General features: G+C 47.7%; 98 protein-coding genes, 1 tRNA gene and 1 pseudogene (1 of these 100 running past the window's edge). 36 read left to right on the top strand and 64 right to left on the bottom strand.

Annotation, left to right across the window (positions count from 1 at the left end):
- The 3 genes from R6242_RS07500 to R6242_RS07490 all read left to right on the top strand — a co-directional run.
- Nucleotides 1-344, top strand: the final stretch of a protein-coding gene (locus R6242_RS07500; protein ID WP_293931645.1) for an FUSC family protein. It extends 712 nt beyond the left edge of the window; 344 of the gene's 1,056 nt are visible here — the last part of the coding sequence; the start codon falls outside the window, past its left edge; the stop codon is at nt 342-344.
- Between the two features lie 43 nt (nt 345-387).
- Nucleotides 388-1,005 carry an HAD-IB family hydrolase gene (locus R6242_RS07495; protein WP_318425677.1) on the top strand — a complete coding sequence of 206 codons (618 nt, stop codon included), beginning with the start codon at nt 388-390 and terminating at the stop codon, nt 1,003-1,005.
- Between the two features lie 342 nt (nt 1,006-1,347).
- Nucleotides 1,348-1,421: transfer RNA gene (locus R6242_RS07490), tRNA-Gly, on the top strand.
- A 131-nt stretch (nt 1,422-1,552) separates the two neighbouring features.
- Here R6242_RS07490 and R6242_RS07485 read toward each other — a convergent pair.
- Genes R6242_RS07485 through R6242_RS07475 form a run of 3 tightly spaced genes read right to left on the bottom strand, consistent with a single transcriptional unit; the run spans nt 1,553 to nt 7,252 of the window.
- Nucleotides 1,553-2,962, bottom strand: coding sequence for an efflux transporter outer membrane subunit (locus R6242_RS07485; RefSeq protein ID WP_318425675.1), 1,410 nt, complete (start codon nt 2,960-2,962; stop codon nt 1,553-1,555).
- The gene (locus R6242_RS07480; protein WP_318425673.1) at nt 2,955-6,092 is read right to left on the bottom strand and encodes a multidrug efflux RND transporter permease subunit; all 3,138 of its coding nucleotides are present in this window, start codon (nt 6,090-6,092) and stop codon (nt 2,955-2,957) included. The genes R6242_RS07485 and R6242_RS07480 overlap by 8 nt, the downstream gene beginning before the upstream one ends.
- 2 nt (nt 6,093-6,094) lie before the next feature.
- Nucleotides 6,095-7,252 carry an efflux RND transporter periplasmic adaptor subunit gene (locus R6242_RS07475; RefSeq protein WP_318425671.1) on the bottom strand — a complete coding sequence of 386 codons (1,158 nt, stop codon included), beginning with the start codon at nt 7,250-7,252 and terminating at the stop codon, nt 6,095-6,097.
- A 408-nt stretch (nt 7,253-7,660) separates the two neighbouring features.
- Between R6242_RS07475 and R6242_RS07470 the strand changes: the two genes are divergently transcribed.
- The 5 genes from R6242_RS07470 (at nt 7,661) to R6242_RS07450 (ending at nt 16,767) form a co-directional block, all read left to right on the top strand.
- Nucleotides 7,661-8,263 carry a TetR/AcrR family transcriptional regulator gene (locus tag R6242_RS07470; RefSeq protein WP_318425669.1) on the top strand — a complete coding sequence of 201 codons (603 nt, stop codon included), beginning with the start codon at nt 7,661-7,663 and terminating at the stop codon, nt 8,261-8,263.
- Between the two features lie 241 nt (nt 8,264-8,504).
- Complete coding sequence (locus R6242_RS07465) at nt 8,505-9,689, top strand: efflux RND transporter periplasmic adaptor subunit (protein ID WP_318425667.1); 1,185 nt, start codon at nt 8,505-8,507, stop codon at nt 9,687-9,689.
- 218 nt (nt 9,690-9,907) lie between these two features.
- Nucleotides 9,908-13,045: an efflux RND transporter permease subunit gene (locus R6242_RS07460; protein WP_318425665.1), complete on the top strand. Its 3,138-nt coding sequence runs from the start codon at nt 9,908-9,910 to the stop codon at nt 13,043-13,045.
- 254 nt (nt 13,046-13,299) lie between these two features.
- Nucleotides 13,300-14,649: an efflux transporter outer membrane subunit gene (locus R6242_RS07455; protein WP_318425663.1), complete on the top strand. Its 1,350-nt coding sequence runs from the start codon at nt 13,300-13,302 to the stop codon at nt 14,647-14,649.
- A gap of 192 nt (nt 14,650-14,841) precedes the next feature.
- Entirely contained in the window at nt 14,842-16,767 is a 1,926-nt protein-coding gene (locus tag R6242_RS07450) for a DUF5666 domain-containing protein (protein WP_318425661.1), read from the top strand.
- A gap of 296 nt (nt 16,768-17,063) precedes the next feature.
- Here the strand turns inward: R6242_RS07450 and R6242_RS07445 are convergent, their stop codons facing one another.
- Nucleotides 17,064-18,365, bottom strand: a complete 1,302-nt coding sequence (locus R6242_RS07445; protein ID WP_318425659.1) for a tryptophan--tRNA ligase — start codon at nt 18,363-18,365, stop codon at nt 17,064-17,066.
- Nucleotides 18,366-18,592: 227 nt separating this feature from the next.
- On the opposite strand from R6242_RS07445, the gene R6242_RS07440 reads away from it, so the two are divergent.
- Entirely contained in the window at nt 18,593-19,150 is a 558-nt protein-coding gene (locus R6242_RS07440) for a hypothetical protein (protein ID WP_293931630.1), read from the top strand.
- Between the two features lie 144 nt (nt 19,151-19,294).
- On the opposite strand, the gene R6242_RS07435 is transcribed toward R6242_RS07440, so the two are convergent.
- The 16 genes from R6242_RS07435 to R6242_RS07360 all read right to left on the bottom strand — a co-directional run bounded on the left by R6242_RS07435 (nt 19,295) and on the right by R6242_RS07360 (nt 39,311).
- Complete coding sequence (locus R6242_RS07435) at nt 19,295-20,242, bottom strand: alpha/beta hydrolase (RefSeq protein WP_293931629.1); 948 nt, start codon at nt 20,240-20,242, stop codon at nt 19,295-19,297.
- Between the two features lie 165 nt (nt 20,243-20,407).
- Nucleotides 20,408-21,184, bottom strand: coding sequence for a 3-hydroxybutyrate dehydrogenase (locus R6242_RS07430; protein ID WP_293931627.1), 777 nt, complete (start codon nt 21,182-21,184; stop codon nt 20,408-20,410).
- Nucleotides 21,185-21,223: 39 nt separating this feature from the next.
- Complete coding sequence (locus R6242_RS07425; protein WP_318425657.1) at nt 21,224-23,326, bottom strand: 3-hydroxybutyrate oligomer hydrolase family protein; 2,103 nt, start codon at nt 23,324-23,326, stop codon at nt 21,224-21,226.
- A 188-nt stretch (nt 23,327-23,514) separates the two neighbouring features.
- Complete coding sequence (locus R6242_RS07420) at nt 23,515-24,510, bottom strand: branched-chain amino acid ABC transporter permease (RefSeq protein WP_318425656.1); 996 nt, start codon at nt 24,508-24,510, stop codon at nt 23,515-23,517.
- Nucleotides 24,510-25,415, bottom strand: a complete 906-nt coding sequence (locus R6242_RS07415; protein ID WP_318425654.1) for a branched-chain amino acid ABC transporter permease — start codon at nt 25,413-25,415, stop codon at nt 24,510-24,512. The genes R6242_RS07420 and R6242_RS07415 overlap by 1 nt, the downstream gene beginning before the upstream one ends.
- Nucleotides 25,416-25,638: 223 nt before the next feature.
- On the bottom strand, nt 25,639-26,841 hold the full coding sequence (locus tag R6242_RS07410) for an ABC transporter substrate-binding protein (RefSeq protein WP_293931620.1): 1,203 nt from the start codon (nt 26,839-26,841) through the stop codon (nt 25,639-25,641).
- Between the two features lie 222 nt (nt 26,842-27,063).
- Complete coding sequence (locus R6242_RS07405; RefSeq protein WP_293931618.1) at nt 27,064-27,786, bottom strand: ABC transporter ATP-binding protein; 723 nt, start codon at nt 27,784-27,786, stop codon at nt 27,064-27,066.
- The gene (locus R6242_RS07400) at nt 27,779-28,567 is read right to left on the bottom strand and encodes an ABC transporter ATP-binding protein (RefSeq protein ID WP_318425651.1); all 789 of its coding nucleotides are present in this window, start codon (nt 28,565-28,567) and stop codon (nt 27,779-27,781) included. The genes R6242_RS07405 and R6242_RS07400 overlap by 8 nt, the downstream gene beginning before the upstream one ends.
- Before the next feature lie 550 nt (nt 28,568-29,117).
- A complete protein-coding gene (locus R6242_RS07395) occupies nt 29,118-30,539 on the bottom strand; it encodes a sigma-54 interaction domain-containing protein (RefSeq protein WP_318425650.1) in 1,422 nt (473 codons plus the stop codon).
- A gap of 100 nt (nt 30,540-30,639) precedes the next feature.
- Nucleotides 30,640-31,053, bottom strand: coding sequence for a hypothetical protein (locus R6242_RS07390; RefSeq protein WP_318425648.1), 414 nt, complete (start codon nt 31,051-31,053; stop codon nt 30,640-30,642).
- Nucleotides 31,050-32,357: a phosphatase PAP2/dual specificity phosphatase family protein gene (locus R6242_RS07385; protein WP_318425646.1), complete on the bottom strand. Its 1,308-nt coding sequence runs from the start codon at nt 32,355-32,357 to the stop codon at nt 31,050-31,052. Before R6242_RS07385 ends, R6242_RS07390 begins: the two co-directional genes overlap by 4 nt.
- The gene (locus R6242_RS07380; RefSeq protein WP_318425644.1) at nt 32,354-34,138 is read right to left on the bottom strand and encodes a bifunctional alpha/beta hydrolase/class I SAM-dependent methyltransferase; all 1,785 of its coding nucleotides are present in this window, start codon (nt 34,136-34,138) and stop codon (nt 32,354-32,356) included. Before R6242_RS07380 ends, R6242_RS07385 begins: the two co-directional genes overlap by 4 nt.
- 62 nt (nt 34,139-34,200) lie before the next feature.
- Complete coding sequence (locus tag R6242_RS07375; RefSeq protein ID WP_318425642.1) at nt 34,201-34,848, bottom strand: lysophospholipid acyltransferase family protein; 648 nt, start codon at nt 34,846-34,848, stop codon at nt 34,201-34,203.
- A 4-nt stretch (nt 34,849-34,852) separates the two neighbouring features.
- A complete protein-coding gene (locus R6242_RS07370) occupies nt 34,853-35,803 on the bottom strand; it encodes a phosphatidate cytidylyltransferase (protein WP_318425640.1) in 951 nt (316 codons plus the stop codon).
- Nucleotides 35,800-36,399: a CDP-alcohol phosphatidyltransferase family protein gene (locus R6242_RS07365; RefSeq protein WP_412099742.1), complete on the bottom strand. Its 600-nt coding sequence runs from the start codon at nt 36,397-36,399 to the stop codon at nt 35,800-35,802. The genes R6242_RS07370 and R6242_RS07365 overlap by 4 nt, the downstream gene beginning before the upstream one ends.
- Before the next feature lie 272 nt (nt 36,400-36,671).
- The gene (locus tag R6242_RS07360) at nt 36,672-39,311 is read right to left on the bottom strand and encodes a cytochrome c peroxidase (protein ID WP_318425636.1); all 2,640 of its coding nucleotides are present in this window, start codon (nt 39,309-39,311) and stop codon (nt 36,672-36,674) included.
- Between the two features lie 329 nt (nt 39,312-39,640).
- Here R6242_RS07360 and R6242_RS07355 point away from each other — a divergent pair, with 329 nt between their 5' ends.
- Nucleotides 39,641-40,531, top strand: coding sequence for a hypothetical protein (locus tag R6242_RS07355; protein ID WP_318425634.1), 891 nt, complete (start codon nt 39,641-39,643; stop codon nt 40,529-40,531).
- Between the two features lie 239 nt (nt 40,532-40,770).
- Here the strand turns inward: R6242_RS07355 and R6242_RS07350 are convergent, their stop codons facing one another.
- Entirely contained in the window at nt 40,771-41,280 is a 510-nt protein-coding gene (locus R6242_RS07350) for an ATP-binding protein (protein WP_318425632.1), read from the bottom strand.
- Entirely contained in the window at nt 41,277-41,834 is a 558-nt protein-coding gene (pnuC, locus tag R6242_RS07345; protein WP_318425630.1) for a nicotinamide riboside transporter PnuC, read from the bottom strand. The genes R6242_RS07350 and pnuC (R6242_RS07345) overlap by 4 nt, the downstream gene beginning before the upstream one ends.
- A gap of 66 nt (nt 41,835-41,900) precedes the next feature.
- Here pnuC (R6242_RS07345) and R6242_RS07340 point away from each other — a divergent pair, with 66 nt between their 5' ends.
- Complete coding sequence (locus R6242_RS07340; protein ID WP_293931592.1) at nt 41,901-44,261, top strand: serine/threonine protein kinase; 2,361 nt, start codon at nt 41,901-41,903, stop codon at nt 44,259-44,261.
- 115 nt (nt 44,262-44,376) lie between these two features.
- Here R6242_RS07340 and R6242_RS07335 read toward each other — a convergent pair whose 3' ends face one another.
- Nucleotides 44,377-44,772 (bottom strand): hypothetical protein, encoded by a 396-nt coding sequence (locus R6242_RS07335; RefSeq protein WP_318425627.1) that lies wholly within the window; start codon nt 44,770-44,772, stop codon nt 44,377-44,379.
- Between the two features lie 167 nt (nt 44,773-44,939).
- Between R6242_RS07335 and R6242_RS07330 the strand changes: the two genes are divergently transcribed.
- Nucleotides 44,940-46,100, top strand: a complete 1,161-nt coding sequence (locus tag R6242_RS07330; RefSeq protein ID WP_318425625.1) for an iron-containing alcohol dehydrogenase — start codon at nt 44,940-44,942, stop codon at nt 46,098-46,100.
- Here the strand turns inward: R6242_RS07330 and R6242_RS07325 are convergent.
- The 11 genes from R6242_RS07325 to flgA all read right to left on the bottom strand — a co-directional run bounded on the left by R6242_RS07325 (nt 46,097) and on the right by flgA (nt 55,436).
- Nucleotides 46,097-46,618 (bottom strand): GNAT family N-acetyltransferase, encoded by a 522-nt coding sequence (locus R6242_RS07325; RefSeq protein ID WP_318425623.1) that lies wholly within the window; start codon nt 46,616-46,618, stop codon nt 46,097-46,099. The two genes, R6242_RS07330 and R6242_RS07325, sit on opposite strands and share 4 nt — an antisense overlap.
- 81 nt (nt 46,619-46,699) lie before the next feature.
- Nucleotides 46,700-47,071, bottom strand: a complete 372-nt coding sequence (locus R6242_RS07320; RefSeq protein ID WP_318425621.1) for a nuclear transport factor 2 family protein — start codon at nt 47,069-47,071, stop codon at nt 46,700-46,702.
- Nucleotides 47,072-47,148: 77 nt separating this feature from the next.
- The gene (locus R6242_RS07315; protein ID WP_318425619.1) at nt 47,149-47,880 is read right to left on the bottom strand and encodes a metallophosphoesterase family protein; all 732 of its coding nucleotides are present in this window, start codon (nt 47,878-47,880) and stop codon (nt 47,149-47,151) included.
- 25 nt (nt 47,881-47,905) lie between these two features.
- The gene (locus tag R6242_RS07310; protein WP_318425617.1) at nt 47,906-48,814 is read right to left on the bottom strand and encodes a hypothetical protein; all 909 of its coding nucleotides are present in this window, start codon (nt 48,812-48,814) and stop codon (nt 47,906-47,908) included.
- 30 nt (nt 48,815-48,844) lie between these two features.
- Nucleotides 48,845-49,333, bottom strand: a complete 489-nt coding sequence (locus tag R6242_RS07305) for a GNAT family N-acetyltransferase (protein ID WP_318425615.1) — start codon at nt 49,331-49,333, stop codon at nt 48,845-48,847.
- A 29-nt stretch (nt 49,334-49,362) separates the two neighbouring features.
- Nucleotides 49,363-50,184 carry a class I SAM-dependent methyltransferase gene (locus tag R6242_RS07300; RefSeq protein WP_318425613.1) on the bottom strand — a complete coding sequence of 274 codons (822 nt, stop codon included), beginning with the start codon at nt 50,182-50,184 and terminating at the stop codon, nt 49,363-49,365.
- Between the two features lie 79 nt (nt 50,185-50,263).
- Entirely contained in the window at nt 50,264-50,740 is a 477-nt protein-coding gene (locus R6242_RS07295; protein ID WP_318425611.1) for a DUF3291 domain-containing protein, read from the bottom strand.
- Between the two features lie 603 nt (nt 50,741-51,343).
- Nucleotides 51,344-52,228: a DUF6268 family outer membrane beta-barrel protein gene (locus R6242_RS07290; RefSeq protein ID WP_318425609.1), complete on the bottom strand. Its 885-nt coding sequence runs from the start codon at nt 52,226-52,228 to the stop codon at nt 51,344-51,346.
- A gap of 376 nt (nt 52,229-52,604) precedes the next feature.
- Complete coding sequence (locus R6242_RS07285; protein WP_318425607.1) at nt 52,605-53,381, bottom strand: arylamine N-acetyltransferase family protein; 777 nt, start codon at nt 53,379-53,381, stop codon at nt 52,605-52,607.
- Between the two features lie 54 nt (nt 53,382-53,435).
- Complete coding sequence (locus R6242_RS07280) at nt 53,436-54,665, bottom strand: DUF1615 domain-containing protein (RefSeq protein WP_318425604.1); 1,230 nt, start codon at nt 54,663-54,665, stop codon at nt 53,436-53,438.
- Between the two features lie 93 nt (nt 54,666-54,758).
- Entirely contained in the window at nt 54,759-55,436 is a 678-nt protein-coding gene (gene flgA, locus R6242_RS07275; protein WP_318425602.1) for a flagellar basal body P-ring formation chaperone FlgA, read from the bottom strand.
- A 67-nt stretch (nt 55,437-55,503) separates the two neighbouring features.
- Between flgA and rmuC the strand changes: the two genes are divergently transcribed.
- Nucleotides 55,504-56,979 carry a DNA recombination protein RmuC gene (rmuC, locus tag R6242_RS07270; protein WP_318425600.1) on the top strand — a complete coding sequence of 492 codons (1,476 nt, stop codon included), beginning with the start codon at nt 55,504-55,506 and terminating at the stop codon, nt 56,977-56,979.
- Nucleotides 56,980-57,053: 74 nt separating this feature from the next.
- Here the strand turns inward: rmuC and R6242_RS07265 are convergent, their stop codons facing one another.
- The 7 genes from R6242_RS07265 to R6242_RS07235 form a co-directional block, all read right to left on the bottom strand.
- Complete coding sequence (locus R6242_RS07265; protein WP_318425597.1) at nt 57,054-58,283, bottom strand: EAL domain-containing response regulator; 1,230 nt, start codon at nt 58,281-58,283, stop codon at nt 57,054-57,056.
- Between the two features lie 5 nt (nt 58,284-58,288).
- Entirely contained in the window at nt 58,289-59,404 is a 1,116-nt protein-coding gene (locus R6242_RS07260) for a chemotaxis response regulator protein-glutamate methylesterase (protein ID WP_318425595.1), read from the bottom strand.
- 212 nt (nt 59,405-59,616) lie between these two features.
- Nucleotides 59,617-60,075 (bottom strand): chemotaxis protein CheD, encoded by a 459-nt coding sequence (locus R6242_RS07255; RefSeq protein ID WP_318425593.1) that lies wholly within the window; start codon nt 60,073-60,075, stop codon nt 59,617-59,619.
- Between the two features lie 12 nt (nt 60,076-60,087).
- Complete coding sequence (locus R6242_RS07250; protein WP_318425591.1) at nt 60,088-60,651, bottom strand: chemotaxis protein CheW; 564 nt, start codon at nt 60,649-60,651, stop codon at nt 60,088-60,090.
- A gap of 12 nt (nt 60,652-60,663) precedes the next feature.
- Entirely contained in the window at nt 60,664-62,265 is a 1,602-nt protein-coding gene (locus tag R6242_RS07245; RefSeq protein WP_318425588.1) for a methyl-accepting chemotaxis protein, read from the bottom strand.
- 17 nt (nt 62,266-62,282) lie between these two features.
- Complete coding sequence (locus R6242_RS07240) at nt 62,283-64,466, bottom strand: chemotaxis protein CheA (RefSeq protein ID WP_318425586.1); 2,184 nt, start codon at nt 64,464-64,466, stop codon at nt 62,283-62,285.
- A 50-nt stretch (nt 64,467-64,516) separates the two neighbouring features.
- Nucleotides 64,517-64,834 carry a lipid asymmetry maintenance protein MlaB gene (locus tag R6242_RS07235; protein ID WP_293934294.1) on the bottom strand — a complete coding sequence of 106 codons (318 nt, stop codon included), beginning with the start codon at nt 64,832-64,834 and terminating at the stop codon, nt 64,517-64,519.
- Nucleotides 64,835-65,414: 580 nt separating this feature from the next.
- Here R6242_RS07235 and astA point away from each other — a divergent pair.
- The 5 genes and pseudogenes from astA (at nt 65,415) to R6242_RS07210 (ending at nt 71,896) form a co-directional block, all read left to right on the top strand.
- A complete protein-coding gene (astA, locus tag R6242_RS07230; protein WP_293934291.1) occupies nt 65,415-66,440 on the top strand; it encodes an arginine N-succinyltransferase in 1,026 nt (341 codons plus the stop codon).
- Between the two features lie 3 nt (nt 66,441-66,443).
- The gene (gene astD, locus R6242_RS07225; protein ID WP_293934288.1) at nt 66,444-67,910 is read left to right on the top strand and encodes a succinylglutamate-semialdehyde dehydrogenase; all 1,467 of its coding nucleotides are present in this window, start codon (nt 66,444-66,446) and stop codon (nt 67,908-67,910) included.
- 4 nt (nt 67,911-67,914) lie between these two features.
- The gene (gene astB, locus R6242_RS07220) at nt 67,915-69,252 is read left to right on the top strand and encodes an N-succinylarginine dihydrolase (RefSeq protein WP_318425583.1); all 1,338 of its coding nucleotides are present in this window, start codon (nt 67,915-67,917) and stop codon (nt 69,250-69,252) included.
- Nucleotides 69,253-69,415: 163 nt separating this feature from the next.
- Nucleotides 69,416-70,423, top strand: coding sequence for a succinylglutamate desuccinylase (gene astE, locus R6242_RS07215; RefSeq protein ID WP_318425580.1), 1,008 nt, complete (start codon nt 69,416-69,418; stop codon nt 70,421-70,423).
- 162 nt (nt 70,424-70,585) lie between these two features.
- Nucleotides 70,586-71,896, top strand: a pseudogene (locus R6242_RS07210) (SGNH/GDSL hydrolase family protein).
- A gap of 85 nt (nt 71,897-71,981) precedes the next feature.
- Here the strand turns inward: R6242_RS07210 and R6242_RS07205 are convergent.
- From R6242_RS07205 to R6242_RS07180, 6 genes are all read right to left on the bottom strand, one after another.
- Complete coding sequence (locus tag R6242_RS07205; RefSeq protein ID WP_318425578.1) at nt 71,982-73,049, bottom strand: type II asparaginase; 1,068 nt, start codon at nt 73,047-73,049, stop codon at nt 71,982-71,984.
- Between the two features lie 151 nt (nt 73,050-73,200).
- Entirely contained in the window at nt 73,201-74,133 is a 933-nt protein-coding gene (locus tag R6242_RS07200) for a dihydroorotate oxidase (protein ID WP_318425576.1), read from the bottom strand.
- A gap of 556 nt (nt 74,134-74,689) precedes the next feature.
- Nucleotides 74,690-76,309 (bottom strand): flagellin, encoded by a 1,620-nt coding sequence (locus R6242_RS07195; RefSeq protein ID WP_318425574.1) that lies wholly within the window; start codon nt 76,307-76,309, stop codon nt 74,690-74,692.
- Between the two features lie 97 nt (nt 76,310-76,406).
- On the bottom strand, nt 76,407-77,546 hold the full coding sequence (locus R6242_RS07190; protein WP_318425572.1) for a YbdK family carboxylate-amine ligase: 1,140 nt from the start codon (nt 77,544-77,546) through the stop codon (nt 76,407-76,409).
- A gap of 5 nt (nt 77,547-77,551) precedes the next feature.
- The gene (locus tag R6242_RS07185) at nt 77,552-78,736 is read right to left on the bottom strand and encodes a cation:proton antiporter (protein ID WP_318425570.1); all 1,185 of its coding nucleotides are present in this window, start codon (nt 78,734-78,736) and stop codon (nt 77,552-77,554) included.
- Between the two features lie 570 nt (nt 78,737-79,306).
- Entirely contained in the window at nt 79,307-80,113 is an 807-nt protein-coding gene (locus R6242_RS07180; RefSeq protein WP_318425568.1) for an arylamine N-acetyltransferase family protein, read from the bottom strand.
- Between the two features lie 484 nt (nt 80,114-80,597).
- On the opposite strand from R6242_RS07180, the gene R6242_RS07175 reads away from it, so the two are divergent.
- On the top strand, nt 80,598-81,737 hold the full coding sequence (locus R6242_RS07175; protein WP_318425566.1) for an alanine--glyoxylate aminotransferase family protein: 1,140 nt from the start codon (nt 80,598-80,600) through the stop codon (nt 81,735-81,737).
- A 69-nt stretch (nt 81,738-81,806) separates the two neighbouring features.
- On the opposite strand, the gene R6242_RS07170 is transcribed toward R6242_RS07175, so the two are convergent.
- A complete protein-coding gene (locus tag R6242_RS07170) occupies nt 81,807-83,273 on the bottom strand; it encodes an alanine/glycine:cation symporter family protein (RefSeq protein WP_318425564.1) in 1,467 nt (488 codons plus the stop codon).
- Between the two features lie 561 nt (nt 83,274-83,834).
- On the opposite strand from R6242_RS07170, the gene R6242_RS07165 reads away from it, so the two are divergent.
- Together R6242_RS07165 and R6242_RS07160 are read left to right on the top strand one after the other, a co-directional pair.
- Complete coding sequence (locus R6242_RS07165) at nt 83,835-84,632, top strand: 2OG-Fe(II) oxygenase (protein ID WP_293934256.1); 798 nt, start codon at nt 83,835-83,837, stop codon at nt 84,630-84,632.
- Between the two features lie 7 nt (nt 84,633-84,639).
- The gene (locus R6242_RS07160) at nt 84,640-86,037 is read left to right on the top strand and encodes a pyridoxal phosphate-dependent decarboxylase family protein (RefSeq protein ID WP_318425562.1); all 1,398 of its coding nucleotides are present in this window, start codon (nt 84,640-84,642) and stop codon (nt 86,035-86,037) included.
- 33 nt (nt 86,038-86,070) lie between these two features.
- Here the strand turns inward: R6242_RS07160 and R6242_RS07155 are convergent, their stop codons facing one another.
- The 3 genes from R6242_RS07155 to R6242_RS07145 all read right to left on the bottom strand — a co-directional run bounded on the left by R6242_RS07155 (nt 86,071) and on the right by R6242_RS07145 (nt 88,868).
- The gene (locus R6242_RS07155) at nt 86,071-86,820 is read right to left on the bottom strand and encodes an ABC transporter substrate-binding protein (protein WP_318425560.1); all 750 of its coding nucleotides are present in this window, start codon (nt 86,818-86,820) and stop codon (nt 86,071-86,073) included.
- A 738-nt stretch (nt 86,821-87,558) separates the two neighbouring features.
- Nucleotides 87,559-88,140: a hypothetical protein gene (locus R6242_RS07150; protein ID WP_318425558.1), complete on the bottom strand. Its 582-nt coding sequence runs from the start codon at nt 88,138-88,140 to the stop codon at nt 87,559-87,561.
- A 146-nt stretch (nt 88,141-88,286) separates the two neighbouring features.
- Nucleotides 88,287-88,868, bottom strand: a complete 582-nt coding sequence (locus tag R6242_RS07145) for a hypothetical protein (RefSeq protein ID WP_318425556.1) — start codon at nt 88,866-88,868, stop codon at nt 88,287-88,289.
- 565 nt (nt 88,869-89,433) lie between these two features.
- Between R6242_RS07145 and R6242_RS07140 the strand changes: the two genes are divergently transcribed.
- Nucleotides 89,434-90,225, top strand: coding sequence for an endonuclease/exonuclease/phosphatase family protein (locus R6242_RS07140; RefSeq protein WP_318425554.1), 792 nt, complete (start codon nt 89,434-89,436; stop codon nt 90,223-90,225).
- 66 nt (nt 90,226-90,291) lie between these two features.
- Nucleotides 90,292-91,455 carry a cardiolipin synthase ClsB gene (gene clsB / locus R6242_RS07135; protein ID WP_318425552.1) on the top strand — a complete coding sequence of 388 codons (1,164 nt, stop codon included), beginning with the start codon at nt 90,292-90,294 and terminating at the stop codon, nt 91,453-91,455.
- Nucleotides 91,456-91,728: 273 nt separating this feature from the next.
- Here the strand turns inward: clsB and R6242_RS07130 are convergent, their stop codons facing one another.
- Nucleotides 91,729-91,956 (bottom strand): hypothetical protein, encoded by a 228-nt coding sequence (locus R6242_RS07130; RefSeq protein WP_318425550.1) that lies wholly within the window; start codon nt 91,954-91,956, stop codon nt 91,729-91,731.
- Nucleotides 91,957-92,136: 180 nt separating this feature from the next.
- Here R6242_RS07130 and cysS point away from each other — a divergent pair, with 180 nt between their 5' ends.
- Together cysS and R6242_RS07120 are read left to right on the top strand one after the other, a co-directional pair.
- Nucleotides 92,137-93,516, top strand: a complete 1,380-nt coding sequence (cysS, locus tag R6242_RS07125; protein WP_318425548.1) for a cysteine--tRNA ligase — start codon at nt 92,137-92,139, stop codon at nt 93,514-93,516.
- Nucleotides 93,517-93,651: 135 nt separating this feature from the next.
- Entirely contained in the window at nt 93,652-94,143 is a 492-nt protein-coding gene (locus R6242_RS07120; protein ID WP_293933121.1) for a DUF2726 domain-containing protein, read from the top strand.
- A gap of 27 nt (nt 94,144-94,170) precedes the next feature.
- Here R6242_RS07120 and R6242_RS07115 read toward each other — a convergent pair whose 3' ends face one another.
- Together R6242_RS07115 and R6242_RS07110 are read right to left on the bottom strand one after the other, a co-directional pair.
- A complete protein-coding gene (locus R6242_RS07115) occupies nt 94,171-94,560 on the bottom strand; it encodes a VOC family protein (RefSeq protein WP_318425545.1) in 390 nt (129 codons plus the stop codon).
- 8 nt (nt 94,561-94,568) lie between these two features.
- A complete protein-coding gene (locus R6242_RS07110; RefSeq protein ID WP_318425543.1) occupies nt 94,569-94,937 on the bottom strand; it encodes a hypothetical protein in 369 nt (122 codons plus the stop codon).
- A 405-nt stretch (nt 94,938-95,342) separates the two neighbouring features.
- Here R6242_RS07110 and glsA point away from each other — a divergent pair, with 405 nt between their 5' ends.
- The 9 genes from glsA (at nt 95,343) to frdD (ending at nt 104,115) form a co-directional block, all read left to right on the top strand.
- The gene (gene glsA / locus R6242_RS07105) at nt 95,343-96,359 is read left to right on the top strand and encodes a glutaminase A (RefSeq protein WP_318425541.1); all 1,017 of its coding nucleotides are present in this window, start codon (nt 95,343-95,345) and stop codon (nt 96,357-96,359) included.
- A gap of 468 nt (nt 96,360-96,827) precedes the next feature.
- Nucleotides 96,828-97,439: a hypothetical protein gene (locus tag R6242_RS07100; RefSeq protein ID WP_318425539.1), complete on the top strand. Its 612-nt coding sequence runs from the start codon at nt 96,828-96,830 to the stop codon at nt 97,437-97,439.
- Between the two features lie 2 nt (nt 97,440-97,441).
- Nucleotides 97,442-98,809 (top strand): hypothetical protein, encoded by a 1,368-nt coding sequence (locus tag R6242_RS07095; RefSeq protein ID WP_318425538.1) that lies wholly within the window; start codon nt 97,442-97,444, stop codon nt 98,807-98,809.
- Between the two features lie 212 nt (nt 98,810-99,021).
- Nucleotides 99,022-99,600, top strand: a complete 579-nt coding sequence (gene pnuC / locus R6242_RS07090; protein WP_318425536.1) for a nicotinamide riboside transporter PnuC — start codon at nt 99,022-99,024, stop codon at nt 99,598-99,600.
- Nucleotides 99,579-100,604: an AAA family ATPase gene (locus R6242_RS07085; protein ID WP_318425534.1), complete on the top strand. Its 1,026-nt coding sequence runs from the start codon at nt 99,579-99,581 to the stop codon at nt 100,602-100,604. Before pnuC (R6242_RS07090) ends, R6242_RS07085 begins: the two co-directional genes overlap by 22 nt.
- A gap of 223 nt (nt 100,605-100,827) precedes the next feature.
- Nucleotides 100,828-102,606 carry a fumarate reductase (quinol) flavoprotein subunit gene (gene frdA / locus R6242_RS07080; protein WP_318425532.1) on the top strand — a complete coding sequence of 593 codons (1,779 nt, stop codon included), beginning with the start codon at nt 100,828-100,830 and terminating at the stop codon, nt 102,604-102,606.
- Complete coding sequence (locus tag R6242_RS07075; RefSeq protein ID WP_318425530.1) at nt 102,603-103,352, top strand: succinate dehydrogenase/fumarate reductase iron-sulfur subunit; 750 nt, start codon at nt 102,603-102,605, stop codon at nt 103,350-103,352. The genes frdA and R6242_RS07075 overlap by 4 nt, the downstream gene beginning before the upstream one ends.
- Nucleotides 103,349-103,753 (top strand): fumarate reductase subunit C, encoded by a 405-nt coding sequence (locus R6242_RS07070; protein WP_318425527.1) that lies wholly within the window; start codon nt 103,349-103,351, stop codon nt 103,751-103,753. The genes R6242_RS07075 and R6242_RS07070 overlap by 4 nt, the downstream gene beginning before the upstream one ends.
- Nucleotides 103,753-104,115, top strand: coding sequence for a fumarate reductase subunit FrdD (frdD, locus tag R6242_RS07065; RefSeq protein WP_318425525.1), 363 nt, complete (start codon nt 103,753-103,755; stop codon nt 104,113-104,115). Before R6242_RS07070 ends, frdD begins: the two co-directional genes overlap by 1 nt.
- A gap of 310 nt (nt 104,116-104,425) precedes the next feature.
- Here frdD and R6242_RS07060 read toward each other — a convergent pair whose 3' ends face one another.
- The 4 genes from R6242_RS07060 to R6242_RS07045 form a co-directional block, all read right to left on the bottom strand.
- Nucleotides 104,426-104,989, bottom strand: coding sequence for a DUF4442 domain-containing protein (locus R6242_RS07060; RefSeq protein WP_318425522.1), 564 nt, complete (start codon nt 104,987-104,989; stop codon nt 104,426-104,428).
- Between the two features lie 248 nt (nt 104,990-105,237).
- Nucleotides 105,238-105,669 (bottom strand): Cd(II)/Pb(II)-responsive transcriptional regulator, encoded by a 432-nt coding sequence (gene cadR / locus R6242_RS07055; protein WP_318425519.1) that lies wholly within the window; start codon nt 105,667-105,669, stop codon nt 105,238-105,240.
- A 31-nt stretch (nt 105,670-105,700) separates the two neighbouring features.
- Nucleotides 105,701-106,948, bottom strand: coding sequence for a HipA domain-containing protein (locus R6242_RS07050; RefSeq protein ID WP_318425516.1), 1,248 nt, complete (start codon nt 106,946-106,948; stop codon nt 105,701-105,703).
- Nucleotides 106,948-107,289 carry a helix-turn-helix domain-containing protein gene (locus tag R6242_RS07045; RefSeq protein ID WP_293933092.1) on the bottom strand — a complete coding sequence of 114 codons (342 nt, stop codon included), beginning with the start codon at nt 107,287-107,289 and terminating at the stop codon, nt 106,948-106,950. The genes R6242_RS07050 and R6242_RS07045 overlap by 1 nt, the downstream gene beginning before the upstream one ends.
- A 222-nt stretch (nt 107,290-107,511) precedes the next feature.
- Between R6242_RS07045 and R6242_RS07040 the strand changes: the two genes are divergently transcribed.
- Nucleotides 107,512-109,662: a heavy metal translocating P-type ATPase gene (locus tag R6242_RS07040; protein WP_318425512.1), complete on the top strand. Its 2,151-nt coding sequence runs from the start codon at nt 107,512-107,514 to the stop codon at nt 109,660-109,662.
- Between the two features lie 268 nt (nt 109,663-109,930).
- Here R6242_RS07040 and R6242_RS07035 read toward each other — a convergent pair whose 3' ends face one another.
- On the bottom strand, nt 109,931-111,082 hold the full coding sequence (locus tag R6242_RS07035; protein WP_318425509.1) for a nitronate monooxygenase family protein: 1,152 nt from the start codon (nt 111,080-111,082) through the stop codon (nt 109,931-109,933).
- A gap of 194 nt (nt 111,083-111,276) precedes the next feature.
- On the opposite strand from R6242_RS07035, the gene R6242_RS07030 reads away from it, so the two are divergent.
- Nucleotides 111,277-111,855, top strand: a complete 579-nt coding sequence (locus tag R6242_RS07030) for an ATP-dependent Clp protease proteolytic subunit (RefSeq protein ID WP_318425506.1) — start codon at nt 111,277-111,279, stop codon at nt 111,853-111,855.
- Nucleotides 111,856-111,889: 34 nt separating this feature from the next.
- Here R6242_RS07030 and R6242_RS07025 read toward each other — a convergent pair whose 3' ends face one another.
- The 5 genes from R6242_RS07025 to R6242_RS07005 form a co-directional block, all read right to left on the bottom strand.
- The gene (locus R6242_RS07025) at nt 111,890-112,192 is read right to left on the bottom strand and encodes a DUF2325 domain-containing protein (RefSeq protein ID WP_293933086.1); all 303 of its coding nucleotides are present in this window, start codon (nt 112,190-112,192) and stop codon (nt 111,890-111,892) included.
- A gap of 584 nt (nt 112,193-112,776) precedes the next feature.
- Nucleotides 112,777-113,112 carry a hypothetical protein gene (locus R6242_RS07020; RefSeq protein WP_318425502.1) on the bottom strand — a complete coding sequence of 112 codons (336 nt, stop codon included), beginning with the start codon at nt 113,110-113,112 and terminating at the stop codon, nt 112,777-112,779.
- Between the two features lie 36 nt (nt 113,113-113,148).
- Nucleotides 113,149-113,640, bottom strand: coding sequence for a hypothetical protein (locus R6242_RS07015; protein ID WP_318425499.1), 492 nt, complete (start codon nt 113,638-113,640; stop codon nt 113,149-113,151).
- Nucleotides 113,641-113,707: 67 nt separating this feature from the next.
- Nucleotides 113,708-114,445, bottom strand: a complete 738-nt coding sequence (locus R6242_RS07010; RefSeq protein WP_318425497.1) for a putative type VI secretion system effector — start codon at nt 114,443-114,445, stop codon at nt 113,708-113,710.
- A gap of 4 nt (nt 114,446-114,449) precedes the next feature.
- Nucleotides 114,450-115,211, bottom strand: coding sequence for a putative type VI secretion system effector (locus R6242_RS07005; protein ID WP_318425493.1), 762 nt, complete (start codon nt 115,209-115,211; stop codon nt 114,450-114,452).
- Nucleotides 115,212-115,343: the final 132 nt, after the last annotated feature.

Here is a 115,343-nt window from a genome sequence, read left to right as displayed (position 1 = left end):
AGCGTGGCCAACGCACGCTCTATAGCGTGTTTGATCGAATGGGGGATGTTGCCAGCAAAAATGCCGAGCCACTTCCTGACAAAGGGGTTTTTCGCAAGGCGGTGGTAAAAGCGTTATTTAGGGCGGCGCACGGGATTCGTTTTTTGCACCCTGAAATGCTACTTAATAGCCTGCCCGAGGCGGATCAAAGCGCCAGCGCTTGTTATTGGCTGAGTGCAGAATTAAGCCAAACAACGCTTCGTTTATGTGATGAATTGCTTTTGTTGATGCCGGCTATTCAGGTGTCGCAGCAAGGCTTACAGCCTTTAAATCCACACGATGTCATGCATAATTACGACCAGTAAGCTTATTTATATTGATCAATCTATTTAATATAGGAGTGATAACTTGACGCAAAGCCATTTTATAAAACCTGTTGTGGCAGCATTTGATTTTGATGGCACGATTACCACAAAAGACACTTTTATCCCTTATCTAAAAAAAGCTTTCGGCAAACGTGCCGTGTATTTGGCTTTATTTTCTTTAGTGGGGGAGGCCATTAAAGTTGGCGTTGGCATCTCTAATCGGGATAGCTTTAAAGAAAAAATAGTGGCTAAATTATTTGTTGGTCAATCACTCGATAAATTGCAAGCAATAGGCAAAGAGCATGCAAAAGAAATAGAACGCTGGTTTCGCCCCGCCGCAATTGAGAAAATAAATTGGCATAAGCAGCAGGGGCATCGTTTAATTATGGTAAGCGCATCGCTTGATCTTTATTTAGAGCCAATGGTAAAGCGGCTTGGCTTTGATGATTTGCTCTGTACACGCCTATCTGCCAACAATAATGTATTAAGTGGGCGTTTATTAGGCGCTAATTGCCGTGGCATAGGAAAAACAGTGCAGCTTGAATTGCTAGTCGGCCCCCTTGCAGATATAGAGCTCTATGCTTACGGCGATTCGGCAGGGGATAAAGAAATGCTAGAGGCCGCTACGCATCCATTTTTTAAACCTTTTATTGAGAATTAAAGTGCTCAAGATGATCAAAAACACTCTTTAGCAAGCTTGCTCAGCTCAGTATCAATCGCTGTGAAGCGGCTGATAAGGCATTATTTCCGATGTTTATTTTTATGAAAAACAGAGATTTTGTTACTTTGCGTCTAGATTTTGGCTAGAGAGAGAATCTAAATACAAGCATGTTGTGCGATATTACTGATCAGAAAATAGTGTGTATTTTGGTTTATGCTCAAGGCTTTAGCTCCCGAGTATCTCGATACCAGCATTGCAAATGTGACTAATCAGATTAAATATTAACATTAGGCAAGCTTGCAAAAATCATGCCTAGCACTTACAATGCGTCAGCAATACACAGCGGGCGTCGTATAATGGTAATACCCTAGCTTCCCAAGCTAGCGCCGTGAGTTCGATTCTCATCGCCCGCTCCATATTTTAAAGCCCACTTACCGCATAAGTGGGCTTTTTTACGCCTCAGCGCCTACTTGCTTCCTTATCCTCTACAAACTAAGCCCAAACCAAGAATCCTTGGCTTGGGCTTAGTCTGCTGAATATAGCGCTTTTAGCTAACGTGGCTTGGGGCTTTCCAGCCGCCGCCTAGGGCTTTGTATAGGTCCACGGTGGCGGAGAGTTGATCGCGTTGGGCTGCGGCTAGGTTGAGCTGGGCTTGGAATAAGGATCTTTGTGCATCCAAGACTTCTAAGTAGCTAGAAAAGCCGTTGTCGTAGCGCAGGGTGGCGAGTTTTAATTGCCGAGTTAGCGAGTCAAACTGCTGCTGCTGGGCGGCCACGATTTTTACGCTGCTGCTGCGGGCGGCCAAGGCGCTTTGCGTTTCGGCAAAGGCTTGTTGGATGCTCAGGCGGTAGCTGGCTACGGCTTGTTTTTGGCGAGCGGTGGCGCTATCAACATTGGCGGCGGTTTTGCCATTATCAAACAGCGGTGCGGCCAAGTTGCCAAGAAAAGACCACGTTTTAGCTGGGCCAGTAAATAGATTGCCGATTTCTGCGCTTTCTAAACCCAATATCCCTGTTAATGAAATAGTTGGGTAGTAGGCGGCGCGAGCGGCGGCAATTCTGGCCCCTGCGGCACGCAGGCTTTGCTCGCTGGCTTGAATATCTGGCCTGCGGGCCAGTAGCTCAGATGGCAGGCCAAGCGGCACATTCATCGGTACGTTGATTTGGGTCAGCATTTTGCCGCGTGGCACGCCAATATCGATCATGGCGCGTGGATTTTGGCCAATCAAGATGCCAAGGCTGCCCGCCACTTTGGCGATATTTTGCTCAATGCTAGGCACGCTGGCTTGGGCGCTGGCGAGCTCCACTTCGGCTTGGCGCATATCTAGCTCAGAGGTAACCCCCCCCTCAAAGCGCCGTTTACGTAGCTGAAAGCTTTCTTGCCGCGTTTTGAGTGTGTCTTGGGCAATGGCGAGCTGCTGATCGAGTGCGCGCAAATTAAAATAGGTTTGCGCCACATTGGCATACAGCGCCAGCGCGATGGCATCACGGTTGTATTCGCTGGCGAGTAGATCGGCCTTGGCGGCATCGGTACTATTTTTGATGCGCCCCCATAAGTCTAACTCCCATGATGCGGTGGCACCAAGGCGATAGCTATCCACTGCGCTATCGCCAACGGCAATGTTGTTTTGCTGGGAAGCAAGGCTCCTGGCCGCTTTGCCACCTAAATCTAGCCTAGGCAGTTGATCAGCCGAGGTGATGCCGAGCGCCGCGCGGGCTTCATCGATGCGCGAGGCGGCAATCACTAGGTTTTGATTATTGGCTTGGGCCGCAGCAATCAAGCCATCTAGGGCGGGGTCGTTAAATTGAGCCCACCAATTTTGGCCAATAGCAATATCACTGGCGGCATCGCTGCGCCAGCTGCTGGGTAGGTCGCTACTGGTGTCTACCACGGGCGGGGTCAGTGCGCAGGCGCTTAAGGTGGCCGCAATCAGTAGAGCGAGCGCAGATTTACGCATGGTGATCTCCAGCTTCTGGGTGGGCAGCGGCTTTTTTCTCGCTGCTTTTCATAATTAAACGGAAGAAGAGCGGAATAAAGAAAATGGCAATAAAGGTGGCGGCCAACATCCCACCAATCACTGGCGTGCCCAGTGAGTGGCGGCTGGCCGAGCCTGCGCCGCTAGAGGTGACGAGCGGTACGCAGCCTAAAATAAAGGCCAAGGATGTCATCACAATTGGGCGGAAACGTAAGCGGGCCGCCGAAAGTGCGGAATCCAGCAAACTCATTCCTTCTTCATGCTTCATCACGGCAAATTCAACAATCAAAATGGCATTTTTAGCCGCTAGCCCCACTAGGGTAACAAGGCCAATCTGGAAGTAAACGTCGTTGGTGAGGCCGGTAAGATAAACCGAAAGCAAGGCTCCAAATAGCGCAAAAGGCACGGCACTGATCACGGCAATAGGCAGTGTCCAGCGTTCGTACTGCGCAGCCAAGATTAAGAACACCATGATAATACCGAAGCCAAAGGCCAGCGCAGCTGAAGAGCCTGCCGATTTTTCTTGGTAGGCAGATCCCGTCCATTGCAGCTTGTAATCAGAGCTCATCACGTTGGCTTCTACTTCTTCTAGCGCCTTAATGGCCTGACCAGAGCTGATGCCTGCTGCGGGTTGAGCCATGATTTTTGCAGCTTGGAAAACGTTAAAACGCTCAACCAATTCTGGGCCCGCCGAGGTTTTGACTTTAACCAAGCTGGTCAGCGGAATCATGTCGCCTTTATCTGAGCGCACATAAACATTACGAATATCATCTGGGCGGGCACGGTAATCCGCTTCAGATTGCAATTGCACACGATAAGTGCGGCCAAATTGGTTGAAGTCATTGACATACACTTGGCCAAAGGTGGCTTGCATGGTGTCGAATACTTGGTTGATGCTTACGCCGAGTGCTTTGGCTTTTTCGCGATCTAGATCAAGATAGATTTGCGGTACATTGGCGCGGAAGGTGGTGGATACACTGGCAAACTCAGGGCGCTTTTTAGCTTCGTCAACAAAGCGCTGGGTGGCTTGTGAAAACTCTGCCGTATTACCGGTGCCGCGATTTTGCAAATAAGCCTCAATCCCGCCAGTGGTCGACATCCCTTGAATAGCCGGAGGGTTAAAGGTGGCCGCAAAGCCATCTTTCATCCCCATATACGCCATGCCTTGAAAGGTTTTAGCCAGTGCAAAGGAGCTATCGGCGGGATCTTTACGCTCTTTCCAATCTTTAAGCGTTGAGAACACAATGCCGCTATTGCTAATCACCGCGCCAGACAAAATATCAAAGCCAACAAATGAAACCACGTTTTCGACATTTTTATTTGCCATCAACATTTTTTCAAATTGATCACTAGACGCCGCCGTGCGGTTCAGCGAAGACGCATCAGGCAGCATGACCGCGCTGATTAAAGTACCTTGATCTTCATCGGGCACCAGTGCACCGGGTACTTTTTGCAGTAAGACAAAAATCGCCAGTAAGATGGCCGCAAATAAAATAAACGCTACGCCAACACGGCGGTTTAAAAAGGCTACGCCGCTTACATAGCCATTGGTGAGGCGATCAAAGCTATTGTTAAACCACACAAAGAAACGAGCTGGTTTTTGATGGTTGTTTTTTAGCAAAATAGCGCACAGCGCTGGGGTGAGTGTTAAGGCCACAATCCCTGAGATCACCACCGAAACCGCAATGGTCACGGCAAATTGCTTATACATTACACCGGTCATGCCCCCCATAAAGGCGACGGGCAAGAATACGGCGCACAGCACTAAAACAATGGCGATTACGGGGCCAGCGACTTCTTGCATGGCTTGGATGGAGGCTTCTTTAGCGGAGCATTTAGTCTCGCTCATGATCCGCTCAACGTTTTCCAGCACCACAATGGCGTCATCCACCACGATACCAATGGCCAATACCATCCCAAACAGGGTTAAGAGGTTGATCGAAAAGCCGAGTATCAACATGCCAGCAAAGGTACCAATCAAGGAAATCGGTACGGCAATGCAGGGGATCAGCGTGGCGCGGAAGTTTTGTAAGAAAAGGTAAACCACGATAAATACTAAAATAATCGCTTCGAACAGCGTATGTACCACTTCCTCAATCGAAATTTTAACGAATTCGGTGGTGTCATAAGGGATGGAGTAAGCAATGCCTTCGGGGAAGCGTACCTTTAGTTCTTCCATCTTGGCTTTAACAGCGGCAGCGACGGCAACCGCGTTGGCACCGGGCTGCAGATACAGGCCAATGGCGACGGCGGATTTGCCATTTAAACGCGCTTGCAAGTCGTAGTCTTTGCCGCCCATTTCAACGCGGGCCACGTCTTTCAGACGAATTTTTGCCCCGTCAGAGGTAGAGCGGATGATGATGTTTTCAAACTCTTTGGCGTCTTTTAAACGGCCTTGAGTATTTACCGTGTAAGTAAAATCAATCGGCGCGGTGGTCGGTTGCGCACCAATTTTACCTGCAGCAAACTGGGCGTTTTGCTCACGAATGGCCGCAATGACGTCAGAAGGAGAAAGTTTAAGCTGGGCGAGCCGATCAGGGCGCAGCCAAACGCGCATGGCGTAATCCGTGCCACCAAACATACTTAAATCACCCACCCCAGGCAGGCGTTTTAGCTCGTCCACGATATTGAGCTGGGCATAGTTAGACAGATAGGTGGTGTCGTAGCGGCCATTGGGCGAGTTCAAGGCCACAACTTCTAAGATAGACGTGGATTTTTTCTTAACCGTTACCCCTTGGCGCTTTACCTCTTCAGGCAGCTGGGCTAGGGCCGCAGAGACACGGTTATTCACGTTAATCGTGGCTTGGTCAGGATCGGTACCAATTTCAAAGTACACATTCATGCTCATCTGGCCGTTTGAAGCGGAGCCAGATTGCACATAAATCATATGCTCTACGCCATTAATTTGTTGCTCGAGCGGTGCGGCCACCGTTTGAGCAATCACTTCTGGGGTGGCGCCTGGGTAAACCGCCGTAACCGAAACCACGGGCGGTGTAATGCCAGGGTATTGCTCAATAGGAAGGGAGCGCATTGCGGCCAAGCCCGCCAGCACGATGATGATGGAAATCACGCTGGAAAAAATAGGCCGCTCAATAAAGAATTTTGAAAACATGCTTATTCCTTTGGTGCAGCAGCAGCGCTGGCAGGGCTGGGGTTAACCACTGAGCCTGGCTTGGCTTTCATCAGCCCATCCACAATCACTTTTTGCCCCGCTTTTAGGCCGGCTTCAATAATCACCTTGCCATCAATCACCGAGCCTAGCTTAACGGGGATAGGCACGACTTTATTGCCTTCACCTAAGGTCATCACAATATGATCGGCTTGTGATTGCACCACGGCGCGTTCAGGCACTAAAAGCGTGTTTTTGCGTTTGCCAAGCTCTAGTGTGACGCGAACAAATTGCCCTGGTAGTAAATCACCCTTGGGGTTTTTGAAAATAGCGCGTGCGCGAATCGTGCCGGTTTTAGGATCGACTCGGTTGTCAGAGAAATTAATCAAGCCGGTTTGCGCGTAGTTGCTGCCATCGGCTAGCTTAATTTTGGCTTTAAAGCTTTCGTTTAAGGTGACTTGGCCGCTACGGGAGGCGGCTTCTAGCTCTTGCCGATCTTGCTCAGAGTAAGAAAAATTAACATAGAGCGGATCAAGTTGAGAAATCGTCGTCAGGCGGCCCGAATCACCCGTGGCAGAAATCAAGCTGCCTTCTGATTGCACCAGCTTACTGGTAGTGCCGGAGAAAGGCGCTGTTACCTTGGTGTAACCCAAATTAAGCTCGGCTTGTTTTACACTGGCTTGCGCCGTTTGCGTACTGGCAAGGGCTGAGGTGTAGGCGGATAAAGCGTCGTCGTAATCTTTGCGGCTGACTGCGTTTTCTTTAAATAGCGGAATAATTCGATCGCGATCGGCACGAGCTTTTTCTAGCTTGGATGTTTCTTGTGAAAGCTGGCCTTTGGCTTGATCAAGGGTGGCTTTATAAGGCTCTGGATCAATTTCAAAAAGCACTTGTCCTGCTTGTACTTGCGCGCCTTCTATATAGGTTCTTTTTAATAAGATGCCGTTCACGCGGGAGCGAACTTCAATATCACGATAGCCGGCCGTTTCACCCACCATTTCTTTATTAAGTACAACATCTGTAGGTTTTAATTCAATGAAACTCACTGGGGCTGGCGGCGGTGCGCTGGGGCCAGTTTTTTGCTCACAGGCACTCAATAAGATGAGTAAGGCAAGGGCGCTCAGGTGAAAAGTTTTTGGTAACAACCTAGTACCCTGTTTCATCAGGTGATCTCCAGCTATAGGGTTTGAAGTATTGAATTTTTATATGAAGTGCCGCAAAAAAGAGATAGGAAACAGCTGCTTACTTAATGCTGTTTGCATTGCTTGAAAGAGTGGCCAGTCAGGGTATAAGGGTTTAATAGGGGGAGCTAGTGCATATTTCATTCGAAAAAATCACACTATTATCTTGTCAGATTAGTTGTTTAAAGATGCACTGCCGTGAAATATGCCAAAAGCTTAAAAAAATGTGTCTTTTGATGCGTAAAAAAACAGCTTATTGAGTGCTTAATTTTGCCCTGAATGCCTTGGTGTTGCTCAATCCTAAAAATATGGCGCTTTTTGTTGTATGCAAATGAGTTCACTTTACATTTTTTATGGATTAGACTGTCCAGTCCAAGTTGAGAGAAGATAATGGTTACAAGTAAGATTACGCCGCTGAATACAAGTGGCGATCCTGTCGTTGAGGCAGCAAAGCTTGTTTTTTGCGAAATGGGTTATCGAGCCAGTATAGATAAAGTGGCGCAACGCGCTGGAGTGGCAAGGCAAACGATTTATAACCGTTTTGGCAGTAAGCAAGCTTTGTTTGAGCTGACCATTGAGCTGTGTATTGCCGAAATGCTGGCACCGCTAACCGTGGATGAGGGCACGGTGCGGGAGCGCTTAATGCGATTTGCTTTGTCATTTAGGGCGCGGATTATGGAGCCAGAGTCCATTAGTGCGCACCGTGTGCTGACCACTGAAGCACCCCGTTTCCCAGATTTGGCCCGTCGGCACTTTGAGCTTTGTATTGAGCGCACCACCAAGCAATTAGCGCTGACTTTGGAAACGGCCATGCAAGAAGGTGGCTTAATTCAAGCCGATGCCTTTGAAGCTGCCGCTTACCTACTGGATACGCTGAGTGGTTACGATCGTTTGAAAATGTTTTTTGGTGGCGAGCCGCCAGATCCTGCAGGTGAAGAGGCTAAGGTTGGGCGGCTTGTGGATCGCTTTTTGCGCGCCTATCGCCCCTGTTAAAGATGGTATTTCGATGATAGGTGAGCATTGCCAGGCATTAAGGGCGCAGCTTACTGCGCCCCTATATTCGCTTGCGGATGCCGTTTGGTGGGCGCAAAACCTTTTTATTAATGTGGCGGTATAAGTATCTGTTGTTAGTTTTAAAAACCAGCTAAGCGCCCATGTGCGCCTTGGCAGAAAGATAAGTGGATCGTCAATTTATTGGCGTAAATATTTTAATTAAGCGGATTAAGGATTAGCAATGCTTCCTTCACTCAAAAAAAGTGTGGTTTTAGTTTTAGCTGCGGCAAGTCTATTAGCGGCCTGCGGTAAAGGTGGGCCAGAAGGCGCTGCGGGTGGCGCGGGTGGTGGAATGCCGCCGCCAGAAGTCACCGTGGTCACCACTCAGGCAGGTAGTGCAGCATTAACGCGTGATTTAAGTGGCCGTATCACTGCGGTACGCACTGCCGAAGTGCGCGCCCGCGTGGATGGTATTTTAGAAAAACGCCTCTTTAATGAGGGCGGTGAGGTTAAAGCAGGGCAGTCTTTATTTAAGATTGATTCACGCGTACTAGAGGCCAATGCCGCCACGGCTAAAGCCGCACTGGCTAAAGCCAAGGCGAGTGTTTCAATTGCCAAGCAAACCGCTGATCGCTATCGCCAGCTGGTGGGGGAGCAGGGTGTCAGCCGTCAAGAGTTTGATCAGGCTGAAGCGCAGCTTAAGCAAGCAGAAGCCGAAATGGCTGCCGCTGAGGCAGAAGTGCGCCGCAGCGGCGTGGATCTAGAATACGCCAGCGTACAAGCGCCTATCAGTGGCCGCATTGGCCGCGCTCTGGTTTCAGAAGGCGCATTGCTGAATAAAGGCACGGCTACTCCGCTGGCAACTATCGAGCAAATTGATGCGGTTTATGTGGATTTTAATCAGTCTGGTGCCGATTTGCTGCGTTTAAAGCAAATGACAAAAGCGGGCAAGCTTAAACAAGCTACTTTACCCGTTGATCTCTTATTAGAAGATGGCACTGCCTACGCTCACTCAGGTAAGTTGCTATTTGCTGAGCAAACGATTGATCCAACGACCGGTACGGTGACTTTACGCGCTGAGTTTCCTAACCCAGATCATCTTTTACTGCCTGGCATGTTTGCCACGGTAAGGGTTGCGCAAGGTGCAATGGATGCCACGGTGCGTGTGCCACAACAAGCGATTGTTTCATCGCCACAGGGCCAGTTTGTTTACGTAGTGGGGAGCGACAATAAAGTAAGCCCTGCACCAGTGAAAACCGGTGGATTCTCAGGCAAAGATTGGATCGTCTTGAGTGGTTTAAAAGGCGGCGAGCGGGTGATGATCGATGGCATTCAAAAAGTACGCCCTGGCGCGGTAGTGAGCCCAGTTGATGCGGCTGCGGCAAAGTCTGCCCCTGCTGCCCCTGCTGCCCCTGCAAAAAAATAGCTGCTACTGATGATGCTTAGGCGTCACGAGTAGTCCACCGCAGTACGCCATGCTAAAACCCAAATCTTAAACCACAGAGTAAAAGGAGAAGACGGAGGGCCACGGAGGAAAAACAAGGAAATAAGGTTTTCTCCGTGAAACTCCGTGCTCTCTGTGCCCTCCGTGTTTTGAGATTTGGGTTTTGGGTGGAGTCTTACTGTGCTGCATTAGGAGAGTTTATGTTTGCTCGATTTTTTATCGATCGCCCGGTATTTGCTTGGGTGATCGCCATTATTATTATTTTGGCAGGTTTGCTGGCTTTCAAAAGCCTGCCGATCTCTCAATACCCCGAAGTGGCTCCGCCCGCTTTAACCATTAACGCAACTTACCCCGGCGCAAGCGCGCAGGTGATGGAAGAAACCGTAACCGCGCTGATTGAACAAGAAATGAACGGTTTGGAGAACATGCAGTATATGAGCTCCAATAGCGATAGCGCCGGTAATATGGCGATTACGCTGACGTTTAAGCCAGGTACAGATTTGGATATCGCCTCGGTAGAAGCGCAAAACCGTGTGAAACGGGTTGAAGCGCGTTTGCCTAGTGAAGTACGCCAACAAGGCGTGCAGGTGGTTAAATCCCGTAGTAATTACCTGATGTTTGTCACGCTGTTGTCGCCAGATGGTAGCTACGACAATGTGGCACTGGGCAGTTATGTGAATTCTAGCGTGATTGATTCCATTCGCCGTGTGCCGGGTGTGGGTGAGGCGATGTTGTTTGGCTCTGAATATGCGATGCGTATTTGGCTTGATCCGGCTAAATTGGCTGGCTTTAAGATGTCCGCCTCAGAAGCCTTAGCCGCCGTGCGCGCGCAAAACGTGCAATTGGCAACGGGTGAAATTGGCCAGCTACCAGCCCCTGCAGGCCAGCAATTTACCGCAACGGTGGTCACGCAAGGCCGCTACTTAACCGCAGAGCAGTTTGGCAATATCGTGCTGCGCGATGGCAAAAACGGCTCGCAATTACGCTTAAAAGATGTGGCCAAAGTTGAGCTGGGCGCATCCGATTACAGCGTATTGGCGCGTTTAAATGGTAAGAGTATTGCGGCGATCGGGATTAAGCTCTCCCCCGATGGCAATGCGCTCGAAACAGCCAAGGCAGTAAAAGCCAAGCTAGACGAGTTGTCTAAGTTCTTCCCTAAGGGCATTGCCGTTGAAGTGCCTTACGATACCTCTAAGTTTGTGGATGTTTCGATCAAGGAAGTATTGACCACGCTGGTTGAAGCGATTGGTTTGGTGTTTATTGTGATGTACCTATTCCTAGGTAATATCCGCGCCACGCTGATTCCGACGATTGTTGTGCCAATTGCGCTCTTGGGTGCTTTGGTGGGTTTGCAGCTGTTTGGTTACTCCATCAATGTGCTGACCATGTTTGCCATGGTATTGGCGATTGGTATCTTGGTTGATGATGCCATTGTGGTGATCGAAAACGTCGAACGGATCATGACGGAAGAGGGGCTTGCGCCACGCGAAGCCACGCAAAAAGCCATGGGGCAGATTATCGGCCCGATCATCGCCATTACTTTGGTACTGACCGCCGTGTTTGTGCCGATGGCGTTTTTCTCAGGTGCAGTGGGCGCGATTTATCGCCAGTTCTCGGTCACCTTGGTGCTGACGATGTTCTTTTCGGCGCTGATGGCTTTAACCTTAACACCGGCTTTGTGCGCTACTTTCTTGAAGCCACTGAAAAAGGGCGAGCATCACGGCACCAAAGGCTTTTTAGGTTGGTTTAATCGCAAGTTTGCCGCTTTAACCTTGCGCTATCAGGGCTGGGTAGGTACATGCATTCGTAAGACGGGTTTGTCCTTGTTGTTTTTTGCTTTGATTCTGGCATCTACCGGCTGGTTGATGTCGCGCTTGCCTACGTCTTTCTTGCCTGACGAAGACCAAGGTTACTTTATTAGTGTGGTGCAATTGCCTGCTGGCGCGACGCGTGAGCGTACGCTGGAAATCGTTGAGCAAATTGAAACGCACTTTGTGAAGCAGCCAGAAGTCGATCGCGTGATTGCGATTGTGGGTTTCAGCTTCTTTGGTCGTGGCCAAAATGCAGCACTGGCCTTTGTCACCTTAAAAGACTGGAAAGATCGTCCTAAGCCGGATGATCAGGTTGCAGCCGTGGTGCAACGCGCCAATATGATGTTGTTCCGCATTAAGCAAGCGTTCTCTTTTGCCACCAATGTGCCGCCAATTCCTGAATTGGCCTCGGTGGGTGGATTCGATTTCCGCCTGCAAGATCGTGCCGGTTTGGGCCGTGATCGCCTTTATGAAGCACGCAATATGTTGCTGGGCATGGCCGCGCAAAATAAAGCTTTGGCTGGGGTTCGCCCTGATGGTCAGGAGCCAGGTCAGCAGCTGCTGCTGGATGTTAATAAAGAAAAAGCCAGTCAGCTGGGTATTGATATGACTGAGCTGAACAACACGCTGGCTATTTCACTAGGCTCGGCCTATGTGAATGACTTTGTGCGTGAAGGCCGTATTTTGCGTGTACTGATGCAGGCCACGCCAGAAAGCCGTCTTTCGCCAGATGATTTGCTCAAGCTGCAGCTTAAAACGCGGGCGGGTAATTTAGTGCCGCTATCAGAAATTGCCGTGGCTAAATGGCAGGCAGGTGCTTCTGCGCTGGATCGCTATAACGGCTTGCCTGCGTTCAAGATCTCTGGCGGCCCAGCCCCTGGCAAAAGCTCGGGCGAGGCCATGGATGCAATGGAAGCCATGGCTAAGCAATTGCCAGCAGGCGTAGGTTTTGAATGGTCGGGCACTTCGTTTGAAGAAAGACTGTCTGGTTCGCAAGCGCCGTTCCTATTTGGCTTGTCTATCCTGATTGTTTTCTTATGCCTTGCTGCGTTGTATGAAAGCTGGTCGATTCCGTTTGCCGTGCTGTGGGTGGTGCCGCTGGGTATTTTTGGCGCGGTGGCCGCCATGACACTGCGTGGCCTACCAGACGATGTGTACTTTAAGGTGGGGCTGATTGCCATTATTGGTTTGTCCGCAAAGAACGCAATTCTGATTATTGAATTCGCCCGTGATCTGCAACGCCAAGGCATGAGTGTGGTTGATGCCACGATGGAAGCCTGCCGCTTACGCTTCCGTCCGATTCTGATGACGTCCTTTGCCTTTATTGCCGGTGTATTGCCGCTGGCCATGAGTACCGGTGCTGGGGCGGCCAGCCGCCGCGCCATTGGTACTGGGGTGATGGGGGGGATGATTACTGCTACGGTATTTGCGGTATTCCTCGTGCCGGTGTTCTTTGTGGTGGTGCGTCGCTTCTTCCCAGAAAAAGAAGTGGTGCGCACAGATGAAATCGCGGATGACCATCGTTAATCCTGATGAGTGGTTTAGCTCGGCTTATTATTGAACCGTCATTCCCGCGAAGGCGGGAATCCAGTCTTGTGGCGCTCAAAACCTCTGTATCCCCGATTAAAAACATTCGGGAATGACGATCTTCATGCATTTAAAGTTTGAAATGATTTTTGCTGAGCTATCCCGCTAATCAGGTGGTTAATTGACTTGCCGGTGTTCGAAGAGCGGCATGACACTCTTCGCATAATGACGCGAACCAATAGGTAAAAAAACGGATGAAAAAACAATTAATGTCTAAGACCATGCTGCTTGCGATGAGCTTTGCATTGGGCGCTTGCGCCATGGGGCCGGATTACGTCCGCCCTGCGGCCCCTGTGGCCAGTGCCGTAGGTAGCCAGCCGCAGGATCTCAGTACGCCAGAGTGGAATAGCTATTTTCTAGATCCAGCCTTAAAGCCGGTGATAGATAAAGCTTTAGCCAATAACCGCGATCTAAAAATTGCCACGGCCAGAATCGAAGAAGCACGGGCGCTGTACGGTATTCAGAAGGCGGATTTATTGCCGTCGGTGAGTGCGAATGGCTCTGGTAGCACCAGCCGTAGCAATCCAGATGTAGATATCAGCCGCCGTTATGAAGCCAACTTGGCTTTGCTGTCTTATGAGGTGGATTTCTGGGGGCGGGTGCGTCGTTTAAGCGAAGCGGCCAAGGCCAATTACTTAGCCAGCGAAGAAGCGCAGCAATCGGTGCGCAGTGCGCTGATTGCCGATGTGGCCAATAGTTATTACCTTGCGCAAGCCTTAAATGCACGCAGCCGCTTAGCCGAGCAAACCGCTACAGCGCGTCAGGAAAGTGCCCGTGTGGTGAAACGCCGCGTGGATGTGGGCGTGGCTAATCGCTTAGATCTCTTGCAGGCAGAGGCCGCACAAGACAGCGCCTTAAGCGATAAAGCTGCTTTAAGCCGTCAGGCCGTTAACGCACAGAACGCACTGACTCTGCTGGTGGGTGAGGCTGTAAGCTTGCCCGAGGTAAACTTAAATGCGGAGGTGTTTGCATTACCTAGTGGCTTAAGCTCGGCAGTGCTGCTTGATCGCCCTGATGTGCGGGCCGCAGAGCAAAAGCTAGTAGCGGCTAACGCCAATATTGGCGCTGCCCGTGCCGCATTCTTCCCAAAAGTTACCCTTATGGGTAGCGCTGGCGTGATGAGCGATGAATTGGGCGATTTGTTCTCCGGCGGCAACCGCGCTTGGAGTTTTTTACCCCAAATCAGCCTGCCGATTTTTGACGGTGGCCGCTTAAGCGCTGGGGCAGATGTTGCTGCTGCACGCAAGGTGATCGCTGTGGCGGAGTACGAAAAAACCATTCAGCTGGCCTTTAAAGACGTGGCCGATGTGTTATCTGATCAAGGCTGGCTGGTAGAGCAGCTTGCCGCACAGCAAAAGCTGGCAGATCGCCAAGGCCAGCGTTTAAAGCTTGCCGAAGCGCGCTATGCCTCGGGCTTATCAGGCTATTTAGAGGTGCTGGATGCGCAGCGTGAGTTTTACGCCGCCAGCCAAGCTTTGATCGAAACCCGCCGCGCCCGCCTTGCGGTATCGGCTCAAGCGTTTAAGGCTTTGGGAGGAAGGTAAGCATAGGTGGCCTTACAAACCATCATGCTTAAATGATGCATATAGAGGCATGGCATGCCGTGCCTCTACTTTAAATAGCAAACCCTGCCCGCTTATCGCTGAATCATGAGTAAGTCTTCTTGTCAGCACTGAAAGCCCACCACAATCCCATAAGCACATCAAACTGATGCGAGACTTATTAGGGAGTGAACCGTGGATCAGCGCTTAAAGCTTTGTCTTATTGCAGTTGCCGTCAGTCTTGGTTTGTACGCTTGCGGTGGAGGGAGTGGTAGTAGCTCAACACCGTCTACATCCGTAGCTGTTACGCCAACGAGCATCCCCACCGCAGTGCCAACACCCACTCCAGCACCTAGCGGCGGTGCTTATGCTCAAGGCACGGTGACGGGCTTTGGAAGTGTAATTGTTGATGGCAATACCTTAGACGATAGCAATGCCAGCTTTAAGGTGGAGCAAGATCCTTCCGTCATCAGCACGGGTACCAGCAATGATATCAAGCTGGGCATGAAGGTGGAATCTGACCAAGGCAGCGATGATAAAATCAAAACGCTCACCGCTCTGCCAGAGGTTTACGGCAAAATTACAGAATTACAAGCGGGTGTTGGTTTCAAATTAGCAGGGCAAACTATCCGTGTCTCAAGCGATGCCGCAGCGCCAACCGTATTTGAGGGGGCCTCGGTGCTGGCTGATTTGCTAGTCGGTGATGTGGTTGAAGTGCATGGTAGCCGTGATGGCGCCAGCGTGATTGTGGCCACGCGGATTGAGCGCAAAGACCCTAGCAGTGCCTTAATGGTGCGTGTAGTAGGGATAGTGAGCCAGCTTGACAATACGGCTAAAACATTGTTGGTGGGCGGCTTAAAAATTGACTTTACTAACGCAAAATTGCGTCCAGATGGCGTGGTGTTAGAAAACGGTCAGTTGATCGCCGCGTGGAGTGACCAAGCCATTAGCGCTGCCAGCGTCATGAATGCTAAAGCTTTGAAGGTAAGAAAACCGCAAGCCGGTGATGGCCTAAAAATGCAAATTGGTGGTTTGATTGCTGGCTTAGATAGTAAAACACTGAGCTTTAAATTAGGCGAAGTGATGGTGGACGCGAGTAAATCTAAGTTTGAAAGCGGCGTAGTCACTGATCTAGCCAATGGTAAACCAGTACGCGTGGGTGGCGTTTGGCAGACCAATAAACTGGTCGCAGCCAATGTGAAGTTTGTTAAAGATAGTGTAGACGCCAAGGTTGAGCTAAATGGCGTGGTCACCGATTTTGTTTCCTTAGCTAGCTTTAAGGTACGAGGGGTATTGGTTGATGCAAGCGCGGCGACTTTTGATGGCGGAGCCGCGGATAACTTAGCTAATGGCGTACTGGTGAAAGTGCAGGGTAGCGTAGCTAATGGCACCGTCTTGGCCAAAACGCTAAAAATCGATACGCCACCGCCTGTAACGACGGCTCCAAACGCCAGTCAGACGGCAAGTGTAGGTATTCGGACGATTACAGGTGAAGTTAAAGACCTTGATGCCAAAACCGGTAAATTTACTTTGATCGGCATAAAGCTAATGTTGCAAGTCAATGATAAAACGGAATACGGTATGCAAGGTTCGGATGTGGCTGCTAGTAAGACTGATTTTGTAAATGGTAGCAAAGTGGTAGTGCGTGGCGAGATATTGGCTGATGTACTTATTGTTAAAGAAGTTAAGCTACCGGCAAAAATTGCACCGCCTATTAAGCTTGCAGGGGTGCTAAGTGGCGTAACGGCAACGCAGTTCAAGCTCAATGGCGTCATTGTGTTGTGGGGTACAACCACGCCTATTGATGGTGGCGCGCTAGACAGTGTGGTAAATGGGGTGGCTGTTGAAGTGACTGCACTAAAGAGTGGCGATAAAATAAGCGCTCAAAAAATCGAGATAAAAGGGCGCGTCACCGTAGCAAATGTTTTAGAAATAAAAGGCCCAATTAGTGACTTAGTTTCGGCTAGTGATTTTAAAGTGGCGGGGCAAAAAGTGAACGCCAGTAAAGCCGAAATCAAAAGCGGCAAAACGGCAAATGTAGGCAATGGCCGCCTAGTCACGGTGAAAGGAACGCTTACAAATGGCGTATTGATTGCTACGCAGATTTCATTTGAAGATTAAGTCTATTTAACCGTAATGAACAACGCCCCAACCGCTGAACTTTTGTTCATGCTTTTGGGGCGTTTTGTTTGTTAAGCATAAAACGTTGCCGTAATGCCCAAAAACTATTGTAGGGGAGCAGCAGGCAGCCCCCCCCCCAATCCTATCAACTTAAGCAATATGCCATTGGTAGGGCGGGTACAACCTTTGATCGACGTTGAAAAAATGCGGGTTTCACCCGCCCTACGATATCCTGGTTTTTTACGGCAAGAATGCAGTTTTTATGCGCTGCGGTAATGTAGTTCCGTAAAACGTACTTAATCTGCCAATAAAACCATTAAAGCATCAGCCACATCGCTTAAGGCAACACCTTCACCCAAGGCGATGGGGGTATTGCTTTCTAGTGCCGCCACCCCTTCGTTTTTAATTTTTGCAATCCATAAGCCCGCTTCTCGGCCTTGGCTAAAGCCTTGGCTTTGCAATAACACGCGGCCATCACTGGCGATAAAGTTAAAGTAAAACAGCCCATCGTCTAAGCGGAACTGCTTAAACAAAGGCAAGGCGGCTTTCTTTTCGGCTTTTGCAGCGGGCACGGCAATGGCTTGCATCGGGCGCAGGCCAAGGGACTCGCGTACTTTTTTTAATAATGGTGCGGCGGTGGCGCGGGCTTTGGCCGCCCCAGTTTGTAATAGCGCTTCAATTTCTTCTGGGTGCGCCATCAGCGCTTCATAGCGCTCACGCATTGGCGCAATATCGCGTTCGATTAAATCGAGCAGGCGTTTTTTTGCCTCGCCCCAGCTAAGGCCTGCGCGTAATTCGTCTTTAAATTGGGCGGTTTCTGCGCTGCTGGCAAAGGCTTCAAAAATAGTGACTAAATGCGAGTTGTCTGGGTCTTTGGGCTCGCCAGGTAGCAGGCTATTGGTCACAATTTTTGCGATGGCGTCTTTAAGCGCCTTTACCCCGCCTTCAAATAGTGGAATGGTATTGTCGTAACTTTTGCTCATCTTGCGGCCATCTAGGCCGGGCAGGGTGGCAACGTGCTCTTCGATATGCGCTTCAGGCAAGACAAATAAATCGCTGCCTTGGCCAAATAGATGGTTAAAGCGCGCGGCCACATCACGGGTCATTTCAATATGCTGAATTTGATCGCGGCCTACCGGTACTTTGTGCGGGTTAAATAGCAGGATGTCTGCGGCCATTAAAATTGGGTAGCAAAACAGACCCATGGTAATGCCTGCATCAGCATCTTCACCCGCCGCTTCGTTCACATCCGTGCTGGCCTTGTAAGCGTGGGCGCGGTTCATTTGGCCTTTGGCCGTTACACAGGTCAATAGCCAGTTTAGTTCGGTGACTTCAGGAACATCGCTTTGGCGATAAAAAGTAACGCGTTCTGGATCTAAGCCCGCAGCCAGCCAAGTGGCGGCAATTTCTAGGCGTGAGCGCTCAATCCTAGCCGGATCATCACATTTGATTAGGGCGTGGTAATCCGCCATAAAAAAGAAGCAATCGGTGTCGGTGCTTTGGCTGGCGACAATGGCTGGGCGAATAGCCCCCACATAGTTGCCAAGATGGGGTGTACCCGAGGTGGTAATGCCGGTAAGAACACGCAAACTCATCACTTTTTCCTGTCGATTCAAACTATGGTCGCAAGTCTAGCAGGCGTGCGGGTTTCGTGTAAGTGAAATACACAAAGCTAAATGAAATTTGCCGCAGTGGATTAAATTTTCGAGGGGAGTGAAGGTAATTTAGTTGGGTATGATTATGGTATTAATATGGCTTGGCTAATATATACCAATAAAAAGGTATATATTGGTGTTGGTTAGATCTCTCCAATAAAGGAATTAAAATGCGTAATAAACTATTTAGCACGCTGTTGATTACTTCGGGTTTATTAATTGGACAAGCTGCTTTGGCAGATGAGATCGCAGATAATGAGGTATTGGTTGGCGTTTCTGAGCAATCTACCTTAGAGGCTAAAGTTGATGCGATTGATATTCCTCAGCGCACCATCCAATTAAGCTTGCCAGATGGGCAAATTCTGATGTTTGAGCATGTAAACCCAAAAATAACCCATTTTGACCAAGTAAAAGTCAATGATAAAGTGGGTATTTCCGCTTCTAAATCTACAGCCTTGGTTTTACAAAAAGGTGGGGCTGGAGTTCGTAAAATAGTTGAAGCTCAGGGCAAAGATATTACCGTGGATGGCGCGGGTATTTTAAAAACTCGGACTATTTATAATGATGTATTGAGTGTTAATCTAAATGCGGGCAATGTAAAAATTAAAAACTTAGAGGGTGAAATCATTACTGTTCCTGTTGAAAACAAAGCAGTATTGATGAAAGCATCGGCTGGCGATCAATTATTGATTGTTAATCGTGAAAAATTAATTGTTTGGGCTAAGTAAGCGCTTTTAATTTGGGTTTTTATTGTGTTTATCTATCAACCGCTAACGGTGTGCCGTTAGCGGTTTTTTTATGGCGCGGAGTATTTAATGCTCCTATTCTTAATGCAATATCCGGGGAGTGGTTTTTTTGAGGTTGCCGGATATTTATGTGGATTTATTTAGGTTAAGCCACGCCCCAATGCTTTGATAGGTTCGCTGGCATTCTTCTTTAACTAGATTTTCTAAATTTAGAAAAGCATGGGGCAAATCACTGAAATGCAATTGATCGGTGGCAACACCCGCTTTTTTAAGCCTCGCCAAATAGGCGATGCCTTCATCCCTTAGTGGGCAAAATTCGGCACTGATTACTAAGGTAGGTGGTAGTTTATTGCTGAACTCTGCAAACAGTGGGGATGCTGTTTTACGATCTTCTTGATGCTGAAAGTATTGATTAAAGTACCAAGTCACTTTTTCTGTGCTTAATAAATTGCCCACACCGTTTTCAATTAAAGAGGGTGCACTTTGCGTGTAATCAAGGCTTGGATAAATCAGCACTTGAGCATGCAGCGGGATATTAGGCTCAAATTGCAATTTGCTAGCTACCGTAGCAGAAAGCGCCCCGCCTGCTGAATCCCCTCCAATAGAAAGCTGGGGGAGGTAGTTTAGTTTTCTATCGTCTAATACGCGCCAAATATTACTGACCACATGGTAAGCGTCTTCTACGGCGGCAGGGTAAGGGCATTCTGGGGCGAGGCGGTAATCCACAGAAATGACGATATGCTTGGCGGCCTGTGCAATTTTGCGACAAATTGCGTCGTAAACGGTAATGCCGCCCGCCATATGCCCGCCACCGTGAAAATAGACCAAAACAGGGAGAGCATGATCAGGGCTGGGGTGATAAATACGCACCGGCACAGGGTAGCCCGTGGATTTAACTAGATCATCTTGCACCCACGCTATTTTGGGAATATCAGTCACAAAAACGGCCGTTAAATAGGCCAGCCCCTCGCGAATATTGGTGCAAGTTGGCTTATAACCATTGGCCTCTAACACGGCCATTTGTTGATTAAATTGGCTAAGCCAAGGCGTAATTTTAGGGCTGAGTTGTCGCATTGTGTTTTCCGCTATTTAAGATTAAATATATTTTGCTGGCTGATAAGGGCTATTCATTTACATGCCTAATGCATGTCATGTGGCTTGATTTATTTCTAATCAGAATCGTGCAATAGATTGGCCTTGCCAGTGCTTATTTTTAAAATGAATGAAGCGATTTCTGAGCTATTGTGCAATCCAGCCCCCGTCGATATTCCATGCGGCCCCGCGCACTTCTTGGGCGGCGTCGCTGCATAAAAACAGCAGTAGTGCGCCAATTTGCTCGGGGGTTACAAACACGCCGGAAGGCTGCTTCTCTAATAAAAGCTGTGCCTGGGCTTGGGCATGGCTGATCTGTTGTTGTTTGGCTTTGGCTTCAATTTGCTGCTCAACTAAAGGAGTGAGCACCCAGCCGGGGCAGATGGCATTGCAAGTCACTCCCGTTTGGGCTAGCTCTAAAGCCACCGTTTTGGTGAGCCCTATCATGCCATGCTTGGCGGCCACATAAGCAGATTTACTGGGGGACGCCACCAAGCCATGCACAGAAACAATATTGATAATTCGTCCCCAGTTTTGCTTGCGCATGGCGGGTACAACCAAGCGGCTGGTATGAAATCCTGCAGATAAATTAAGCGCAATAATGCTATTCCAGCGCTCAATAGAAAAATCTTCAATATTGGCTAAATGCTGAATCCCTGCGTTATTCACCAAAATATCAATGCCGCCAAACTCATGATTGGCATACTTAATTAGCTCACTAATCTGCTCAGGTTGGCTTAAATCTGCGCCATGGTAACGAACTTTGCCGCCCGCTTGTTCAATGTGTTGGCGCGCGGCCAAGACATCGCCAAAACCATTTAAAACAATATTTGCACCCGCATCGGCTAAGGCGCGGGCAATGCCTAGGCCAATACCACTGGTAGAGCCGGTAATCAGTGCTGTTTTACCAAGCAAAACTTGCATGTTTAACTCCTGAAGTAAGGTGGGCAGGGGGCTGCATGCTTATTGGGGGATGGTAAGAGTTGCGTCACTAAAGCGGATCGCATCGCCCGCAGCAACAGGGCTGGCGATGCTAGGCAGCGCATTGATGTTTAAATTATCTGTAGCCACGCTGCGGGGCGTGGTGCGAATCAATTGGCTATCGGGTAGTGCCGCACCAGCCGTTAAGTGAGCCCACATCGCATCGAGAGCACGGCCTGCATAAACATGCAGTGGAATAAATCGTGTTGGAAAGCCGCTTAGCGCTAAAAAGCTATCAAAATGCTGGCCATTGGTCACTTCGATATACCGCAGTTTAGAGGCGCTGCCTTCGCTGGCTTGATTAAGTGCGTAATAAGCACGGGCGGCATGGTTGACGGGGATGAGCGTATCAGAGCGCCCCGCCACAATAATGGCCGGTTTGCCTTGCAGCTTGGCGCTGAGCTGAACTTCTTTTAGCCCATTGGCCACGCGATCGGCGAGTGCTTTTTCATTGCCCGTTAATACCGCGCCGGTTTGCGGATTAAGCCCCGTAGCCAGTTTACGCAGGCAAATGGCACCATCGATATTGTAATCTGCGGTATTAGTGGAGGCCGAAATAGAAAACGCGTCGGCCTTAGCAAGACCCACGGATAAATTATTGATAATGGAAATCCCTGCTGTGGGCGGCACACCGTTGCCGTTGCCAAAAATCCCCGCCAAGCTGACGCTATTGGGTGTGGTAATGTCACCGCTGGCATTGCTAAAGGCGTAGCTATAACCGCAGATATTGTCTTTTACTGAAAAGCTCCCATAGGCATTGATATAAGTCAGCGCCACGCCAAGGGTGGCGTTTAAACCGTAATGGCTGGCGTGTAAGGCATCGCCTTCGGGTAGCCAGCCAGCGGCGATCAGCCTGCTATAAGCATCGCTGGCTTGTGCTTCTAGCGTGCTGCCATTGACTAAACCTTTGGCCGCCAGTGAGGCACAGCGGGCGCTACCCAGTGTGGGCGATACCGCGCTACCAGAGGCCGAATTTGCGCCGCTTAAACGTGCCGACTGCACCGCGCAGGGCTGATAAAGATTAGCCAGCGTAAAGTAATCAATTAGTGGTTTGCCAATACTCGGCATGGTGGCAGTGCCTTGGCGGATGCTTAAGTTTCCCATGCTAAAGGGCTGGGCTTGTGGCTCGCTTACGGCCACGCCGTCGATCAAACCTTTGCTATCTTGCTCGGCGGCGGCTAAGGCGGCTCCGCCACCATTGGATGCGCTGGCGGCAATGACCGTGACACTGGCGGGGTTGGCAAAATCAGCCAGCCGCGTATCCCCTTGCAAGCTGCCGTATTTTTCATTCAGCAACCAAAAAGCAAATTCAACCGCACGTAGCGTGTTTTTGCCCCAGTCTTTTTCAGGGTTTTGCTGTGAGTGGCTGTGTTTAGAGGCGAGGCGATTAGGAAATTGAGCATTAAAATCGGCTAATTCGCTAGGGGAAAGATCAGCACTAAAATTGCCATTATTAAGGCTGCGGCTAACGCGCAAACCATCGATTTGATTTACCGTGTCGCTGCTTAAATCATGGATGCCGATACCTGTGCCTTTGTCAGCATACGCTACGGCGCAGCCGTGTTTTAGCGCCCATTCACCTGCGGCGGCGATTGCGCCATAAACTCCTCTAGAGCCTGATGAAGTGGCGGTAATCACGCAGGGCTTACTTTTGTTAAAGCTAGCTGGAATCTGCACCATCAGCGTGACATTTTGCTTGCCGCTGCCATCGTCTCTGTAAGCTAGGTATTCTTCCCCAGCAATCTTGCCCTCGCCCAAAGTATCGTTGCCACTGATATCAATATTGGGGCCGTAGAGCCTGCCATAACCGCCGCTGCTGCTGATATCTACCAAGGCGCGGTAATTATTATATATCGCCGCACGGCGTAGCTCGCTAGCGGTGGGTTGACTCGGGTTGGCGTAGGCGGGCAGTGCTAGGGCTAAGCCGCTTTTGCCTAGGCCTGCGGTGAGTAAATCGTTGCTATTGCCGTCTACACTGGTTTTGCTCACGCTGCCTAGCCAAGCGGGGCGGGTGTTTTCATTTAAACCATCATTGCTATTGCAGGCCGATAATAAAAGAACAAAACCTGTAAGAAGTAATCGCATCGTTCACCTCAGGGTGTGTGTGGGGGCAATCCTATCAACTTCAGCAATATGCCTTTTGTAGGGCGGGTGAAACCCGCGAGCGATGCTGAAAAACGCGGGTTTCACCCGCCCTACGATGTTTCAATGTTTGCAATAGAGAGATCTAAGTTGATAGGATTGGGTAGAGCGCTATGCCATAGCCTCTGTCGTTAAAAGCTTCGTTTCAAGCGGTAGGCAATTTCGCCCACGATGCCGCGCCTAAATGCCATCACGCAGACCACAAACACCACGCCGATGGTCACAGTAACCCATGAACCGAGCGAGGCCAGCTCATGGTGCATCGTGCTGATGGTAACTGCCCCCACCAGTGGGCCGAGTAGCGTGCCCATACCGCCAAGCAAAGTCATTAGCACCACTTCACCCGACATATGCCAAGACACATCGCTTAAAGAGGCAAGGCCAACTACCAGTGCTTTTGTTGCCCCAGCCAGCCCTGCCAAAGCGGCAGAGAGCACAAAGGTGGCGAGTTTGTAGCGATTCACGCGATAGCCTAAAGACAATGCGCGGGCTTCGTTTTCTTTAATGGCTTTAAGCACCATGCCAAAGGGCGAGTGAACGGTGCGCCAAATCAGCCAGTAGCCTGCAAAAGTCACGGCCAGTACAAAAAAGTACAGCGCAAGGGGAAGCTGCTGACCGCCAAAGCTAAAGGTGGCGGATAAATCAATTAAGCCAAATAAATGCCCCTTGGGGATACCTTGCAAGCCATCCTCACCGCCGGTAAAAGGTATTTGTAAACAAAGAAAAAATACAATTTGTGCTAAGGCCAGCGTCACCATGGCAAAGTAAATGCCTTGGCGGCGGATGGCGATGCTGCCAATGGCAAGGCCCAGAATTGCTGCACCTAAGGTGGCAACAAGAATGCCTAGCTCAGGGCTTAGCCCCCAGTTTTTGATGGCATGCCCACACAGATAAGCTGCACCACCAAAAAAAGCCGCATGGCCAAAACTCAGTAAGCCACCAAAGCCGAGTAATAAATTAAAGGCACAGGCAAAGAGGGCAAAGCACATCAGCTCCATGGCAAAAATGGGGTAAATCATAAAGGGTGCGATTGAGGCCAGCACCAAGGCGATGATCCACGGGGTGTAGTGGTTTTTCTTTGTTTGTAGCGCGGCTACAGGGGCGAGTTTAATCACTGGCGCATTCATTAGTTTTCCTTACCAAATAGGCCAGAAGGGCGCCAGAGCAAGACTAGCGCCATCACAATAAAAATCACGGTATTGGCCAGCGGTGGGTAAAACACTTTGACTAAGCCTTCTAATAAGCCCAGCGCAATGCCGGTAAGGATGGCCCCCATGATGGAGCCCATGCCACCAATCACCACTACGGCAAACACGATGATGATTAAATCTGATCCCATCTTGGGGCTGACTGAATAAATAGGCGCAGCCACCACACCCGCAAGCCCAGCCAAAGCAACGCCTAAAAAGTAGGTAAGAGTGCGTAAGGAGGGCACGTCAATCCCAAACGCACGGGTTACGTCGGGATTTTCTGTGCCTGCCCTGAGGTAGGAGCCTAATTTGGTTTTTTCGATTAAATACCACACGCCAAAACAGACCGATAGCGAGAGCACAATCGAAAACAGCCGATATTTAGGGAACACCATAAAGCCTAGATTAATTGCGCCTTCTAGGATTTCTGGTTTTGCGTTGTAAGGCTCGCCGGCCATATTGAAGTAATTACTCAGTACCCCTTCAAAAATCAGTGCCAAGCCAAAGGTCAGCAGTAGCCCATACAGGTGATCAACTTGATACAGGCGGCGCAGCATGGTTTTTTCGATCAACACGCCGAGTAAGCCCACCACGATAGGGCCAATAATCAGCGCGGCCCAAAACGACATATGGATGCTTTCATCACCAAGCCAGCGCCCTAATTGGTCGTATCCTAGCAAAGCCACAAACGCCCCCAGCATATAAAAAGCGCCGTGAGCAAAGTTAACGACGTTAAGCATGCCAAAAATAACTGCCAGCCCAAGGCTCAGCAAGGCATAAAAAGCACCGTTATTTAGGCCAAGCAAGGCTTGAGAAAGAATGGCTTGCAGGGGGATATCCATTTAAACCTCGGAAAGTGATTTTTACTTGGCGACTAAGCTCATCAATACGCTGTAAACCCAAACCTTGAAACACGGAGAACGCAGAAAACACGGAGTTTTACGGAGGAAACCCAAGATAAAGCGAAGAGAGGGCATGCTCTTTTGTGAGCTGCCTTTCTCCGTGATCCTCTGTGTTCTCCTTTTCCTCCGTGTTTTAAGATTTGGGTTTTAATCCTTCAGTGTGTTATTTTTTTATCAAAGGGCATTCGCTGACAGACAGGGGTTTGAAAGCTACATCACCTGGGATGGTGGCGACGAGTTTGAGCTGGTCCCATGCGCCTTTGGATTCGCTAGGTTTAATCACTTCAACCAGATACATATCGTGCACCATGCGGCCGTCTTCGCGGATTACGCCATTCTTGGCGAAAAAGTCATTCACCTTGGTTTCACGCATTTTCTTCATTACCGCATCGGCATCATCGGTGCCTGCTGCTTTCACCGCATTTAAATAATGCAGAGTGCTGGAGTAAACCCCCGCATGATCCATGGTGGGCATAAAGCCCGCTTTGGCAAAGAATTTCTTACCAAAAGCTTCCATCTCTGGATTGATTTCCCATGAATAAGCGGTGGTAAATTTCATGCCTTGCGCGGCGTTTAAGCCCAGCGCTTTGATATCGCTATCAAAAACCAAGAGGCCCGCAATGGTTTGCTTTAGGCCAAATTCTTTGGCTTGCTTGACCGCGTTTACAAAATCAGCGCCCGCATTAGCCAGGCCAACCACCTTTGCTTTAGAGTCTTGTGCTTGCAGTAAGTAAGAAGAAAAATCGGTAGAGGAAAGAGGGTGTTTTACCGTGCCCAGTACCTTGCCACCCGTGGCGGCTACAATTTTGCTGGCGTCGCCTTGCAATGCCGCACCAAAGGCATAGTCAGCCTGTAAAAAGAACCAGCTGTCTAAGCCTTGCTTCATGAGTGCGGTAGCGGTGCCTTTGGCGAGGGCATAAGTGTCATAGGCGTAATGCACACCGTAAGGGCCGCATTCTTTGCCGGTGAGGGCGGTGGAGCCTGCGCCATTATTGATGGTGATGCGTTTTTTTTCTGTGCCAAGTTTTTGGACTGCAATGCCTACGCCAGAATTCAGTAAGTCGTTCACCATATCTACGCCTTCGGTGTCGAACCACTCCCGCGCCTTACCTACGCCGATATCGGCTTTGTTTTGGTGATCGGCACTGACTAGCTCAATTGGCTTACCCAGCACTTTGCCACCAAAATCAGCAATCGCCATTTGCGCCGCAATCACCGAGCCTTTGCCGCCTACCGTGGCATACACGCCTGACATATCGGTTAAGATGCCGATCTTGACCATATCTCCCGAAAGCGGCCCAGCCAAACTAAGCGCTGGAAGGGCAAGGGCTAAAGCGAGTACTAGAGTTTTACAGCGTGCTTGCATGGGATGGTTCTCCGTAAGGGTTGGGCAATGATCTTGCGGGGCTGCGAAATTCAAAAAAGCGGTCGAAAGCTCTGTAGACACAGAGAGCAAACATATATAAAAACATGTGCTGATCATGTCTCTTGCTTAAACGCCTCATCAATATCGTAGGGCGGGTGCAACCCGCGAGTAATGCTGAAAAATGCGGCTTGCGCCCACCCTACGCTTACATTTGAGCTGTTGTTAAACCCCTAGGTAGTGATTCAATCGCCCGGTGCTGGATGACAATTCATTGGCGCTGATGGCGTCGATCACTTGGCCGTGCTCAATCACGTAGTGGCGGTCTGCAATGCCTGCGGCAAAGTGGAAGTTTTGCTCGACTAACACAATGGTGTAGCCGCGCTCTTTTAATAGGGTGACGGTTTCGCCGAGTTTTTTTACGATGACAGGGGCGAGGCCCTCAGTGATTTCATCGAGCAACAGCAGCCTTGCTCCGGTGCGCAAAATCCTCGCCATCGCCAGCATTTGCTGCTCGCCGCCAGAGAGCCGTGTGCCTTGGCTTTTGCGGCGCTCCCATAGATTGGGGAATAGGGTGTAAATCTCTTCCAAACTCATGCCATCGCTACGCACTTTGGGGGGTAGGTTGAGGTTTTCTTCAACATTTAGGCTTGCAAAAATCGCCCGTTCTTCAGGGCACCAGCCCACACCAAGGTGGGCGATTTTGTGGGTTGGCATGCGGATTACTTCACGGCCATTCACCATGATGGAGCCTGCCCGCTGGCCGGTAAGGCCTAAAATCGCCTTGAGTGTGGTGCTGCGGCCCGCGCCATTTCTGCCGAGTAAGGTAATGAGCTCGCCACGGCGCACCCCAAAATCAATGCCATGCAAAATATGCGATTCACCATAAAAAGCGTGTAAGCCGCTTACACGCAACATCTCACCGGTATGATCGTCGTGGTTAAGCATGCAGAGCATCCTGTGGCTGAATCGGCGTTGCGGGGCTAACGCCCAAATAGGCTTCCATGACCTTTGGATCGGCAGAAACAGTGGCGTAATCACCTTCGGATAAATACTGACCACGGGCTAACACGGTGATTTTGTCTGCCAAGGTAGAAACCACTTTTAAGTTGTGCTCTACCATCAAAATGGTGCGCCCTACTGCCGCGCGTTTGATCAGTGCGGTGACGCGTTCTACGTCTTCTATGCCCATGCCTTGGGTGGGCTCATCGAGTAGCATTAGCTTGGGCTGCAGCGCTAAGGTGGTGGCAATTTCTAAGGCGCGCTTTCTGCCGTAAGCCAGCTCCCCAGCTAATACATGGGAAAACTCCGCTAGGCCCACTTCATCTAGCAGTAAGAGTGCGCGATCGTTATAGGCAGTTAATTCATTTTTAGAGCGCCAAAACCGATGTGCGCCGCCATTGATCCGCAGCAGTGCAACGCGAATATTGTCGAGTGCGCTCATATTTGGGAAAACAGCAGAAATTTGAAAAGAACGAATCAGCCCTTGCATGGCCACTTCTGCGGGGGCCGTGGCGCTGATGTCTTTGCCATCAAAAATCACCCGCCCAGAAGTGGGGGCTAAAAATTTGGTTAGCAAGTTAAATACCGTGGTTTTGCCCGCGCCATTGGGGCCGATCAGGGCATGGATGCTGCCACGCGCCACTTGCAAATTGATATTGCTGACGGCGGCAAAGCCTTTGAACTCTTTGCATAAGTCATGCGTTTGTAAAATGATGTCTGCGCTCACTGTATTTATCCTTATGACAGGCTTAATTCAATACAGACAAAAGGCCTTGGGATGATGTCTAGAATTGCACTCTGTTTTTGCATGGGCAGGGCGGGTGCAACCCCATCTGCGCCAACAAAAAAATCATGATGTGAATCAGCGGGTTAAGCCTTAAAGTACGGAGAGAGCAACCTGCGGGCGATGCTAAAAAATGCGGGTTGCACCCGCCCTACGATGTTTCAATGTTTGTAATAGGTAGATCTCTATTGTTAATGGGTGCTTTCTTGGCTAGAAAGTCTATCTTGTTATTTATGATGGAATGCCCAGCCCGTACATTAAGCCTATAAGACTATTAGTAAGCATGATGTGTGCCAGCAATAAGAATTGAGCAAATATGCGGCTTGAGAATAGATGAGACCGAGGGGCTGTCTATAAAACGAGACGACGCCAGCAGGGGGCGTGCACCAAAATGTAATAAAGCTAAGGCTCTGGTGAGCCATCGCCCCGTCTCATTATTAGGATGTTATTCTCGATAATGAGACGGGTTTTTTAAGCTCAGCAGGCTACTTGCTCAGTTTGCGGGGCTCATTTTAAAGCTGGCGATTTTTTTATACAGTGTAGCGCGGCCAATGCCTAGCTTGGCGGCGGTGCTGGGTATATGCCCAGCGCAACTTTTTAGTGCATCAGAAATGAGCTGCTGCTCAAAAGCGAGCATGGCGTCGTTATGGTTTAGGTTTAAGGGTACGGGGTTGGGGCTTGGGCTAGCTGCTGGGTAAAGGAGGGGGCGCAAATCTTCTGCTTGTAAGACGGCACGATCACTGAGCATCAGGCTGCGCTCTAAAATATTATGCAGCTCACGCACATTACCAGGCCAAGGGTATTGGCTAAGCAGTGCGATGGCTGAGGGCGCTAAGCGGTGTTGCCCCAGCCCGCTGGCGGCCAGTTTATTTAGAATGGCATCGGCTAAAAGGCCTAGATCACTTTGCCTTGCCCGCAGCGGTGGTAATTCTATGGTGAGCACATTCAGCCGGTAAAACAGGTCGGCTCTAAACTGCCCTTCTTGAATGAGCTTGGTCAAGGGGGCGGAGGTTGCTGCGATGATGCGCACGTCGACGCGTTGTACTTGATTAGAGCCAAGCGCTTCAAACTCTTTATCTTGTAAGACACGAAGCAGTTTGACCTGTAAGGCAGGCGGCATATCGCCGATTTCATCTAAAAATAGCGTGCCGCCGTGGGCGAGTTGAAATTTACCGATACGCCCTTTTTTATCTGCCCCCGTGTAAGCACCCGCCGTTGCCCCAAATAGCTCGGCCTCGAGCAGCGTTTCTGGAATAGCCGCCATATTCAGCGTAACCAAGGGCTTGTGCGCACGCGGAGAGGCGGCATGAATCGCGTGCGCCAGTACCTCTTTACCTGTGCCGGTTTCACCCAATAATAAAATAGGGGCGTCTCTTTGCGCCGCGCGGCTGGCTTGGCGCTTTAGCTCCCGAACGCTATCGCATTCGCCAATAAAATGGGTAAATGAATACTTAGCACGGCGGGCTTGTGCCAGCGATTCATGCGCCACCGCCAATTCTTTTTGCAGGCTAGAAAACTTGGCTACTAGCGGTGCTAGCGATTGAATTTCATCAAATAAAGCAAAGCCAATTGCACCAATTAGTTGGCCTTGCTGATCTTTTAATGGCAGCCGAGTCACTACCAGCGTTCTTTCTGCCGTTTCCATTAAATCTAATAAAATAGGTTGGCCGGTGCGTAATACTTCCCGCAATTGGCTATTGGGAATGACTTCTTCTACGGCTTTGCCAATGGCGTTAGCGGGGTCTTTAAAACCAAATCGATCGGCGTAGCGGGCATTAATCCAAACAATTTTGCATTGCTCATCCACAATCACCGTGCCTTCGGAATGGTCTTCTAAAGTACGAAATAAAGATTGCAAAGCCAATTGCCGCTCATTATGGCCGTCGGTTAATTGATTTGGGTAAATATCAGACATTGCCCATAATCCTTTACTCACAGGGATTTTTTACCATAACACGCAGCAGGCTTATCTGCTTCATTAGAGCACGGGTTTGCTGAGAATCTGTTGTACAAAATCAGCTGATTAATAATCCTAATAAAACAAACCAGCTTAGCCATGAGTAAAAGGTGCTGATTAAATAATGACGTATCAGCTTTTTAATGCCCAACATGCGTAATGCTAAAGCACGCGGCAGGGTGTTTTTGCCAAATAGGCTATGTAATGCTTGATCGAGCTGTAGCAAATCAGTTTCACTTTGCAGCTGAGTTAATAATTTTTCATCGAGTGTGATACGCCAGTAAAAATAATATTGAATCGCAGCGCTTAGGCTGCTAGCCATCAGCAGCCCTATTTCTACTTTGTTGAGGATATGGCTGGCAGCCAGCCAATAGCTGATTAAAAATAAAAATGGCGTGGGCCACACTAGGATTTTGCAAGAAGCAAGCGTGGCCGTACTCAATTTAAAAAATAGCGATTCTTCGTCTTTCATTTTATGCCATCACAAAGCTGGGCTAATTGATTGAGTTGCGTCTCGCTTAATATAAATTTACTACGTTTTTTTAGGAGTATTTCCCTCGCTTCATTGATGTCTTTTGCTTGCTGGCTCACTACCAGCCAAGCCAATACCACGGCTGCGCTTCGAGTTAGGCCAAGAGCGCAGTGAACCAATACCGGCTGAGGCATGGATTGCAGCGTGCGCACGCAGTGCTGCAAGGTTTGCTGATCGGGCAGTTGTAAATCTAACAGCGGACAGGAGTGATAAATAACCGTTGCTGGCGCTTGCCTATCGTATTCCGCAGCAAGATCAAGCACGGATTTAAAGCTCGGATCTGTCGCTGCGCTGATGGGGCCCAGCCATACACCACGGCTGATTTCTTCGGCGCCGGGCAACGATTTTAATAAATAACGGTGCACTAGTTGCGTCACAAAAGAGTAGGGCCAAAGTAAGGCTTGTGCTGCAAAGCGTCTTTGTCCTCGATCTTTTTGCATGACCCTGGGCCCTAGCCCTAGGTAGGCGGCGGTAAGGATAAGCAAGGAAGTGATTGGCCAAAGCAGTAGCCAAGCCCAGCCTTGCAGGGAAGCAATGATGAAGGACAAAAACAATGCACCCGCTAAGTAGCGTAAGGCCAGTTTGGGCGTGCTTTGCCGTGGCGTATTCACAGCTAAAAACAAACTCACACCAGGCGTTGGCAATAAATAGCAGACTACAAAACCGAGCAAAAACCCGCTGGGCACATCCCAAAAATGATGTTGCCAAGTGGTCAGGACGGATAATCCAATCAGGGCAAACCAAACGTGCAGCAAAGGCTGCCAGCGTGCAGGAGTATGGGCGTAATAGCGCAGCCATAGCACGGTAAGCAGGCCGATATGCAGCGATGGCGCTTGATTGAAAGGCTTGTCAAAGCCCATTAAAAGCGTAAACAACTGGCCGAAAGCACCATCAAGCTCAGGGCGCTCAAAGCTAAAACGCAGCGGGAACAACACAAAGAATAAGCAAGATAGCAGTGATGTGGCTAAGAGGCGCTTGGCGTGGGTATTGAGCTCGCCACGGCTGGTGCATATAAATAGAGAAATGCCATAGAGCAGATCGATGCTCCAGTAAGGCACGATAGTCCAGGGCCAGAGCGGGATCTGCCGCTCCCAAGCCATGGCGATATTTCCAACCTCGGCTAGAGGCAAGGACGCAGCGTAGTGATTGGCCGCGCCATAAAAAATAAAAAAACCTGGCCCCAGCAGCACTAACCACAAAAGGGCGAGCCGCCACGGGCGTGGTGTGGGCAGATGAGCCGTCATGCCTGAGTCGTCTCGCTATTTGCTTGCGCAGAGTGGGTGGTTTTTCCAACTCGACGCGCTAAGCTCACCGTAAAAATGCCCCATTCATCAATGCGTTGGGTGATTTTTTCAAAGCCAGCTTGCTCAACTAACTGATCCATTTCGTATTGAGTACGGCGGCGCATAATCCAATCCGCCCCGCTTCTATGACTGGTCAGCGTGCGGGCGATGAGCTCAAGTTGCGGGTGCCAAGGTTGATTGGTGTAAACCAGAAAACCACCTTCGGGTACAGCCTCAGCAAGACCAGCCAGTGATGCTTTGATGGGGGCGTTATCAGGGAATAACTCATAAAGGCCGGATACCACGGCCAGCGTGGGTGCTGGTGAAAGGTTGGCTAAACTGGCTTGATCAAAAGCATCGCCCTGCTGAAAATCAGCCAGATGCGCTAAGCCTTTTTCTTTGATCAGCGCTTTGCCTGCCTCTACATTGATCGTGCTGTAATCACGTAATAAAACGCGGTCGATCTGATGGCCAGCAACAGCATCCAGAATATAGCGGCCATGCCCTGCGGCGATATCCACAATCTTTACGCTTTGCTTGCTTTCTGTAAGTGATTTGATGGCTGCGCCAATTAATTCTTCAAGGTTTACCTTGCGCTGGCGTATGCCTTTCCAACCTACGCTATCGAGGTAGGTGCGATCACCAAAGCGGCCCAGTGGGGACCGCCCAGAGGTTTGGTTTTTATACACATAATCTAAGGTGCTGCCAGAATCAAAACCAGTTTCCCAACCTAGCCGAATCCCATCAGAGAGCTTGCCTACGGTAGCAAGGGATAAGCGGGTTAAGGCAAAGTGCCAGTGTTTTAGGGTAAAGGGCGAGCTATTTTGCTGCAGCTGTTGATATTCATTGGCGGTGTAGCCGCTTTTGTCTGCGTGGCTTAAATCAACGTTGGGTACGCCCGCTTCCACTTTTTGGATAAAGCTGCGGATTAGCGTAAAGGCTTTGGCGCGATCTTTTTCGCCCAAGGTATCGTGATAAAAGCCCTCTAGTGTATGCATTTCTTTGCATGGGCTACCAAGGCGTTCAAAAAATGTACGCTGCGGCGCTTGGTGCACCACAAAATCTGCGCCTGATATCAATAACTGGGTTGGGGTTTGGATGGCACCTGCATCGGCAATAATCCGCTCGGCCGTGTCGTAGAGGCCTAGTAGGATATTGACTGAAATAGGGCGGGCAATCAGCGGATCGGTATTGTAAGAGGCAATGCGTTCTGGATCATGCGTCAAAAACTTGGCTTTTACATAAGAATTAACATAAAAATTGCCACGCAGTTTTTCCATTAGCCGCAGGCCAGGCCTTGCCAAAGGCACGTAAAGCTTCACTTTAAAGGCGGGGGACGCCAGAATCAGTGCGCGGATTTTTGGGGCGTAATCGTGCACCCAAGTCGATGCCAATACCGCGCCTACGCTTTGCGCAATCACGATGACTTCTTCCATTGCATAGCCATAAGTTTGGCAAAGATAATGAATAAATGTATCTAGATCGCGTACGGTGGTGCCAAGGCTTGGGCTGTAGCCACGAGGCCCGCTATTTTTGCCGTGGCCACGGGCGTCCCAAGCAAAGAGGGTGGTATCAGGCATTTGCAATTCGTCCGCAATATGCTGCAAGCGCCCAGAATGCTCGTGCCCGCGGTGGAGCAGCACAATAACACGGCGCGTTGGCGTGCTAACGGCTGGCCAATGGCGATAAAACAGGCTGCTGCCATCAAAGCTGCTAAATGATTTTTCTTGTGCTGTGCGCATTGATATCTTCCTTATTGAGTTTATTGCTGCTGGCGCAAACCCAGCATCGCCGCAAAGGGTTGCTATTGCGGGCTGGGAGTAGAGAGCATGGTTTTTTGTTTTAAATTAAGCAGTGCATCTTTAATTGATGCCCGAAAAATCGCTTTTTCAGCCAACCATGGCAAGGAGCGGCCAACGGCAATATCAACAAAAAAAGGAATGGGGAACCACCGGCCTTTACCCATTGCTCGGCCTAGGCCGTTTAAATACACGGGGACAACGGGGATATTGGGGAAGTCTCGATACAGATACCAAATGCCAGATTTAATCTCTGAAAGCGTTTCTGGCTCACCCCGTGTGCCTTCAGGAAATAAAATAAGAATACGTCCTTGCTTAAGCGCTTGTTTGCAATCTGCTAGTGGGTCAAAACCCGCTGCTGCACCACCACGCACCACGGGGATAATGCCCACCACCTGCGTGGCAAACCATGCAAATACACGGTTGGTCAGAAAGTAATCAGCGGCAGCGGCGGGTTGAATGTTGGGAATCAAAGCCAAGGGAAATAAACTATAGATGGCCAGAATATCCAGATGGCTATTGTGATTAGCTAGCACAATAGCCGGCCCTTTTAAAGGAAGGCGCTCTTGATGCCTGACCGTGACGCCAAACCAGAGCCTGACTAAGGGCTTTGCCAGTAAGAGTACAAATAGAATTCTTAAATATCGGTTCATAGCGCTAGTAATATAAATAATGGGTGTAATGAAAAAACAAAGGCGCCGTATAGGTTAAAGAATCGAGCCGGTCTAAAATGCCGCCGTGTCCTGGCAGTAAGCGGCCAGAATCCTTTACGCCAATATCGCGTTTTACCGCAGAAATCACAATATCGCCAATAAAGCCCATTACGCCGATTAAGAAGCCTGCCAATGCCGCATGTAATGGTGAAAAAGGTGTGAGTAATGGTCCAAGTAGCCAGCCTAATAGGCTGGTGGTGAGCGCGCCGCCCAAAAATCCTTCTAGCGTTTTATTCGGGCTTACTTTGGGGGATACTTTACGGCGGCCAAATGATTTGCCCCATAAATATTGGGCCACATCATTGAGTTGAGTTAAGGCAACTAAATAAAACAGCAGCATGGGGCCATGCTCTGCTTTGCCTATGCCAGTTAATAAGGGTAAGGCAAGAACTGCGCCCATATGGCTTAAACAAAACACGCAAATCATCAGCCCCCATTGCAAAGAAGCGGCTGCTTTAAGAAACCCCTGAGTTTCGCCCACCAAAACCATGCGCATAGGAACAAATAAAAATACGTAAACAGGGATAAAAATAATAAACATCCCGTACCAGTGAACGCCTAGCCAATAATATTGCAGCGGAATACACAAATAGGCCCAGAACAGCACCACATGGTCTGCTGTGCGGGTAGAGCAAAGGGTTAAATATTCCTTAAGAGCCAAAAAGCTAACCAGGCCAAGCACAAGGAGGGCAATGGGCATATTGCCCAGTAGTGTCAGAGAAAAGCACGCCACAATCCACCACCAAGTGCGAATACGTAGCTTTAGCTCGAGCCAGTTTTTTTGTGGGTAGCGCTTACCTAAAATAAACAGGGTGAGGCTGGCGGTGATCAATAGGGCAAACACGCCTTCCAATGCTGTAATCAACGCAGGGGGTAAAAGTAAGTTAATCATCATTGATTGGCCAATATCCCTTTAGCGCGATTGATGCAGGTCCACAGCATGAGTCCAGCCGTGATGGCAAAGAGGGCGCTGGTCCATGCGGCGATTGCGGGGAAAAATCCAAGTAGTAGCGCAAAGCCGCCGTAGACAAAAGCCCTATCACTCTTGCCCATGGGGCCATCGTAGCGCCGTGCAGCGCCTAGTGAGGGGCCAAGTACGCCAATAAATTCGGTTAGCCCGGCCAGAAAAACCGCCGCAATGATCCATGAGGGCTGGCTACTGACAAGGCAAAAAGGCAAGTAAAGAGCCACATCAGAAACCACATCGCCTACCTCATTTAAAATGCCGCCCAATGCAGATTGTTGATTAAATTCACGGGCTAACATGCCGTCTATTGCGTTGAGCGCCATTCGTAGCAGTAAAAATAACGGCAGGGCGAGCCAAGGTCCGCGGGAGTCTGCCTGTAAGCTTAGCCACACTCCCATTAGGATAGAGCTCATCATGGCAATCAGCGTCACCTGATTGGCGCTTATGCCCGAACGGGCCATTAAAGTGCAAAGCGGCCGTAATAAGGATTGAAATCTGGATTTTAGTTGGTAGATACTGGGCATTTTGCTTTATTGCGGCTCGTTTTTTGATGGGAGTAAATAGAGAAACTATGAATTGTTTGTTTGTAAGTTTTGTGTATGTTTTGGCTAGTTTGAATGTAAATGACTTTATGCGCAACTGTTTTTTGATCGCCTAATTAAATACGTATTGCATGGTATTTTCTAAAGAATGAGCAATAAGATGTTCGCAGTATTGAGGTAAGTAAATATTGAATAACATGTTAAAAAGGCGCACATAATTTGTGCGCCTTTTTAATTCAGTATTAACTTATTGCTTAACGCTGAAACAATTCCTTTGCCGTAGCAGGGCCTGTTCTTGGCTTGGCAGAAATCGCTTTCATAAATTCGAATAGCGCATTGATTTCATTTTTACTTAAGCCTAACGATTTAATCTCTGGCGAGGTTTTAGGGAAATTCGGGTCGAATTTATCTAAGCCAGTAGGCAAGGTTTGCACCATGCCTGCGTTATACATGGCTAATACGCCTACGCCATTGCCCATAGAGAACAAACCGTTGTGCATATAATTGCCGCTGTAAATAATATCGCGCAGCATCGGCGTGCGAAATTTACCTATATCGGCGGGGTTTTTAGTCACGCCATAGCGGCCTAAGTCTTCCAGCTCACGCCCATAGTAATGCAGGCCATTGCTGTGATATTGGTTGTCTGACATCAACGGCGTGTTATGGCAGTTAATGCAGCGTGCTTTAGTACGAAACAGGTGTAAGCCCCAGAGTGCATCGTTGGATATTGCCTTGCTGTCACCTTTTAAAAACTGATCGAATGCGCTTTCCTTACTGGTGATGGTGCGCTCATAGGTGGCGATGGCCTTGGCAATGCGGTCGGCATCGATGCTGTTGTCGCCAAATGCGGCGCTAAACAAGGCGGCGTATTCGGGGGCTGCGGCAATTTTATATGCGGTTTGGCTTAGGCTCTGATGCATTTCCAGCGGGTTGCTGATTGGGCCTTTGGCTTGCTCTTCTAGAGACTTGGCGCGCCCATCCCAAAACAGCTCTTTGACGTAAGCGGTGTTGATAATGGTCATCGCATTACGGCCACCTAGCTGGCCAACGTGGCCTTCGGATAATTCCTTGCTATCGCTCCAGCCATTTTTAGGATCATGACAGCTAGCGCAGGAAATCTGGTTGTTGCGCGAAAGTCGTGGATCAGCAAACAGCTTTTCACCTAGCGCTACTTTTTCTGGTGAGTAAGGATTGCTCGCGGGGAAAGTTGGGGCTGGTAGTAAGCCCAAATCAGCGAAACCTTCTTTTGTGCTGGCATCCAAGGTGGGTGCTGGCCAGTTGGGCTGGGTCGCACTGCCCGGCTGATAGCGCACATACTGGCTGCGCCATGCGGCGAATTCGCTATCGCTAGGGCGAGTATTTGGGCTGTTGGGCATCCGCTCAAAGAAAGGGCGGGCGGTTTGTGAAATCAGTAACACTCGCGCCGTTGCTGGGTTTTGGGGGATTGCTGAGCTTGCAGAAATACTGCTGATTTTATCTGCCGTGCCCGTCCAGTAGCTGGCATTTACATCCAGATAAGGCAGCGCTTGGCGCAGCTCGGTGTTGTCGCTATCGAGCGCTAGCGTCAGTATTTTGCTCATTTCAGTGGGCGTAGGTAAACGCCAGTTTTTTACGGCGCAGCTGCCAGTATTACTTGCTGTAATCAGCGCTTTGAGCTGCTGCGGATCAAGGCTTTGATTGGCCATGGCCGACGCATCTGAAGGGGCCAGTAGGCGGATTTCTGTTTTTTGTTTGTTGACCAGTAAGGCTCTGTCATTGATATCGACGCAAGCGTAAGGCTCGCCAATTTTGGGTAGCCTACCTTCTTGGGTCAGCGGAATATAGTTTGGGTCTTCTTGATCTTCCTTGCTGGGTGCATCCGGCATGATGGGGCCGCGCACTAGGCGTAGTGCGCCATAACGCTCTTTAGCCAGTAAGGTGGAATCCAGTGTTTTGTGCGTGTCATCAAACCAAACCGCCAAAAAACCATGCACTTTTCTAAGTGTATCGCTCCAGTAAAATGTGGGCTCTGCGTCTGGAAAAGCGTGCCGGTCTGTAGCGGCTAGTTTTTTGCTTGCATCGTATTGGGATGGGTCGAGCAGGGTTTTTAGCTCGGTTTCAGTGGGGGTGCGCCAGTCATCAAAGCCGCAGAGGCGGGTTTCGTTTACTTTTTCGCTATAGTCATTGGCGGCGCACACTTCTAAAGCAGGATCGCACTGGCCGGTATTGACGACGCCTCGCACCATCGCAGGCAGATAGCGATGTTTGGCCGCGCGTAAGCCTGCGGTGGTTTTAACTTCCCAGCTTAAGCCGGTCTGGCTATCGCTGACACAGCCTGCGCGAATACCCTCGTCACTGATCTCTAGACCACTTTCGGCATCTTTACGGCTATAGCGCGGCACAGGCTTGTTGCCGCTGATGGCTTGCATGCTTAGATTGTAAAACTGGCGGGTATATTGCTCGCTCACTAATGTATGCGCGATGCCATTATGATCGAGTAGCTCGCTCAGTGAGGCTGATTTAATCGATTGCTCATTCACAAAACGCGCCGCATCACTGGCGGCGATTTGAATGCCGTTATTGGCATTGTCGTCTTCGTCCAAAGTGAGCAGCAGCTGCATAATCTTGTGTGCATATTTAACGTCGCTGCTATTGGCCAGCGTTTGTGGCGTAATCATCGCCTTACCGGCCACTTGTCCAAGCAGGAGCGAGCCAATATGAAAAGTCACCGTTTCACCCGCCACATATTGAAACTCGCCATTGGCCGTGGTGCGGCCATGCTGGCTGGGCGTGTCGTAATCAACCCCTGCGGTATTAAGCAGGGTGCCGGTTTTGATTTCTGGCTGAGAGTCGCTGATACAGGCGGTTAACAGGGGGAGGGTACAGAGGAGAGAGGCTAAGTATTGCAGTTTCATTGTGGAATACGAATTATTATCAAGGGCGGATTGTACGCTGAGGGTATTCTATTTGGCTATTTGTTTGTAAGCAAAATGCGAGGGTTATCCATCGCTAGAGGTATGAGCGTTGGGTGGGGTAAAAGTATAGGCCACCTTGCTGCACTACTTAATACTGAGTCCATTGCAAACCCTACAGACTCTGCCTTAGGAGTAAGTTAGCATAGCTTGATCCTAGGTTGGGTCTGTCCATATTTTGTTGTGTTGCAATTTATCTAGTATTTGTTTTTAAAATTTATTTATATTTTCATTGGATATTGTTTATTTTCTATCGTAAAAAAGGAAGAGAGATGGATAAAATAATAACTATCCTTGTATGTATTTTTTGTATTTTACCTGCACATTCAGAAATACAGCTTGATAAAAATTTTTTAAATGAACTGCACGGGATTACTACTGAGTTAGCTATTTCTGAGGGCATTAGCGCAGGATATTTTTCTGAGCCTGCAGAAAAGAATGAAGAATCAGATTTTGATATAAGTATTGTGCGGCTACCTATCCCCGTATATTCAAAGAAATTAGGAGCAGGCGTGTTTCGTACAGATCTAAAGTTGGGATATTTAAGAGCAAAAAAAGAGTATTACAAAGGGGAATCATTTCCTGATGGTGCGACGTTTAATATTAAAAATTGCAGTGTGGCTTTAGTTGTTGCTTATCAGTATCATTTTTGGGAATCTTTTTCTATTGATTCAGAACTTGCTATTGCCCGATCTAAAATGACGGTTGGCATTAGTAGTGATAATCAAGAGTATAGAGGATATATGAGCAGCTACGCTTGGGCGGTTAATCCTTCGCTTGGTTTTTATTACAAATATACTAAAGATGACATAAATAGATCAATGGGGATTGCTTTTCGTTCTGTGCAAACGATAGACACAAATGAAGGCATAACGCAGATAGAAGATCTAAGAAGTGATATTGTTAGTGCTAAGATAGATCTGGATAAAAAAACAGGCTTTTATGTATTTGATACCCCTGTTTATCCTCTTGGGTTTTTATATCTAAGTAAATATATAAAAGGTAACTCGATTAGCCATTATATAGCAGAGCTCGGTACGGGGTTTTATGTGCCACTGGGAGTCATCGCTGGGCAACCGCGATTATTAAAACTCAGTACATCGATCATACGGGGTGAAGAAGGATTTAGAGGTTGGACATTAGGGGCGGCACTTGCCCTATAAGTGGTTTCCTTTTCCTGATTATGCCTTTTGCTTAACTGCATCATAAATATTGTAGGGCGGGTGCAACCCGCGTTTTTTAGTATCGTTCGCGGGTTGCACCCGCCCTTACAACTGCAAAAACAGGGTGCAACTGTAATAAATCGATTTACATTAGCGTTATTGAGCAAGAGGCGATCAGGTTCTTTTTAATGCAGAGGGCAAAAAATTTTAAATATCTTTGCCCTCTGCGTCCCTAGTACTTAGTGTTCTAACCCCATCCCTAAAACCGCCTTCATCGCTATAGCCAATCGTCTCTCCCTGATTCCTTCCACCACCACATAATTCGCGCCACTGGCTTTTAAATCAGCTTCGTAAAGATCAAATAAATAATCTCTATCGTCTGGATTCTCTCGCAGAGGGTCTGGCTCCCACGGGAGGTCAGGACGGGTGAGTAGATGCAGGGCGTAGTCTTGTGGCTGGTAGAGGGCGGCTAGCTCGGCGGGGCAGTGGCCGTAGCGCACCTCCGCCCATATTTTGCATACCAGCACCGTGGTGTCGCAGATCAGCAGTGGCGCAGGCACTGCGTTTTCTGCGGCAAGCTGGCCTTGGGCGATGCGGATAATATCGTCTAGGCCATAATCATTTGTGCCTTTGGCAGCAAAATATTCGCGTACATATTCCGCCACCCACGGCGCGTTTAGGGCTGCGGCTAGATCACGCGCCAGGGTGGATTTTCCGCAGGATTCTGGCCCAACAATGGCAATTTTCATGCTGCGGCTAGCTCTTTTTTCCAGCTGATCCAGCCTGATACGGCGAGGGCCGTCAGAATCACATAGAGAGCCGCTGTAAGGTGCAGGCCCTTATAGGCATAAACGCCAGCCGCGATCAGATCCAGCACAATCCAGAACGGCCAGTTTTCTATTTTTTTGCGGGCCTGCATCCACTGTGCCAGTAGGCCAAATACAAAAATACCAGAATCTAGCAAGGGTAAATCGGTGGGTAAAAACTGTACTTGAAAGCGAGTCACTAAAAGCGTGAGCAGCGTGCCGCCACCGCCAATAATCAGCCATTCGCGGCGAGTTAGCTTGCTGATGGCGACAGAGGCATCGGAGGCGCTTCTTTTCCAAACCCACCAGCCATAAAGGGCAAGCGCGGCGTAAACGAATTGCAGTAAGCTTTCGCCAAACAAATGTGCATCAAAAAACAGCCAAACGTATAGTAAGCTGGCCAGTAATTGCAGCGGCCAAGTGAGCACATGGCTGCGTGTGGCAAGCCAAATACCCAGCAAAGATGCGATAAAACCAATGATTTCTAATATAGACAAGACAGGAGGCTCCGAATTTAAGCGTGGTAAGGCTATATTGCTAGGAAGAAAAAGGAAAGCGTCGTTATGAAAGAATTTGCGGGAGGTCGATTTAAAGTTGTCAAAGAATTAGGGCAGGGCGCGCAAGGTTTGGTTTATCTTGCGAATGATACGCAGTTGGATCGCCTTGTGGCGATTAAGGTATTACATAGCCACTCGGTGACTGCCGCCGATGAGGCTAAAATTGTTAGCCGCCTGCAGCACCCCAATATTGTGGCCTTGTACGACACGCTGGTTAATAACGGCCACCCCTGCTTGGTGTTTGAATATGTAAAAGGCCAAACGCTGGCCCAGTTGATTAGCCGTGATGGCGCGATGACGCCAGTAGCTGCAGTAGAAGTTATTTGCGGAGTATTAGAGGGGCTGGCTTATGCCCACGGGCAGGGGCTCATTCACCGTGATATTAAGCCGCATAATGTGATGCTGGATGAGCAAAATCGCCCGCGCTTGATGGATTTTGGCATTGCAGCTAAACGCGGCAGCAAAGAAGCAGGCGGCATGATCGGCACGGCGGGCTATATGGCCCCTGAAATGATGCAAAACCAGCCTGTTGATGCCGAAGCCGATGTGTTTGCGGTAGGAATGACGCTTTATCAAATGCTGACTGGCCATACCGCCGCCGAGGGCGAATCGGTATTTACCATCTTGCACCGCATTGCCAACGAGCCCTTTGTGCCGCCATCTAGCCTTAAAGATAGTGTGGATGAAAAGCTCGATCATCTGGTGATGGTTGCCCTATTTAAAAACCCGCAAGAGCGCTATCACGATGCGCATTCTATGTTGCTGGCGCTGCGCGAATGGCTGGGTGGGCAAAATCTGCAAGAGGGCGTTGATACTAGCGGTAATAGCACCTTAGATTTTTTGCTACGGCGCATGCGCCACACCGCCGATTTTCCTGCGCTATCGCAAGCGGTTACGGCGATTAATAAAATTAACGAGGGCGATGCCGAGCGCTTGCAAGTGTTATCAGAAGTCATTTTGCAAGACTTTTCTTTAACCAATAAATTATTACGAATTGTTAATTCCGCCAGTTATGGCCATTTTGGCGGCACGATTAGTACTATTTCTAGAGCCATTGTGATTTTGGGCTTTGATACCATCAGAAATTTAGCCATCACCCTGTTGCTATTTGAGCATATGCATAATAAATCGCAAGCCGTTGCCTTGCGCGATGCGGTATTAAGCGCATTTTTTGGTGGAATTTTATCTCGTGAGTTAGGCAAAAAAAGCGGTGCACGCGATGTGGAAGAAGGGCTGATTTGCGGCATGTTTACCGCGCTGGGTAAATTACTCACGGTTTATTATTTTCATGAAGAGAATGTTGAGATTAATAAACGGGTGCAAGCAGGCGGGCATGAAGAAACTGTATCGGTGCAAGTATTGGGTTTGGGTTTTAGAGATTTAGGCGTGGGCGTGGCCCATAGCTGGAATTTTCCTGAACGGATCACCGCCAGCATGCGCTCCTTACCCGAAGGTGGTATTAAAGCACCGCAAAATCAAACCGAAAGGCTGCGCTTATTTGCCAATTTAGGCGCAGGGCTAGTGCCTTTGGCTTATATGCCCAAAGCTGCGGCAGAGCGTGCTTTAATTGAAATGGAAAAAAGAATTAGGCCGGTTTATGCGTGGACGGCACGCGAATTAGGCGATTTATTAAAAGACTCTGCAAGCGCTTATCTTGGCTATTTATCTATTTTAGGAGTGGATACGCGTGATAGTGAGTTTGCCAATAAATTACGCCAGCTCACTGGGGTGCTCACCGAAAATCCAAATGCCCCTTTAGTGGCGGATACCCTTGATCGCGCCCAATTAATGACTCGGCAATTTGATTTAGATGCAGATATTGCCGCATTGGATGAACATATTATCCCCCCTGCAGAAGCATTAGCGGCAGGTGTGCAAGATATTACCAATACCTTAGTCACCACCTTTAAATTAAATGATGTTTTGCAAATTATTTTAGAAACTATGTATCGCGGTATGGGCTTTGAGCACGTATTGATTGCCACCAGAGACCCAAAGAAAAATAAGATTGTGGGGCGCTTTGGTTTTGGCGCAGAAATTGGCGACATTATCCCGCACTTTCAAATTGATTTGGATAAAGCCGTGGATGTATTTCAAGTGGCGATGGAAAGAAACGCAGATATTTTTATTGAAGATATCAATGTTGAATCAATCCGCTCCCGCATCCCTAGTTGGTATCGCACCGCATTAGCATCACAAACCTTTATTATTCTTCCCTTAGTACTAGAAAAACGTACTATAGGATTACTATATGCAGATAAAACCAAGGCCGGAAATTTAAAAATTGCGGGTAAAGAACTAAACTTATTAAAAACCTTAAGAAACCAAGCTTTGCTAGCGATTAGGCAAAAACAAATGGGCTTGTGAGGCTTGAATTAGCATTATGTAGGGGGCCATCGCGGATGCACAGCGTGGGCAAAATACGTGCCCCCCCTACAAATTCTACATACCCTTAATTTGATAGAATTGGGTTTTACCTGCCTTAGTTTGTTGTAATTAACTGGCCTGTAAAGCGATCTCGGTTTGCCCAATAAGCACATTTTGGGCAGGCTTCACCTGCCGGATAATCCGTGCCTTCTTCATGCGGGCAGCCCAGAATACGCTCTGGGGAAATCACAGACATCACGCTATGCTGAGCGATAAAAGCCAGCATTTCGGTCATCGCCTTGGCATCCTTACGAATATCGCCGTCATCAGCAAACCACTTTTGCAGCGCAGTCACTTCGCCTTCTTCTTCTACAATGATGCCGACCGCTATTTTATTGGCTAATTGATTATTAGGGCCATAAAAAGTAACCGTTGCAATGGGATAGCCATTAAAGCCGCGCTTGGCTTTTTTCTTGAGTTTATCTTGATACCAAGTTGCTTTGAGTGACATCTTAAAGGCCTTGAGGCTGTTTGCTAAGCAGCGAAGTTTACCCACCTTAATTGCACTTGAAAATATCATGCTCAGATCAACGCTATGCCTTGCTTGCGGTATTGCTGCCACGTCATCCTTTTACGTTTAAATCGGCGTAAGCTTACACCTTGTTAGAGGAGGGAATCATGCAAAATTTTAGCTTTTACGCACCAACACGTATTCACTTTGGGCAGGGGCAGCTAGCGCAGCTTGCCCATGAAATCCCTCGCGGTGCGCGGGTATTGCTGGTCTATGGCGGCGGTAGTATTAAAACCAATGGCACTTACCCAGCGCTGTTGGCGGCTTTAGTAGGGCGTGAAGTGTTTGAGTTTGCAGGGGTAGAAGCCAACCCAGAGTACGAAACGCTGCTGCGTGCGGTAGTGCTTGCCAAATCCGCATCAGTGGATTGGGTTTTGGCCGTGGGTGGTGGCTCGGTGGTGGATGGGGCCAAGTTTATTGCGGCGGCAGCGCGGCTAGATTCTGGGATTGATCCTTGGCTCATCGTTGGCAATCGAACCAAGCTGCACGATGCCCTGCCGATCGGTGTGGTACTGACCTTACCTGCAACAGGCGCAGAGAGTAATTTTGCCTCGGTGATTTCACGCCGTGCAACGCAAGATAAAATGTCATTTAAAAATGCGCTGGTTTTCCCGCGCTTTGCGGTGCTCGACCCGCTACTGACGTGTAGCTTGCCAGCGCGTCAAGTGGGCAATGGGGTGGTGGATGCTTTTATCCATACTACAGAGCAATACCTCACTTTTCCTGCTGAGGCACGTTTGCAAGATCGCTACGCCGAAGGCCTGCTGTCTACCTTAATCGAAGTGGGGCCGCGTACGCTGGCAGATTCAAATGATCTGGATGCGCGGGCTAATTTTATGTGGTGTGCTAATCAGGCGCTATTTGGCTTGGTTGGCGCTGGCCAGCCGCAAGATTGGGTAAGCCATGCGATCGGCCACGAGCTAACTGCCTTGTATAAGCTAGATCATGCGCAAACGCTGGCGGTGATTTTGCCAAGCTTGCTGCGTTATTGTTTTGACGATAAGTTGCTAAAGCTGGCGCAATATGGCCGCCGTGTTTGGGGCTTGGTGGGAGGCGATATAGAAGTGGCGCATGCGGCCATCGATGCCACGGTTGATTTTTTTGAGCGCATGGGGCTGCCAACGCATTTAGCGAGCTACGGGCTAAATGCCAATGAAGTGGCGCAGGCAGTGGGCGAGCTTTTGCCTAAGCATAAGTCTTTTCCCTTGGGTGAGCGCGCCAAGCTAACGCTGGAAGATTGCGTGGCGATTGTAAGAATGGCAGCCTAAAAATGGAGGATGAGCGCATAGCAAACTTCATGCAGGGGGTGGCCAGTAAGTTGGCTGTCGGTTTTTTGCTGCCCGTTTACACGAAAGCCACATTGCTCATAAAGCTGGCGTGCGCCTAGATTACCTGCAATGCACCAAAGCACAATATTTTGGTAAGAAAAACGCCGAGCGCTAGCAATAGCATCCATCACCAGCCGCTTACCAATCCCCTTGCGCCAAGCGTGTGGGGCAATATTCAGTGCCCAAAGCTCAGCGGTATGGCTTGGGCATTCAAAACGTGGCGTGCCTAATAGATAAAACCCTGCCACCTCTTGCGCTTCTTCAATTAGCGCTAGATAAAAGCGCGGTGAAAGATTCTCCAGCTTTAGCCTTAGTGATTCTCTATTTGCAGCTGGGTCCAGTGCGGCTAAATAATCAGCAGGCATAAAGTGGGTGTAAGCTGCCTGCCAAGCTGCAACGCGAATTTGGCCAATGGCTGCGGCATCGGTGGGCAGGGCGGGCCTGATGAGTTGTGGCATGGTTATCTACTAGGCTGAGTGCTGAGTTTGTGTAGGATGGGTAAGCATTTTTGCCCACGTATGTAGCATAAAATCTAGGCGCTAACTAATATCAGTTAGCCTAAATATTTTATTGTCTTTAAATTCAAACTCAGACTTTCCTTGTAATGAAAGCTTTTCACCGGCTTTTAGTCCATTGGCTAAATCAATGGCTAAAACGGCTTGATAATGAATGTTCACCAGAATCAGTTCTGCGGATTGGCTAGTGCTTTGTATGGTTTGTGCCCGAGATATAAACATCCCCGCAGCTTGAAGCGCCATTTCCTGAAAAGCATCAATCCCAACGGCTTGTGCGGTGGTTGCCCCATTGGAAATATTTGTAAAAATAATGTCAGGATGGATCAGCTGAATCATTTGCTCGATATCAAATTGATTATAAGCAGTAATATATTTTTGAATAAGAGCGATACTCATAAAAACTCCTGTTAAGAGATATTTAGCAAGGGGTTATCATTTGGCTTGTGATTCTTAAAATATGTTCAGCCTTCTGGTCACGGCATATATCCTGACATTAAGGCGCTAGCCCAGTCCGCTCTGCCTCTTGCCTGTGCAAGTTTTGCCATGGCTTTGTGTTTATAAGCCACACTGATTAACAGGCTTTGCCAGTTGTTTTTTTGCTGCTCAACGATGGCGTAGCGTGCGTCGGGGCTGCTGTTTTCTACTTGATGATAAAAAGGCTGGCTATCTTCATAAGCGGGTAGGCCAACGCTGCCAGGGTTGACGATCAGTTGCCCTTTCATGGTTCTGATGGATCTGGGGATATGCGTATGGCCACAGGCAATCAGCTCGGCACTTTGCTCGCCAAGACGGCTTCGGATTTCTGCAGCCGTTGCCATCCTCATTTGGCCATCCGCCAGCGTTTCAAGCAAATATGCCTTATCGCTGTTTGGCGTGCCGTGGCAAAGCAGTATTTCTGGGGAATAAGCTTGGCAAGGCTGGAGTGTGGCCAGCCATGCTAATTCAACCTCCCCCAATTGCGAGTAAGCAAATTCATCAGAAAGCCCTTTGGCTGCTGACGCCAGTAGCTGGCGCTCGTGATTGCCGGCTAAATGAACCCAATCTTGCGCCATTAAAAATTGTGCTGTTTCTAATGGCATCAAGGGGCCAGACAGGCTATCCCCCAGATTAATCACCGCATCCACGCCACGGCCTTGCATATCTTTGACTACCGCTTCAAGGGCTGGCAAATTGCCGTGGATATCAGAAACAAGGGCGAGGCGCATGGTGACTCCAAAGAGTGCATTTTTTTTATGTAGCGTGGGCGCCTGTGCTCACGCTGAGTGATAAACAAATGTATTGGTCATTCAGCTCGGCCAGCTCTTTTAGCTCTGCATCACACCACGGCTGCTCGTTTGCGGGCAGCTGTTCAAAGAATGTACAGGCCGCTTGATGGTTGCGAGTGAAAGCCTCGCTGTTGCCTCGCTTACTTTGTGCAATAGCCAAAATGGCGTGGGCAAAAAACAACTCGAAAGCGGGGGCCTTGTTTTGCAGGCAAACATCTAGGCAGTTTTGGGCACTGCTTAAGGCAGCCTCGGCGTGCTCGGCTTGGAGTAGGCTGCGGCAAAGCCGGTAATGGGCGCGCTCAACTTCCAGCCATGTGCCGGCCAGCTGCCAATATTTTAGTGCGCTTTGCGCCGCCAAAATCATCGCGCTGGTTTCTGCGGCATGACGCGGGTGGCGCTCTTCAAGCGTACAGGCCAGTGCATTGCCCGCTATCGCTAGGGCGCGGTGCACGGTGGTGGGCAGCGGCTCTGCAATGGTTAATGCTTGGCTGAATTGCTCAATCGCGCCCTCAATCGCACCTTGCGCGGCCCAAATACTGCTGGTGTTGGCTAAAACATGGGCCTGCTCGGCGGCGTTAAGCGTGGCTAATACCGTGCTCTGGCCTGATGCGTAGCTCAAAATAGCGCAATTTAGGCGTATTGCATCTGCGGCCACGGTGTCTGTGGCTGACAAAGTATTGAGTAAATCAATGCCCTGTTGCCACTGGGCTAAATGCTCGCCGTACACATGGCAAATCAACCTTGCCAGCGCTAAAGTTTGCGCCGGTGATTGAGGCACGGGCATAGTGTTAGCGAGGCGGTTGGCAACATCTTGAGGATGATCGCCATGATCTGCCCAAGCGGTTTGGATAAAGGCTTCAAAGCTTGCAGTCATTTTTTTCTCTTGAGAATCTAGGCGGATAATTTACACGCACTCCATGACGATTGCATCATCTACGTAAGCTATTGTTGGTTTTTTGTATAGCTCAATAAATCCTTGGCGCTGCCAAAAGGCCAAAGCGGCGGTGTTGTTGGCAATCACGGCGATGCGGATGCGTTGGCATTGCCAGCTTTGAGCGATGCTTTTTAGCTGTTGCATGGCGATCGAACCAAAGCCTTGGCCTTGGAATAACTCGTCAAATAGCAGTAAACCAAGATAGGCGATGCCTGTTTCTGGGTAGTGACGGCACAAATCGGCGCAGCCAATCAGGCGCTCATTCAGATAAAAGCCAAAAACAAATTTATTATCAGGGCTGGAGTCAGGCGGCAGCGCTTGCATGGCCTCAATCGCGGCTGTGGCTTGGGGTAAATACCCCTCGACTAACAAGCTGTAAGCGGGCGCACTTTCTAGCAAGGCTTGCAGGGCGGCTGTATCGGTAGCGATATCTAACTGGCGGTAGTGGATATTGAGCATGGTGGCCGAGGTATTGTTTGAGTTGGTTTTTATCTTGCAATGGCGCTTATTCTGCGTAAGTGGTCAGTAAACTCTATCTTGCCATCCGCCGCGCAAAGTGTGTTTAGCTCATTCAGGTATTCGTCATAAAAATGGCTGCAATCGTCAGCGGATAAAAACGCCAGATCGTAGCAGCCTTCAAACCAAGCCCAAATTTCACTAGGGGTGTAGCGGCGGTTTTGTTGCAGATCTTCAATTTGGATTAATTCAAAGTGGCTACTGAATACATCGTGTATCCCATCGGGATTGCCAAGTCTTTTATCGCCAAAGCTAAGCACTTTGGCTGGATTACTTTTAAGTAGCTTACGCAGCCGCACTAGATAAGGTGCTAAGGCGGGGCTGCTTGGAGGTGCTGCGCCAATGATGGCGGAAAAGCAGCCACCTTTTTTTAGCACACGATGAACCTCGCTCAGCACCACATCCAGCGGTGCCATTAACATCAGCGCCATATGGCAGAGCACATGATCGATGCTGTGATTTTCAAACGGCAAGGATTGCGCCTTGCCATGGTGTAACTGAGCACGCTGGCCTAGGCGCCGCTGAGCCGCCGCCAGCTCATCCATACTCATATCAAGGCCGTGTAAGCTTCTGTGTTGATTGCTTAATAACGATAGTAAATAACCATCGCCACAGGCCAGATCCAGTACCGTGGCATCGTCTGCCACTTGGCTACTTAAGCAGGCGTAAGACGATGGATAGGCTTCACCATTCAGCGTGGTTGCTAAGGCTTGAAAACACTGCGAGGTAATGCCAGGGTGCTGCTTATGAAAATCGATCAGAAACTGCTCGGCTGGGGAATGAGTATTGAGCATGAGAGGCCTATGCCGTGGTAAGTTCAAAGTAGTGATTGATATTGCATTTGAATCACTTCAAAGGACAAGGAGTCAAACTTTATTCTACGAGCTTTGCAGCTTGCTGATTGGGGGCCAGATAGGGCTTGGCAAAGGTAAAGGCTTGGGGGGATGGCCCTTGGCTTGCTAGCTGTGCCAAGGCGTTTTTTGCCGATTCAATGCTGGGGATATGCCCCTTAGGAATCCACCATAGAGCGAGGCTAGGGCCGTGGTGCTTATCAAACCAATGTTTTTTATTTTTTAATACGGTTAAGTGCTCGCCTGAATAAACATATTCTTTAAGTGATTCAAATGAATCCCATACCGATAAATTAACAATCAGTAATTCATCTTCAAATACTTTTAGTGCAGTGGCATCGCCTGATTCAGTTTGCAAACGCCAAATAAAGCCAGGGCTGGCTTCGGCAAGTTGATTAATATGCGCTAATTGCTGAACAAAGCCTTGCATAATAGGTTGATCTAGCGCCTCTTTGGCTTTTGCGATATTAACTTGTGCTAGCTGATATTTTTGCAGCATAGGATCATCTTTATTCAAATTATTGAAGCAAACTATAAGCTAATCTTCTTATCTTCTCATTAGGATAATGTATTTTTTGTAAAAAAACGTCATCTATGTGATGGCACTATCTGTTAACTGCGGGTTTTTATTTCTAATTAATTAGTCTTGATTATACCTCTTGCTCAATAACTCTGATGTAAATAGGTTTGTTACAGTTGCACGCTGTTTTTGCATTTGTAGGGCGGGTGTGTTTTTTGTCTACGCTGTGTGCATCCGCGTGGGCAAGATAAACCACCTTGCCCACCCTATATGGTGTGCCTAGGTTGATAGGATTGCGTTTTACCTGCCCTACGGTATTGATGATTAATTTAAACAAGAGGCATAAGCAGGCAATTAAGTAGATAGGCAAAAGTTGTCTTGCATCGTTGTCTTGCCTTGTCGTACTAACTGTACTGCCTGCGGCTTCGACGCCTTGCCATAAAACTTTTGCACAAGTACTTAGTTGTATTTGTTGGATAAATGCATCTCAAGCATATCTAGAGGGATATCATAGTGCTTAGTGAGCCTACTCTTGCCTCACTAAGCATCAAAATTTTATTACCCTATTCAAGTTTTTAGGTATTAAAAGCGAGCATTGGCGGATAAACCAAAGAATGGCATTTTTTTCGCTTTTTCTGAATTAAGTTCATTGCCATTTTTATCCATAAAGGTAAATTTCCCACCCGCTGCTACACCGGTATAGGCATCTACGCGCCAATTATCTTGTATCTTATAGCCAGCACGAATAAATATCGGCACGTATTGCTGCTCTAATATTCCTTTACTAGCAACGGCATTGTCTGCGGCTAAACGATATTGGAAATGGCGCATTGCCCCCCCGACACCCAAATCAAATTGAGGCGTAACACCCCAGCTTAATTCTAAGCCCGCAGGCCCCGCTGGGCCCACTGCAAATGGATTTGCTAGCCTTAGGTCTTTGGTTATTTTCCAATCGATAATAATAAAAGGAAAGCCAGTGGTTTTATCAAGTTGATGATAAGCCCCAACGCCAAAACCCAGTAATAAATCAGGCGAAAAAGAATGGGCCATATAGGTATTTAAACCATAGAGCCAACTATCGCTATTTTCTGCACCCTTTTCTTTGTTTTGGCTTAAATCGGCGCTAGCTGCAAATATCCAGCCACTGCTAGTGGTGTAGCGATAAGGCAGAGAAAAGCTAATTCGCTCCAAGGTTTGCCAAGGTTGAGCAACTTTCCAAGGGTTGCTATCAAAACTCCAGCTCTCGCGGGCAAGTTGAATATTGAAACCAAGATTGTGCTGGGGATAAATATTATGACTCAGACTAAAGTTGGCTTGTATGTTTTTCAAACTGGCTTGCCCACCCTTATCAAAATCAAATTTAGGAGTGGCAAAGGGGGTTACGCTCATTTCTAACTGAGTATCGGCGAGGCTTACTGCGGAAAAAATTGCTGTAAGTAAGGCAAAAATCGTATTTGGCAGGCGCATCGTAATCCCTTGATCTCTGGTTAAAGGTTGAACAGCGTTGAATTTATGCTGGCAATCTTAAAGCAACTATGAGGGATTGATTGAGTGTGCGACAGGAGGACGTCAGCATAGATAAAGTGCGTTAATCTGGAGTTAAGCGTTTTTTTATATTGCTGTAATAATTGATTGGCATAAAATTACGGGGGCAGCGGGGTAGTGCTTTATTACCAGCGGTGCCTTTGTACAAAGCACGAACACAAAGCGATTACTTTGCTGGGCGCGTAGAGTTATAGCAGGACGACTTTAACATTGGTATTGCTACACACCACACCTTGATCTAGTTAGTTTTGCGATATTAAAAACCAAGGTGTAGTTTTGATATTGTTGTAGAGTTCTGTTATGTAAGGGATTCGCTAGGGCGTATTAAACCAAAATGCTGGCTTAGGGTGGATTCAAATTGAGTTATGGTTTCTTTGCTTGTAATGCCTTTATTGACCGTTTTTAAGGCGTCACCGAGTAAGATTTTCCTACCGCTAGGGGTGTGTAATACGATAAGTAATTTCTGCACGAAAATGGCATCTGGGTGCGTTGAATTCATAAAGTTAGCGGGGCTAAAGTCTATCCATTCTTGTGGGTATAAATCAAACGCATATTGATTTGCCCATTCCCCTTCTAATTCGGCTTTTAATAAATAGGTTTTTTCATCTATTTTATCGAGCATAAAAACATCAAAATCTTGTTGAATTTTAATGCCGGTTTGGCTCAGCGCAATGGGAGCGCGAATGCCATAGCTACCAAAACCTAAATCACATAAATAATCTTCACCAGCAATATGTGCAATCACCGCCATATGTGTTTTTGGCCTTTTTACTGGGTAAAACATTGGGCGAGCGGCAATAAAGTGATAATCAATCCCTAACGCTTGCAGGGCCATGGCAAATAAGCCGTTGACTTCATAGCAATAACCGCCGCGCTGTTGGTGGATTATTTTATTAACGATATCTTCGGGAACCAAAGAAACAACTTTACCCGCCTGCACATCTAAATTCTCAAATGGCACGGTAAACAATTGGCAGCGCATGATCTGGGTAAGGCTCGCCAAATCGGCGGCTGCGTGGCCTTGATAGCCAATACGCTTTAAATAGTCGGCTAGATTAAAATTATTTGCTTGCATAGATGCTGACCTTATCAATATTGGCAGTAGGGGCACGGTAGGCGTGCCCTAAAGTTAAAAAGCGGCGGGGGCGCGGCTCAGGCAGGTTTGGTAGCGGCCATCAACGCGTTTGGCAAACCATTCTGTGGTGAGTTTTCGCGTGATTTTGGGGCTCTTTAAATCAATTTGCGGTAGCGCTTCACGCGGCATATTGCCTGCTAGGGCAAATAAGCGCTGGTAAAGCGGGGTTTGGCCGAAGCCGCTCAGCTTTTCTAGCAGCAAATCACGGCGGATTTCTTCATGGCTTAGATTTAAGCGTTTACCCATGGATTGCAGCGCTTTTTCTGTGCCGCTGCTTTGGCGGCTTGGGTTGCCGTTTTCATAGCGCAGTAAATCGCCATCTAAATCCATGCTGTCATTAGTCAGCTTGTTCAGTGCTGCTTGAAAAGCCGCATTACGGCTGGCATAGCGGCCTGCATTGAAATCAGCAAAGCGATAAATCATTTTGCTGTAAGGTGCTGGGTATTGCAGCAAAATGGCCGTGCCAAAGTAAACACCACCCTTGCGGCTAAATACTTCACTTCTTACACTGCCACGCCGTGCGTAAGGATAAGGCCAAGCCCGTACATGGCCTTCGGCAAATTCCACGCTCACCTGCATAGGGCCGCCGGTGCGGATTGGGTTGCTCATATTAAAGGGCAGGCTCAATCTTTTGGCGTCGCTGGCTAAGTCTTCAAATACATTATTCATTTGCGCTTCGGTTTGTAGCTTATCAATGCGCTCTTTATAGCTTTTGCCATTTGGTGAGCTTTTTAACAGCGCCGTTTGTACCGCTATCAGCGGAATATGATATTTACCCGCTTTTTCTTCGACTTGCTTCCACACAATTTTACCCAAGCCTGGCACGGGCGGATCGCCTTGCCAGCTCGATTCCTGCTCAATCACCGCCATCACGGCGCAAAAATACTCTGGGGTGTAAGGTATTTTGAGTGCAGTAAAGCCATCCAGCAGATCGTTTTTCCAACCATTGCGCTCGCTTATCTTGGTGGGCAATAGTTTATTAAGCAGCGTTTGTGCTTCTAATTGGCTAATCGATTTAAGCGCAGGCGGTGGCACCACTACCACCACGGGCGGTGGAGCGGTGATAGCAGGTAGGCTTGGAATGGCGCTTGGCGTTGGGGGAATGACATCAAGTGGCGCACTGGCTATAGGGCTAGGAAGTGGCGCGGGCACGATGATGGGCGCACTGGCGCACGCAGCAAGCAAGGAGCAAAGAAGGATAGGGCTTAGTTTACTAGGCAGCACGATAAGAGCCAATTCAAGCAAAAATGCGAGCTTAGGACAAAAGCGGCTGGCTTGCCACCTTTGTTTGTATCTTGCCCGCTTAGGTGATAATGGCTAATCGCTCACATCTACACTGCCCGTTGCCGTGGCAATGCCTTGTACTATTTGCTTGTTATTGTTGATCCTAACCCGCACAGACTGGCCTTCGGCGGCATTATTCATGGCAATGCCTTCATTGGCGACTTCGATGCCGTTATCCCGATAAATAATGCGCACCTTTTGGTTTTGCTGAATCACCATCGCCGCTCTAAGCATTTCTTGGCGTAAGGGCTTGCCAGCAGCCACTGCGGTATTCAGCGTGCGCCCTATCGCTTGAACGGGGTCTAAAATCACCGAGCCGGGTAGGGTGCCAAGATCGCCCTGCTGGGCAATCACATCGCCACTGCCTACTTCTTGATTAGCGGGAAGCGGCCTCGCGGCAACATAGTAAGTCACCAGTAGCGATACTTTCACCGGTAGATTGATTCCCCAGCTAGCACCGTCAACGCACTGAATGCGTAGCATGGTATTGCCGAGCAAACGATAACCGCTGGGTAAGCCCACATTGTATTGTTTACATGCGGCGAGCTGCAGCCGGCTATCTATTTTGCTGAGTTGATAGCTGGGAACACCCGTGCTATTGGCAAGGGATAGATCCAACCATTGTTGGGCGGCATGCTGAATGGCGGCGACGTCTGTTGCTTGGGCCGAGCAGCTGAATAGCGTAAATAAAGTAAATAACAGAGGTCTCATACAAGTGATTATAGGCTTACTGCCGTACATCGCCTACAATCCTGCGGTTGCTGCAAAGGAAATAGCTATGTTGGATCTACTGTTTGGAATTACCACCTTGGTGGTTTTGTTGGCTGGTGCTTTGGTAGTTGCTCGCTTGCAGCAGCTTGCACAGTCACAAAGAGATGTTTTAGATACGCTGACGCAAGACATGGAGGCCAAGCATAGAGAGATGCTGTCGGACTTGCATGAAGGCCTAGTTCGGCAGACAGAAAACACGCACTCTGCCTTAACCCAGCAGGGGGCTCAGCTTTCTGATGCGGTGATGCGCTCTGGTGAGCGGCTGCGGGATACCATGACCGAAGCGTTTGAACGGGTGCGTGGCGGGGTGGGGCAAGAGTTAAAAGAAACGCGTGAATCTTTAACCAGGTTACAAGCCGCGCAAACAGAATCTTTATCCACAATGCGGCTTTCTTTAACCACAACGCTTTCTGAAACGCGTGAGTTAGTGGTGAAGCAATTGGGCGATATTTCTAGCCAGCTTACGGGTAAGCAAGATGCGTTGCGGGAAGAAATTCTACTGAAGCTATCGCAAATGCTGGCCGAACAATCGGTGCGTGAAATGGAGCAATTGCAAAATGCGCTTGCACTGACCACCACACAATTGACGGCCACAGTAGGCGAGCTGACTAAAACAGCCGATGCCAAACTGGGTGAAATTTCTGGCAAGGTTACCGAACGCTTGGATGAGGGCTTTAAAAAAACCAATGAGACTTTTGCCAATGTGATGGCGCGGTTGGCCACGATTGATGAGGCACAAAAGAAAATTGATGGCCTCACCACCAATGTGGTGAGCTTACAAGAATTGCTAGGGGATAAGCGCAGCCGTGGTGCGTTTGGCGAGGTGCAGTTAGAGCATTTAATTAGAAATGTGCTGCCTAATCAAGTGTATGAGTTTCAAGCAACTTTATCTAATGGCACGCGCGCCGATTGTATTTTACGTCTGCCCGAGCCAACCGGAACCGTGGCGGTGGATGCTAAGTTTCCATTAGAAAACTACCACCGGATGTTTGATACCAGCATTGATAAAATTGCCGCTTCTAAAGCGTTTAGAGGTGATATTAAAAAGCATATCGACGATATATCTAGCAAATATATTATTCCCAATGAAACGGCAGATGGCGCGGTGATGTTTATCCCTGCCGAAGCGGTATTTGCAGAGATTCATGCTTATCACCCTGAGCTGGTGCAGCACGCGATGGCAAAACGGGTGTGGATTGTATCGCCTACCACCTTAATGGCCGTGCTCAATACGGCAAGAGCGGTGATTAAAGACGTAGAAACTCGCAAGCAAGTGCATATTATTAAAGAAGCACTTGGCAAGCTGGGGCAAGAGTTCACTCGCTTTGATGACAGAATGAAAAAGCTGGCCACGCATATTCGCCAAGCAAACGATGACGTGCAGCAGGTTAGCATCACCAGCGATAAAATATCGCGCCGGTTTATTGAAATTGAGCAGGTTAAGCTAGAAGGGGTTGAGCCTGAAGCCTCATTGATTGATTGAGGCTTGCACAGCAGCTAAGCGCTTTTAAAAAACTAGGCCACTATTTTGATATAGCGGCCTAGTTTTTTTATGACTTATTCTGTGGATGAGCTCCCAGGGGGTTTACATAGCGCGCGCAGGTGTTGGTTATTGGCTTTTAGCCAAGGCAGTAATTCATCACCAGGCATGGGTTTTGCCGTTAGGTAGCCCTGCACCACATCGCAGCCTAATTGCTGCAGCACGACCAAATCCTCGGCATCTTCAACGCCTTCGGCGATGCTTTTTAAATTAAGTTTTTTTGAGATTTCAATGGCACTGGCCAAAATAGCGTGTAGATGCGGCTTGCTATGTGCGCCATCGACAAAAGATCGATCAATTTTTAGCTCAGTAAAAGGGATACGGGATAATTGCTGCATGGATGAGAAGCCCGTGCCGTAATCGTCGATAGATAGCCCAAAGCCTTTTAGCCTAAGCCTTGCCAGTGTACCTAACGCATTGCCCACATCGCCCATCACCGCCGTTTCTGTGATTTCTAAAATAATATAAGCAGGGTCAATATTGAATTCGGCCACTTTTTGAGCAATTTGCTCAGCAAAGTTAGAGTCCGATAAAGACAGCATGGATAAATTAACCGCAACGGTTATCTTTAGGCCACGTTCATGCCAGTGGCGGCACTGCTGCAGGGCTAGGTCAAGTATTTCCATGGTGAGTTCATTAATTAAACCGTGCTCTTCAGCAATGGCAATAAATTGCGATGGCATGACCAAGCCTTTTTCAGGGTGTTGCCAGCGTATCAAGGTTTCTACGCCTTTAATTACCCCTGTGTTGACTGATATTTTGGGCTGAAAATAGGCAATAAATTGATGCTCAACCAATGCTTTGGCAATCTCGGAGGCGGCCATTACTAACTCTGGTCTAATTTGTAGCTGATCTTTGGTGATGGGTTTAAAGCGGCACAGTGCTTTATCTAACTGCGGCCTCGTTAATGGCTTTTTAATCGCGCCTAATACAGGTAGGCCATAGGCTTGCAGCATGGTTTCCACTGAAGCAATCAAAGCGTCTTCTTTGGCGCTAGATACAATCACCGATACAGGAATGGATTGATGAGCCAGCTCTTGAATCAGTTGAATACCATCCATGCCCGGCATTTCTAAATCAATCAGCATAATGTCAGGCAAATCCATGTTTTGTAGCAACAGCAAGGCCTCTGTACCATCAGATGCTTCACCGACAATATTTAAGCCTATGTCTTCGCAAAGCGCCACGGCGTGCATTCTTTGCACTAAGCTGTCTTCAACAATAAATACATTGAGTAATTTGGACATTATTTTCACCGGTTAGACAGTTTTGTAATGACTTCAGGGATGCGTTCAAGGGCAATGATTTCATCGGTGGCTTCTAGCTTGATGGCCTCTTTGGGCATACCAAAAACCACACAGCTGGCCTCATCTTGTGCGTAAGTGCGCGCACCGGTGTCATGTAGCTCTTTTAAGCCTTTGGCACCATCATCGCCCATTCCCGTCAAGATAAACCCCACCGCATTCCGCCCTGCGGCATTGGCAACCGATCTAAATAGCACGTCTACCGAGGGGCGGTGTCGGCTGACTAGGGGGCCGTCGATCACATCCACGTGGTATTGAGTGCCGTTGCGCTTCACCAATAGATGCTTGCCGCCAGGGGCAATCAGCGCAAGGCCTGGCAATATTCGATCATTGCTTTTGGCTTCTCTGACTTCAATTTGCGACAAGCTATTGAGCCTTGCTGCAAAAGTGGCGGTAAATTTTTCGGGCATATGCTGAACAATGACAATGCCTGGCGATGTTTTGGGCAGCTCAGGCAAAATGCTTTCTAAGGCTTGTGTGCCACCCGTTGAGGTGCCAATGGCAATGATTTTTTGAGTGGTTTGGATAGAGGCGTGATTGCCAGTTGCTTGCAAAATAGCATCTGCAGATAATTTGGGTGAGCTCATTCGCTCTTGCATCACGCTGCCTGCAAGCGTGCTATGGTTATTTGCTTGCGGCGTAGGAGGCGAGCGGGGGCGTTGCAAGCGGGCCATCGATGCTGCCCGAATAGCATGCAGTAGATCTGAAGCGCTATCTTGAATGAAATCCCGAATACCTAAAGATGGCTTGGTGATAATTGCCAGCGCTCCAGCAGACAGCGCCTGCATGGTGATCTCGGCGCCTTTTTCGGTGAGGGATGAGCAAATGACCACTGGCGTTGGGCGTTCGGCCATGATTTGTTTTAAAAAAGTGAGCCCATCCATCCTTGGCATTTCGATATCAAGCACAATCACGTCTGGCCATTCTTTTTGCATTTTTTCTCGGGCAAAAATAGGGTCAGGCGCAGACCCGATCACAACAATGTCGCTGGCCTTAGATAAAGTGTCGAGCATCACCTGCCTCACAACGGCAGAGTCATCGACAATCATTACTTTAATGGCCATAATTTAATTCCATCTAGATAAGCATAATCTTAGTTATAGGGGGTTTATATCCATTGTGCATTTTGAGTGAGTAAATTTGCTGTTTCACAATGTACTAAAGGTTTTATTTGGAGGCGGGTAGAGATCATTTAACAAAAATTCTAGCTCCGCCTGTTTCTTGCCGCATCCGTTCGTAATTTTTGTATATTGAGTGGGCTAGGTACTTTTGATTGTTATTCTCGATTTAAACGTTGTACCCAAACTTGCCCAGTGCTCAAATCAAGCTCAATTTTGCGTGACTGATGCCCGCCGGTGTCTTCAAAATCAATCGCAAGTGCCGCGTTAGTAAGCAGCTGTTTGGCGGCTTGGATATTACGTGCGCCAATTGATACTGAGGGCTGTAGCTTTAATATTTGGCTGCCGCCGTATATTTGATAGCGATACTCACTAGGCTGGCTGGCATATTTACTCATCTGCTGGCAAAGCAGAGAAAAGGCATCACGCCCATAACGCCCGTTTAGCTCGGCTTTTTTGCTGGAATTAGGCAGTTGAAAATGGCACATCCCGCCGTGTTTTTTGTATGGATGCCAAGCGGTAATGGCAAGGCAAGAACCCAAAATAGTGTATAGCCAGCCAGGGGCTTGGGCGAAGCGTACATCGCCTGGCAGTAAAAAAATGCGTTTGGTGGACATGCATCTCTCACACTATTCAGCGTTTTGTGGGGCGCTTAACGCAGGATGGTTGAAATTAATTTCATCAATCACCATAGAGCTCATTTCTCCCAGAGAAAGAACATGGTTTACATCCAGAATAATGACAAACTTCTCATTAATTTTGCCAATTCCCGCAATAAATTCGCTACGTATTTTTGCGCCAAATTCAGGAGGGGATTCAATTTGATGGGCAGGGATTTCTAACACTTCATTAACGGCATCAACCAAAATGCCCATTTCATGATATTCATCAGCAAAAAAGACTTCCAAAATAACCACGCAAGAGCGGCGGCCAAGATGGCTGGACTCTTTACCAAAACGGATGGCTAAATCAATAACGGGAATAACCGCACCACGCATATTAATTACGCCATGCATAAAACGTGGCATAAGCGGCACTTCGGTTACGCCAGGATACTCAATAATCTCTTTAATGCTATGAATAACAACGGCAAATAGTTCTTGATTCAAGGTAAAGGTGAGGTATTGTTTTTCCTCTGGCGCGGCTTCAATGTTTTTAAGCTCGCCATTTCTTCTTAATTTATTCATATTCATTGGCGTAATCCTTTAATACGAAACAAATTGATTGTCGTGTTGAGCTACGGATATCGATGCATGCAGGGTGGGTATATTGTGCAGAGCTTTGTGTATGGTCTTTTCAGTTTGAAAGAAACCGATCATTTCTTGCAAACGGGAAGCGTGGATCGAAAGCTCTTCAGAGGTAGAGTTAAGCTGCTCCGCCGCCGCCGCGTTGCCTTGTGTGGCTTGTGATAATTGGCTAACAGCCATATTAATTTGCTCGATCCCGTTGGCTTGCTCTTGCGAGGCGGCAGATATCTCTTGAACTAAATCGGCTGTTTTTCTGATTAATGGCACGATTTCTTCCAGCCTATCGCCTGCATTGCTGGCTTGATTAACACTATTGCTGGCTAATTCACTAATCTCTTGGGCAGCAATTTGGCTACGCTCGGCAAGTTTGCGCACTTCTGCAGCAACCACGGCAAAGCCTTTGCCATGCTCCCCCGCACGGGCGGCTTCAATGGCGGCATTAAGGGCCAGTAAATTAGTTTGATAGGCAATATCATCGATAATACGAATACGATTAGCAATTTGCTGCATGGCCCGCGCTGTTTCTTTTACGGCTGCGCCGCCTTCGATGGCATTACTAGAGGCATTGCTTGCAATGCCTTCTGTGACTTTTGCATTTTCGCTATTTTGGGAAATGGTTGAGGTGATTTGCTCTAATGCGGCACTGGTTTGCTCTATGCTAGCGGCTTGCTCTGAAGCATTTTGAGCTAAATTCTGTGAGGAGGCATTCACTTGTTCAGAGGCACTAGCAAGGGCATCAGAGGTGCCATGCACTTCGCTCATGATATTGCTTAAGGTCGTGCACATAGTGTGTAACGCAAATAAGACGCTAGATTGATCCCCTGCAACCAAGGTGCTGGTATTTCTTAAATCGCCTTCAGAGACCTGTTTGGCAATACGTACGGCTTCGCTGGGCTCGCCACCAATTTGCTGGGTTATTTGTCGGGTTATAAATAGCGCAATAACAATAGCAATTAAAAAACTGCTGCTAATAACGATAGACATGAGTAGATTTATTTTATTGGCCAATGCTTGTGCATCTTCAAAGAGGGCTTTGCTGCGATCTTCATTGGCATCGAGCAGTGCGGATAGGGCATCGTCTATTTTTTGAAATGAAGGGCCAACTTCCTCTAAAATGATTTTACTGGCACCAGCGTCGTTGTTTTTATTGGCTAAATTGATAGCGTTTTTCTGTGTAATTTTAAAATTTTTCCATAGCAAAGGAATTTGTTGCAAAATATCTGCAGTGGCTGGGCTTTGTGGTGAGGCTTGATAGCTTTGTATAAGATTAAACATTTTTTTTTCGTGAGCACCCATTTCAATAAATGTTTTTTCTCTTAGCTCTTTATCGTGTGCAATTAAGTAAAAATTTAGTTTTCTAGCCACGTAAATAGCGTTAGTATTGGCGTTGGCAATGTCTTTTATTGGTTTTAATTGATTTATATACATGTCTGAAATTAAATCATTCATGGTGTTTATTTTTATTAAGCCAATAATCCCTGTTATAAGCGACAAGCTAGCAATGGCCATAAAGGCTATGATTAATTTTTTACCTAATTTTAAGTTTCTAACCAAAAACATTTTTCTCTCCAAGCACTTTATTTGTTGTTGATTAGCGATAAGGGTGTTTTTATGCTTAAGTGTCGTATTTGGCTTGTTTGTTCTATATGAGATTTCTTGTGTGCAAATTGCACTAATTGAGCGATATCTAAAATTAAAGCAACTTGGCCTGTGCCTAAAATGGTTGACCCGCTAATGCCCTTTACCTCTCTAAATAATAAACCCAATGGCTTAATAACGGCCTGAAATTCGCCAATTAATTTGTCGACAACTAAGCCCGCACGGTTTTGCCCGTATTGTACAATCACAATACTTTCTCTTTCTGCCGTATTTTCGGGCAAATCAAATAAATCACGCAGGCGAATAAAAGGCAATACCTTGCCACGTAAATTAACAAAGTTGTGCTGTTCGCTCTCGGGCGTAAGATCTGCGCACTCTAAAACCAAATCCAGTGGAATCACAAACGTAGCATTGGCTACTTGTACTTGAAAGCCATCAATAATAGCCATAGTGAGTGGTAAGCGAATTCTAAAAATACTGCCCGTGCCTTCTTCTGATAATACTTCTACCTCGCCACGTAATTGTTCAATGTTGCGTCTGACTACATCCATACCCACTCCTCGGCCAGAGAGGTGGGTTATTTTTTCTGCGGTAGAAAAGCCGGGCTCAAAGATTAGCTGATAAATCTCATACTCATTTAATACTGCATCTTTGTTAATCAATTTTTTTTCTATTGCTTTTTTTAAAATCCGTTCTTTGTTTAGTCCTGCACCATCATCGCTTATCTCAATCACTACACTGCCTGATTCATGGAAAGCACTCAGCGTTAATTCCCCTTGAGCAGGCTTTCCTTTGGCAATACGCTCGTGTGGTGGCTCAATCCCATGATCAATCGCATTTCTAACAATATGCATTAATGGATCGTTCAATTTTTCGATCATGCTTTTATCAAGTTCGGTTTCTGTGCCGATTAATTTAAGCTCGATTTGTTTTTCTAAATCCTGAGATGCGTCTCTAATTACCCTAGGAAAGCGATCGAAAACTTCTTTAATTTGTACCATTCTTAAATTAAGTGCGCCATCTCTAATCTGCTCTACTAAATCAGAAAGATTAGTGCAGGCTTCAAACATACTAGGATCTTTGATTTTTTTTGAAATTAAATTGGCCGCCGCGCCTGCAATCACTAACTCCCCAACTAAATTAATAAGCAAATCTAGCTTGCCCGCTTCAACTTTAATGAATTTTAATTCTTGACTCTTTTTATCAGCACTTTGTTTTTGTTTAATCAGTGCCGCTTCAACGATTGGAGCAGCTACTATATTCTCTTCAATAAAAATACTACCTAAAGGGCGCTCAGGCCTTGATTTTTGGATGTGTAAAATTTCTTCCAATTCTAATGGTGTGATAGATTTACCCTTAATAAGAATTTCGCCAAGTAATTTTGGTGATTCAGGCAAGGAGTGAATTAAATCAATATAATCTTGTATTTCTGAATGGGGTGCAATAATGCGTATAGTGCTGTCTTTTCTAATAAATTCAAAAGCATTTTCAATGGTTTGTTTGTCGGCACTTGATTCCAAATCAATTTCAAATCCTAGATAGCAGTGTTCAGCATCCATTTCTGCTAATGGAGGTATTTTGTCGGTTATTGTATAGATATAACTAATTCTGCCTAATGTGGCTAGATAGGTAATAAAAGCCAGAGGGTCTAAGCCATTTTGCAAAATGTGCTTAGCAAAACGTAATGAGATATGCCAGTGCGCATCATCTCGGCTGGTTTGTTGGTCTTTTTCTATTGGGTTGTCTACTTCTAGTACTTTCAAACTATTAGAAGTATTTAGATAGAAATCGAGCTGTGTTAATAATAAGTTGCGATTCTTTGAATCTGGATCGATATGCTCTGTTTTGTTTTCTACAGCACCAATTAATAAACTGAGATAGTCTTTGCAATGTAGCAATAATGAAATCATGATGCCATCAATAGTTACTTCTTTGCTCCTGACTAAATCCAGCACACTTTCCATGCTGTGCGTAAAATCAACAATAAGATCTAAAGCAAACAGCCCTGCCGAGCCTTTAATGGTGTGAGCCACCCTGAATAGAGCCGCAATTTCATCCTCGCTGACACTTTCGTCTTCGATAGTCAGCAGCGCTGATTCCATCGACATCAGTAAATCTCGCGCCTCTTCGATGAGCGCACCTCTAGCGGAGTCTAGATCCATTTTTTACTCCTTGCACAGCCTGAGCGGCGCTCTAAGGAAAACCTAAGTCTTTAGCGTTGGGTTAACACTAAAGGATCCCCTAGCTCGGCAGCAATATTGTAAAGATCGATCACATCTAATACGCATTGGCTGTGCCCATGAAATTGTAGGGGGATGTTTTGTGTATTGGCAAAGTTTTTAAGGCTCAGTAAAAGCTGGACTCCTGTGCTGTCGATATCACTGACTTCGGATAGATCAATATGAATCTGGCCTTCGGTTTGTAGCAGCTCTATTAGGGTGGATTGAGTCAGTTTTGCGGTGTAAATCGACATTTCTCCACTAATCGTAATCGAGCAAAGCTTGTTGTTCGTACTGTGTGTAATCGGCATAAGGGCATCCTGCTTAGAGCCGGGAGATCAAAACCCGCGAGTAGTGGCGCGTAAGTATGCTTATGTAAGTCATTGCTTAAGGCGTGGTTTTTAAAGTGATTTGTTGGTTTAATCACCCTAGGTTTCCGCTTCGTTTCTAATTCATAGTGCTTAAATAGGTGCAGCCATACGCATTCTTGACGATAATTCGCCCTCTACTGAGCTTGTGGCCAGTTATTTCTGTGCCTTGTGTCAGCTACGCTATGAGTTATTCATAGTCAATATTAAGCAAACTTGAAAGCAATATGCTGCACTGCCCACTATTTGCTGAAGGATAGTCTTCAGTTGGGACTTGTCCCGATGTAATACAAGGTGGGCTTTGCTAGGCTCTCTAGGCTCTGTTGGTATCTGCGTCCTTTCTGTTTTGCGGGTAAATAGTGTGAATTTACGCTGAATTTACCTTTGCTCTCATAGGTTTATCCCTCTTCGGCATTGCCTGAGGCTTGGGGTTGAAGACAGTAACTTCCTCAGAAATGAATCAAATACCTGCAGCGCCTGAATTCGTGTTCGTATCAGGTCTGGGTTTAAAGGAGTTTTTTGTATGTTGATCCGTCCAATTGAGACTGGAGATTTACCCGCGCTATTAAATTTAGCTAAAGACGCTGGGGTGGGGGTAACTACCTTACAAGCCAATCCCGAGCGCTTGTCTACCCGTATTCTGGCCAGCGAAGCGTCTTTAAATGCGGCGGCGCCAGATATTGCAGACGCCAGCTATGTTTTTGTGCTGGAAGATGAAATCAGCGGAAAAATAGTCGGCACTTCTGCCATTGAAGCAGCAGTTGGGATGCATGAAACTTGGTACAACTACCGCGTTGGCCTAAATGTGCATGCCTCCCGTGAGCTGGGTATTTATAAGCAGCTAGCCACCTTATTTTTAAATAGTGATATGACTGGCTCAAGTGAGCTGTGCTCACTATTTTTACTACCCGACTACCGTAAAGACGGCAATGGCAGTTTGTTGTCTAAGGCGCGTTTCTTATTTATGGCGGAGCACGCCGAGCGGTTTTCGCAGCGGATTATTGCTGAAATGCGCGGCATTTCGGATGAGGCGGGTTGCTCGCCATTTTGGGAAAGCTTAGGGCGTCATTTCTTTCGTATGGATTTTGCCCGCGCGGATTTCTTATCTTATGTGGGCAGCAAATCCTTTATTGCGGAGCTGATGCCGCAGCACCCAATCTATACCTGCTTTTTATCCGATGAAGCCCGTGCCTCGATCGCAGAAGTGCACAGTGCAACCCGCCCAGCACGAGCCATGTTGGAGGCGGAAGGCTTTCGCTACCAAGGTTATGTCGATATTTTTGATGCCGGCCCAACGCTGGAGTGCGATTTAAATCAAATTCGCGCGGTGCGGGCTAGTCATTGTTATGCCGCTGAATTAGCCGATGTGGCCGCTGATGGTGGTGTGCCGTACTTGGTTTCTAATCGTCAGCTATTGGGGTTTCGCTGTGTTATTGCTATGGCGCATAAATCCAAGCACAGCTTGCAATTAAGCCAAGCCAGCTTAGATCAATTGGGTATTGCCAATGGAGATAGCGTACGCGCCGTACCGCTTTCTGCTAAGGAGTAGTGCATGCAATTAATCGATGGGCGCTGGTTGGTTGGCAAAGGGGAGGCGTGGACTTCGCGCAATCCTGTTAGTCAGCAAGCCGTTTGGGTGGGCAATGCCGCAACCTTGCATGAGGTCGATGCTGCGGTGGGCGCTGCGCGGGCTGCGTTTGCCTCGTGGCGCGATACGGAGTTGAGTATCCGCATCGTAGTGCTGCGCTGCTTTGCAGATTTACTGCAGTCCAACCTAGATGAATTAGCCGCAACCATCGGTTTAGAAACAGGCAAGCCACGCTGGGAAGCGGCGATGGAAGTGGCCAGCATGGTGGGTAAAATTGATTTTTCTATTCGTGCCTTTGAAGAGCGCACCTATCGTAAAGAATCAACCCAGGGCGATGCCAGTACGGTGTTACGGCACCGCCCGCATGGGGTAGTGGCGGTGCTTGGTCCTTACAATTTTCCTGGGCACTTGCCTAATGGGCATATTGTACCTGCGCTGCTGGCTGGCAATACGGTGGTGTTTAAGCCATCTGAGCTTACCCCAATGACTTCGCAAAAAACGGTTGAGCTATGGCTGGCGGCAGGTTTACCCGCTGGAGTGATTAATTTGCTGCAAGGCGGCCCCAAAACAGGTGCATTGCTTGCGGCGCATACCGGTTTGGATGGCGTGTTTTTTACTGGTAGTGCGGCCACGGGCCATTTATTGCATCAGCAGTTTTCTGGCCGCCCTGATAAAATATTAGCACTTGAAATGAGCGGTAATAACGCTTTGATTGTGGATGAAGTCAGAGATATTCCCGCCGCAATTCATCATGTTATTCAGTCCTCATTTATCTCGGCAGGCCAACGTTGCTCCTGCGCAAGGCGCTTATTTGTGCCTAAGGGCGAATGGGGTGATGCATTTTTAGATCGGCTAGTGCGAGTCAGTGCCGAGCTTAGGGTGGGTGCTTGGGATGCCGAGCCTCCGCCTTTTATGGGGGCAATGATCTCGATGGTGGCGGTTGATAATATGCTGGCAGTGCAAAGCCAACTACTGGCAAAAGGCGGTAAAATGCTTTTAGAAATGCGCCGCTTAGATGCCGCGACTGCGCTGCTTTCTGCTGGATTGATTGATGTAAGCGATGTGGCTGATTTGCCTGATGAAGAGTGTTTTGGCCCCTTATTACAAGTGCAGCGCTATGCTGATTTTGATGAGGCTATTCGCTTGGCTAATCGCAGCCGCTTTGGCTTAGCTGCGGGGCTTTTATCCGATAGCCATGAGCGCTACAAGGTGTTTTGGCGCGAATCCCGCGCAGGCATCGTGAATTGGAATAAACCACTGACGGGCGCATCCAGTGCTGGGCCTTTTGGTGGGATTGGGGCGAGTGGCAATCACCGCCCAAGCGCTTATTACGCAGCAGATTACTGTGCTTATCCTGTTGCTTCTTTAGAATCAGAATTACTTGTTATGCCCGCAAAATTGCCGCCGGGCATGGTCATTGGAAAGGAATAAATACATGTCGACGAGTTTTGAAGCGAATTTTGACGGTTTAGTTGGCCCAACCCACCATTACGGCGGTCATTCTTTTGGCAATGTGGCTTCCACATCCAATGCCAATAAAGCCGCCAATCCGCGTGAGGCGGCTAAGCAAGGTCTCGCCAAAATGAAAGCGCTGGCCGATATGGGTTATAAGCAGGGCGTATTTGTGCCGCAAGAGCGCCCAGCCATTGGCTTACTGCGTGAGCTAGGCTTTGCTGGGGATGATGCAGCGGTATTGGCTGCGGTCGCCAAAACATCGCCAGGCTTGCTGGCCAATGTGTCATCTGCATCCAGTATGTGGACCGCCAATGCTGCAACGGTGAGCCCTTCGGCCGACACCCGCGATGGCCGTGTGCACTTTACGGCGGCAAATTTACAAAATAAATTTCACCGCGCTATTGAGCACGGGCAAACCACGCGCTCGCTTAAAGCGATGTTTAATAATGATGCGGTATTTGCCCATCATGATGCTCTGCCTATGCAGGCGGTGTTTGGCGATGAAGGCGCGGCCAATCACACCCGTTTTTGCCATGACTACGGCAAGCCTGGGGTGGAGTTCTTTGTGTATGGCCGTCAGCATTGGGGGGGTGAAACTGAGCCGCAGAAATTCCCCGCAAGGCAAACGCGTGAAGCGGGGGAGGCGATTGCCCGCTTACATGGCTTAAGCGCTGATAAGCTAGTCTTTGCTCAGCAGAACCCCGCAGTGATCGATGCGGGTGTATTTCATAATGATGTGATTTCGGTGGGCAATCAAAATGTTTTGTTTAGCCACGAAACTGCATTCTTGCGCCAAGCCGCCGTATACGCCGAGCTAGACGCTAAGCTGGGTGGTGGCTTACAAGTGATTGAAGTGCCGTTGGCTCAAGTGAGTGTGGCGGACGCGGTGAAGTCCTACCTATTTAATAGCCAATTATTAGCGCGTGGCGATGGCCGTCAAAACTTAGTTGTGCCTGATGAATGCCGCGCTACGCCAGCGGTTTGGGAATACTTACAAGGGATGTTGGCCAGTAATGGGCCAATTGCTGAATTAATGGTATTCGATTTAAAACAAAGCATGCAAAATGGCGGCGGCCCAGCTTGCTTACGTTTACGCGTGGCTTTGCAAGAGCAAGAGCTGGCGGCAGTGAATCCACATATCTGGATGAACGATCAATTATTTACCCGCCTAAATAACTGGGTGGATCAGCACTACCGTGATCGCCTGACCGAAGCGGATTTGGTTGACCCTCAGTTAATGACTGAAGTGCGCACGGCTTTGGATGAATTAACGCAGATTTTACATTTAGGCTCAATTTACCCTTGTCAGTTAAGCTGATTAATATCACTGATATGCAGCAACAAAATGTAAGGGTGCTACTTGCTGGGCCCTTACATTATATCTAGCTGCAGAAGGGCTTAAGGCTATTGATGTTTGCTAGCGTGAAAAAAACACCAACAAGGCCTAGACTTCATTAAGTTACCAAAGACATAGACCTAAAATGAATCCTTCTTTTTTAGCACAAATCTTGGCAGGAAAAACGTCGATTGCCTTGCCTTATTGCCTACCTAATGGCACCCATGTGCAAGTCATGGACGAGGGCGTCATCCGCTTTGAGCCTAAAGACCCCAGTGATCGGCAATTAGATGTGGTACTAAGCTGTGGGATACACGGCAATGAAACCGCTCCGGTCGAGCTATTAGATCAGTTGGTGAGTCAAATTCTAAGCGGTGAGCTGCGCGTACGCGCCCGCGTACTCTGCATATTTGGCAATGTTGAGGCAATGCGCCAAGGGGTGCGCTGCATTGAGCAGGATATGAATCGCTTATTCTGTCGCAGGCCCGAGGTAGAAGATGGCATGGAGGCGCGCCGCGCTGCAATGCTGGAAATGCAGCTGATGCGGTTTTTTTCTCGCTCTATTCAGGACGGTAAGCCGCGCCTGCATTACGATTTACACACGGCTATTCATGGCTCATTAATTGAAAAGTTTGCCATCTACCCCTTGCCCCCTCATGGGCGTAATTTTGAGCCCTTGCAAGTGGCGCGCTTGGCTGCTGCTGGGGTAGATGCGGTGCTCATGCAATCCACCACCTCCACAACGTTTTCTTTCTTTTCTAGCCAATATTGTGGGGCCGCAGCGTTTACGATCGAGCTGGGCAGAGCCATGCCCTTTGGCCAGAACGCGGTGCTTGATCTAAGTAAAATGCACGCTTATTTAGAAAACATGATCAGTGGGGCGTTACCAGAGTGCGAGGTGGTTCCGGCGCATATCCGCCTGTTTAAAGTTTCGCGCGAGATTATCAAGCAAAGCGATGCATTTACCTTACGCATTGATGCCCATACAGATAACTTTGCCCCATTGCCGCTTGGTACGCTATTGGCCGAAGAGGGGGATATTCAGCATGTGGTAGATGAGGCAGATGCCAGATTGATCTTCCCTAACCCAGATATCAGCATCGGCCAACGCGCCGCTTTGGTCATTGTTCCTGCACAAGGCTATGCGCGGTAATCGGTTTTAAGGCGGCGTTTGATTGTTAGTTATTTTAAAGGCGAAAAGCAGCAAGCTTTTCGCCTTTTTTATTGGCTGTGTATGGGTGTTTCAAGGTATAGGTTGTGCTTTGGGGTTGGATTAGTATAAGTGAATGATAATATTCTGAGTGGATAAGCATCGATGCGATATTTATTACTAACTAGCATGCTGATCTCTTCTGCCGTAGTTTTTGCCGATGAAAGCCCTGATGCGCAGTTAGGTGGCGTGTTATCTGCGGAAAAACCACTCAGTGCCGCAGAATTGCGAAATGCCCCCGCAGCCGCTAGGGCAATGCGCTTAGGTGGTTACACTTACACCTATTTGCGTTGCTATTACCGGCTAAAGGATGAGTTAAGTCAGCCTGCCACAACTTATGCTTGGGCGACGGATCCAAGTAGCGGTGCTTATTACAAGCTCTATGGCAACTGGTGGGCAGATGGCCAATTCCAGTGGAAGAATATGTTTTATAGCGATGTAGCCCAAGAAACCCTAAGCAGCGTGTGTAGACAAACATTAAGTCAGCTGGGCGTTAAAACGCCGGTGGCACTGGTGGCCGCGGCCAATAATGCTCTATCGTTTAATGCCACGGTATGGACTAATGATCAGGCAACGCAAAGTCATACGCTCAATAAAGTCATTGCCTTTGGTGATAGTCTTTCTGATACACAAAATATGTATAACGCCTCAATGTGGAAATTGCCAAATTCAAAAGCGTGGTTTATTGGCCGTTTTAGTAATGACCATGTTTGGGTTGAGTATTTAGCCGACAATTTAAAATTGCCTCTTTATAATTGGGCTATTGGCGGTTCTGCAGCGGATACGCATTTAGTGGTGCCAGGGCTTATTCAACAGGTGCAGTCTTGGACGGAATATATGTCACAAGCGCCAGCATATCGTCCCGAAAATACTTTGTTTACCATGCTTATTGGTGGGAATGATTTATTAAACTATGGCCGTAGTGTCGATCAATTGATTACGGCATAAACCACGGCTTTAGATAAGCTGATTGCAGCGGGCGGCAGCAATATATTGCTACTTAATCTACCCAATATAGCGCGAGTGCCGGTATTTAAAATGCGTAATGACGCGGATAAAGTGGCGGCGCAAGTGATTGATTACAATCAGCGGCTCGCTCTGTTATTAAAAGCGCTGCGGGTTAAACATGGGGCACGTTTAAATATTCAACTCTTTGATACCAATACCATGTTTACTGATTTATTAGATCACCCTAGTAAATACAATGTAAAAAATGCCACGCAATCTTGCTTAAATATTAATTCTACGGCCAGCACCGTATATATGCAGGCACAAAAACCACGCCCAGAATGCTCCAATCCAGATGAATTTGTATTTTGGGATAATATGCACCCCACCACGCATACTCATCGCTTATTGGGCCAGTTTACGAGTGAGTTTGTTAGGAAAAACTTTAGCAATTTACCAATGCTTTAAAATAAAAACGCATAAAAAAACCGCTGCAAATTGATGCTTGCAGCGGTTTTTTATTAACTAAATTCAGACTAATTTTATGCTTGGTTTAGTAAGTGTAAAACATGCGTTGAATTTCTTTGCTGTCTTTGGTTTTAGTCAGCGCCAGCATCAGCAAAATACGGGCTTTTTGCGGGGTAAGAGTATCGGATACGGTGAAGTCGGTTTTATCATCATCGTTTTCGCCGCCGCGAACGGTAGGACCATTGCCTACGCGGGATGAGCGATTAATATGAATGCCTTTTTGGCGTAGTTCGGTAAGGCGTGCCCGCACAGGGGTGGATAAGCTGCCATCACCCGTACCTGCATATACAATCCCTACGTCGCCAGCGGCAGCAAATGCATCAATTGCGAGGGTGTTAGCATTGGCCGAGCCGTAAGCAATATCCACAGCAGGCAGGGTTTCTAGGCGGCTTACATCGAATTCGGTTTCGCTGGTGTGTTTACGCGTGCTGCTACGGTAAAATTTAGCTTGGCCCGATACCATATAACCTAGGCTACCTAGCTCTGGCGCTCTAAAGGTATTGCCAGTCATGGTATTGGTTTTGGTGACATCGCGTGCGCCTTGGATTTCGTCATTTAAAGACACCAATACACCTTGACCTACCGCTTCTTTGCTGCCCGCTAAAGCCACTGCATTATAAAGATTGATAGGGCCATCCGCGCTGATAGCGGTGGCAGGGCGCATTGCACCTACAATCACAACAGGTTTTTTGCTTTTAACCACTAAATTCAAAAAGTAAGCCGTTTCTTCAATGGTGTCGGTGCCATGGGTAATCACAATCCCGTCTACATCGGATTGTTTAAGTACTTCATTCACGCGCTTAGCAAGCTTTAGCCAGTGATCGTTACTCATGTTTTCGCTAGCAATTTGAAAAACCTGCTCGCCTTTGACGTGGGCTACTTTTTGCAATTCAGGCACTGCTTCAATCAAACGCTCTACACCGATTTTTGCGGCGGTATAGCCTACCGTTGTGGTGCTAGTGGCTCCCGTACCCGCAATGGTGCCGCCGGTGGCTAAAATAGTCACTCGAGGAAGTGCATCGGCGGCGCTAGCAGCAAAGGCTGCACACATGAGGGTAAGAGTAAGACCCGTTTTAAGACATTGAGTACGCATGCTATTCCTCCAAGCTGGAGTGTAGTTACTGATAAAACTACACATATCCAATATAAAAACTGAAATTTACAGAGCCACGCTATAACGCGCCGAGAGATAATAAGCGTAGACGGATGGGATTATCAATAGGGATATGTATTAGTTTTTATTTTTAAATGGCTTTTAATTTTCCTTGAAATTCTTCAATTTTCTGATAGCCTTTTTGTTGCATGATTCGTGCTAGCTCTATTTTTAATCGCGCAAAAATATCTACACCTTCTTCATACAATGCCGTACCCACTTGAACAATGCTGGCACCGGCTAATAAGTGCATAAATACATGCTCACCAGTGCTAACACCGCCACAGCCAATAATAGATTTATTAGGACAACGGCGATAAAATGCATTGACATTAGCAAGCGCGGTGGGTAATACATACTCACCACCAATCCCACCAAAGCCTTGCTTAGGCTTAATAAGCACAGTTTCGCTATTAATATCAATCATTAAGCCATTGCCAATTGAATTAATGCAGGTGATAAAAGCGAGCTTATCGTAGCGATTTAATATCTCTGCCACTTCATCAAAATGCGCAATATCAAAATAGGGCGGCAGCTTTACCCCAAAAGGGCGAGCATAGGCAGAACTAATTTCTGCCAAGATGACATCTAAAGCTTCAAAATCATAGCCAATTTGTGCTTTGCCAGGCACATTTGGGCAGGATAGATTGATTTCCACTATGGCAGGCGTGTAGGCATCTTGAATTTGCGCCACCATTGTTAAATTATCGTCTAGCGTTAAGCCCGCAACAGAAAAAAACAAAGGCTTATTTTCATAATCATGCTGTTGAGCATAATCTAAATAATAAAGGTGGCCTTCATTAGGTAAACCCATTGAATTAATACTGCCCATGGTTAAAGTGTGATAACGCGGCTCTGGGTTACCATCTCGGCGTACCAGCGTGCAGCTTTTAGTCACCATTGCGCCCGCTTCACTCTTTGCGAGCGCATTGAGCTGATTCGTTACGTTGCACCAAACGCCTGACGCGTTCATCAACGGCGCAGCTAGGGGGCGTCCAAGGAAAAAAGTTGAGAGGTCGAGCATGGTCGGCTTTTCATAGGAGTTTAAGTCAACTCAATCATAGAAGAGAGCGGGCATTTAAAATGTGCGCGATATCAAGAAATGGGGTAATGCTGCCTTGTTATTTATGCTGGTTTTTACCGCGCCGTGGCCGCAAATCTAAAAGGTAAAAGGAGAGGTTGCATTAATTGTTTGAATTGAAGTCAGCTACGCACTAAATAGCGGGCTATCAATCACTTAGATATATGCTGCGTGTTTAGTTGAATTGCAGTTGTAGCCAGCAATAGCAGTGGGCTTAGATTGCATGTTTAGGTATGAATAATTGTTAATCTACCTCTGTTTATCCGCTATTTGGCGGGTAAAAGCGCCGTGATTATTTAGGTTACTTGCTTTAAATACAGAGAAAGCATGTCAAATAAGCAATGTCTTTATTACTAGCGATGTTTACTGTTTATTTCATACTCATTAAACATAATGGCCGTGATATTGATTTTATTAATTTACCCACATTTGCGTGATCGCAACAATAATGGTGTTTTATTGGTGGCTAAACGTCTGTGTGTCTCAATGCTAAACAAGCTTAGCGGCCAATCGTCTTTAGTAGGCTAAGTACTTGATTAGGCATGGCATTGGCAATTGTGAGCATGGCTGTGCCTGCTTGAATTAAAATTTGCGAGCGCACCAGTGATGCAGTTTCTGCGGCAAAATCTGCATCCATGATGCGGCTACGGGCAGCGCTGGTGGTTTCAATACTGTTATCCAGATAGGCCATCGTAAACCCCATGCGGTTTTGGAATGCGCCAAGTTTAGAGCGCTCGGCATTGAGGGTTTCCATCGCCTGATCGCTTATGCTTAGGGCTTGGATCGCTTTATTGACGCTTGATATATCCAGTTTATCAACAGCGCTTAAGATTGAGTGAATCAAAGCATTGGGCAGAAGTGCGCCATTATTTGCACCGTTATAAATAACGCCATTGCGTGTTTCTAGCGTGCTATCGCTGCTGATGCTAAATGCATGGGAATCACTTAGCCTAACTTGCCCCGCAAAACTAACGCTGCCCGAGCTGGGTATATTTAGTACCGATTCGATTCGGCGCTGAATACTGCCACTAGAGGATAAGGGATCATAATTCCAGATAGAAACGCCGCCACCAAAGCCATTAGTGGCAGCGGCATCACTGGCTAAAACAATATTATTGCCTTCTTCATTGAGTAGTTGTATGCCATATGACGTTTCGCCCGCTGTGGTAGAAAACGCCTGCAGCTGGGCCAGCACGCCGGTTTTAGAGGATTTGGCATTAAAAGCATTAATGGCAGCGGCGTATTCATCGCGATCAATCTGGCCATTTTGATTATCATCGTTGATATTAAAATGAACGGCGGTGAAGGCGCTGGATTTAGATCCCACCATTAAATCGTAGTGGCCAGAGCCAAGGGAAAGCATGGCCTCGGTGCGCGCTGAGGCTTGCACGCCTGCTGCGCTGTGATTAATCTTGGCCGCAATAGTGCTCGCCATATCGGTATTTAGTAAGCTAACTTGTGCGCCATTTATATTGAGCGTGCCAGCGCTTAGAATTGCGCCACTGGCTACATTGACCGTACCCGATGTGCCATCAAAATAACGATCCGTGCCGGTTAAAGCGTGGCTCCAGCTTAAAATACCGCTGCCCGCGCCTGAGCCAAGTAAGTAACTACCATACTGATGGGTGCGTAAGTTTGGCGCATTAATGCTAAGGGTATTGCTCGCATTCGGGCCGATTTGATACGCCGTATTTGAAGCGTTGCCATCAAATAATTTTTGCCCGTTAAATTCACTGGTTTGCGCAATTCGATCTAGCTCGGCTACCAGCTGCATCACTTCTGCATTCATGGCCTGACGATCAGCATTTGAGTTGCTGCCATTTATTGATTGCACGGCCAGCTCGCGGATGCGCTGCAAGATATCAATTTGCTGCGTGATTGCGCCTTCGCCCGTTTGCGCCATAGAAATCGCATCATTGGCATTGCGTCTTGCTTGCGTCATCCCACGTATTTTTGCGCCCATCCGGTCTGCGATGGCTAAGCCTGCCGGGTCATCCATCGCGCTATTAATGCGCAGACCAGAGGATAAACGCTGCAAGGAAGTGAGCAGCGAATTTTGTGATTTTTCGAGGTTGCGCTGCACCATGAGCGCAGCCAAATTGGTGTTGATGGTTTGCAAAGCCAATCCTGAGCATAAGCTTGCTCGAGGTATTTATATCGGTATTATTCTAAATGGCTTTAGCAAATCTTTCTTTTTTAATAAGCAAAGCGGCGGCTTATTTGTTTGGAAAAGCATTGCTGCCATAGCGAAACCGCTGTATCGCAGCATTAACCATGCCGGCTGTATTGTTGCGCTTGTCATACTCGTGGCGCAGAAAAGTGGCGTCATCACCACTGATAATTAATTGATGAATATGCTCTAAAGCAGGGATGCTATTTAATGCAGCGGCATGCGGCTGGATGCGATTTAAGGTATTGCCGATATCCTCCCGCAAGCTAGTTTGCTGATAGGTTTTAGGGTGAACCAGCGTGCCATCTAGACCAAAGCGGCAGGCCTGAAAGCGGTTGTAATTATAAACAAGGTAATCATCTTCTACTGGCGGCGCTTCATATTGCTCGAGTAAATAGCGACAAAGGGCTTGTAAGTAACAAGCAAGTGCGGCGGCTCGCTCCACAGATAGCGGCGTATCACAGACGCGTAACTCTATCGTGCCAAACTCGGGTTTGGGGCGAATATCCCAGTAAAAATCTTTCATACTTTTGACAACGCCAGTTAACGCCATTTTTGCAAAGTATTGTTGTTCAAAGTCTTCCCAGCGCAGCAAAAATGGCGCGCGGCCGCTTAAAGGAAAAGCAAATACAGAATTAAGCCGTGCAGAGTGAAATAGCGTGTCATTGCCTTGCACAAATGGCGAGGAGGCCGATAAAGCAATAAAATGCGGCACATAGCGGCTTAGCGCATGCAGTAGAAACATCGCTTCATCGCCGCTGGTGCAGCCGATATGCACGTGTTGCCCAAAAATAGTGAACTGCTTGGTTAGATAACCGTACAGTTCAGAAACTTCATTGAACCGAGGCTTGTTAAAAATGCGTCGATCAGACCAAAGTTGAAAAGGGTGTGTGCCCCCGCCGCAGACGCCAATATTGAGTTTATCGCCTGCTTTTACTAGCGTATCGCGCATATTTTGTAGCTGTGAGAGCAGCTTTGGGTATTCTGTTTGAATGTCGGTGGAAACCTCGATCATGCTTTCTGTGATTTCTGGCGTAACATTGCCGGGAAAAGGCAGGCGGTTTAATAGCTCCAGTAAATCTGGGCTGGATGCGCTTAAATCAAAATCACTGAGGCTGACGAGTTGTAATTCAAGCTCCACCCCAAGGCTGAGTGATTGCGAGGTATTGAAGGCTTCGAGTGGCATGGTGATTATTCCTTGTTTTTAGGGACTTCATGCGACCAAATCAAGGCCTGCTTGGTGATGATGGGGCCGAAGACTTCTAAAATCAGTGCCGCAGAGGCAAGTGGAATAAGCTGATCTGCCAGATTAATGCCAAGGTGGCGGGTTTGCTCCAGCATCAGAATCACAAAGGCCGACATAGGGCTCATGGCGATGCCAAGCAGCATGCCTTTACGCCAGGAAATCCCGCTAATATGCGCAAAAACACTGATGCCGCACATTTTAGCCAGCATACGCGTGGCAATGATGGCTAAACCTAGGCCCATGCCTGAGATGACATGCTGCCACTGTAAGGTGGAGGCAATGAAGACAAACAGCAGCAAAGAAAGTAAATCACCTAAAGCACCGAAGCCACGTTGCACAGGGTGAAACTCTAGGCGACGATGGCGCACCACTAAGCCAAAAGTCAGGGTGGCTAACACGGCAGAAAGCTTCAGGCTTTCACTGAGTGCAACCAGTAGCACAAGGGCAATCACAAAAGCCAAAGTGTTGTCTTGATTAGGGCATTTAATGCCACGCAAAAGCAAGGGCATAATCAGCCCTAAGCATCCCCCTAGCAAAGCCGATGCGGCTAAAACCAGTAAGCTGCTAGATGCTGCGTGCCAGATATTGCCTGTGGTTTCAAATACCAGTAGCCCAACGACAATCTTAAAAACAAACACGGCTAATACACAATTAAGGGCAGAAAGATGCAATAAGCGCTCGCTGACTTGCCCAGCGCTACGCTGCTCGTTAATCACCCGCACAATGGCCGCAGGAGAGGTGGCCATAGAGAGGGACGCCAGTAGCAGAGCATTGGTAGATGCCACGCCAAAGCCACTAGCCAGAGCATAAACCGCAGCAAAAGTCAGTGTGGCTTCGGTTAGTGAGGTAACGCCTATCCATGGGTTGTGGATGAGCCAGCGCAAATTAATCCGATATCCCGCTTCAAATAATATTAAGCCAAAGGCTACATTGCTCAGCAATAGCACGCTGTTAGATTGCCCGATGGGTAGCAGGCCCGCTTGCGATGAGGCTAATAAAAACCCCACGATGGCGTAACTACTGATACGGGGGATTTTTGCCCAGCGATAGCCGTATTCGCCTGCAAACCAAGCGATAAGCAAGCTGATAGGCCATGCTAGCTCAGATGAAATTAGCGTCAGATCAAACATATTAAGGTCCTGTTTTTGCCGAAAGGCTACATAAAGAAAAAATCTTTACGATCAAGCGGCATTTGATATTCAGTAACCGTAAGGTGAAGATGTGAGCTGATCGGGAAGATTTTTCAGCGTGTATTAAAAACCGCTTAAGTGAGCCATGGGAGAGGTGGCTTACTAGTGGCGAGGCGATTACCTTAAATAGGTAAATAAGATTTAGTAAGTTAATTATTTTTTGTCAGAATTGATTCCTAATTTACATCAATCAATCTTAATAGGATAGATGTTATTGCCTATTTTATATTTGTTTTATAAGGGTAAAAAGTCATGTTTTTTATATTTGCAGATATGCAATTGGCTTGTTTGTAAAAGGGGGAAGATAGTTTGCAGTAGTCATTCTGAGCGATGTCTTGGCGATATCGCCTAAAGCTTAAGCAGTAAACCAAACATTCCTTGCCTTTTGCTCAGGAACCCAGCACCACCACTGGATTCCCTATTCCGACCAAAGCATTCGGGGATAGGCTCTGTACTGATTTGCATAAATTAAAGCAGAGTAAATATGCCATTTACATATTTATTGGCTACTTACTTGGCTGACTCTTTTTTTACATGCAAAAGTGCCGCAATGCTGGCATTTTCTGCAAGTGAAATTTGAAAGTGCTGCTGTAAAAGCTGGCGATATTCTGTGCTGCCATTGATATGGTAAATAGTGCGGTGGCCATGCTTTGTTTGAATGACACAGCCATTTGAGATGGTGTTTCGCCCCTCTAGCGTTGCGATTGAGCAAACTGATTTTTGTGTAAAATGAGAAGCAGGGGACGTTTGCTGATATAGACACATATCAAAAAAATCACTAATGGCATAGGTATTTAAAGTAAATTTATATTGTGGTTTATATTCTTGATTACTCTTTCTTTGCATGACAGTATAAATAATATCGCTGTGCATAATTTGGTAAGCGGCACTTTCATTTGCAGGGCTATGGATGGATAAGGGAATTTGAAATGAATCACCAAAGCCAACATCAGCAATAAATTGTTGACCCTCTAGCGTGATAAGCAGCAATAGGTGATCAAAATCTGGGCCGTAGCTTTTGCCATTGAAAACCTGGGCAGAGATCAGTTGCGCATTAAAGCCAATAGATGAAAGTAGCGCAAAAAATAAATAGTTAAGCTCATAACAAAAACCACCCCTTTTATCTAAAATAACTTTATTAAATAGAGCAGGATGGCTTAGCTCAATGGCAACGCCTAAGTGGATATCTAAGTTTTCAAAAGGAATATGCCGCATATGCGCTTGATGCAGGGCAGTGAGCGTAGCAAGATCTACAGCAATGCTGCCAGAATAATTGATTCGTTGTAGATAGAGCCCAATTTCTTGATCGCTTAGCATCCGCTTTCCTTAGATAGATTCTCTAGGGAACCTCGAAAAACCCATCTGACCTCATAATACTGCGTTGCGCATTAAAAAAATCTCCTTACATATCAAGCATATGCAGCGTCGATTTTTTTAATACGCGCCTTGTCTTATTTAGAAATATAGGTTTTTCGAGGCCCCCTCTAGTAAAAAATACAGCAATGTCTCTTTTTCAATGAAATCGATGTAATTGGATTTCTTAAGGACTGCGTTTAGTATTTGAGCTTATAGTTGGGGTTTTTGCCCGCACTGTGCATTGGTATGGGCAAGCACCTTTGCCTACTCTACAAGTTGGCTTTCAGTGTAAGTATACGCTTGCAGGATGACATTCTGCTTAAAGCAGAATTTGTCGAGCGGGTGAAACCTATGTTTTTTTGCACTGCAGCAACATAAGTGTTTTCCGCTGCCGTAAGACGGGCTAAAAAGACCGATAATGCGACTACCCACAACGGAGACTCTTATGTTTACGCCACCGATGATTATGCCTTTCTTCCCGCCACATCGCATTTTGATGGGGCCTGGGCCTTCTGATATTTATCCTTCCGTGCTGGCAGCACTGTCTAAGCCCACGGTGGGGCATTTAGATCCGTTATTTGTGGGCATGATGGATGAGATTAAAACCCTGCTGCAGTATGCATTTCAAACCAAAAACTCGGTCACGATGGCGGTGTCTGCCCCCGGCTCGGCAGGGATGGAAGCGTGTTTTGTTAATTTGGTAGAACCTGGCGAAACGGTGATTGTTTGCCGCAATGGCGTATTTGGCGAACGGATGCGCCAAAACGTGGAGCGCCTTGGCGCGATTGCCGTGCTGGTAGATAACGCTTGGGGCGAGCCGGTTAATCCAAACCAAGTCGAAGATGCGCTCAAGGCGCATCCAGAAGCCAAATTTCTTGCGTTTGTGCATGCAGAAACCTCGACCGGCGCATTGTCAGATGCCAAAACTTTATGCGCACTGGCAAAACAATACGATTGCCTGACGATTGTAGACGCGGTGACTTCCCTTGGTGGCGTGGAGTTACGCGTGGATGAATGGGGCATTGATGCGGTGTATTCGGGTAGCCAAAAATGCCTATCCTGCGTGCCGGGCCTCTCGCCACTGTCGTTCTCTGATGCTGCCGTGGCTAAATTAAAAGCCCGCAAAACGCCGGTGCAAAGTTGGTTTTTAGACCAAAGCTTGGTGATGGGCTATTGGGGCGATGCAACGGGTGGTGCTAAGCGCAGCTATCATCACACTGCGCCAGTTAATACGCTGTATGCCCTGCATGAATCGCTACGTTTACTGGCGAACGAAGGCTTAGAGCACGCTTGGCAGCGCCATGCCGATATGCATCAGCTGCTGCGACATGGTTTAGAATCTTTGGGCCTAGAGTTTGTAGTGGATAAAGCCCACCGCCTGCCTCAGCTTAATACCGTGCATATCCCTGCAGGCGTGGATGATGCGGCAGTGCGGAAGGCGTTGCTAGAAGATTACAACCTAGAAATTGGCGCTGGTTTGGGTGTGCTGGCGGGTAAAGCATGGCGAGTTGGCTTGATGGGCTACGGCGCTCGGCGCGAAAACATTGCCCTGTGTGTGCACGCTTTAGCAACGGTGCTGCGCTAAGTTTAATTTACCTGCTTGCCCTTAGTAAAACAATGCCGACTCTATACATAGGGTCGGCATTGTTTTTTACTAAGCTTTTGGCGCTTCTGGCACTGCTGTAGATTCTAAATGCTTAACATGCCAATGCTTGGCTACATTGAGCCCCAAGGCACTAGGGTTAAACACCGGATCTTGCTTAAGGCTGAGCTGTTGTTCATAGTCTTTTAGCATGGCCAAGGCCGGTTTTTGCAGTGCAATAATGGCGATAATATTGAGCCAAGCCATCAGCCCAACCCCCATATCGCCCAATCCCCAAGCTAACTCTGCCGTGCGAATGCAGCCATAAAACGAGACACCTAAAATGGCTATTTTTAAGATGAAAAATAGTCCGGCAGAAGGAATTTTACGGGCTAAAAAAGCGATATTGGTTTCGGCAATATAGTAGTAAGCCAAAATGGTGGTAAAGGCAAAAAAGAACAGGGCGATGCCAACAAACATGGAGCCAAAGCCGGGCAGGGCTTGCTCTACCGCTGCCTGAGTAAAATCACTCCCTGCTGTCATCCCTGCTAATCCGGTGAAAATAGCTTGCCCATCGGGAGCCACCACATTGTATTTTCCGGTAATTAAAATCATAAAGGCCGTGGCAGAACATACAAATAGCGTATCGATATACACCGAAAACGCTTGCACCAAGCCTTGCTGGGCTGGGTGTTTTACTTCGGCTGCCGCGGCCGCATGCGGCCCCGTGCCTTGGCCTGCTTCATTTGAATAAATGCCGCGCTTTACACCCCATTGAATGGCCAAGCCTAACATGGCACCCATGCCTGCCTCTGAGCCAAAGGCAGAGCGAATAATTAGCATAAATACTTCAGGTAATTGCTGGATATTGAGCAAAATCACCACAAAGGCAATCAAGATATAGCCCAGCGCCATAAAGGGCACCACCACTTGCGCTACATTGGCAATACGTTTTACCCCGCCAAAAATAATCATCCCAAGTAATAGCACCACGATTGCACCGGTTACCTCAGGGCTTAGGCCAAAGGCTGTTTTTAAGCCTGCCGCAATCCCATTAGCTTGTACGCCGGGCATCAACACTCCGCAAGCAATGACGGTGACACAGGCAAACAGTATGGAATACCACTTCCAGCCCAAGCCTTTTTCAATATAAAAAGCGGGGCCTCCTCGATACTGGCCTTCGTGTTTTTCATGATAAATCTGGCCAAGTACCGATTCGATATAAGCGGTGCTTGCGCCTAAGAAAGCCACCACCCACATCCAGAAAATGGCGCCTGGCCCACCAAAAGAGATGGCAGTGGCAACTCCGGCAATATTGCCGGTACCCACACGCCCAGAAAGCGATAAAGACAGTGCTTGGAATGATGAAACGCCTGCAGCAGACGCCTTGCCATTGAACATCAGGCGAACCATTTCACGAATATGGCGAATTTGCATAAAGCGGGTGCGGATCGAAAAATACAGCCCTACACCAAGGCATAAGTAAATCAGGGCAGGGCTCCAGACCCAGCTATTAATCGCATTAACCCATTCTTGCATGTGTTCTCCTGACGCATTTGGAATGCGAAATATCTGAAAGGAGAACCATTGTTAAGCATAATGTGACACTTTGATTACTGGGGTCTTCCCTTAAGTAGTCCGTTATGCGTAAGAAATATCTCAATGGCATTTAAAATAATATCGTAGGTGGGAAAGTTTGCTGGTGCGGTGCTTTTCGCCATAAATTTACGTTTAAATAGTAATAATTCTTATTACTATTTAAGACCAACATGGTAGTCTCATAAAACTTGATGGTGGGTTGATTCGGCATGAAGTAGTTGCTAGGGATGGGGCTGCAATCCTATCAACTGAAGCAAAATGCTATTTGTAGGGAACAAGCGATACTGAAAAACTCGCGGCTTATACTCGCCCTATGATGCTTCAATATGTGTGTGCGGAAAATCCATGACCAATAGCTAGGTTAATTGGATTGGGGGCGCGTATTTTTTAAATCTTACTTTTATGGGTATGAAACGCCCAAACAGATGGCCAATCGCACTTCCCCTATCAAAAAAATTTATTAGATCAACTGAGTATTTTAACGCATGGGAGTATGGTCTTATGGGTCAAAGAATAATCAAAGTCGCTAAAAAATTATCGCCTGATTTAATTAGTGATCTTATTCATGATGAGATTGCTGCTGTGGTGATAGAAGCCTATTACCCCGCACATTTATGTGATTTATTAAGTAATAATATATTGCGCAGCCAAGATATAGATCCCTATACCCACGAAGTGGTTGAGGATGAAACACTGCTACAAAAGTATTTTGGCGTAGACCGAATCGGTATTCCTTTTAATAGCACTTATAATGCGGATCACCCCGAAAAAATAAATGAATACTACCGTGAAGCCAGCGTACAAATTGAGCGCTTGCGTGCGTATTGCGAGCACTTTTTATCGCCTATTGATAAATTGCGCTTAGAATTAGATGAGTTATTTATTCCTGGTGCAACCGTGGCTCATTTTCAAAATAAGAAAATGCTGGCGGGTATTGTGAGAATTAGCAAGGCGGAGCAATCTTATTTAAGCGCATTAGAGCCACACTTTGATGCTTTGCCGCCCAAATATGCCGAATTAGATACCCAGCTTGCCGCCAATATTTATTTAAAAGTACCCGATGTGGGCGGTGAATTAGAAATATGGGATATCCCTGCTCTAACGCCTTTTACTCAAGCTCCAGAGCAATGGCGGGCAGCATTACCTGCACCTATCAAAATAAAACCCAAGCAAGGTGATTTAGTTATTTTTAACTGCCGTAAACCGCATGCCATTTGCGCGTTTTTGGGGGAAGACAGAATCACCACGCAAATGTTTATGGGCTATCAACTAGAAAAACCACTCTTGCTTTGGAATTAGGGGCGACATGATGCAGCAAGACTTTAAACACGCATTGGCCGAGGTTGGCGAATGGATGAATGATTATCAGCAGAATGTGGCTGATTATCCGGTGATTGCCGCCCTAAAAGGCGGTGATATTTTGCAACAGATTACTGATTTTGCACCCAAAGATGCCGAACATTTCTCTCAGATCTTTGCCGATTTTAAAAAGATTATTGTGCCGGGAATTACCCATTGGCAGCACCCCCAATTTATGGGGTATTTCCCTTCCAATACCAGCCCACCTTCTGTATTGGCTGAAATGCTAGTGGCCAGTCTTGGCGTGCAATGCATGAGCTGGCTAACATCGCCTGCGGCTACAGAATTAGAAATCAGAATGATGGAATGGCTGCGTCAATTATGGGGCTTACCTGAGGCGTTTTCAGGTGTGATTCAAGATTCAGCATCTAGCTCTACCTTGATTGCACTCTTGGTAGCCAGAGAGAAAGCGACGCAGTTTCAATCCAACAAAACAGGCGTTGCGGGGTTTAAATTAAGCGCCTATTGCTCGTCTGAAGCCCATACCTCGATTGAAAAAGCGATAAAAATTGCAGGAATAGGCGAGCAGAACTTAAGGAAAATCCCTGTCGATGAACATCAATCGATACGGATTGATCTGCTACAGCAAGCCATTGCAGAGGATATCAAGCAAGGCTTTACCCCGTTTTTTATGGTGGGTGCATTGGGCACCACGGGCAGCACCGCCGTTGATGACTTGGCGGCGATGGCCAAAATTGCCAAAGCACAGCAGATTTGGTTTCATATTGACGCGGCTTACGCCGGATCAGCGCTGATGCTGCCAGAAGTGCGGCAATTGGCAACAGGCTATACCGAGGCCGATAGTATGGTGGTGAATCCGCACAAATGGCTGCTCTGCAATTTTGATTGCTCGGCATTTTTTATTCGTGATAAAGAAAGCCTGCTGAAAACATTTACGCTGGGCCTGATTCCTGAGTACTTAAAATCACCCAATAGTACCGATCAAACTAATTTTATGAATTGGGGCGTGGGCCTTGGGCGGCGATTCAGGGCTTTAAAGCTTTGGTTTGTAATGCGCTGGTATGGCACCGATGGCTTAAGTGATTTGATTTCTCATCATATTGATTTAAGTGCCGAACTAGAGCGCTGGGTAAGCCAAGACCGGCATTTTGAAGTGCTTGCCCAGCGGCACTTTAATTTGCTCTGCTTTCGCTTAAAAGCCAGTGATGAGATCAATATGGAACTATTGCGCCGCATCAATGCCAGCGGCAAGGTATTTATGACTCATACTAAAATCAATCATCAACTGGCACTTAGAATGGTGATTGGCCAAACGCAAGTTAATCAGCAGCATGTACGGGAGGCTTGGCAGTTGATTCAAAGTTTAGCCAAAGATTTAGTGTAGATAGAAGAGGGGCTTTCTTAATGTAAGCCCTTTTTAATTGTTTTTCTCTTCCTGCATAATGCGTTGATATTCGCCGCTCTGTTTCATTTTTTTGAGGCCTTTGTTAAATTTATCGGCAATTTCAGCGCCATTTTTTATTCTTTTAGAAATCAATAAATAAACAGGCTCTTCTGCAAAATTTTTTGGAAAGAAAGTGATTTTTTCTGCATCTTTAGGTTGAAGTGTTTTAGATATAAGGTATTGCCCTAGTGTCTTGTCTGCGGTAAACAAATCAATACGCTTTGCAATTAATTTTCTAATATTAATTTCATCGCTAGGTGCTTCATCACATATAAATTGTTGGTTTTTTCTTGCTGTATCAAAGGCTGAGCCATAGCTATAACCTAAACTTACCCCCACTTTGTACTGATTTAAGTTATTAAAATCTAGCAGTGTGATTTTTTTGTTTTTTAAGTGAAAAAAGCCATACTGAACAACGTCAATCGGGTCGCTTAAAATAAATAGTTGCTCGCGCTCCGGTGCTTTAACCCAAAAAGGTGTGAGGTCTGCCTCACCTTTTTTTACCATATCGTATGATCTTTTCCATGGGTAATAAGCAATAGCAACCACCACGTTCTCTTGTTTAAAAGCTGCGGCGATTATTTTGCTAATAAAGCCATCATTCGGTAAGGATGCTGATAGATAGGGCTGAAACTCACCACTAGCAATACGAACACGCAGCTCAGCCGATTGCGCACTGATGCCAGAGATCATAAATAGCAAACAGGCAATAAAATAATGCAAGGCTAGCCCCTTTTTTTAAGAAAAATAGTCGCAATTTTTAGCTACGATAGTTTGTTTAAGCGTCAAACAGCATGTACCAAGTAAATCATAGCAAGTGTGTAAAAAAATCAGGCATTTATCCACCCTTAATTTTCCCTAACTATGCCTATTGCTCAAACAAAGCCATATATTTCATGCAGAGTAATATACTCTAGGGGCAGCTGCTTGCTGCGCCCTTAAGCGCTATATCTCTTAACGTTGATATTTTTCAAATGACAAAAAGTGCGCAGGAGACGTAATCAGAATGATTTTTATGATGGGTTTGAGCAGTAATCAGCCCACAAAATAAGCGCATAGCTAGCTAGACTATTTTCGCTATCTTTAGGCGGAGGGTCGTCGTGTGAGTGATGATTTTAATTGGCAGGGATGGGCGTTTAAATTGATTTATCTTTACTTGCGGAGCGGATGATAGGTTACTTAAACCTAGTAATTGTATGGCGTGGTAATAGCAAGCGAATTCGTGCAGATATTGATCAAGAATAGATTAGTCACCCGCTAAATAATTGAGCTGATTATACCTATTGATTAATAAAAACCATGTAAAACCGTGATATTTTTTTGTAGGGCGACTGAATGTCGCGAGCAATATTTAATAAATATTGCGGGGTTCACCCGCCCTACGATATTTATGATGAAAGAGAGCAAGAGGCATAATCAGCAAAAATTAACTGTGCTTAAAATGCCCCCCATTTACATCAATTATTGCGATCTAAAACCTGCAGGAATTCCCCAGATGTACTTAAGTATGACACCCTTTCTATTGTTATTTGCCGTATTAAAAGCAACTTGATGGTACAAAATGTATAAAGCGATAGGGTAAGCTAAAATATTTGGAATGAAATTACCGATAAAATCGCTCATCATTCCAATATTGCCGTTATTTATGAAGCTATTTAGTAGGTTAACAGAGGCTGCGCTGAGGTAAAGTTGATGCCCCCACCAATGCCAAGTAATTTTATTTACGTTGCCAGCCGCCTGTGAAATGGCGCTTTCTGAAAACACGATCGTATTTTCGCCAACAAAAGTAACCGTTTTTTCCTCCCCTAAAGAATCAGTAGGAGGGTTGCTTAGTACGTGGTCTCTGTATTTTTGTGTAATTGAAACATTTCTATCTTGGTCAATAATAAGATAACCGGCTTCAACAAGATCCAGCATTTCCTGAGGGATTTCTCCATCTTCAGGAATTTCCATATCGTCTGTTGATTTAGAGTTTAAATCTGTATCACTTAAAGTGCTGTTTGATTGTGCTAATACGTGCACGCTGTCTACATATTTTTCCATTGTTTTTCTCTATTTAATTAAGAATTAAACCTGATTACCACCATGGTCATACAGTCGAAGTGACTTCGTGCACCCTGTATATTAAAATTTAATTTTTAGCATTGCGACAGAGTCACTTATTGAATGCATTACCCCGTTTTTATTAATTATTGCGATCTAAAGCCTGCAGGGACTCCCCATATGTATTTAAGTATGACCCCTTTTCTATGTTGGTTTGCTACATGTAAAGCCACCTGATGATAAAAAATATATAAAGCTACAGCATAAGATAAAGCCGTGGGCAGGTAACTACCGAGATAATCATTCATCAGCCCAGTGCTACTGTTATTTATAAGTCCATCTAGGATGTAAACAGATGCTGAGCTAAGGTAAATTTGATATCCCCACCAATGCCAAGTAATTTTATTTACGTTACCAGCCGCATTTGAAGTGGTGTTTTCTGAAAATACGATTGTGTTCTCGCCAACAAAACTAACAACTCTTTCTTCCCCTAGATCATCAGCATGAGGATTGGTGAGTACGTGGTCTCTGTATTTTTGTGTAATTGAAACATTTCTATCTGGGTGAATGACAATATAACCGGCCTCAACAAGATCCAACATTTCCTGAGGGATGTCTCCGTCTTCAGGGATTTCTATATCGTCTGTCGATTTAGAGTTTAAATCTGCATCACTTAAAATACTGTTTGACTGTGCCAATACGTGCACGTCGTCTACATATTTTTCCATTGTTTTTCTCTATTTAATTAAGAATTAAACCTGATTATCGCCGTGCTCATGTATTCGCAGTGAATTGGTATACCCCTGCGTCTTATCTTTGAGTCGTTGGCATTAAGTGGTGATGTTCAAAATAAAATATTGGTTTCTTTAACCTCCTTTAATTATTAAATTCTAAAATACTAGTGTAACCATTTTCTGTCTTGGCATGAAATAATCGTGTTAGTTTTTAGTAATTATGTGGTTTATTTGTTTTTAGTGCATAAAGATAGTTTGCTAGAAATCAAGTTGCGAGGTTTCAAACTAGTGGGCGCGAGGGGGCGTATCAACGAATACGCTAGAGGCTGTGCGTTTAGGGTAAACCCATGTGGGTTTGGTGTTACTTGGCCTTGCGCAGATTTGTGCTGAAAACGTGAATACAGTCCGACATATTGAGTCGTAAATCCGTAGAATCACTGAGGAATTAATTGTAAAAAAGTGAGCGTCATCCGAAATGCGAGCTTAAGTATTTGATTTTATTGCCACCATATCGAATGTTTTTGATGTATTTTATCTTTTCTATTTTAACGGTAACATATTGATTAATAATAATATTTCAATAAAAGTTGCAACTTACAATATTCACAAGGGGTTATCGCTATTTAACCAACGCTTGGTGGTGCATGATGTGCGCGAGGCTTTGCAGGCGCTTGCGCCCGATTTGATCTTTTTGCAAGAAGTGCAAGGGGCGCATAGTCAGCGTGTGCAGCGTTTTGCCACTTGGCCAAGTAGCCCACAGCATGAGTTTTTGGCTGGGGATTTTCACACCGCGTACGGCTTAAATGCGCGTTATAAGCTAGGCCATCATGGCAATGCCTTGCTATCGCGGTTTCCTATTGTGCGTTGGCATAATCATGATTTGACCCTGCATCGCTTTGAGCAGCGTGGGGTTTTGCATTGTGAACTGGCTGTGCCGGGCTGGCCGCAGCCTCTGCATGCATTGTGCGTACACCTAAACTTACGCGCAATGGATAGGCGTAAGCAGGTAAAAATGTTGATTGAGCGGGTATTAAACGATGTGCCGCACGATGCGCCTTTGGTCTTGGCGGGAGATTTTAACGATTGGCGCGGTGAAGCCACGATGCAATTTGCCCGTGAGCTGGGCCTGATTGAAGCTTTTAATGCCTTGCATGGCGTATCAGCCAAGAGCTTTCCAGCGCAATTACCCATGTTATCGTTAGATAGAATCTATTTGCGTGGTTTTACCGTGCAGGTTGCCAATGTATTAGGGGGGATGCCGTGGTCACATTTATCGGATCATGTGCCGCTATATACGGTGTTGCACAGAAATGACGAAGGCATTTTCACCCTTAGTCACGATTCAAGATAAATTTATGAATTGAATCAGCTGCAGGCGTTGAGCTACATATTCTAAAAAAAATAAGGAGGCTCGCTTATGTATGTGGCGGGTAATCGTTTCAAATTGCTTTTTAATGGCGCTGATTATTTTCCTGCGCTCCTTGATGCCATCTCAATGGCCAAGCAAGAAGTATTTTTAGAAAGCTATTTATTCGAAGCCGATGAGGTAGGCACGGCCGTAATGCAGGCTTTGATAGCCGCCGCGCAGCGTGGAGTAAGGGTTAATTTACAGCTAGATGGTTTTGGTGCAGGGCATTTGGCAGCAACGTGGCAAGAACAATTAACCCAGTCTGGCGTGCGGCTATTGTTTTTTAGGCCAGAAGTGAAAGCCTTGTCGCTTGATAGGCAGCGTTTACGCAGATTGCACCGTAAATTAGCTGTGATTGATGCTACGGTGGCCTTTATTGGGGGGATTAACATCCTTTCTGATATCGAGCCCAATCAAGTGGACTGGGCGCCACGTTACGATTATGCAGTAAGAATGATCGGGCCTTTGGTATTACAGCTGCACGAATCTGCCGATCATTTATGGCGGCACACGGCGTGGGTGCAATTGCAGCCAGATTGGGCAAAAAGAAGCCAGCTTAAACCTTCTCCTATGATATTAGGGCACGCACGCGGACAATTTTTGTATAGAGATAATCTGCGCCACCGTGGTGATATTGAGCGTGAATATCTTAAGGCAATTACGCGGGCAAAACATGAAATCATCATTGCCAATGCTTATTTTTTGCCAGGCTACCGCTTTCGCCGCGCTTTAATTCAAGCAGCCAAACGTGGGGTGACGGTGGTGCTATTGGTACAAGGCAGGGTGGAACATCGCTTGCTGCACTACGCCAGCCTAGGTTTTTATCAGCAATTTTTAAATGCGGGCATAGAAATCTACGAGTATGAAAAAGGCTTTATGCACGCCAAAGTTGCGACGATTGATGGCACTTGGTCTACGGTAGGCTCTAGTAATTTAGATCCATTAAGTCTGCTACTGGCGCGCGAGGCAAATATCTTTGTGCGCGAAAGAGCTTTTGCGGCGGAGCTGCGGGCCGATTTACACCGCGCCTTACTTGAGGATGCTAGGCAAATTAAAAAAAGCATGGTGGATAGCGATCGCTGGGTTTACCGCGTTCTTCCTTGGCTTTGCCATGCCGCCGTACGTTTGATGATGGGGATCAGTGGCTATGGTGGGCGGCGCTATTTGGAATAAGGCCAGCTGTATTTGTTTACTCTTCAATATGACGTAGTGACATCAAAAAAAGATGTAGTCCACAAAAATCACGAAAAATGCAGCACGGCTACTAACATCACGATTGATTTAAGTAATAAGCAACAAAACCAATTACGGATGACGGTACCGCGCATCGAGGTCGTGATGAAAACCAAACCATCCATCCAAAAGGAACCAAGCACATTTGTTTGATTTTTTCCGTGTGTTTAGTATTTTTCGTGGACGAAAAAAGGCACGGTTTAATCTTTATTGCTAATTCGTATTTGGGGAAATTGAAGGGCGGTTTTGTAATTCTTGCAGCAGTTCTTTATCGTAAGTTTTTACTAGGCCGGATGAGGTGCGATCTTTGCGTGGGATATTGCTACCGGTGACGTATTCTTTTTCTTCGTAATCGGCAAGCTGATTATCTGGTGTTCTGGTGCTGGCACAAGCGCTTAAAAACGCACTAAATAAGAATACTACGGCGGCAGTCTTACGCATTTCCCTGTCCTTACTGTTTTATAGAGAAAGATTCTTATAATATTTAAGCATGACATTGTCAATAATTCTTGCTGGTTTTGAGTGAATATGTGCGCCTAGTCTGCATAAAGCAAAGGCTTATGCAGCAGAGCGGGGGCAGCTTTGGTAGAATCGCCCTTTTACGCAAATGAAACCGCTTCCATGTTAAACGTCTACAACACTCTGGCACGCGAAAAACAGCGCTTTCAGCCCATCCACGATGGCAAGGTGAGTATGTATGTCTGCGGCATGACCGTCTACGACTACTGTCATCTGGGGCACGCCCGCATGGTGGTGGTGTTTGATATGGTGGCACGCTGGCTACGCACTTCGGGCTATGCACTGAATTATGTGCGTAATATTACCGACATTGATGACAAAATCATTAAACGTGCGCTAGAGAACGGCGAAGCTATCAATGCGCTAACGGGCCGTTTTATTGCGGCAATGAATGCAGATTTTGATGCGCTGGGCGTGATTCGTCCAGACCACGAGCCCCGCGCGACCGAGCACGTGCAAGGCATGCACGATCTTATCGCCAGCCTGATTGCTAAAGGCTTAGCGTATCCCGCCCCCAATGGCGATGTGTATTTTGCGGTGCGTAAATTCGAAGGCTACGGCAAATTATCCGGCAAATCGCTCGACGATTTACGCGCTGGCGAGCGTGTGGATGTAGATGTCAACAAGCAAGATCCACTGGATTTTGTGCTGTGGAAAGCCGCTAAAGCCGATGAGCCACAAGATGCTAAATGGGCATCCCCATGGGGCGAGGGCCGTCCGGGCTGGCATATCGAATGCTCGGCCATGAGTTGCCATCATTTAGGTAGCCATTTTGATATTCATGGCGGCGGCGCAGATTTGCAGTTCCCGCACCACGAAAACGAAATCGCCCAATCCGAAGGCGCACATGGCCATGCTTATGTGAACTATTGGATGCATAACGGTTTTATTCGGGTGGATAACGAAAAAATGTCGAAAAGCCTCGGCAATTTCTTCACCATCCGCGAAGTGCTGGAAAAATACGATCCTGAAGTGGTGCGCTTCTTTATCTTACGTGCCCATTACCGCAGTCAGCTAAATTACAGTGATGCCCATTTGGATGACGCAAAAGGCGCTCTAAATCGCTTGTACACCACGCTCAAAAACGTGCCCGCTGAAGATGCCGAAATCGATTGGAGTAGCGGCTATGCAGTGCGCTTTAAAGCCGCGATGGATGATGACTTTAATACGGTAGAAGCCGTTGCCGTATTGTTCGAGCTAGCTTTAGAGGTAAACAAACAGCAGTCTGCCGCCTTGGCGGGCCAGCTTAAAGCGCTAGGCGCGGTCTTGGGCTTGTTGCAGCGGGATGCCACGGCTTACTTGCAAGCAGGTATTGGCCAAGACGAATACAGCGCCGAGGCGATTGAAGCGCTGATCGTCGCTCGTAAAACGGCACGTGGTGCTAAAAACTTTGCTGAATCAGATCGTATTCGGGATGAGCTCATCGCAGCAGGGATTGTGCTAGAAGACAACGCGCAGGGCACGACTTGGCGACGTAGTTAAACCCATCGTTATTAAGTTTTAAAAAAGAGCGCTTAAAGCGCTCTTTTTTATTGTATGGTATTTGATTTGAACGATTTTGCTTAATGTTGTCTTACAATGCACTGCTAGTTTATCGCTGGTCTTATTGGGGATTTTATGAAATTTATTCTACTTTTATTACTGATCTTTGCCGTGCTGATGGTTTTGTCATTGTTAAAGGCTAAAGCCAAAGGTGCTGAAGAAGAGGGGGCTTGGCCATTTTATGCCAAGAATCCGCTCTCAAGCCCAGAGCAAGTGCTGTATTTTCGCCTACTGCAAGCCATGCCCGAGCACATGGTGCTGGCACAGGTGCAGCTCTCTTGCTTGCTAGGTGTAAAAAAAGGTCATAACTATCGCGCTTGGCTCAACCGTATTAATCGCATGAGCGCTGATTTTGTGCTGTGTAATAAAGATTCCAGCATTGTGGCGGTGATCGAGCTGGATGACGCTACGCATCAGCGCCAAGATCGCATCATTGCCGATGCTAAAAAAGATCGCGCACTGACTGCGGCAGGGATACGTGTGATTCGCTGGCAGGCCAAGGCTATCCCAGATATCGCCACAATCCGCGCTACGCTTCGGCCGGTGATGACCTTGGATGCGGAGTAATGCGTGTGCTTGCCCCGCTGTAGCGGTTTATTTTGCTTGGTTAATGACCGCTTCAATGTGATAACCATCGGGGTCTAGCACAAAGGCGGCGTAATAATGCGGGCCGTAATCAGGGCGCAGCCCTGTCGCACCATGATCTTGCCCGCCATGGGCAAGCGCCGCTTGATAAAAAGCATCCACTGCTGCCCTGTTTGGGGCAGTAAAAGCCAAATGAAACCCAGCGCTAGGGGCGTAACTAGGGCTGCGTAATTTAATAGTAAACTGATCGCCCCCGCCTGTAATGCCATAACCTATGGCAGCATCGTCGCCCTCAAGATCCTCCCAGACGCGTGTATAGCCAAGCGTTGCGAGCACTGCATCGTAAAAGAAAGCCGAGCGCTGAATATTGCTGATACCAAATGAAATGTGATGGAGCATATTTATTCTTAAAATGATTGGTTTTGTTCGCAAGAGTTGAATTTCTTGGTGAGATTTCTAATTGATATTATTTTATCCATTACGATATAAGGCATGGTGTGCATATATTGGCGGCGAAATAATACCTCGTAAAGCCAAAAGAATGGCCCAATAGCTTTGCCTATATACAAATATGCGCCTGCAGTGGCTTTGCTTAGGTAGGGCAAAGAATAAAGTCCGTAAAAACGTAATTGTCCATAGATAAAAATAAGCAAGACTTCGGTGCCAAGTAATTCAGCTAATAGCAAGAACGCTCTTATTTCTGGGTTAATAATTAGGATCAAAAGCAGCAAAATACTGGCGGAGCCTAGGCGTGATTCCCAGCTAAATTTACGCATATTTTTGGCTTTAAATAAAAGTGTTGTGATGACGATATCATTTATATAAAACATTGGCAAAGCTAGTTGCATGGCTTTTGTAATAATATAAAAAGGACGCGCAATGATTGTTGAAAGCTTTCATGTGTCGCCTCAAGCGTGTCTGTTTGGCGTGGTTTAAACACCGTTAATTTTTGCTATTCCTTATCATTTGCCATTTTATTGGTAGTGGTATTAGTACGCATTTTTTTATCACTTGTTGGTATTTTTATTCGTTTGGTATGTTTTTTTAGTACAAAAACATATTTTCATGCCTTTTTATTAAAATTTATACAAGAGACTTAATGCGGCTTTTTCTAGTAAACTTTTTGGTATATTCGCCACTGCAAGTTTCACTTCAAAGAAATGTAAATAAGGAGTTTTACGATGAAAAAACGCAGCAGCATTTTAGCCGTAACACTGGCGCTGGCACTCAGTGGCGCAGCCCAGGCGAAAGATTTATTTAAGCAATCCGATATCGAGGCGGCACTCAATGCCGCTTATGATAATTACAAAGGTTTGCAAGAAGGCAAAAATGCTGACTATATCCCTGCTTTAGCTAAAGTCGATTCCAAAATATATGGCATTGTTTTAGTCACGGCAGATGGCAAGGTTTATACCAAGGGCGATGTAACAACGGAAGTTTCGATTCAATCGATTTCTAAAGTATTTACTATGGCAAAGGTGATTGAAGAATCGGGTGCAGACTCTATTCTTAATAATCAAGGTGTAGATGCCACGGGCCAAGCGTTTAACTCTATTGTTGCTATTGAGCAAAATAAAGGCGCAGAAATGAATGCCATGGTTAATCCTGGTGCCATTGCTGCAACCAGCATGGTGAAGGGTGAAACGTACGATGAAATCTGGGGCAAAATTTCTGGGTTTTATAGCGATTTCGCAGGCCGCCCGCTTAAAGTACTCAACGACGTTTACCAATCAGAAGCCGAAAGCAATCAGCGCAACCAAGCCATTGGCCGCTTAATGTACGCTTACGGAAAGATCAAATCCAACCCAGATCGTGCGACTGACATCTATACGCGCCAGTGCTCTGTTGGCGTTAATGCCAAAGATTTGGCCATGATGGCGGGCACACTGGCCAATGGCGGCAAGAATCCACTAACTGGCAAGCAAGTGGTTAAAACCGAAAACGTGCCAGAAATCTTGGCCGTAATGGCGACCGCCGGCCTGTATGACGACTCTGGCAAGTGGCTATATAGAACCGGCCTACCGGCAAAAAGTGGTGTGGGTGGTGGCATTATCGCTGTTTCCCCAGGTAAGTTTGGCATTGCGGTGATCTCACCGCCTTTGGATGGCGCAGGTAATAGCGTGCGCGCGCAAAAAGCGATTGCCGATATTTCTAATGCATTGGGTGGCAATCCATTGGCTTCACATCCGCTGAAGTAATTAAAGCGGGCAGCATGCCCCGTTTAATGCAAAAGCGCCGCTTATCCTGCATTGGGTAGCGGCGTTTTTTTGCTTAAAAACTTGCGGCAAAAGCGTTCTCACGGTAACGCTGGTGATTGATTTGCGAGCGTAATCGGGCCATCCGATATACTGGCAAAGTGTCAGCTATTTTAAATGTTTCGTCAGATTACCAGGGCCTGTTGACGTTTCATTCACGGCTGCGTTGGCTGCAGTTTTGGGGCTGAACAAGGCAAAAATTGCGACATGGTACGAGTACCATGAGCGATTTTTAACGCCGTGCAGCCCCAAAAATGCAGTCAACCCGAAGGGCTGAGGTGGAAAACGGCCATTCACTGCGTTATGCTCCTCGGTAATAACTCGTTATGACCTTCGTCGCATGCCTTGTGCCTAGCCGTTTTCCGCCTCAGCGCAATTGTGAATGAAACGTCAACAGACCCTAGGTGCCCTATGTGGCTAATACAACTTATTCTTGGCCTTGGATTATTGGGCCTAAGCACCCACTACGCCGAGCTGCCAAGCCATAGCCTGATTGATTTATGCTTAAACAGCGCCTTAGCTTATTTATTGCTACTTTGGGGCTTTGGGCGCGAGAAAGCACAGGGGCAAATGCCGGCTTTAGTTTCGGGGTTTGGTCTACTTTTAGGATCATCTATCGCGAGTTATGAGCGTTATGCCGCAGGGAGCTTTTGGCTATTCGCTCTGTGGCTGATGATGTTTTTACTATTGCTCATGACCGTTATGAACCTTGGCTGGATTATGCGCGGCCGCCCTGATGCTTCGCCCGCCGAGCCGACTACCAAGGTGGAAAATAGCGCTGAAGTGGTGATGAGCGCAGCAGAGCAGCGCGAATGGGATATTAGCGTTGCTGAAGTAGCGCGTCGGGCCGCACTAACGCCAGAACAAAGAGTCAGCGAAGATCTCACAAAAGAAGAGGCCGATATTCTGGCCCGGGCTGAAGAAATCCGCCAACAAACACCCGCGCAGCGTGCAGAGAAAATCCGCGCTGCCCTAGCGCGGGAAGAAGCACAAAATGCGGCAGACAAATGGATGCGTGAATAACCGTGGCCGCAGCTATGGAGCAAGGCATTCATCTTGATTATTTTCCCGATATATCCGCCACGGGCTTAGCATTACTTAAGCGATTAATCTGTCATCCCCACGCCCCGTACTACCGTAATCAAAGTGGGCACCGCTTGAGCCGCGCCCATCAAGCTGCCGTCAGTGCGTATATCCAACAGGCCTTAATTGCCCCATTGCCCCATTTGATTTCATCCAATCTTAAGGCGCAGCCTGCTTGGCTGACTGATTTTTTAGCCATGTGCCGCCGCGATGTGCCGTATTTTTTGGGGAACGATGCACTGGATTTTTTGCAGCTGCCCACCACTTGCCGTGCAGATTTAAGCCGAGATGTGACTCAATTTGTTCCTAATGGCTTACCGCTGGATGAGCTGATTGCGTTTAGCACCAGTGGCAGCAGCGGCCACCCTTTAATCGTGCCTTCGCATCCCTTAGTGGCCGCACGCTATCAGGCTTTTCACCGGCGCGCTTTAGCCTTGTTTAATGTATTTCCTGCGGCAGCTAGCGGCCAGTTAGGTGTGGCATTGATTGGGGCGCAGCAACGCTGCTTTAGCTATGTATCACTTAACCCACTGCAAAACGAGGCGGGGCTAATTAAAATCAACCTCAACCCCAGCGAGTGGCGAGATCCGCTTGACCCCGCACCTTATTTGGATGATTTGGCCCCAGAGCTAATTACGGGAGACCCTATCTCGCTAATGGTTTTGGCGGCACTGCCTTTGCGGCATTGCCCAAGGGCTATTTTATCCACCTCAATGCAGATGTTAGCGGGGGTTCGCCAAAAATTAGAAGCGCGTTTTCATTGCCCAGTGTTGGATATTTACTCGATGAATGAGGCAGGACCGATTGCGGTTTACGACGCGGCCCGTGGTGGCCATGTGCTATTGCAACCTTGGCTTTGGCTAGAGATTTTGGATGCCACAGGGCGGGAAGTGGTGCAGGGGGAGCGGGGCGAAATCACGCTAACGGGCGGCTTTAACCCGTGGCTGCCACTGCGCCGCTATCGCACCGGCGATTATGCCTCATTGCAAATACGGGATGGCTTGCCAGTATTGATTGGCCTAAGTGGACGGCCACCGGTGCGTTTTAAAAGTTTTGATGGACGCTGGGTTAATAATGTGGATATCAGCCAAGCCATGCAGCCCTTTGCCTTGGCGCAATTTACCCTACATCAGGCCGCCAATGGTGCTTTAGAAATGCGCTACGTTGGAACCGCCGCGCCAGATGCAATCAGGCAGGTATTGCAGCAAATCTTAGGCGAATGGGCCATCCAAATATCTGAGGGGACAATTTTCAAGGACAAAGTTATTCAATACACTTCGGATATTTTAGAGCCGGTTTCAATAAAGTAACTGACGTTATACACAAAGACTATTTATCCACGAAAAAAATGGATTAAACAGTGAGAATCTCTCTCAGCTTTTTTAGCATAATGCGTAGATGAGTTACTTAATAATCAAAAAGTAAGGGTCATGCGGCATCTGCTTGTGCAGTTTGTGTTTTTAGTTGGTTGCGTATTTTTTGATCTTACTGCGTAACATCAGCAAAGTAATCTAAGGCCACCATGTTTGCTACTACCCCTCTTGAGCTTGCCGCCAACATTAGCTTTGCCATTTCAGTCTGGCTTGCCGCCAGAAACAGCCCGCATACGTGGTGGGTGGGTTTACTGGGCTGCGGCTTATTTGCTTGGCTGTTTTTTAGTAGCCAGCTGTATGCCGATGTCACTTTGCAGCTGTTTTTTATTGTGACCAGTTTGCTAGGTTGGTGGCAATGGCTGCGCGGCCATGCAGGCAGCGCCTTGCCGGTGCGGCGATCCAAGCCCCAGTTTATTGCCTTACGTGTAGCCTTGGCACTGCTCGTGGCACTGGCTTACGGTACGCTTCTGCATTATTTTACCAATGCCTACGCCCCCTATATTGATTCTCTGGTGCTGACATTTAGCGTGCTGGCGCAGCTCTTACTGGTGCAGCGCAGAATAGAAAACTGGCCTTGCTGGCTGGTGGTCAATAGCATTTCAATTCCGCTGTATTTATCCCGTGGCCTAACGCTTACGGCAATCTTTTATCTGCTGTACTGGTGCAATGTGCTGTATGGCCTGTATTGCTGGCGGCGCGAGCTGCAATGCGTCAACGTGCGTTCCTGATGCTGCGATATGGATTAATTGTCGGCAAATTTGCCCCCTTGCATTTAGGCCATGAGGCGCTGATTAACTTTGCTAGGCAGCATTGTGATCAGCTTTTGCTGCTTAGTTATACCAGCCAGGTATTGAGTCACAGCACTTTGCGGCGGCAATGGCTAAAGGCAGCCTTTCCTTGGGCACAAGTGTGTGTGCTGGATGCCGCTCGCTTGGCAAGCTGGCCCGAGCTGCAGCTGCCGGATGATTGTGCATCAGATAATGTACAGCGAGAATTTGTGCGGCAAGTGCTGCTGCGCCTTGGCTTTAGGCCAGACAGGGTATTTAGTAGTGAAAGCTATGGCCCAGGCTTTGCCGCCTATTTATCAACGGCTACTCATCCTGTGCAGCACATTGCTTTTGATCCCGATCGCCAGCAGTTTCCCATTAGTGCCACGCAAATTCGCAATAATCCACAGCAGGCAAAGCAATGGCTTTCGGCGCGGGTTTATCAGGATTTTATGCTGCCAGATATACAACGCATTGCTTTGCTGGGGGGCGAATCCAGCGGTAAAAGCACCTTAGCCAAGCGGCTGGCCGATGAGTTTGCCACGCTCTACGCCGCCGAATATGGCCGCGAGCTGTGGCAGGCAAAAGATGGCCAGCTTGAATACGCTGATTTATTGGTGATTGCTCAAACTCAAATCCAACGCGAGCAGCAGTTGCAAACGCAAGCTCGGCAGTATTTATTTTGCGATACCACGCCCTTAAGTACACTTTTTTATAGCCAAGCGATGTTTGCTAAGGTAAACCCGCAGCTATTACAACTGGCCCAGCGCACCTATTCCTTCACCTTCTTACTCGCCCCTGATTTTGCTTTTGTGCAAGACGGCACACGCCAAGGGGATGCCTTTCGCCAACGCCAGCACCTATGGCATGAGCAGCAGCTTATAAAGCGCGGCGTAGCGTACACCCTGCTCACTGGAACGATAGCGCAGCGGGTGCAGCAAGTGATTGCGGTGTTGCGGATGTAAATCTGCGTGGGTTCTCCTTCTAGATAACGCGTGCCCGTTTTCTACGCCTTAGTCTTTAGCTCTCTTCTTAGTCAAGCTGGAGTATTTATGTTTGACGTAAGATATTTAATACTTACGCTTACCTAAGCGCCCGCTATGTGATCAGGATCAAGCGGTACTCTGCTAAATCGCCCTACATTGTGTAGCTTCAGGTTTTATTCGCTGAGGCGTAAGCAGGAGTGGTATGCGGGTATATAAAGCGGATGTGGTGATTGTAGGTGCGGGCGGGGCGGGTTTGCGGGCGGCGATTGCTGCGGCAGAGGCAGGCCCAACGCAAACGGTGGCTTTACTTTCTAAAGTTTACCCAATGCGTAGCCACACGGTGGCGGCAGAGGGGGGCTCGGCGGGGGTGGTGCAGGCGCACGATAGCCTTGAGCATCACTTTAATGACACGGTGTCTGGCGGCGATTGGCTGTGCGAGCAGGATGTAGTCGATTATTTTGTCGGCGAATGCACGCGTGAGATGGTGCAGCTTGAGCATTGGGGCTGCCCATGGAGCCGTAAGGACGACGGCCATATCAATGTTCGCCCCTTTGGCGGCATGAAGATTGAGCGCACCTGGTTCGCTGCCGATAAAACCGGCTTTCATATGCTGCACACGCTGTTTCAAACCTCAATCAAATACCCTTCGATTCGTCGCTTTGACGAATACTTTATGCTCGATCTTATCGTGGCCGATGGCCGCGTACAGGGTGTGTTGGCGATCGAAATTGCTAGCGGCGAATTTATTTTGATTGAAGCTGGCGCGGTAGTCATGGCGACCGGTGGTGCGGGGCGGGTATTTCGCGAAAACACAAATGGCGGCATCGTGACTGGTGATGGCATGGCGGTGGCTTATCGCCATGGCGTGCCGCTGCGCGATATGGAATTCGTGCAATACCACCCTACCTGCATGCCCGGCACTGGATTACTGTTTACTGAAGCCTGCCGGGGCGAGGGTGGTTTTCTGCTCAATAAAGAGGGCTATCGCTATCTACAGGATTACGGCCTAGGCCCTTGTAGCGACAAGCCGCGCAACAAAGCCATGGAGCTGGGCCCGCGTGATCGCTTATCGCAGGCCTTTTGGCATGAAATGCAAAAAAATCGCACCATTGAAGGCCGCTATGGCGCGGTAGTGCATCTGGATTTACGCCATTTAGGTGCCAAAGTGCTGCACGAGCGCTTGCCGCAAATTTGCGAACTGGCACGTGAATTTATGGGGGTAGACCCCGTTACCGAGCCCATCCCAGTGCGCCCTGCGGTGCATTACACCATGGGCGGCATTCCGGTGGATATTCATTGCGCAGCGCCACTGGCGGGGCTATTTGCCGCCGGTGAATGCTCCAGCGTAGGGATACACGGGGCGAATCGCTTGGGGTCTAACTCTTTGGCCGAGTTATCGGTATTTGGCAAAGTGGCGGGCGAATCGGCCACGCGTTTTGCCCACTCGGCCCCGCCGCATGATAGCGCGGCTTTACTCAAGCTGGCCGAGGCCGCCGCTTTGCCCGCACAGCAGCTTAAAGCACAAACTGGCAGTGAACGCGTTGCTGATATCCGCCGCGAAATGGCGATGACCATGGAAGAAGGCTGCGGCATTTATCGCCTGCACGACAGCATGCAAGCCACTTGCGACAAACTAGCCGAGCTAAAAACCCGCTTTCAATACATCAATATCGAAGATAAATCCACCGTTTGGAATAGCGAATGGCTGCTAGCGATTGAGCTTGGCTACCAGCTAGATGTAGCCCAAGCCATTGCCCATTCGGCGCTGAACCGCCGTGAATCACGCGGCGCGCATCAACGCTTGGATGGCTTTGAAGAGCGCGATGATGTGAATTTTCTTAAGCACTCGCTAGCGCATTATCAGGGCAGCGCTGCCCCCACGCTGACTTACGGCGATGTAAAAATCACCCGCTCCCCACCCAGAGTGCGCGCCTATGGCGCAGCAGGTGAAGCTGCCGAATTGCAGGAGAGCAAAGCATGAGTGAGGCAAGCATTAAAGTATCGGTACTGCGCTACCGCCCCGAGCAAGATCAGCAGCCTATTTGGCAGGATTATGTCGTTCCTTATAGCGATGATTTATCGCTTTTGGCCGCGCTGAACTATATCAAGGACGAGCTGGACGGCACGCTAAGTTTTCGCTGGTCTTGCCGCCAGGCCATTTGTGGTAGTTGCGGCATGATGGTGGATGGCAAGCCGCAGCTCGCCTGTAAGACTTTTCTGCGCGATCATCCAAATGGCGTAAAAATTGAGGCGCTGGCGCATTTCCCTATCGAGCGCGATTTGGTGGTAGTGATGGACAGCTTTATCGAAAAGCTAGAAAGCGTAAAACCCTATCTCATCCCCAAAGACGTCCGCGCACTGGAGCAAGGCGAATATCTGCAAACACCCGCCGAAATGGATGTCTATTCGCAATTTGCAGGCTGTATCAACTGCATGTTGTGCTACGCCGCCTGCCCGCAAGTGGGCTTAAATCCTGACTTTATTGGCCCTGGTGCGATTGCGCTGTTGCAGCGTTATAACTTGGATTCCAGAGATGGCGGCGCAGAGGAGCGCAAAGCGTTGATTAACTCTGAAGTAGGGGTGTTTAACTGCACCGCCGTTGGCTACTGCTCTGAGGTTTGCCCAAAGATGGTGGACCCAGCCAATGCGGTGAATATCAACAAAATGGCCAGCGCGAAGGACTTTTTCTTTCGCTTCTTGCCAACGAACACGAAGGGCTGCAAATGAGCGCCAGAAAACCCTACATCCGCCCCATGGCTGGCTGGTGGCGTCGCGATCCTTTCTTTATTGAATATATGGTGCACGAGGGCACGGCGTTTTTTGTTTTAGCTTATGCGCTAGAGCTACTGGCTGGCGTGCTGTGCTTAGCCAGTGGCGAGGCCGCATGGAATGCTTATCTGGTGTTTAGCGGCAGTGCGATCATGCTGCTGATTAACTTCGCCATTCTGCTGATGATGCTTTACCACGGCTACACTTGGTTCAAAATCATGCCGCGCACTTTGCCCCCCGTGATTATTTCTGGTCAGCGGCTAGGGGCGGCAGTCATCACAGCAACAGGCATTGTTGCCGCCGTATTAGCCAGTGGCTTACTGCTGGCTGTGGTCTGCTTTTTAGCTAGGGGGCTGTGATGAAAGCTGAGTTAAAACGAACTAATGAGCCCATCTTTTGGCTGCTATTTGGTGCGGGCGGCATGTTGTCTGCGTTGATTGGTGCCATGCTGGTGTTTATCACCAGCTTTGCCGTGCCGCTCGGCATCTTGCCTGCTGAAGTGTTTTCTTACGCCAACATGCAAGGCTTTGCTCAGCACTTTATTGGCAAAGTCTTTTTGTTTGCCATTATTGCGCTGTTTTTATGGCACGCAGTACACCGCATTTTTCATAGCCTGCACGATGTAGGCATCCATACTGGCCCCTTGGCAAGATTGCTTTGCTATGGCATTGCTTTTGTGGGGACCATGCTGGCGGGGTGGGCTTTGCTGGTCATGGCTTAAATTCATTCTTCGTATAGCGGGTGCACGCCTATATGAGCCAAGAAAAAAATAGTTATATAAATCGTTGGTTAAATCTTGAATCACAAAGAACACAGAGACCCACAGAGTTTCACGGAGGAAATAAAGCTCCGATTCGAGCCTGTGTCCTCTGTGCGCTCATTCTTCTGTGATTCAAGGTTTAGCGCTATTTCATACACTCTAAGGCTCTATGTAACTTTAGTTGTCGCAAAGGGCTGCAAGCCGCCAGATTTATAACTCAACAGCAGCGCCCAAGTGATGCGCCGACATAAGCAAGCTGCATCCCGCACATTTAGCCTTCTACTGCAGCGGCGGCAAGCCCATCCCTTTTGGCTCGACGCTCGGCCATTTTATTGTCGTAAGCGCTTTTGTGGGCGATATACAGCACGCGCTCTACTTCGGCGCAGACATAGCCTTTTTGGTCGATCAGTTGTATCGGATAAATGCGGTCTATTTCTGGAGTAAGGGCGAGCAGATCACGGATTTCTTGCAGCTCGGCCTCGTCAATTCTGAATTCGGCCAGCAGCACTCCACGGCCAGGGCGCTTAAAGCGGATGGTGCCACCTTTATCCCACACCACATACTCATCGCCCAGATTGAAATACAGCATGCTCATATAAAAAGGGTCGGTTGTGGCAAACATGCTGCCGCCAAAAATGGTGCCGTTGATATTGCGGGTTTTCCAATTTAGCGGCAGCGTTACGCGGATATAGCGCACATCGGGCGATACTTCAGTGACTTTACAGCCGGTGCGGCGAATTGCCGGAAACCAGTTAAAGCCAAATTTCATCAGCTTGGCCGCAAGGCGCGGGCGGGCAACGATGTAAAGAGATAGCTTTCTAAAAAAAGGGGACATGGATGGCCTATGTGTAAATAACGAGCTTACGAAACGTACGGGCAATTACATCAAACGTGCAATGAGCGCTTGCAACTTGCTACTAAAAAAGTGAACTTAGCTAGTAAAAAAAAGCATCATGCTTGCCGATAGCGGCTCTAGCGGCTCTAGCGGCTCTAGCAGTCTGTCGGACTTAGCATCAGTCGGCTGCAAAATCTGCCCTCGTTTATGCGATTGCTCGCTTTCGACCGCCTAAGTCCAACAGGCTGCTAGCCTAAATGAGTATGCCTTTCTGGGGCATTGCTGACTTCCATATTGTTTAAACCTTGCACAATGCCGCACTCTTGTACCGATTGCTCGCTTTGGCATTGTTGCCTAAGTGTTTTAAGCTGCAGCTCCAGCTTAAGCAGCTCCGCAATGCGCACGCTAACGTGCTCAATATGCGCATCAAGCAGGGTGTTAACCGATGCGCAATTGTCGTCGCCGCTATCCATCAGCGCCAGCAGCGCCTTAATCTCTTGGTGCGTCATATCCAGCGCTCGGCAATTGCGGATAAAGCTTAGGCGCTCTAAATGCAGATCACTGTAATCACGATAATTGCCGCTGGTGCGGGCAGGCTCCGGCAATAAGGCTTCTTTTTCGTAATACCGAATGGTTTCTACTGTGCACTGGGCCGCTAGGGCAAGTTCGCCGATCTTCATGATGCATACTCTTTGTTGGGGCGTGGTGGTCTCAGTTTACTGCGTCAGCATCGCGCAGTCTTGCTTGCCAGCGTTGGTGTAAGGGGTCAAGGGTTCTGGCTAAGCGGGCGAGATCTCTTGGCTCTACGTCTTCTTCAAGCATGGTGCTTTGCCATTGTGTTTGGATTTGCCTCAGTAGTGCCTCAAATATAGGGATCACTTCCGGTGGGCGAAAATGAAAGGCATGGGCATTCGCCTGTAAATCTGCAATAGATGGCGCATCATTATTGCCCACAAGGGCAAGGCCCATATAGCCATGGCCTGTTGCTTGGGGGAGTACATCATAAAGCGGTGCCAGACGATATTTGCCCTTGCCGTCATGTAAGAAGCCATGGTTTTTAAGGTGATCGTCGGTATTGTCGATCAGGATATTGAATAGCATACGGCGAAATAACTCCTGACAATCCTGAGCGGGAGCGCTACCAAAGCGTGTTAAAGCCTTGGCTAACTCAACATAACTCCCCATGCCTGATTTAAAAGGCAGGTTGAGTAGGCCTGAGCCAGAAAGAAAATGGATTCGGCATTCGCCATCCGCTGTTTGCTGCCGGTCGAAGCGTTTTACAAGTAGGGCGGTTGAACGATGGACTGTTTGCGTTTCAAACTCACTACACCTTAAGCCACACTTTTTTGCCAGGCTGAGTGTTGCAGCCTCAACTCGCTGGCAGTCGAACGTATCCTCACGCATGGCAAACTTGGCCAGCCATAATGCACCGTTGTGCATTAGACTCGCCTTGGGTCGTGCGCCACCCAATGATCCGCCCAAGGTGAGTAGCCTACGAATATCTGCCGGCACATCGATGGCGTACTGAATATTCATGGCGCCTTCAAATAATTCGGCAAGCGACATGGTGGCCTGGGTTTCAGGCTGATCATGCATTACAACTACGGCACCAACCCGATTAGCATTGGTGCGTTTAAGCAGCTCTATATTGTCCATCGCTACGCCGGGGTTGGCGGTAGCAACCACCAACCTGCCCCAAGTATCAGGCAAGGAATCGAGCACATAAGGGGGGAGTGCACCGTCATCACGTAAGCTAAGGGGAAGCAAATCGCTAATGGGCTTTGCAATATCAGGATCAGGGTGGAGCCTTAGGGCGTGTGTTTGCAAATAGCGGCGGCCATAGCTTAGCGTGCCGTATTCCATCAGGCCGTTTCGCTCCAGCTTTACCAGCGCAGCTGGGGTGGCCATTGTGGCATTGGGCTGAAAGAGCCCCAATATGAACTGCTTTAAGTTGTCCATCAGAAGTCAATTTCCTTCTCGTCCGGCGTCGTTGCATTCTGCCCGCGCACCCGCTTTGTGCCGCTGGCTATTTTATTAAGCACATCCGCCGAAATGGGGGCGACCTGCTGCAAGCTGTCTAGCGAGCCCAGAATGGCCAGCGCCTTGACTAAAAAACCAATCTGAACGGTAGGCAGGCCTTTTTCTAGTGCCATATAGGTGGTGATGGAGCACTGCATCCGCTCGGCCATGCGCTCAATTGAATCACTCCGGCTGGCTCGGCAGATACGTAAACGTTGGCCAAGGGAGATCAAGGCATCGCGCTGTAGTGGGTCAAGGGGAGTGGTGGGTGTTCTGGCCATAATCATCCATTACAGTAATTATTAAGATAATTAACATCCATTGTAATAGATTATTTTTTTGAAGTGTATATTTATGATGCCAGAAAAAAAGTGAATCCGTGATGTGCGTATTTAACAAAACTGCTCATAAATAAACCGCAGTCGCCATTTTGTAAAATTAAACTTGACCCTATAGTGACTTCAGGCTGTGTAATGCTCTAAAGCCTATCAGGAGTACGCATCATGTCCAGCTGTTGCAATCATTCATCTGCCGCCAAGCCTCGTTACCGAGCCATTGGTACGCCCCCACCGCCTTTGCCGCAGGCAGATGGCGTGCTGAGTAGGATTTATATCCTGCAAATGGATTGCCCCACCGAGGAAGGGCTGATCCGTAAAAAGCTGGGCGGGATGAGTGATGTAAAGGGCTTGCAGTTTAATTTGCTGCAGCGGGTGCTCACGGTATCGCATAGCGAGGCGGCTTTGCCCGCTATTTTGCAGGCGATTGCCGAGCTGGGTTTTACGCCCAAGCTGGATGACGGCAGCAAGGTGCAAACGGTGGAGCTGGCGAAGCCTTGGTGGCCGCTGGCACTGGCCGGAATATTTGCTGTTGGGGCAGAGGCTTGCGATTGGTTGTCCATGCCAGTTTGGTTAACGGCACTGCTGGCGATTGTGGCGGTGCTGGTCTGCGGGCTAAGCACCTATAAAAAGGGCTGGATTGCCATTGCCAATGGCGATTTAAATATCAATGCCTTGATGAGTATTGCGGTGAGTGGGGCTTTGCTGATTGGGCAGTGGCCGGAAGCGGCAATGGTTATGGTGCTATTTACCCTTGCCGAGCTGATTGAGGCCAAATCGCTAGGGCGCGCCCGCAATGCCATCAGTGGTTTGCTGCAGCTCAGCCCAGAGCAAGCGACGGTACGCCAGCCTGACGGCAGTTGGTTGGATGTGCCCGCCGCAGATATTCCATTAGGCAGCGTGCTGCGGGTGAAGCCGGGTGAACGGATTGCGCTGGATGGCGAGCTGATTTCTGGCAACTCGTTTATTAATCAGGCTGCGATTACCGGTGAAAGTCTGCCGGTAGAAAAAACAGTGGGCGATACGGTGTTTGCCAGCACCATCAATGAAACCGGCTCGTTTGAATATCGGGTAACGGCGGCGGCTGGCAACACCATGCTGGCGCGGATTATCCATGCGGTAGAGGCGGCGCAGGGCGTGCGTGCGCCAACGCAGCGTTTTGTTGATCGCTTCTCCAAGATTTATACCCCCGCAGTTTGTGCGCTGGCGCTGGCCGTGGCGATTGTGCCGCCGCTCTTGATGGGAGGCGCATGGCTGGAGTGGATTTACCGAGCCTTAGCCATGCTGGTGATTGCCTGCCCCTGTGCGCTGGTGATCTCTACGCCAGTCACCATCGTTAGCGGCCTTGCCCGTGCGGCGCGGCTGGGCATTTTAATTAAGGGCGGCACTTACCTAGAAGAAGGGCGCAAATTAAAAAGCTTGGCGTTAGATAAAACCGGCACGTTGACCTTTGGCAAACCAGTGCAAACCGATGTGATTGCGCTGGCAGATGTCAGCATCGCGGATGCCCAGCGCATCGCCGCTAGCCTTGGGGCGCGTTCGGATCACCCTGTTTCTAAAGCCATTGCTGCAAAGATCAGCGATTACGCTGAAGTCGGCGAGGTTAAAGCGCTGCTAGGGCGAGGGCTGAGCGGCCAAATTAACGGCACGCTCTACCATATGGGCAATCACCGTTTGATCGAAGAGCTAGGCCTTTGCTCGCCAGCGCTAGAGCTGCAATTAGAAGCGCTGGAAGTGCAGGGAAAATCGGTGGTGGTACTGGCCGCAGATAAGGTGCTGGCGCTGTTTGCCGTGGCGGATACGCTTAGGCCAAATAGCCTAGAGGCGATCGCTCAGCTCAAAAAACTGGGCGTAGAACCGGTGATTTTATCGGGGGACAACACCCACACCGTGGCTGCGATGGCAAAGCAGCTAGGCATCACTCAGGCGCACGGCAACCTCTTGCCGGAAGATAAGCTGCGCATCGTTGAGGGCTTGCCTTCAGCTAGCGGCATGGTGGGCGATGGGATTAACGATGCGCCTGCATTGGCGCGAGCCGATATTGGCTTTGCTATGGGCGCGGCAGGTACAGACACCGCCATCGAAACCGCCGATGTAGCGCTGATGGACGATGATTTACGCAAAATCCCAGAATTTATCCGCCTATCGCAAGCCACGCATCGTATTTTGGTGCAAAACATCACACTAGCATTGCTGGTGAAAGCGCTGTTTCTAGCGCTCACATTGGCAGGCCACGGCACCTTATGGATGGCGGTATTTGCCGATATGGGGGTGAGCTTGCTGGTGGTGTTAAATGGTTTGAGGTTGTTAAGGGAGTGAAGAGTTTATTAGGGTGGCTTAGGCTGCGTTTTCTGCGCATTAAAAATGAAAACGTTTTCGGCCGTAAGCCACCGTGGCGCGGCGGTGGCTTACGGCTTGGATGATGCTGTGTTTCTATTGAGTATATTGGCGGCCTAACCCACCCTAAGGCTCTAAAATAAAGTAGATATCTACGAAAAACACAAATAAAACAAATTATTGACCTTGGTTTTTTTCGCGTAACTCCGTGTCCTCTGTGGTTCAAGATTTGGGTTTTGCTCGCATAAACCTAAACCGCCTGCATTCTGCCATTCATCAAATAATCAATCAGCTCACGCACCGGACGGATAGCTTCGCCAAAAGGAAGACTGCCGTTGCCTCTAAAAAACAGCCCCTTATCCACGTCGCCATGCATGGCCGAGGCCAGTTTTAAATCGATACAAAACTGGCCGACCTTGCTTAAACCATCCCGCAAGCCGCAATGGCTTAGGCAATCCATGCGCTGAGTGCAGCGGCGTGGGTCGGCTTTGGCGAGGGCTTGCAAATGGCTTTCGCGGCGCAGATATTGTTTTAGCCACGGCGTGGCAACGGCACGGGCGGGTAGGCCAGCCACGCTTACAAACTCGGCCAAGTCATCGGCCTTGGCATGAATCAGGGTGTGTTTAAAATTGATATGCGCGTCGCCTTCTTCACAAACCGCAAAAGGCGTGCCCAACTGCACGGCATCTGCGCCATTATTTAGCCAATGGCTTACTTTTTCATGGCTATCAATGCCGCCAGCCACGATCAGCTTGGGAGCGTCGCGCCCTAGTCCCAGCTCTTCAAATAGGGCGTAGCAATCGGCTAACACTTTGGCAAAATCAAAGCGTGGATCATGCACTTCGCTGATGCGTGCAGCGCCTAAATGCCCACCTGCGTGGCCGGGGTGCTCTATCACAATCGCATCGGCACGGCGGCCTTTCTTTAGCCATTTTTTTAAAATAATGGCAATACCCCGCGCGTCAGACAAAATAGGGATCAGGGCTACTTTGGGAAAATCGGCGATCATTTCTGGTAAATCAATCGGCAGGCCTGCCCCCATAACAATGGCATCTGCGCCGCTTTCGCAAGCTTGCTTAACCAATGCCACATGATCGCGCACGGCTTTCATTACATTGACGGCAATCAGGCCGCAGCCATTGGCGATCTCTTTTGCCGCGCGAACCTCCCGGTCTAGCGCGGTTAGGTTCACTTTATCGATTAAATCTGCATCTAGGCAGCGGTGTGTTTGGGCCAGCAAATCTGGATGATGTTGGCGTAAATCCACGCTGGCAATGGTGCCAACGGCATTTTCTTTGGCCACTGCACCCGCTAATTTATGTGCCGAAATTCCGACACCCATACCGCCTTGCACAATGGGGAGTAATTCTCGCCCAGCGAGCTTGAGTGAGTTAAAGCTCATTTTTTTTCTGTTTATCCTTACGAAGTATTCAACAGAGTAGGCGAAGTGAGCTTAAAGGGTATTGCTTAGGGTCAATGCTCAGGCATTTAGTAAGGAAGTTCTGGGCTGCATAATGTAATAAAGATGGCAATCTGCGCGTATTCCATTATGATTGCTGTTGATGTTTGTAAGTTTAACCATCTAGGGAGCATTTAATGTCTGAAGAAGCCGCGTCAACAGGGGGCTCGCAAGATGCCTTTCTGGAAGAAAAAGCCTTTGAATCGCGTTTTGTTTTTATTATTGGCCCCATCAACGATGTCATGGCAAAAGACACCGCTAGGCGTCTCATTGCGCTGGCCACAGAATCTGCCAAGCCGATTAATGTGCTGATTTCATCCCCCGGTGGCCATGTGGAATCCGGCGATGTGATCCACGACATCATCAAATTTATTCGTGCCCCAGTAAATATGATCGGTAGCGGCTGGGTAGCGAGTGCGGGGGCGCATATTTTCTTGGCGGTGCCAAAAGAGCGCCGCGTTTGCTTAGAAAACACGCGTTTTCTGATTCATCAGCCTAGCGGCGGCATGGGCGGCTCGGCTTCTGATGTGGAAATCCAAGTTAAAGAAATCATCCGTATGAGAGAGCGCATTGCTGCGGTGATTTCCAGAGAAACGGGGCAAAGCCAAGCAAAAGTATTGCACGATATCGATCGCGATTACTGGATGAGCCCAGAGGAAGCCATTGAATACGGCCTAGTCTCAAGGGTGATTCAAAGCTATGCCGATCTAGAATAAACGCCAACGCCCTCCGTTTTGAGGGCGTTTTGCATTATCTGCTGATCTGGCTAAAGGCTGGGCAGCTTTGTAGGGATTGTTGCAGCGCAGTTTGTGATCTGCGGCAGGTAACGATATGCATACGGTGCGCGGCAGCCGCGGCACGGTAGTTTTTCATGACGTTATGGCCTAAAAAATCGGTAAATAAAATCATGATATCCATATCTTTTAAACAGCTTGGTTTGCGCTGATGCGATGGGTTTCTGCCGGTAATATGCTCGCCTATTGTAATGCCATAGTGGGCGAGCAATTTGGGGATATGCCCTAGGTGGTCTGCTCCAACAATATACGCCTGCATGGTTTGCCCCTGACTGATCAAAAGGTATGCATGTAGCGTAGCCGCTTTTTATAGTTCCATATAGAATATTAAATGCAATGAATATAACCATAATTTGTTTTTTTTGCCAGCCACAGTGCAAGCCCAGTAATTTTACCTTGCGTATTTCTGTATGTATTCAGTCGGAAAGTCATCGGAAATTGAAACGGTGGTTGTAAGGAAAAAAGCGGAGCAAAGAACGGCATAAAATTAAGCGATTGAGGCGACAACTGGTTTGACAATTTCCGGTCTTGGCAGGTTATTTCGGGCCACTTCGATATCTAACGTTCTAGCTAAGCAGTAGGGCGGCTTAAGCGACGGGTTAGGTATCAGCCTGTCACGGTCATTTCCCCCCATGGGAGGGCGCTGTCATCCGAACCTCCAGCCAAGTGCTGCCCCCGCCGGGCGAGATGCTTGAGGCGACCACCCAGCGTTGTAGATTATTGGAATGCCACTAGGAGGCGCTTGCACAAAGGACGCCGAGACGAATGATTCAGCGTCGAACGCGGCAGAAATTAAAGCTGTTCAGTAGTATTTGAAAACAGTGAAATAAAGTGCTTGAGACTCTAATCGGGCATTCGTCTAAAAATAATGTTTTCATTGCGCCTGATAACAATTTGAACGTCTGTAGTGGCAAGCTCGAGGAGCTTGCCATTTAGATTATAAGAAAACTGCACCTCGCCTTTTCCACGGAATTTGATGTAATGAGATACCGAGTCAAATAATGGCGTAATTTCGTGCTTATCAATATCAACAATATTTTCAATGCCAACAGATTTAATGCTCGTTAAATCCATGCTGATTGAATCTTTAGAAGAAAAAACCAAAATCCCATCTGAGTTAGTAAATACATCCATCGTATTGTCAGGGGTTATTTTGATAGGTTTTTCATTGTTGGGCATAAATTTAAATTCTTTTGTTAATCATTGAGGGGTGCTTTATTTAAGTGCGCTTTCAAAACCTTCTCGGGCAGTAACAGCCATGCTATATGCAAGGTCAGTACCATATTTCAGTATTGAAAAGCTTTTGCTTTGAAATGGCTTGGTTCCTGTTGGTGTCTGAGCCTGCCAGAATAGATAGTTGTGTATCTTGCTATTTTTAACTCTCACTATCTTACGTAAAAACACGCCAGTGCGGCCAGAGGTATTATCTTTGCAAAGGTGTGTGGCGGCATGTAGCTGGGTATTATAAATAGGATAAAGAATAAACATTTGATCCCGCCATTCTTGAGCAATAAGCAAAGTTTGCTGCCGTCCCCCTAAAAGATGCTCGTAAAATTTCTTTTGAAATATCTTTCCATTACGCATAAAAGAGACGCGCAAATAAGGTTTTCCATTGTTAGTGAGGCGTCCTATATTGGGCGAGCCAACATTCGTAGTTCTACTCGCCTTTTTTTCATTGGAAGTGCGATTTTTTAGCGATTTAGTCATATGGCTGTTTATATTTGTTATAAAATATTGTTCGTGTGGGCACTATGGCTAGTATATTTTTATGTATTTAATAACGCCAAACCCATGCAGGATCCAAATCGGCCGATACGCCGTGCTCCTGCTTATATCGCTTATGTGCGGCACGACTTATTGCAGGTAAGTCAATATTTTCTGGACTTTCGAAACCTAATGCAGCGAGAATGGGTGTGGTAGCTTTTCCAAAGCGATTAAAAAAAATTCTAATTATCACATTAAAAACCAAGCCTAAAACAAATGGCATACACCAATTAAAAACTTTGCTCCACATAGGCTCTAGTAAATCATCCTTTATTCCTGATGGGTGAAGAAAAATAGCATATAAAATAGCTCCAATAATTGTAGTAATAATGGTCCATTTAATATCACTTTTTAGATGAGCTTCTTCCCCACGCAAGTGTTGAGGCAACATCCAAATCAAACGCTGACTGGCACTTCTGGCTGCTAAAACAGCGTAAATATCACCCTCTTGCTCGACAACAAATTCAATCTCTTCGCCATCTTTAAAGCCCACATTATAAAAGCGTCCCGCAACTCTTTTTTCATCTAACTTGCACGTAAAAAATTGCATGCTGATTTCAGAGCCTCCTGATGCCGTTGCTAAAGTGCCAGCATTAAATACCTGCCCCATTAAAGCAGCAGCAGCAGAAGCAGCAGCCTCTGCTGTATTTTTTATGCTATCTGTAAAAACTAGATCTTCATAACCATGGCTGATTTGCAAATCACTGATTGCACCTTTTATTAATACATAATTTTTTTGAATATCCATTGAATCAATAACGCCAAGTCCATGCGGGCTCTGAAGTGGCAAACTTACCATGCTCTTGTTTATAGCGTTTATGTGCAGCATTACTTATTGCTGGTAAATCGACACTTTCTGGGTGCTCATAACCCAATGCGGCAAAAATAGGTGTAGTAGCTTTACCAAAACGACTAAAGTAATAGCGAGAAATAACACTCCCTAAGAAAGACAGTACAAAAGCAACACCCAAAGGAATTGGGTGTCTCCAAAGATGCACCTCAGGGATGCTTTCAGGTGCAAGTATATATAACAGTATTGAAAATACTATTGGACCAAATATTGAGCAAATTACTGTCCATTTTATGTCGTTTTTAAAGTGTGCTTTTTCACCACGTAAATGTTGAGGCAACATCCAAATCAATCGCTGATTGGCACTTCTGGCTGCTAAAACAGCGTAAATATCGCCCTCTTTCTCGACGACAAATTCAATCTCTTCGCCATCTTTAAAGCCTATTTTATAAAAACGGCCAGCAACTCTTTTTTCATCTAACTTGCAGGTAAAAAACTGCATGCTGATTTCAGCGCCACCTGATGCTGTTGCTAAAGTGCCAGCATTAAATACTTGCCCCATTAAAGCAGCTGCAGACGCAGCACTCCCTGCTGTATTTTTTATGCTATCTGTAAAAACCAGATCTTCATAACCATGACTGATTTGCAAATCGCTGACGATGCCTTTGATAAGTTGATATTTTTTCATTTGCACTTGATTTGTTAAACAACTAGCACTTTCCATTCCCATTTCATATGAAATTATTAATGCCTGAGGTACTTATAGCCAAAGCTCATCGCTCTCTGCTTTGTTGTTTTTTATGAATTCAAAAGGGTATATTTAGTCTAGCAACGACTACCACTTGCCCTGCTGCTA

This window comes from Iodobacter sp. CM08, assembly GCF_033446605.1.
Classification (GTDB): Bacteria; Pseudomonadota; Gammaproteobacteria; order Burkholderiales; family Chitinibacteraceae; genus Iodobacter.
This window is presented reverse-complemented; position numbering and strand designations above follow the sequence as displayed.

Excerpts from the sequence above, each read along its gene's own strand:
- R6242_RS07485 (WP_318425675.1), bottom strand. The coding sequence starts at position 2,962 with ATGCGTAAATCTGCGCTCGCTCTACTGATTGCGGCCACCTTAAGCGCC.
- R6242_RS07480 (WP_318425673.1), bottom strand. The coding sequence starts at position 6,092 with ATGTTTTCAAAATTCTTTATTGAGCGGCCTATTTTTTCCAGCGTGATT.
- R6242_RS07475 (WP_318425671.1), bottom strand. The coding sequence starts at position 7,252 with ATGAAACAGGGTACTAGGTTGTTACCAAAAACTTTTCACCTGAGCGCC.
- R6242_RS07470 (WP_318425669.1), top strand. The coding sequence starts at position 7,661 with ATGGTTACAAGTAAGATTACGCCGCTGAATACAAGTGGCGATCCTGTC.
- R6242_RS07465 (WP_318425667.1), top strand. The coding sequence starts at position 8,505 with ATGCTTCCTTCACTCAAAAAAAGTGTGGTTTTAGTTTTAGCTGCGGCA.
- R6242_RS07460 (WP_318425665.1), top strand. The coding sequence starts at position 9,908 with ATGTTTGCTCGATTTTTTATCGATCGCCCGGTATTTGCTTGGGTGATC.
- R6242_RS07455 (WP_318425663.1), top strand. The coding sequence starts at position 13,300 with ATGAAAAAACAATTAATGTCTAAGACCATGCTGCTTGCGATGAGCTTT.
- R6242_RS07440 (WP_293931630.1), top strand. The coding sequence starts at position 18,593 with ATGCGTAATAAACTATTTAGCACGCTGTTGATTACTTCGGGTTTATTA.
- R6242_RS07435 (WP_293931629.1), bottom strand. The coding sequence starts at position 20,242 with ATGCGACAACTCAGCCCTAAAATTACGCCTTGGCTTAGCCAATTTAAT.
- R6242_RS07430 (WP_293931627.1), bottom strand. The coding sequence starts at position 21,184 with ATGCAAGTTTTGCTTGGTAAAACAGCACTGATTACCGGCTCTACCAGT.
- R6242_RS07425 (WP_318425657.1), bottom strand. The coding sequence starts at position 23,326 with ATGCGATTACTTCTTACAGGTTTTGTTCTTTTATTATCGGCCTGCAAT.
- R6242_RS07420 (WP_318425656.1), bottom strand. The coding sequence starts at position 24,510 with ATGAATGCGCCAGTGATTAAACTCGCCCCTGTAGCCGCGCTACAAACA.
- R6242_RS07415 (WP_318425654.1), bottom strand. The coding sequence starts at position 25,415 with ATGGATATCCCCCTGCAAGCCATTCTTTCTCAAGCCTTGCTTGGCCTA.
- R6242_RS07410 (WP_293931620.1), bottom strand. The coding sequence starts at position 26,841 with ATGCAAGCACGCTGTAAAACTCTAGTACTCGCTTTAGCCCTTGCCCTT.
- R6242_RS07405 (WP_293931618.1), bottom strand. The coding sequence starts at position 27,786 with ATGCTTAACCACGACGATCATACCGGTGAGATGTTGCGTGTAAGCGGC.
- R6242_RS07395 (WP_318425650.1), bottom strand. The coding sequence starts at position 30,539 with ATGTCTGATATTTACCCAAATCAATTAACCGACGGCCATAATGAGCGG.
- R6242_RS07390 (WP_318425648.1), bottom strand. The coding sequence starts at position 31,053 with ATGAAAGACGAAGAATCGCTATTTTTTAAATTGAGTACGGCCACGCTT.
- R6242_RS07385 (WP_318425646.1), bottom strand. The coding sequence starts at position 32,357 with ATGACGGCTCATCTGCCCACACCACGCCCGTGGCGGCTCGCCCTTTTG.
- R6242_RS07380 (WP_318425644.1), bottom strand. The coding sequence starts at position 34,138 with ATGCGCACAGCACAAGAAAAATCATTTAGCAGCTTTGATGGCAGCAGC.
- R6242_RS07375 (WP_318425642.1), bottom strand. The coding sequence starts at position 34,848 with ATGAACCGATATTTAAGAATTCTATTTGTACTCTTACTGGCAAAGCCC.
- R6242_RS07370 (WP_318425640.1), bottom strand. The coding sequence starts at position 35,803 with ATGATGATTAACTTACTTTTACCCCCTGCGTTGATTACAGCATTGGAA.
- R6242_RS07365 (WP_412099742.1), bottom strand. The coding sequence starts at position 36,399 with ATGCCCAGTATCTACCAACTAAAATCCAGATTTCAATCCTTATTACGG.
- R6242_RS07360 (WP_318425636.1), bottom strand. The coding sequence starts at position 39,311 with ATGAAACTGCAATACTTAGCCTCTCTCCTCTGTACCCTCCCCCTGTTA.
- R6242_RS07355 (WP_318425634.1), top strand. The coding sequence starts at position 39,641 with ATGGATAAAATAATAACTATCCTTGTATGTATTTTTTGTATTTTACCT.
- R6242_RS07350 (WP_318425632.1), bottom strand. The coding sequence starts at position 41,280 with ATGAAAATTGCCATTGTTGGGCCAGAATCCTGCGGAAAATCCACCCTG.
- R6242_RS07340 (WP_293931592.1), top strand. The coding sequence starts at position 41,901 with ATGAAAGAATTTGCGGGAGGTCGATTTAAAGTTGTCAAAGAATTAGGG.
- R6242_RS07335 (WP_318425627.1), bottom strand. The coding sequence starts at position 44,772 with ATGTCACTCAAAGCAACTTGGTATCAAGATAAACTCAAGAAAAAAGCC.
- R6242_RS07330 (WP_318425625.1), top strand. The coding sequence starts at position 44,940 with ATGCAAAATTTTAGCTTTTACGCACCAACACGTATTCACTTTGGGCAG.
- R6242_RS07325 (WP_318425623.1), bottom strand. The coding sequence starts at position 46,618 with ATGCCACAACTCATCAGGCCCGCCCTGCCCACCGATGCCGCAGCCATT.
- R6242_RS07320 (WP_318425621.1), bottom strand. The coding sequence starts at position 47,071 with ATGAGTATCGCTCTTATTCAAAAATATATTACTGCTTATAATCAATTT.
- R6242_RS07315 (WP_318425619.1), bottom strand. The coding sequence starts at position 47,880 with ATGCGCCTCGCCCTTGTTTCTGATATCCACGGCAATTTGCCAGCCCTT.
- R6242_RS07310 (WP_318425617.1), bottom strand. The coding sequence starts at position 48,814 with ATGACTGCAAGCTTTGAAGCCTTTATCCAAACCGCTTGGGCAGATCAT.
- R6242_RS07305 (WP_318425615.1), bottom strand. The coding sequence starts at position 49,333 with ATGCTCAATATCCACTACCGCCAGTTAGATATCGCTACCGATACAGCC.
- R6242_RS07300 (WP_318425613.1), bottom strand. The coding sequence starts at position 50,184 with ATGCTCAATACTCATTCCCCAGCCGAGCAGTTTCTGATCGATTTTCAT.
- R6242_RS07295 (WP_318425611.1), bottom strand. The coding sequence starts at position 50,740 with ATGCTGCAAAAATATCAGCTAGCACAAGTTAATATCGCAAAAGCCAAA.
- R6242_RS07290 (WP_318425609.1), bottom strand. The coding sequence starts at position 52,228 with ATGCGCCTGCCAAATACGATTTTTGCCTTACTTACAGCAATTTTTTCC.
- R6242_RS07285 (WP_318425607.1), bottom strand. The coding sequence starts at position 53,381 with ATGCAAGCAAATAATTTTAATCTAGCCGACTATTTAAAGCGTATTGGC.
- flgA (WP_318425602.1), bottom strand. The coding sequence starts at position 55,436 with ATGAGACCTCTGTTATTTACTTTATTTACGCTATTCAGCTGCTCGGCC.
- rmuC (WP_318425600.1), top strand. The coding sequence starts at position 55,504 with ATGTTGGATCTACTGTTTGGAATTACCACCTTGGTGGTTTTGTTGGCT.
- R6242_RS07265 (WP_318425597.1), bottom strand. The coding sequence starts at position 58,283 with ATGTCCAAATTACTCAATGTATTTATTGTTGAAGACAGCTTAGTGCAA.
- R6242_RS07260 (WP_318425595.1), bottom strand. The coding sequence starts at position 59,404 with ATGGCCATTAAAGTAATGATTGTCGATGACTCTGCCGTTGTGAGGCAG.
- R6242_RS07255 (WP_318425593.1), bottom strand. The coding sequence starts at position 60,075 with ATGTCCACCAAACGCATTTTTTTACTGCCAGGCGATGTACGCTTCGCC.
- R6242_RS07250 (WP_318425591.1), bottom strand. The coding sequence starts at position 60,651 with ATGAATATGAATAAATTAAGAAGAAATGGCGAGCTTAAAAACATTGAA.
- R6242_RS07245 (WP_318425588.1), bottom strand. The coding sequence starts at position 62,265 with ATGTTTTTGGTTAGAAACTTAAAATTAGGTAAAAAATTAATCATAGCC.
- R6242_RS07240 (WP_318425586.1), bottom strand. The coding sequence starts at position 64,466 with ATGGATCTAGACTCCGCTAGAGGTGCGCTCATCGAAGAGGCGCGAGAT.
- R6242_RS07235 (WP_293934294.1), bottom strand. The coding sequence starts at position 64,834 with ATGCCGATTACACACAGTACGAACAACAAGCTTTGCTCGATTACGATT.
- astA (WP_293934291.1), top strand. The coding sequence starts at position 65,415 with ATGTTGATCCGTCCAATTGAGACTGGAGATTTACCCGCGCTATTAAAT.
- astD (WP_293934288.1), top strand. The coding sequence starts at position 66,444 with ATGCAATTAATCGATGGGCGCTGGTTGGTTGGCAAAGGGGAGGCGTGG.
- astB (WP_318425583.1), top strand. The coding sequence starts at position 67,915 with ATGTCGACGAGTTTTGAAGCGAATTTTGACGGTTTAGTTGGCCCAACC.
- astE (WP_318425580.1), top strand. The coding sequence starts at position 69,416 with ATGAATCCTTCTTTTTTAGCACAAATCTTGGCAGGAAAAACGTCGATT.
- R6242_RS07205 (WP_318425578.1), bottom strand. The coding sequence starts at position 73,049 with ATGCGTACTCAATGTCTTAAAACGGGTCTTACTCTTACCCTCATGTGT.
- R6242_RS07200 (WP_318425576.1), bottom strand. The coding sequence starts at position 74,133 with ATGCTCGACCTCTCAACTTTTTTCCTTGGACGCCCCCTAGCTGCGCCG.
- R6242_RS07190 (WP_318425572.1), bottom strand. The coding sequence starts at position 77,546 with ATGCCACTCGAAGCCTTCAATACCTCGCAATCACTCAGCCTTGGGGTG.
- R6242_RS07185 (WP_318425570.1), bottom strand. The coding sequence starts at position 78,736 with ATGTTTGATCTGACGCTAATTTCATCTGAGCTAGCATGGCCTATCAGC.
- R6242_RS07180 (WP_318425568.1), bottom strand. The coding sequence starts at position 80,113 with ATGCTAAGCGATCAAGAAATTGGGCTCTATCTACAACGAATCAATTAT.
- R6242_RS07175 (WP_318425566.1), top strand. The coding sequence starts at position 80,598 with ATGTTTACGCCACCGATGATTATGCCTTTCTTCCCGCCACATCGCATT.
- R6242_RS07170 (WP_318425564.1), bottom strand. The coding sequence starts at position 83,273 with ATGCAAGAATGGGTTAATGCGATTAATAGCTGGGTCTGGAGCCCTGCC.
- R6242_RS07165 (WP_293934256.1), top strand. The coding sequence starts at position 83,835 with ATGGGTCAAAGAATAATCAAAGTCGCTAAAAAATTATCGCCTGATTTA.
- R6242_RS07160 (WP_318425562.1), top strand. The coding sequence starts at position 84,640 with ATGATGCAGCAAGACTTTAAACACGCATTGGCCGAGGTTGGCGAATGG.
- R6242_RS07150 (WP_318425558.1), bottom strand. The coding sequence starts at position 88,140 with ATGGAAAAATATGTAGACAGCGTGCACGTATTAGCACAATCAAACAGC.
- R6242_RS07145 (WP_318425556.1), bottom strand. The coding sequence starts at position 88,868 with ATGGAAAAATATGTAGACGACGTGCACGTATTGGCACAGTCAAACAGT.
- clsB (WP_318425552.1), top strand. The coding sequence starts at position 90,292 with ATGTATGTGGCGGGTAATCGTTTCAAATTGCTTTTTAATGGCGCTGAT.
- R6242_RS07130 (WP_318425550.1), bottom strand. The coding sequence starts at position 91,956 with ATGCGTAAGACTGCCGCCGTAGTATTCTTATTTAGTGCGTTTTTAAGC.
- cysS (WP_318425548.1), top strand. The coding sequence starts at position 92,137 with ATGTTAAACGTCTACAACACTCTGGCACGCGAAAAACAGCGCTTTCAG.
- R6242_RS07120 (WP_293933121.1), top strand. The coding sequence starts at position 93,652 with ATGAAATTTATTCTACTTTTATTACTGATCTTTGCCGTGCTGATGGTT.
- R6242_RS07115 (WP_318425545.1), bottom strand. The coding sequence starts at position 94,560 with ATGCTCCATCACATTTCATTTGGTATCAGCAATATTCAGCGCTCGGCT.
- R6242_RS07110 (WP_318425543.1), bottom strand. The coding sequence starts at position 94,937 with ATGCGTAAATTTAGCTGGGAATCACGCCTAGGCTCCGCCAGTATTTTG.
- glsA (WP_318425541.1), top strand. The coding sequence starts at position 95,343 with ATGAAAAAACGCAGCAGCATTTTAGCCGTAACACTGGCGCTGGCACTC.
- R6242_RS07100 (WP_318425539.1), top strand. The coding sequence starts at position 96,828 with ATGTGGCTAATACAACTTATTCTTGGCCTTGGATTATTGGGCCTAAGC.
- pnuC (WP_318425536.1), top strand. The coding sequence starts at position 99,022 with ATGTTTGCTACTACCCCTCTTGAGCTTGCCGCCAACATTAGCTTTGCC.
- R6242_RS07085 (WP_318425534.1), top strand. The coding sequence starts at position 99,579 with ATGCGTCAACGTGCGTTCCTGATGCTGCGATATGGATTAATTGTCGGC.
- frdA (WP_318425532.1), top strand. The coding sequence starts at position 100,828 with ATGCGGGTATATAAAGCGGATGTGGTGATTGTAGGTGCGGGCGGGGCG.
- R6242_RS07075 (WP_318425530.1), top strand. The coding sequence starts at position 102,603 with ATGAGTGAGGCAAGCATTAAAGTATCGGTACTGCGCTACCGCCCCGAG.
- R6242_RS07070 (WP_318425527.1), top strand. The coding sequence starts at position 103,349 with ATGAGCGCCAGAAAACCCTACATCCGCCCCATGGCTGGCTGGTGGCGT.
- frdD (WP_318425525.1), top strand. The coding sequence starts at position 103,753 with ATGAAAGCTGAGTTAAAACGAACTAATGAGCCCATCTTTTGGCTGCTA.
- R6242_RS07060 (WP_318425522.1), bottom strand. The coding sequence starts at position 104,989 with ATGTCCCCTTTTTTTAGAAAGCTATCTCTTTACATCGTTGCCCGCCCG.
- cadR (WP_318425519.1), bottom strand. The coding sequence starts at position 105,669 with ATGAAGATCGGCGAACTTGCCCTAGCGGCCCAGTGCACAGTAGAAACC.
- R6242_RS07050 (WP_318425516.1), bottom strand. The coding sequence starts at position 106,948 with ATGGACAACTTAAAGCAGTTCATATTGGGGCTCTTTCAGCCCAATGCC.
- R6242_RS07045 (WP_293933092.1), bottom strand. The coding sequence starts at position 107,289 with ATGGCCAGAACACCCACCACTCCCCTTGACCCACTACAGCGCGATGCC.
- R6242_RS07040 (WP_318425512.1), top strand. The coding sequence starts at position 107,512 with ATGTCCAGCTGTTGCAATCATTCATCTGCCGCCAAGCCTCGTTACCGA.
- R6242_RS07035 (WP_318425509.1), bottom strand. The coding sequence starts at position 111,082 with ATGAGCTTTAACTCACTCAAGCTCGCTGGGCGAGAATTACTCCCCATT.
- R6242_RS07030 (WP_318425506.1), top strand. The coding sequence starts at position 111,277 with ATGTCTGAAGAAGCCGCGTCAACAGGGGGCTCGCAAGATGCCTTTCTG.
- R6242_RS07025 (WP_293933086.1), bottom strand. The coding sequence starts at position 112,192 with ATGCAGGCGTATATTGTTGGAGCAGACCACCTAGGGCATATCCCCAAA.
- R6242_RS07020 (WP_318425502.1), bottom strand. The coding sequence starts at position 113,112 with ATGCCCAACAATGAAAAACCTATCAAAATAACCCCTGACAATACGATG.
- R6242_RS07015 (WP_318425499.1), bottom strand. The coding sequence starts at position 113,640 with ATGACTAAATCGCTAAAAAATCGCACTTCCAATGAAAAAAAGGCGAGT.
- R6242_RS07010 (WP_318425497.1), bottom strand. The coding sequence starts at position 114,445 with ATGGATATTCAAAAAAATTATGTATTAATAAAAGGTGCAATCAGTGAT.
- R6242_RS07005 (WP_318425493.1), bottom strand. The coding sequence starts at position 115,211 with ATGGAAAGTGCTAGTTGTTTAACAAATCAAGTGCAAATGAAAAAATAT.